Annotated in this window: 124 protein-coding genes, 1 pseudogene and 1 riboswitch (2 of these 126 only partly in view); of the genes and pseudogenes, 57 read left to right on the top strand and 68 right to left on the bottom strand. The window is 67.7% G+C overall.

The genetic code is table 11. The features are described 5' to 3' along the window. A protein-coding gene (locus tag IFJ75_RS04745; protein WP_207931493.1) for a hypothetical protein crosses the window boundary here: on the top strand, nt 1-148 show its final stretch. The gene continues 332 nt to the left of window position 1, outside the view; only the last 148 of its 480 coding nucleotides appear in the window; its start codon lies off the left edge, out of view; the stop codon is at nt 146-148. 35 nt (nt 149-183) lie between these two features. Here the strand turns inward: IFJ75_RS04745 and IFJ75_RS04740 are convergent, their stop codons facing one another. Then, a complete protein-coding gene (locus IFJ75_RS04740) occupies nt 184-1,779 on the bottom strand; it encodes an EAL domain-containing protein (RefSeq protein WP_207931492.1) in 1,596 nt (531 codons plus the stop codon). Nucleotides 1,780-2,169: 390 nt separating this feature from the next. Between IFJ75_RS04740 and IFJ75_RS04735 the strand changes: the two genes are divergently transcribed. Further along, nucleotides 2,170-3,849, top strand: a complete 1,680-nt coding sequence (locus IFJ75_RS04735; protein WP_207931491.1) for an amidohydrolase — start codon at nt 2,170-2,172, stop codon at nt 3,847-3,849. Nucleotides 3,850-4,190: 341 nt separating this feature from the next. Next, nucleotides 4,191-4,628 carry a DUF1003 domain-containing protein gene (locus IFJ75_RS04730; protein WP_225896994.1) on the top strand — a complete coding sequence of 146 codons (438 nt, stop codon included), beginning with the start codon at nt 4,191-4,193 and terminating at the stop codon, nt 4,626-4,628. On the opposite strand, the gene IFJ75_RS04725 is transcribed toward IFJ75_RS04730, so the two are convergent. The 5 genes from IFJ75_RS04725 to IFJ75_RS04705 all read right to left on the bottom strand — a co-directional run bounded on the left by IFJ75_RS04725 (nt 4,573) and on the right by IFJ75_RS04705 (nt 7,547). After that, on the bottom strand, nt 4,573-5,004 hold the full coding sequence (locus IFJ75_RS04725; protein WP_207931489.1) for a c-type cytochrome: 432 nt from the start codon (nt 5,002-5,004) through the stop codon (nt 4,573-4,575). The genes IFJ75_RS04730 and IFJ75_RS04725 overlap by 56 nt on opposite strands. Before the next feature lie 81 nt (nt 5,005-5,085). Next, entirely contained in the window at nt 5,086-5,673 is a 588-nt protein-coding gene (locus IFJ75_RS04720) for an NAD(P)H-dependent oxidoreductase (RefSeq protein WP_207931488.1), read from the bottom strand. Then, nucleotides 5,670-6,071 carry a hypothetical protein gene (locus IFJ75_RS04715; protein ID WP_207931487.1) on the bottom strand — a complete coding sequence of 134 codons (402 nt, stop codon included), beginning with the start codon at nt 6,069-6,071 and terminating at the stop codon, nt 5,670-5,672. The genes IFJ75_RS04720 and IFJ75_RS04715 overlap by 4 nt, the downstream gene beginning before the upstream one ends. A 12-nt stretch (nt 6,072-6,083) precedes the next feature. Continuing rightward, complete coding sequence (locus IFJ75_RS04710; protein WP_207931486.1) at nt 6,084-6,914, bottom strand: universal stress protein; 831 nt, start codon at nt 6,912-6,914, stop codon at nt 6,084-6,086. A gap of 207 nt (nt 6,915-7,121) precedes the next feature. Next, nucleotides 7,122-7,547: a hypothetical protein gene (locus IFJ75_RS04705; RefSeq protein WP_207931485.1), complete on the bottom strand. Its 426-nt coding sequence runs from the start codon at nt 7,545-7,547 to the stop codon at nt 7,122-7,124. A gap of 110 nt (nt 7,548-7,657) precedes the next feature. Between IFJ75_RS04705 and IFJ75_RS04700 the strand changes: the two genes are divergently transcribed. From IFJ75_RS04700 to IFJ75_RS04675, 6 genes are all read left to right on the top strand, one after another. After that, nucleotides 7,658-8,395, top strand: a complete 738-nt coding sequence (locus IFJ75_RS04700; RefSeq protein WP_207931484.1) for a Crp/Fnr family transcriptional regulator — start codon at nt 7,658-7,660, stop codon at nt 8,393-8,395. Between the two features lie 126 nt (nt 8,396-8,521). Continuing rightward, entirely contained in the window at nt 8,522-9,046 is a 525-nt protein-coding gene (locus IFJ75_RS04695) for a pyridoxamine 5'-phosphate oxidase family protein (RefSeq protein ID WP_225896993.1), read from the top strand. A 172-nt stretch (nt 9,047-9,218) separates the two neighbouring features. After that, nucleotides 9,219-10,082, top strand: a complete 864-nt coding sequence (locus IFJ75_RS04690; protein ID WP_207931483.1) for a universal stress protein — start codon at nt 9,219-9,221, stop codon at nt 10,080-10,082. A 1-nt stretch (nt 10,083) separates the two neighbouring features. Next, a complete protein-coding gene (locus tag IFJ75_RS04685; RefSeq protein ID WP_207931482.1) occupies nt 10,084-10,875 on the top strand; it encodes a universal stress protein in 792 nt (263 codons plus the stop codon). Between the two features lie 2 nt (nt 10,876-10,877). Beyond that, entirely contained in the window at nt 10,878-11,498 is a 621-nt protein-coding gene (locus IFJ75_RS04680; RefSeq protein ID WP_225897087.1) for a LysE family translocator, read from the top strand. Between the two features lie 120 nt (nt 11,499-11,618). After that, entirely contained in the window at nt 11,619-12,401 is a 783-nt protein-coding gene (locus IFJ75_RS04675; protein ID WP_207931481.1) for an LOG family protein, read from the top strand. Between the two features lie 666 nt (nt 12,402-13,067). On the opposite strand, the gene IFJ75_RS04670 is transcribed toward IFJ75_RS04675, so the two are convergent. From IFJ75_RS04670 to IFJ75_RS04650, 5 genes are all read right to left on the bottom strand, one after another. Then, entirely contained in the window at nt 13,068-13,733 is a 666-nt protein-coding gene (locus IFJ75_RS04670) for an OmpW/AlkL family protein (RefSeq protein ID WP_207931480.1), read from the bottom strand. Between the two features lie 144 nt (nt 13,734-13,877). Next, on the bottom strand, nt 13,878-15,254 hold the full coding sequence (gene hemN, locus IFJ75_RS04665; RefSeq protein WP_207931479.1) for an oxygen-independent coproporphyrinogen III oxidase: 1,377 nt from the start codon (nt 15,252-15,254) through the stop codon (nt 13,878-13,880). Beyond that, on the bottom strand, nt 15,241-15,390 hold the full coding sequence (cydX, locus tag IFJ75_RS04660) for a cytochrome bd-I oxidase subunit CydX (RefSeq protein ID WP_207931478.1): 150 nt from the start codon (nt 15,388-15,390) through the stop codon (nt 15,241-15,243). Before cydX ends, hemN begins: the two co-directional genes overlap by 14 nt. Before the next feature lie 19 nt (nt 15,391-15,409). Beyond that, a complete protein-coding gene (cydB, locus tag IFJ75_RS04655; protein WP_207931477.1) occupies nt 15,410-16,558 on the bottom strand; it encodes a cytochrome d ubiquinol oxidase subunit II in 1,149 nt (382 codons plus the stop codon). Nucleotides 16,559-16,584: 26 nt separating this feature from the next. Further along, on the bottom strand, nt 16,585-18,165 hold the full coding sequence (locus tag IFJ75_RS04650; RefSeq protein WP_207932465.1) for a cytochrome ubiquinol oxidase subunit I: 1,581 nt from the start codon (nt 18,163-18,165) through the stop codon (nt 16,585-16,587). 196 nt (nt 18,166-18,361) lie between these two features. Here IFJ75_RS04650 and cydD point away from each other — a divergent pair, with 196 nt between their 5' ends. Both cydD and IFJ75_RS04640 read left to right on the top strand, forming a co-directional pair. Next, on the top strand, nt 18,362-19,978 hold the full coding sequence (gene cydD / locus IFJ75_RS04645; protein ID WP_207931476.1) for a thiol reductant ABC exporter subunit CydD: 1,617 nt from the start codon (nt 18,362-18,364) through the stop codon (nt 19,976-19,978). Further along, a complete protein-coding gene (locus IFJ75_RS04640; RefSeq protein ID WP_207931475.1) occupies nt 19,975-21,606 on the top strand; it encodes an amino acid ABC transporter ATP-binding/permease protein in 1,632 nt (543 codons plus the stop codon). Before cydD ends, IFJ75_RS04640 begins: the two co-directional genes overlap by 4 nt. 990 nt (nt 21,607-22,596) lie before the next feature. Here IFJ75_RS04640 and IFJ75_RS04635 read toward each other — a convergent pair. Next, nucleotides 22,597-23,022: a DUF305 domain-containing protein gene (locus IFJ75_RS04635; RefSeq protein ID WP_207931474.1), complete on the bottom strand. Its 426-nt coding sequence runs from the start codon at nt 23,020-23,022 to the stop codon at nt 22,597-22,599. 59 nt (nt 23,023-23,081) lie between these two features. Beyond that, nucleotides 23,082-23,357 (bottom strand): metal-sensitive transcriptional regulator, encoded by a 276-nt coding sequence (locus IFJ75_RS04630; protein ID WP_207931473.1) that lies wholly within the window; start codon nt 23,355-23,357, stop codon nt 23,082-23,084. Nucleotides 23,358-23,458: 101 nt separating this feature from the next. On the opposite strand from IFJ75_RS04630, the gene IFJ75_RS04625 reads away from it, so the two are divergent. The 5 genes from IFJ75_RS04625 (at nt 23,459) to IFJ75_RS04605 (ending at nt 28,253) form a co-directional block, all read left to right on the top strand. Next, nucleotides 23,459-25,813 carry a heavy metal translocating P-type ATPase gene (locus IFJ75_RS04625; RefSeq protein ID WP_207931472.1) on the top strand — a complete coding sequence of 785 codons (2,355 nt, stop codon included), beginning with the start codon at nt 23,459-23,461 and terminating at the stop codon, nt 25,811-25,813. A gap of 149 nt (nt 25,814-25,962) precedes the next feature. After that, nucleotides 25,963-26,457: a DUF305 domain-containing protein gene (locus tag IFJ75_RS04620; protein WP_207931471.1), complete on the top strand. Its 495-nt coding sequence runs from the start codon at nt 25,963-25,965 to the stop codon at nt 26,455-26,457. Nucleotides 26,458-26,576: 119 nt separating this feature from the next. Further along, nucleotides 26,577-26,939 (top strand): copper homeostasis periplasmic binding protein CopC, encoded by a 363-nt coding sequence (copC, locus tag IFJ75_RS04615; RefSeq protein ID WP_207931470.1) that lies wholly within the window; start codon nt 26,577-26,579, stop codon nt 26,937-26,939. Nucleotides 26,940-26,943: 4 nt separating this feature from the next. Beyond that, a complete protein-coding gene (gene copD, locus IFJ75_RS04610; RefSeq protein ID WP_207931469.1) occupies nt 26,944-27,858 on the top strand; it encodes a copper homeostasis membrane protein CopD in 915 nt (304 codons plus the stop codon). A gap of 62 nt (nt 27,859-27,920) precedes the next feature. Then, nucleotides 27,921-28,253: a hypothetical protein gene (locus tag IFJ75_RS04605; protein ID WP_191558025.1), complete on the top strand. Its 333-nt coding sequence runs from the start codon at nt 27,921-27,923 to the stop codon at nt 28,251-28,253. Nucleotides 28,254-28,546: 293 nt separating this feature from the next. Here IFJ75_RS04605 and IFJ75_RS04600 read toward each other — a convergent pair whose 3' ends face one another. From IFJ75_RS04600 to IFJ75_RS04590, 3 genes are read right to left on the bottom strand one after another with little or no spacing between them, the layout of a single operon-like run. Next, nucleotides 28,547-29,038, bottom strand: coding sequence for a YybH family protein (locus IFJ75_RS04600; protein WP_207931468.1), 492 nt, complete (start codon nt 29,036-29,038; stop codon nt 28,547-28,549). Nucleotides 29,039-29,087: 49 nt separating this feature from the next. Continuing rightward, a complete protein-coding gene (locus tag IFJ75_RS04595; RefSeq protein WP_207931467.1) occupies nt 29,088-29,564 on the bottom strand; it encodes a DUF411 domain-containing protein in 477 nt (158 codons plus the stop codon). Then, entirely contained in the window at nt 29,561-30,652 is a 1,092-nt protein-coding gene (locus IFJ75_RS04590) for an acyltransferase family protein (protein ID WP_225896992.1), read from the bottom strand. The genes IFJ75_RS04595 and IFJ75_RS04590 overlap by 4 nt, the downstream gene beginning before the upstream one ends. A gap of 203 nt (nt 30,653-30,855) precedes the next feature. On the opposite strand from IFJ75_RS04590, the gene IFJ75_RS04585 reads away from it, so the two are divergent. From IFJ75_RS04585 to IFJ75_RS04555, 7 genes are all read left to right on the top strand, one after another. Next, the gene (locus tag IFJ75_RS04585) at nt 30,856-31,122 is read left to right on the top strand and encodes a hypothetical protein (protein WP_225896991.1); all 267 of its coding nucleotides are present in this window, start codon (nt 30,856-30,858) and stop codon (nt 31,120-31,122) included. Continuing rightward, on the top strand, nt 31,119-31,559 hold the full coding sequence (locus IFJ75_RS04580; RefSeq protein ID WP_207931464.1) for a Spy/CpxP family protein refolding chaperone: 441 nt from the start codon (nt 31,119-31,121) through the stop codon (nt 31,557-31,559). The genes IFJ75_RS04585 and IFJ75_RS04580 overlap by 4 nt, the downstream gene beginning before the upstream one ends. A 9-nt stretch (nt 31,560-31,568) precedes the next feature. Next, nucleotides 31,569-32,138 (top strand): RNA polymerase sigma factor, encoded by a 570-nt coding sequence (locus IFJ75_RS04575; protein ID WP_066628220.1) that lies wholly within the window; start codon nt 31,569-31,571, stop codon nt 32,136-32,138. Nucleotides 32,139-32,266: 128 nt separating this feature from the next. Then, nucleotides 32,267-34,078: a copper resistance system multicopper oxidase gene (locus tag IFJ75_RS04570; RefSeq protein ID WP_207931463.1), complete on the top strand. Its 1,812-nt coding sequence runs from the start codon at nt 32,267-32,269 to the stop codon at nt 34,076-34,078. Continuing rightward, entirely contained in the window at nt 34,075-35,268 is a 1,194-nt protein-coding gene (locus IFJ75_RS04565) for a copper resistance protein B (protein ID WP_225896990.1), read from the top strand. The genes IFJ75_RS04570 and IFJ75_RS04565 overlap by 4 nt, the downstream gene beginning before the upstream one ends. 17 nt (nt 35,269-35,285) lie before the next feature. After that, entirely contained in the window at nt 35,286-35,672 is a 387-nt protein-coding gene (locus IFJ75_RS04560; RefSeq protein WP_225896989.1) for a copper resistance CopC family protein, read from the top strand. A 10-nt stretch (nt 35,673-35,682) separates the two neighbouring features. Further along, nucleotides 35,683-35,907 (top strand): ammonium transporter family protein, encoded by a 225-nt coding sequence (locus IFJ75_RS04555; protein ID WP_207931462.1) that lies wholly within the window; start codon nt 35,683-35,685, stop codon nt 35,905-35,907. A gap of 54 nt (nt 35,908-35,961) precedes the next feature. Here IFJ75_RS04555 and IFJ75_RS04550 read toward each other — a convergent pair whose 3' ends face one another. Then, complete coding sequence (locus IFJ75_RS04550) at nt 35,962-36,261, bottom strand: DUF7662 domain-containing protein (protein WP_207931461.1); 300 nt, start codon at nt 36,259-36,261, stop codon at nt 35,962-35,964. A gap of 225 nt (nt 36,262-36,486) precedes the next feature. Continuing rightward, nucleotides 36,487-36,687: a helix-turn-helix transcriptional regulator gene (locus IFJ75_RS04545; protein ID WP_263973022.1), complete on the bottom strand. Its 201-nt coding sequence runs from the start codon at nt 36,685-36,687 to the stop codon at nt 36,487-36,489. Nucleotides 36,688-37,235: 548 nt separating this feature from the next. Here IFJ75_RS04545 and IFJ75_RS04540 point away from each other — a divergent pair. From IFJ75_RS04540 to IFJ75_RS04525, 4 genes are all read left to right on the top strand, one after another. Further along, nucleotides 37,236-37,724 carry an RNA polymerase sigma factor gene (locus IFJ75_RS04540; RefSeq protein WP_207931459.1) on the top strand — a complete coding sequence of 163 codons (489 nt, stop codon included), beginning with the start codon at nt 37,236-37,238 and terminating at the stop codon, nt 37,722-37,724. A gap of 9 nt (nt 37,725-37,733) precedes the next feature. Then, nucleotides 37,734-38,720, top strand: a complete 987-nt coding sequence (locus IFJ75_RS04535) for a FecR family protein (protein ID WP_207931458.1) — start codon at nt 37,734-37,736, stop codon at nt 38,718-38,720. Between the two features lie 91 nt (nt 38,721-38,811). Further along, nucleotides 38,812-41,760 carry a TonB-dependent receptor gene (locus tag IFJ75_RS04530; protein WP_207931457.1) on the top strand — a complete coding sequence of 983 codons (2,949 nt, stop codon included), beginning with the start codon at nt 38,812-38,814 and terminating at the stop codon, nt 41,758-41,760. Nucleotides 41,761-41,766: 6 nt separating this feature from the next. Next, the gene (locus IFJ75_RS04525) at nt 41,767-44,133 is read left to right on the top strand and encodes a S9 family peptidase (RefSeq protein ID WP_207931456.1); all 2,367 of its coding nucleotides are present in this window, start codon (nt 41,767-41,769) and stop codon (nt 44,131-44,133) included. Here the strand turns inward: IFJ75_RS04525 and IFJ75_RS04520 are convergent. From IFJ75_RS04520 to IFJ75_RS04510, 6 genes are all read right to left on the bottom strand, one after another. Then, complete coding sequence (locus IFJ75_RS04520; protein WP_207931455.1) at nt 44,066-45,745, bottom strand: asparagine synthase-related protein; 1,680 nt, start codon at nt 45,743-45,745, stop codon at nt 44,066-44,068. The two genes, IFJ75_RS04525 and IFJ75_RS04520, sit on opposite strands and share 68 nt — an antisense overlap. 29 nt (nt 45,746-45,774) lie before the next feature. Beyond that, nucleotides 45,775-46,407 (bottom strand): lasso peptide biosynthesis B2 protein, encoded by a 633-nt coding sequence (locus tag IFJ75_RS04515; RefSeq protein ID WP_207931454.1) that lies wholly within the window; start codon nt 46,405-46,407, stop codon nt 45,775-45,777. Next, complete coding sequence (locus IFJ75_RS19920) at nt 46,404-46,526, bottom strand: hypothetical protein (RefSeq protein WP_263973021.1); 123 nt, start codon at nt 46,524-46,526, stop codon at nt 46,404-46,406. Before IFJ75_RS19920 ends, IFJ75_RS04515 begins: the two co-directional genes overlap by 4 nt. Nucleotides 46,527-46,583: 57 nt before the next feature. Further along, nucleotides 46,584-46,709 carry a hypothetical protein gene (locus IFJ75_RS19915; RefSeq protein ID WP_263973020.1) on the bottom strand — a complete coding sequence of 42 codons (126 nt, stop codon included), beginning with the start codon at nt 46,707-46,709 and terminating at the stop codon, nt 46,584-46,586. Between the two features lie 97 nt (nt 46,710-46,806). Beyond that, nucleotides 46,807-46,935, bottom strand: coding sequence for a hypothetical protein (locus tag IFJ75_RS19910; RefSeq protein ID WP_263973019.1), 129 nt, complete (start codon nt 46,933-46,935; stop codon nt 46,807-46,809). Between the two features lie 69 nt (nt 46,936-47,004). Beyond that, entirely contained in the window at nt 47,005-47,571 is a 567-nt protein-coding gene (locus IFJ75_RS04510) for a GntR family transcriptional regulator (RefSeq protein WP_207931453.1), read from the bottom strand. Nucleotides 47,572-47,813: 242 nt separating this feature from the next. Between IFJ75_RS04510 and IFJ75_RS04505 the strand changes: the two genes are divergently transcribed. The 17 genes from IFJ75_RS04505 (at nt 47,814) to IFJ75_RS04425 (ending at nt 60,637) form a co-directional block, all read left to right on the top strand. Then, the gene (locus tag IFJ75_RS04505; protein WP_207931452.1) at nt 47,814-48,311 is read left to right on the top strand and encodes a helix-turn-helix domain-containing protein; all 498 of its coding nucleotides are present in this window, start codon (nt 47,814-47,816) and stop codon (nt 48,309-48,311) included. Between the two features lie 92 nt (nt 48,312-48,403). Continuing rightward, nucleotides 48,404-48,670 carry a helix-turn-helix domain-containing protein gene (locus IFJ75_RS04500; protein WP_207931451.1) on the top strand — a complete coding sequence of 89 codons (267 nt, stop codon included), beginning with the start codon at nt 48,404-48,406 and terminating at the stop codon, nt 48,668-48,670. A 75-nt stretch (nt 48,671-48,745) separates the two neighbouring features. Next, complete coding sequence (locus tag IFJ75_RS04495; protein ID WP_207931450.1) at nt 48,746-49,366, top strand: lytic transglycosylase domain-containing protein; 621 nt, start codon at nt 48,746-48,748, stop codon at nt 49,364-49,366. Next, nucleotides 49,366-49,677, top strand: coding sequence for a TrbC/VirB2 family protein (locus IFJ75_RS04490; protein WP_183204319.1), 312 nt, complete (start codon nt 49,366-49,368; stop codon nt 49,675-49,677). The genes IFJ75_RS04495 and IFJ75_RS04490 overlap by 1 nt, the downstream gene beginning before the upstream one ends. Continuing rightward, complete coding sequence (locus tag IFJ75_RS04485) at nt 49,677-49,859, top strand: hypothetical protein (RefSeq protein ID WP_183204320.1); 183 nt, start codon at nt 49,677-49,679, stop codon at nt 49,857-49,859. The genes IFJ75_RS04490 and IFJ75_RS04485 overlap by 1 nt, the downstream gene beginning before the upstream one ends. After that, nucleotides 49,852-50,187, top strand: coding sequence for a type IV secretion system protein VirB3 (locus IFJ75_RS04480; RefSeq protein ID WP_207931449.1), 336 nt, complete (start codon nt 49,852-49,854; stop codon nt 50,185-50,187). Before IFJ75_RS04485 ends, IFJ75_RS04480 begins: the two co-directional genes overlap by 8 nt. Next, complete coding sequence (locus IFJ75_RS04475) at nt 50,180-52,555, top strand: VirB4 family type IV secretion/conjugal transfer ATPase (RefSeq protein WP_225896988.1); 2,376 nt, start codon at nt 50,180-50,182, stop codon at nt 52,553-52,555. Before IFJ75_RS04480 ends, IFJ75_RS04475 begins: the two co-directional genes overlap by 8 nt. After that, nucleotides 52,552-53,280, top strand: a complete 729-nt coding sequence (locus IFJ75_RS04470) for a type IV secretion system protein (RefSeq protein WP_225896987.1) — start codon at nt 52,552-52,554, stop codon at nt 53,278-53,280. Before IFJ75_RS04475 ends, IFJ75_RS04470 begins: the two co-directional genes overlap by 4 nt. Further along, nucleotides 53,277-53,492 carry an EexN family lipoprotein gene (locus tag IFJ75_RS04465; RefSeq protein WP_207931447.1) on the top strand — a complete coding sequence of 72 codons (216 nt, stop codon included), beginning with the start codon at nt 53,277-53,279 and terminating at the stop codon, nt 53,490-53,492. Before IFJ75_RS04470 ends, IFJ75_RS04465 begins: the two co-directional genes overlap by 4 nt. A gap of 11 nt (nt 53,493-53,503) precedes the next feature. Then, the gene (locus IFJ75_RS04460; protein ID WP_207931446.1) at nt 53,504-54,424 is read left to right on the top strand and encodes a type IV secretion system protein; all 921 of its coding nucleotides are present in this window, start codon (nt 53,504-53,506) and stop codon (nt 54,422-54,424) included. Nucleotide 54,425: 1 nt separating this feature from the next. Continuing rightward, nucleotides 54,426-54,620 (top strand): hypothetical protein, encoded by a 195-nt coding sequence (locus IFJ75_RS04455; RefSeq protein ID WP_207931445.1) that lies wholly within the window; start codon nt 54,426-54,428, stop codon nt 54,618-54,620. After that, the gene (locus tag IFJ75_RS04450; RefSeq protein WP_168047980.1) at nt 54,617-55,300 is read left to right on the top strand and encodes a virB8 family protein; all 684 of its coding nucleotides are present in this window, start codon (nt 54,617-54,619) and stop codon (nt 55,298-55,300) included. Before IFJ75_RS04455 ends, IFJ75_RS04450 begins: the two co-directional genes overlap by 4 nt. Continuing rightward, nucleotides 55,297-56,124, top strand: coding sequence for a TrbG/VirB9 family P-type conjugative transfer protein (locus tag IFJ75_RS04445; RefSeq protein WP_207931444.1), 828 nt, complete (start codon nt 55,297-55,299; stop codon nt 56,122-56,124). The genes IFJ75_RS04450 and IFJ75_RS04445 overlap by 4 nt, the downstream gene beginning before the upstream one ends. After that, nucleotides 56,121-57,245 carry a type IV secretion system protein VirB10 gene (gene virB10 / locus IFJ75_RS04440; protein ID WP_207931443.1) on the top strand — a complete coding sequence of 375 codons (1,125 nt, stop codon included), beginning with the start codon at nt 56,121-56,123 and terminating at the stop codon, nt 57,243-57,245. Before IFJ75_RS04445 ends, virB10 begins: the two co-directional genes overlap by 4 nt. Then, nucleotides 57,245-58,252 (top strand): P-type DNA transfer ATPase VirB11, encoded by a 1,008-nt coding sequence (gene virB11, locus IFJ75_RS04435; protein ID WP_207931442.1) that lies wholly within the window; start codon nt 57,245-57,247, stop codon nt 58,250-58,252. Before virB10 ends, virB11 begins: the two co-directional genes overlap by 1 nt. Then, on the top strand, nt 58,218-60,035 hold the full coding sequence (locus IFJ75_RS04430) for a type IV secretory system conjugative DNA transfer family protein (RefSeq protein ID WP_207931441.1): 1,818 nt from the start codon (nt 58,218-58,220) through the stop codon (nt 60,033-60,035). The genes virB11 and IFJ75_RS04430 overlap by 35 nt, the downstream gene beginning before the upstream one ends. Beyond that, on the top strand, nt 60,032-60,637 hold the full coding sequence (locus IFJ75_RS04425; protein WP_207931440.1) for an LPD7 domain-containing protein: 606 nt from the start codon (nt 60,032-60,034) through the stop codon (nt 60,635-60,637). The genes IFJ75_RS04430 and IFJ75_RS04425 overlap by 4 nt, the downstream gene beginning before the upstream one ends. Before the next feature lie 21 nt (nt 60,638-60,658). On the opposite strand, the gene IFJ75_RS04420 is transcribed toward IFJ75_RS04425, so the two are convergent. The 11 genes from IFJ75_RS04420 to IFJ75_RS04370 form a co-directional block, all read right to left on the bottom strand. Further along, nucleotides 60,659-62,005 (bottom strand): type II toxin-antitoxin system HipA family toxin, encoded by a 1,347-nt coding sequence (locus tag IFJ75_RS04420; protein WP_207931439.1) that lies wholly within the window; start codon nt 62,003-62,005, stop codon nt 60,659-60,661. Continuing rightward, on the bottom strand, nt 62,005-62,250 hold the full coding sequence (locus IFJ75_RS04415; protein ID WP_207931438.1) for a helix-turn-helix domain-containing protein: 246 nt from the start codon (nt 62,248-62,250) through the stop codon (nt 62,005-62,007). The genes IFJ75_RS04420 and IFJ75_RS04415 overlap by 1 nt, the downstream gene beginning before the upstream one ends. A gap of 205 nt (nt 62,251-62,455) precedes the next feature. Beyond that, nucleotides 62,456-63,049: a DUF6088 family protein gene (locus IFJ75_RS04410; protein WP_207931437.1), complete on the bottom strand. Its 594-nt coding sequence runs from the start codon at nt 63,047-63,049 to the stop codon at nt 62,456-62,458. 79 nt (nt 63,050-63,128) lie between these two features. Beyond that, entirely contained in the window at nt 63,129-63,836 is a 708-nt protein-coding gene (locus IFJ75_RS04405) for a relaxase/mobilization nuclease domain-containing protein (RefSeq protein WP_225896986.1), read from the bottom strand. A 283-nt stretch (nt 63,837-64,119) separates the two neighbouring features. After that, nucleotides 64,120-64,641: a plasmid mobilization relaxosome protein MobC gene (mobC, locus tag IFJ75_RS04400; protein WP_207931436.1), complete on the bottom strand. Its 522-nt coding sequence runs from the start codon at nt 64,639-64,641 to the stop codon at nt 64,120-64,122. 223 nt (nt 64,642-64,864) lie between these two features. Next, complete coding sequence (locus IFJ75_RS04395) at nt 64,865-65,011, bottom strand: hypothetical protein (RefSeq protein ID WP_169802110.1); 147 nt, start codon at nt 65,009-65,011, stop codon at nt 64,865-64,867. Between the two features lie 48 nt (nt 65,012-65,059). Further along, complete coding sequence (locus IFJ75_RS04390) at nt 65,060-65,392, bottom strand: hypothetical protein (RefSeq protein ID WP_207931435.1); 333 nt, start codon at nt 65,390-65,392, stop codon at nt 65,060-65,062. 85 nt (nt 65,393-65,477) lie between these two features. Continuing rightward, complete coding sequence (locus IFJ75_RS04385; protein ID WP_207931434.1) at nt 65,478-66,380, bottom strand: ArdC family protein; 903 nt, start codon at nt 66,378-66,380, stop codon at nt 65,478-65,480. 68 nt (nt 66,381-66,448) lie between these two features. Next, entirely contained in the window at nt 66,449-66,745 is a 297-nt protein-coding gene (locus tag IFJ75_RS04380) for a DUF736 domain-containing protein (RefSeq protein WP_207931433.1), read from the bottom strand. Nucleotides 66,746-67,013: 268 nt separating this feature from the next. Continuing rightward, entirely contained in the window at nt 67,014-67,379 is a 366-nt protein-coding gene (locus IFJ75_RS04375) for a hypothetical protein (RefSeq protein WP_207931432.1), read from the bottom strand. A 1-nt stretch (nt 67,380) separates the two neighbouring features. Beyond that, nucleotides 67,381-67,653 (bottom strand): hypothetical protein, encoded by a 273-nt coding sequence (locus tag IFJ75_RS04370; protein WP_207931431.1) that lies wholly within the window; start codon nt 67,651-67,653, stop codon nt 67,381-67,383. A gap of 155 nt (nt 67,654-67,808) precedes the next feature. Here IFJ75_RS04370 and IFJ75_RS04365 point away from each other — a divergent pair, with 155 nt between their 5' ends. Further along, on the top strand, nt 67,809-68,087 hold the full coding sequence (locus IFJ75_RS04365; protein WP_207931430.1) for a hypothetical protein: 279 nt from the start codon (nt 67,809-67,811) through the stop codon (nt 68,085-68,087). Nucleotides 68,088-68,100: 13 nt separating this feature from the next. Here IFJ75_RS04365 and IFJ75_RS04360 read toward each other — a convergent pair whose 3' ends face one another. From IFJ75_RS04360 to IFJ75_RS04340, 5 genes are read right to left on the bottom strand one after another with little or no spacing between them, the layout of a single operon-like run. After that, a complete protein-coding gene (locus IFJ75_RS04360; RefSeq protein ID WP_207931429.1) occupies nt 68,101-69,429 on the bottom strand; it encodes an AlbA family DNA-binding domain-containing protein in 1,329 nt (442 codons plus the stop codon). A gap of 7 nt (nt 69,430-69,436) precedes the next feature. Next, on the bottom strand, nt 69,437-70,351 hold the full coding sequence (locus IFJ75_RS04355; protein ID WP_207931428.1) for a HEPN domain-containing protein: 915 nt from the start codon (nt 70,349-70,351) through the stop codon (nt 69,437-69,439). 46 nt (nt 70,352-70,397) lie between these two features. Beyond that, the gene (locus IFJ75_RS04350; protein WP_207931427.1) at nt 70,398-70,757 is read right to left on the bottom strand and encodes a bleomycin resistance protein; all 360 of its coding nucleotides are present in this window, start codon (nt 70,755-70,757) and stop codon (nt 70,398-70,400) included. A gap of 32 nt (nt 70,758-70,789) precedes the next feature. Next, nucleotides 70,790-71,008, bottom strand: coding sequence for a GDCCVxC domain-containing (seleno)protein (locus tag IFJ75_RS04345; RefSeq protein ID WP_207931426.1), 219 nt, complete (start codon nt 71,006-71,008; stop codon nt 70,790-70,792). Continuing rightward, complete coding sequence (locus tag IFJ75_RS04340) at nt 71,005-71,391, bottom strand: MFS transporter permease (RefSeq protein ID WP_207931425.1); 387 nt, start codon at nt 71,389-71,391, stop codon at nt 71,005-71,007. The genes IFJ75_RS04345 and IFJ75_RS04340 overlap by 4 nt, the downstream gene beginning before the upstream one ends. 62 nt (nt 71,392-71,453) lie before the next feature. On the opposite strand from IFJ75_RS04340, the gene IFJ75_RS04335 reads away from it, so the two are divergent. After that, nucleotides 71,454-71,861 carry a MerR family transcriptional regulator gene (locus IFJ75_RS04335; RefSeq protein WP_207931424.1) on the top strand — a complete coding sequence of 136 codons (408 nt, stop codon included), beginning with the start codon at nt 71,454-71,456 and terminating at the stop codon, nt 71,859-71,861. A 44-nt stretch (nt 71,862-71,905) separates the two neighbouring features. On the opposite strand, the gene IFJ75_RS04330 is transcribed toward IFJ75_RS04335, so the two are convergent. From IFJ75_RS04330 to copM (IFJ75_RS04295), 8 genes are all read right to left on the bottom strand, one after another. Continuing rightward, nucleotides 71,906-72,478, bottom strand: coding sequence for a manganese efflux pump MntP (locus IFJ75_RS04330; protein ID WP_207931423.1), 573 nt, complete (start codon nt 72,476-72,478; stop codon nt 71,906-71,908). A 327-nt stretch (nt 72,479-72,805) separates the two neighbouring features. Next, entirely contained in the window at nt 72,806-73,219 is a 414-nt protein-coding gene (locus IFJ75_RS04325; protein ID WP_225896985.1) for a four-helix bundle copper-binding protein, read from the bottom strand. Nucleotides 73,220-73,502: 283 nt separating this feature from the next. After that, nucleotides 73,503-73,655: a hypothetical protein gene (locus tag IFJ75_RS04320; protein WP_207931422.1), complete on the bottom strand. Its 153-nt coding sequence runs from the start codon at nt 73,653-73,655 to the stop codon at nt 73,503-73,505. A 115-nt stretch (nt 73,656-73,770) separates the two neighbouring features. Continuing rightward, nucleotides 73,771-74,139, bottom strand: coding sequence for a DUF190 domain-containing protein (locus IFJ75_RS04315; RefSeq protein ID WP_077354164.1), 369 nt, complete (start codon nt 74,137-74,139; stop codon nt 73,771-73,773). Next, a complete protein-coding gene (locus tag IFJ75_RS04310; protein WP_225896984.1) occupies nt 74,136-75,557 on the bottom strand; it encodes a voltage-gated chloride channel family protein in 1,422 nt (473 codons plus the stop codon). Before IFJ75_RS04310 ends, IFJ75_RS04315 begins: the two co-directional genes overlap by 4 nt. Before the next feature lie 26 nt (nt 75,558-75,583). Further along, a riboswitch (Fluoride riboswitch) is annotated at nt 75,584-75,662 on the bottom strand. Nucleotides 75,663-76,190: 528 nt separating this feature from the next. Then, entirely contained in the window at nt 76,191-76,859 is a 669-nt protein-coding gene (locus IFJ75_RS04305) for an MBL fold metallo-hydrolase (RefSeq protein ID WP_077354163.1), read from the bottom strand. An 11-nt stretch (nt 76,860-76,870) separates the two neighbouring features. Then, the gene (locus IFJ75_RS04300) at nt 76,871-78,310 is read right to left on the bottom strand and encodes a YncE family protein (protein ID WP_207931421.1); all 1,440 of its coding nucleotides are present in this window, start codon (nt 78,308-78,310) and stop codon (nt 76,871-76,873) included. 3 nt (nt 78,311-78,313) lie between these two features. After that, nucleotides 78,314-78,880 carry a CopM family metallochaperone gene (gene copM, locus IFJ75_RS04295; protein ID WP_225896983.1) on the bottom strand — a complete coding sequence of 189 codons (567 nt, stop codon included), beginning with the start codon at nt 78,878-78,880 and terminating at the stop codon, nt 78,314-78,316. On the opposite strand from copM (IFJ75_RS04295), the gene IFJ75_RS04290 reads away from it, so the two are divergent. From IFJ75_RS04290 to IFJ75_RS04240, 10 genes and pseudogenes are all read left to right on the top strand, one after another. Next, complete coding sequence (locus IFJ75_RS04290; protein WP_077354161.1) at nt 78,830-79,705, top strand: LysR substrate-binding domain-containing protein; 876 nt, start codon at nt 78,830-78,832, stop codon at nt 79,703-79,705. The genes copM (IFJ75_RS04295) and IFJ75_RS04290 overlap by 51 nt on opposite strands. 162 nt (nt 79,706-79,867) lie before the next feature. Beyond that, nucleotides 79,868-80,371, top strand: coding sequence for a uracil-DNA glycosylase family protein (locus IFJ75_RS04285; protein WP_171981857.1), 504 nt, complete (start codon nt 79,868-79,870; stop codon nt 80,369-80,371). Between the two features lie 76 nt (nt 80,372-80,447). After that, entirely contained in the window at nt 80,448-80,633 is a 186-nt protein-coding gene (locus IFJ75_RS04280) for a hypothetical protein (protein WP_207931420.1), read from the top strand. Next, nucleotides 80,630-81,615 (top strand): annotated as a pseudogene (locus IFJ75_RS04270) (molybdopterin-dependent oxidoreductase). The gene IFJ75_RS04280 and the pseudogene IFJ75_RS04270 overlap by 4 nt, the downstream one beginning before the upstream one ends. A 64-nt stretch (nt 81,616-81,679) precedes the next feature. After that, entirely contained in the window at nt 81,680-82,183 is a 504-nt protein-coding gene (locus IFJ75_RS04265; protein WP_077354159.1) for a hypothetical protein, read from the top strand. A gap of 124 nt (nt 82,184-82,307) precedes the next feature. After that, a complete protein-coding gene (locus tag IFJ75_RS04260; RefSeq protein WP_150125900.1) occupies nt 82,308-82,841 on the top strand; it encodes a hypothetical protein in 534 nt (177 codons plus the stop codon). Nucleotides 82,842-82,872: 31 nt separating this feature from the next. Next, a complete protein-coding gene (locus tag IFJ75_RS04255) occupies nt 82,873-84,054 on the top strand; it encodes a TDT family transporter (protein ID WP_077354157.1) in 1,182 nt (393 codons plus the stop codon). A 31-nt stretch (nt 84,055-84,085) separates the two neighbouring features. Next, nucleotides 84,086-84,709 carry a DsbA family protein gene (locus IFJ75_RS04250; RefSeq protein WP_077354156.1) on the top strand — a complete coding sequence of 208 codons (624 nt, stop codon included), beginning with the start codon at nt 84,086-84,088 and terminating at the stop codon, nt 84,707-84,709. Nucleotides 84,710-84,717: 8 nt separating this feature from the next. Continuing rightward, the gene (locus IFJ75_RS04245) at nt 84,718-85,704 is read left to right on the top strand and encodes a malate dehydrogenase (RefSeq protein WP_077354155.1); all 987 of its coding nucleotides are present in this window, start codon (nt 84,718-84,720) and stop codon (nt 85,702-85,704) included. A gap of 58 nt (nt 85,705-85,762) precedes the next feature. Beyond that, nucleotides 85,763-86,176, top strand: a complete 414-nt coding sequence (locus IFJ75_RS04240) for an OsmC family protein (RefSeq protein ID WP_077354154.1) — start codon at nt 85,763-85,765, stop codon at nt 86,174-86,176. 159 nt (nt 86,177-86,335) lie between these two features. Here the strand turns inward: IFJ75_RS04240 and IFJ75_RS04235 are convergent, their stop codons facing one another. The 8 genes from IFJ75_RS04235 to dinB all read right to left on the bottom strand — a co-directional run bounded on the left by IFJ75_RS04235 (nt 86,336) and on the right by dinB (nt 96,126). Continuing rightward, entirely contained in the window at nt 86,336-88,345 is a 2,010-nt protein-coding gene (locus IFJ75_RS04235; RefSeq protein WP_207931417.1) for a ParB/RepB/Spo0J family partition protein, read from the bottom strand. A gap of 235 nt (nt 88,346-88,580) precedes the next feature. Further along, nucleotides 88,581-89,450, bottom strand: a complete 870-nt coding sequence (locus IFJ75_RS04230) for a hypothetical protein (protein ID WP_207931416.1) — start codon at nt 89,448-89,450, stop codon at nt 88,581-88,583. Nucleotides 89,451-89,557: 107 nt separating this feature from the next. Beyond that, entirely contained in the window at nt 89,558-90,850 is a 1,293-nt protein-coding gene (locus IFJ75_RS04225) for a hypothetical protein (protein ID WP_207931415.1), read from the bottom strand. Between the two features lie 112 nt (nt 90,851-90,962). After that, nucleotides 90,963-92,822 carry a coiled-coil domain-containing protein gene (locus tag IFJ75_RS04220; protein ID WP_207931414.1) on the bottom strand — a complete coding sequence of 620 codons (1,860 nt, stop codon included), beginning with the start codon at nt 92,820-92,822 and terminating at the stop codon, nt 90,963-90,965. Next, nucleotides 92,815-93,315, bottom strand: coding sequence for an ABC-three component system middle component 2 (locus IFJ75_RS04215; RefSeq protein ID WP_207931413.1), 501 nt, complete (start codon nt 93,313-93,315; stop codon nt 92,815-92,817). Before IFJ75_RS04215 ends, IFJ75_RS04220 begins: the two co-directional genes overlap by 8 nt. Beyond that, on the bottom strand, nt 93,312-94,274 hold the full coding sequence (locus IFJ75_RS04210; RefSeq protein ID WP_183204354.1) for an ABC-three component system protein: 963 nt from the start codon (nt 94,272-94,274) through the stop codon (nt 93,312-93,314). The genes IFJ75_RS04215 and IFJ75_RS04210 overlap by 4 nt, the downstream gene beginning before the upstream one ends. A gap of 185 nt (nt 94,275-94,459) precedes the next feature. Further along, nucleotides 94,460-95,050: an alpha-ketoglutarate-dependent dioxygenase AlkB gene (locus IFJ75_RS04205; protein ID WP_225896982.1), complete on the bottom strand. Its 591-nt coding sequence runs from the start codon at nt 95,048-95,050 to the stop codon at nt 94,460-94,462. Then, the gene (gene dinB, locus IFJ75_RS04200; protein ID WP_183204355.1) at nt 95,050-96,126 is read right to left on the bottom strand and encodes a DNA polymerase IV; all 1,077 of its coding nucleotides are present in this window, start codon (nt 96,124-96,126) and stop codon (nt 95,050-95,052) included. The genes IFJ75_RS04205 and dinB overlap by 1 nt, the downstream gene beginning before the upstream one ends. A gap of 166 nt (nt 96,127-96,292) precedes the next feature. Here dinB and IFJ75_RS04195 point away from each other — a divergent pair, with 166 nt between their 5' ends. After that, complete coding sequence (locus IFJ75_RS04195; protein ID WP_183204356.1) at nt 96,293-96,748, top strand: DUF411 domain-containing protein; 456 nt, start codon at nt 96,293-96,295, stop codon at nt 96,746-96,748. Between the two features lie 52 nt (nt 96,749-96,800). Here the strand turns inward: IFJ75_RS04195 and IFJ75_RS04190 are convergent, their stop codons facing one another. The 12 genes from IFJ75_RS04190 to IFJ75_RS04135 form a co-directional block, all read right to left on the bottom strand. Further along, nucleotides 96,801-98,084: an acyltransferase family protein gene (locus IFJ75_RS04190; protein ID WP_225896981.1), complete on the bottom strand. Its 1,284-nt coding sequence runs from the start codon at nt 98,082-98,084 to the stop codon at nt 96,801-96,803. Beyond that, a complete protein-coding gene (locus IFJ75_RS04185; RefSeq protein ID WP_183204357.1) occupies nt 98,085-98,507 on the bottom strand; it encodes a hypothetical protein in 423 nt (140 codons plus the stop codon). 4 nt (nt 98,508-98,511) lie between these two features. Beyond that, nucleotides 98,512-98,955: a CopM family metallochaperone gene (copM, locus tag IFJ75_RS04180; RefSeq protein ID WP_183204358.1), complete on the bottom strand. Its 444-nt coding sequence runs from the start codon at nt 98,953-98,955 to the stop codon at nt 98,512-98,514. Continuing rightward, complete coding sequence (locus IFJ75_RS04175; RefSeq protein ID WP_207931412.1) at nt 98,952-101,039, bottom strand: heavy metal translocating P-type ATPase; 2,088 nt, start codon at nt 101,037-101,039, stop codon at nt 98,952-98,954. Before IFJ75_RS04175 ends, copM (IFJ75_RS04180) begins: the two co-directional genes overlap by 4 nt. After that, nucleotides 101,036-101,638, bottom strand: a complete 603-nt coding sequence (locus IFJ75_RS04170; protein ID WP_183204359.1) for a cation transporter — start codon at nt 101,636-101,638, stop codon at nt 101,036-101,038. Before IFJ75_RS04170 ends, IFJ75_RS04175 begins: the two co-directional genes overlap by 4 nt. Nucleotides 101,639-101,648: 10 nt before the next feature. Next, nucleotides 101,649-101,987 (bottom strand): DUF190 domain-containing protein, encoded by a 339-nt coding sequence (locus tag IFJ75_RS04165; RefSeq protein WP_183204360.1) that lies wholly within the window; start codon nt 101,985-101,987, stop codon nt 101,649-101,651. Nucleotides 101,988-102,042: 55 nt separating this feature from the next. Next, complete coding sequence (locus tag IFJ75_RS04160) at nt 102,043-105,288, bottom strand: efflux RND transporter permease subunit (RefSeq protein WP_183204361.1); 3,246 nt, start codon at nt 105,286-105,288, stop codon at nt 102,043-102,045. Between the two features lie 3 nt (nt 105,289-105,291). Next, nucleotides 105,292-106,452: an efflux RND transporter periplasmic adaptor subunit gene (locus tag IFJ75_RS04155; RefSeq protein ID WP_183204362.1), complete on the bottom strand. Its 1,161-nt coding sequence runs from the start codon at nt 106,450-106,452 to the stop codon at nt 105,292-105,294. Then, nucleotides 106,449-107,708, bottom strand: coding sequence for a TolC family protein (locus IFJ75_RS04150; RefSeq protein WP_207931411.1), 1,260 nt, complete (start codon nt 107,706-107,708; stop codon nt 106,449-106,451). The genes IFJ75_RS04155 and IFJ75_RS04150 overlap by 4 nt, the downstream gene beginning before the upstream one ends. Nucleotides 107,709-107,763: 55 nt before the next feature. Beyond that, on the bottom strand, nt 107,764-108,084 hold the full coding sequence (locus IFJ75_RS04145; protein ID WP_207931410.1) for a hypothetical protein: 321 nt from the start codon (nt 108,082-108,084) through the stop codon (nt 107,764-107,766). 68 nt (nt 108,085-108,152) lie between these two features. Next, nucleotides 108,153-108,836 carry a class I SAM-dependent methyltransferase gene (locus IFJ75_RS04140; protein ID WP_225896980.1) on the bottom strand — a complete coding sequence of 228 codons (684 nt, stop codon included), beginning with the start codon at nt 108,834-108,836 and terminating at the stop codon, nt 108,153-108,155. Next, nucleotides 108,833-108,946, bottom strand: partial view of a cation transporter gene (locus tag IFJ75_RS04135; RefSeq protein WP_207931408.1) — the 3' end only. 537 nt of this gene lie beyond the right edge of the window; 114 of the gene's 651 nt are visible here — the last part of the coding sequence; its start codon lies off the right edge, out of view; it ends in the stop codon at nt 108,833-108,835. Before IFJ75_RS04135 ends, IFJ75_RS04140 begins: the two co-directional genes overlap by 4 nt.

The raw sequence follows: 108,946 nt of genomic DNA, 5'->3' as shown, positions 1-108,946 counted from the left end.
CCCCCACGACGCGCTGAGCCCGGGCGTCAACCTTCTCCGTCTGGCGAGACGGGGCTCACTCGCATCGCAGGATCTGGAAGCGCTTGTGGAGGGTGTCGATCAATGCGCGACCCGCTTCCGCACCCAGGGCAGCTTCGACCGCCATTAATTTCAACCGGCCCACCTGACCCTGCCCCGGCGCCGTTACCGCCAGCTGGTCTGCGCGCCCGTTCGCCGTGGGGCCGCAGAGACCGGGGCGAAGGTAGCTGCCTGCGGCTCCGCCTCGGCCCGACCAAAGAGCCAGCCCTGGCCATAGTCCACGCCCAGGGCCCGTAGGGTGTCAGCCACCGGTTCGGTCTCGATCATCTCGGCGATGGTCGTCAGCTTGAGCGATCCGCACAGGTCCACCAGATGCCGGACCAGGGTGTGCGCCCGGGTGTCCGGCTGCAAATCCCGGATGAAACTTCCGTCGATCTTGACGGAGTCGACGGACAGGCCGCGCAAATAGTCGTACGACGCCGATCCCGAACCGAAATCGTCGATGCAGACTTTCACTCCGGCTGCTCGCAACACTCTCAATCGACGATCGGCCGCGTCCAGATCCTGCATCGCGGCCGTTTCCGTCACCTCGATCATGAGACGGCGACGCTCCAGCGGATCACCCCCGGTCAAACGCAGCAAGGCCTCAACATAGTGGTCGGTCGAGAGGGAGGCGGCAGACACATTGACAGCGAGCTTGATCAGACCATTGCCGGGCTGACGAGCCTTGTGAAGGGCCTTCTCCAGAACGGCCAAGTCAAACTCCTCGATCAGACCAAGCTCTTCAGCCATGCAGATCGCCTTCGCCGGACTGTCCGGCCCGAAGCGCGCGAGCGCCTCGAAATGGTGGACCGCGCCGCTGCCGAGATCGACGATAGGCTGATAGTGCAAGGCGAACTGATGCGCCCTTACAGCGACACGAAACTGATCGGCATGCTGTAGCGTCGTCTTCAGGGTTTGCGAAAACAAGCGCTCGGGATGCTCCAAGGCTGTGTTCTGCAGACACCCCTCGATCGTGAATCGGAGCGCTTTCAGCGTACTGACGACATCCGCTCCCCGAGGGATCAGGGCCTGGGCCACGAGAGGCGACAAATCCAAGCCCTCCGCCGCCGCCGCTTCAAAGACTTCGAGGGCGACGTCCCGGCCGTCTTCGGCGTGTCTGAGCAAGGCGAACCTCTCGGGCGCGAGCCGGGCGGCTGATGAGCCATCCACAGAGGCTGCTTGCAGCGCCGCCTGGATGCGGACCCCGGCGCGGTGACCGTCTTCCCCGTCTGCGACCGCGAGCCCGGGAACATCGACGAACGCCACTGCGATGGTCGAAGACTCGACAGCCTGCTCGAGGTTATGACGCGACCGGTCGAGAAACGCTTCCGCGTCGAGAAGGCGCGGGGCCGGGGGGAGCTCAAGCGAAAAGGCGGCGCCCTCGAAAATGATCCCGCAGGACAAGGCCGGCGCGAGTTCCGGAAGACGGAAGGCCCGAATCCGGGCCCGACGAGCCTGCGTCTCGTCGCAAACGAGAAGGATATCCACCAGTCCTGTTCGAGCGCCGTCGGCGAGCCCTTTTGTCGCCGAGGCGAAAGCCGACCGGCTCGCCTTGCCGAGAAAATCGTTGAGATGCCGACCGCGCCAGGCTTCAGGCGACGGGCAATCGCGCGCGGGCGCCGATCCGAGAGCAAATACGATCTGGCCCTCCGGATCGAGCTCCAGAAGTATATCGGCCGATGCAAAGGCCAGACCGAGCAGCCGCGGGTTCGGTTTCATGCTGCAGCTTGGCCTTAAACTGTAAAGGCTTCCCGAGCAGGGTTGCTTAATCCGCTCGGGTTTGGCGCGTGATGTTAAGGAGGGACCGGGACCGCAAATCGTGAGACCTGCCGTAAGTACATTCCCAAGCGCCGCAAAGAGCCCGAAGCGGACATCAAAACAGCACCACATGCCTGGAGAGCCCCGTCCATTTACGACCGCAAGAGTACGCGTGCGGGACCTCGGACTGACGGCTAAAATACGCCTGTCATCAACGAAACCTCCTCGGGTTTCGCCTGATTCACAAATCTGATCAGCTTCGCGATGATTGGCCTGTTCACGAGGATCAGGGCGGTCATGACCAGGCTTCGACAGGCGTTGGCGGTCGTTGGGCTCGTCGCTTGCGTTTCCATGACCTCCGCCGCGACCGCACCGCAACCCGGCGCTGACACGATCTATTTTGGCGGTCCGATAATCACCATCAACCAAGCCTCACCCTCGGCGGAGGCCGTGGCGATAAAGGATGGGAAGATCGTGGCGGTCGGCGCCCGGGCATCCGTATTTGCGGCCGAGAAAGGCTCAGCGACCACACTTTACGACCTCAAGGGCCGCACGCTGATTCCGGGTTTCGTCGATGCCCACAGCCATTTCACCGACGTATCGCTACAGGCCGTCACCGCCAATCTTCTATCGCCGCCCGATGGCCCGGTGAAAACCATACCGGACATGCAGGCGGTCCTGCGCGGGTTCATATCCACCTCGCCGATGGTCAAGGCGCATGGAGTTGTGATCGGCATGAATCTCGACGACTCCCAGCTTGAGGAACGTCGTTTTCCAACCCGGCATGACCTTGATGCGGTCTCCACGGAACTGCCGATCTTCGTCACCCATCAGTCGGGCCATCTGGCGGTGCTCAACAGCCGGGCCCTCGCGATGGTCGGAATCACGGCCGACACCCCGTCTCCTGCGGGCGGCGCGATCGAGCGGGAGGCCGACGGCAGAACTCCTGACGGGGTGCTTAAGGAAACCGCTTTCTTTGCGATAATGCCGAAAATGGTCCCGGCTTTCACGCCCGGCGAATACCGACAGAACATTGAGGCCGCGCAGAGAATTTACATCGAGAACGGCTTCACCACTGTCCAGGACGGCAAGACGTCGGCCGCCAATGTCGCTGCGCTGCCGGTGCTGAACGCCGAGGGCGTCCTCAAGATCGACATCGTCGCCTATCCTGACCTCGTCGCGGTGGGCGACGCGCCGGTGCTGGATGGCCCGCTGATGTCACGGGAGTACACGGGCCACCTTCGCATCGGAGGTGTGAAGGTGACGCTGGACGGCTCTCCGCAAGGCAAGACGGCATGGTTCACCGAGCCCTATTTCAAGGCTCCGGATGGAGAGGAGGTCGACTATGCCGGCCTGCCAGCCTTTACCGATGAGACGCTCCAGCCGCTGGTCGACATGGCCTACACGAACCACTGGCAGCTTCTTGCCCACATCAACGGCGATGCCGCGATTGACCAATTGATCCGGGTGGTCAGCAAGGCGCAATCCTGCCACGGCTATCCGGACAGCCGCACCGTGATGGTCCACGGTCAGTTTCTGCGCGCTGACCAGATTCCTGCCCTGAAAACGTTGGGCATATTTCCGGCTCTGTTTCCGATGCACACATTCTACTGGGGTGACTGGCATCGCCAATCCGTCGCCGGTCCCGAACGCGCCGAAAACATCTCTCCCACGGGCTGGGTGCTCCAATCGGGCCTGATGACGTCGATCCACTCGGACGCGCCAGTAGTCTTTCCCAATTCCATGGTTCTGATCAGCACTGCGGTGAACCGTACCACCCGAAGCGGTTACGTTCTTGGCCCCGCCCAGCGGCTAACTCCGCTACAGGCCCTGTACGCAATGACGCTGTGGCCCGCCTACCAGCATTTCGAGGAGGGATCCAAGGGATCAATAGAGGTGGGCAAGCGCGCTGACCTGCTGATCCTCTCAGCGAACCCCTTGACCGCACCGGTGCGAACCCTGGACCAGATCAAGGTCGATGAGACGATCAAGGACGGGATTTCGATATACCAGCGCGAGCGAGCACCCTAGGAACGCGCCAACCATCGAGACGACTTTTATCGGGGTAGCGAAGGCCGAGTTCGCAACCTTCCGCACGGGTCGCCCAGACGACGTGGAAATCCCCGCCCGCTTTCGAGCGGCTCAACGGGCGGCCGCAACAAGCTGGCAGGTCAGAGCCGGGGATTGATCCGGGTCAAGGCCGCGCCCCTCAGAGCCCGGCAGTCTCTATTCTGCAATAACCTCCAAGGACCTATGACCGCTCCGGATCGCGCAACGAACTCGCTCACGGCCTGCTGGGGTGCGACTACGAGCAGCTCAGCGAGGTCCCGAGAAGCGTTATCGACCTGATGGCGGCGGAGGCGCCGACAGCGATGTCTGCGGTGATCGACGACCGCACTTTCGGCGAGCGTGTGTCCGACGCCGTGACCAGGGTCGGAGGCTCCTGGGCCTTTATCTTCTGGTTCAGCGCCGCCCTGGCCGGCTGGGCTGCACCGAACCTCCTGCTGGCAAGGTCAGCGCGCGCCTTTGATCCCTATCCCTTCATCTTTCTCAACCTGATCCTGTCGACTGTCGCCGCGCTCCAGGCGCCCGTGATCATGATGAGCCAGAACCGGCACGCCGAGCAGGACCGCCGGGCGGCGGAGCACGACTACCGCGTCAATCTCAGGGCCGAGCTCGAGATCATGCACCTGCACGATCGCCTGCAACTGAACGAGGCGCAGTTGCAGCGCATCGAGGCCGCGATTGCCGCACTCAGCGCGTCACAGGCTGAGTGGAAGCCGACCGCGACGCCCCTTGCCGACGCCTGATATCCGCCCTCAGGATCTCGAAATAGGCCCTCAGGTCATCGATCTCCGACGCCCGGAAATCATAGCGCGGCATGGCCGGATGGGCCGTGACCAGGCCCTGCGCCATGCCCTGTTGGATGTCGTGCAGGGAACGGCGGGCGACGATGTCCCGGAACGGGGGCGCCGCCGCCATCGGGCTCGCGCCCTGACGGTCGATGGCGTGGCAACCGGCGCAGCCGGCAAGGGCGATCGCGCGCCCCCTGGCCGCCGCCTCCCATTCCAGGCTCGTCGCCAGGGAAGGCATAGCCGTCTGGGGACCGAACTGCTGGGGAGCCGACGGCCCCGGGGCGCAGCCCGCCAACAGGAGACTGACGATAACGGCGGTGTGGGTGCGCATGGAGCCGGCTCCGATCTGGCCGACAGGATCGCCGCCTTGCGACCCTGTCGCCTTGACCTGCATCAAGACCGCCGGAGATTTTCAGCGGGCGGCGGCGCCCATGCGGGAGACCTTGTCGAGCCAGGCCTGACACTGGACGTCGCTGATGCCCTCAACCGCGCCGACGACCGTGCTGCGTGTCGGACCGATCCCGACAAAGGTCAGAATGTTGCGCTTCAGCACCGCCAGGGAATGGGCGAAGTAGAAGCCGCGATAGATCGCCGCCGGCATGCCCATGGTGACGATCACCCGCGCCGACCGTCCCTTCAGCCGGCCCACGCCGATGATGCGCTCGCGCTGCCCGAGGGCGAAACCGGGCCTCAGGGTCTGTTCGAACAGGGCCTTGAGCCGCGCCGGCATGCATCCGAGCCAGAGCGGATAAACGACGACGAGATGCTGCGCCCAGACGATATCCTCCTGGACGCCGATGATCGCCTCGGGAGCCGGCTCAACCTCCCAGTCGTCGCGGCGGGTTAGGTCCGGAAACGTGAGCGCGCTGAGTTCCACGCGCCGGACCTCATGATCGGCGGCCAGCGCCCCGGACGCATAGGCGTCCGCCAGGGCGTGGCAGAACCGTTTGGGATCGGGGTCGGGATGTCCGTCGATGACGAGGATGCGTCGTCCGCTCACTCCTCGGCCTCCACGGCAGGCGGGCCTGACTCCAGCGGCTCCAGACGCTCGACCCCGTAGGTGTGGATCTCGCCGTCGCCGGCCACGATCGACACATATTCGCCCAGCACGAAGCGTTCGTCGCCGAGCCTGAATCCGGCGGCGTCCAGATCGTCGCGGCCCTCGAGATCGAGCAGCCAGCGACCCCCCACTGTGTGTCGCAGATGTCCGGTCGCCCTCGTCGCGTCACGAAGAAAGCGCCGCACGAAGCACCGCTTCGGTTCGGCGCGGCAGGCCTCAAGATCCAGACGTCCCTCCTCATCCAGCGCCGCGACGATATCCCAGCCATCGCCGGAATCGCCATGAGGGTGGCCGGGCTCGCGCGCCAGTTCGAGCCGGATATGATGGAAACCTTTCATGGTCCGCTCCGATCAATGACTGAGGAGAACGCAGACGGAAGACGACGCCAGAAGCTCGTGGGTCACTCCGCCGAGCGCCCATTCGCGCAACCGCGCATGGCCATAGCCCCCGGCGACGATCAGGCCCGCGCCCCGGTCGGCGGCGAAGTCCTGGATGTTGCGGGCGACGCCCCCTGTTCCGGTCACACGGGTGTGCGCCTCGGCCGCGATGCCGTGACGACCGAGCCAGGCGGCCACATCCGCTGTCCGCGCCGCCGGGGCCTCGGCGTCCCCGTCATGGATTTCGACGACATGGACCATCGAGGCGTGCCGGAGCAGCGGCAGGGCCGCCGCCGCCGCCCGCTGGGCCTCGCGACTGTCCTTCCACGCGAGCACGGCGGGCCACCCGGTCGGATCGCGCTCCGGCTGCGGGGGGACGACCAGGACCGGTCGACCGGCCGCCATCAGAACGTCGGCCGGATCCACGCCACCGGCCACGGCCTTCGCCGGCCGCCGACCCAGGATCACCAGATCCGCCGCCCGGGCTTCATGGACGATGAGATCGGCCGGCAGACCCAGACGTCCGCGCCACTCGGTCTGGTTTCGCCGCCCACCGACCGAGGTATGGAACCGGGTCAGGGCGGCGCGCAGATCGGCCTCCGCCAGATCGCGAAAGAGGGTCAGGGCCTCTCCCACCATGGCGCCGCCCGTATAGGGGTCATCCATGGGCGGGATGCTGAGGGAGACGGCGCAGGCCCCGATCAGATGAGCGTCCATTCCTGATGCGAGATCACAGGCCAGGCTAACGCGGGTGTCGCTGTCGGACCCGCAGTCCACGGCGACGAGCAGGGTCTTGTAGGTCATGTCGAAGTCTCCCTGAGGCCCACGGTCTCAGGACCTGTCCCTGCGCCGCGGGAAAGCGGTCCACAGGGCGGCACCGCCGACAGCGACGATGAACAGGCCGAAGGCGGCGACAATCGCTGCAACGACAGGAAGGGCTTGAGCCGGCATGTAGAAATCTCCTTGCCGCTTCGTCATGGACATCTGCGCCGGCGCACGCCTTGACCGAGATCAAAACACGCTGTGCAGATCGCCCAGGCCAGAGGCGAGCACCAGGGCGGTGGTGTCGGCGGGGGTGTCGAGCGGCCTCACCAGACGCAGGCTGTCGCAATCCTGAAGCCGCGCCTGGCTGACCGCCTCGGCGATCAGGGCGTCAGCGATGGCGCGGGGGTGCAGGAGATCGAAGGCGACGAGCCGCTCGACCTCCAGACTGGGTTTGGCCGCCTCCGACGCGACGATGCGATAGACGATCAGGCCGCACAGCCGGCCCGCCGCGTTGCGCGCTGCGAGTGCGCCGCCTTCTGAGTGGTTGCGAAGACGCGACAGCACGTAGAAACGCCAGGACTCGGGGTCGAGGTCTGCCGCGCCCAGACGGGCGAGGACGAGGGCCTCGTCAAGCTCGGTCGCCAGCAGGGATTGAACGCGCACAGAGGTCATGGCGCCCGATGTGCGCGATGGCCGCGGGCCTGCGCCTTGATCTGGATCAATCCCCGATTTGTCGCTTCGGGCCATAAGGATTAAGATCAGGCAGAGGGTCAGGAAACAGAATGCTCGAGCTAAAGGCTCTTCCCGCCGGCTGCGCCCAACGACGTCGCGGCAACGCCTGCGACGATTGCGGCGCACGCGCCGTCAGCGTTTGCGCCAGCATGGCGGAGGCCGAGCTCGGCCGGCTTGACGCCCTGGCCGATCATCTCGATCTCAAAGCGGGCGACGTCATGATCCGCGAGGGCGATCCGGCGCTGCACGCGTTCAATGTCACCTCGGGCGCTATCCGGGTGTTCAAGCTGCTGCCCGACGGGCGGCGTCAAATTACCGGCTTCCTCTTCGCCGGAGATTTCCTCGGCCTGGCGACCGGCGAGAGCTATGTCTTCTCCGCCGAGGCGATCACGCCCGCCACCGCCTGCCGCTTCAGAAAGTCTGACTACCGCGCCCTGATCCATGAGACGCCGGCTCTGGAGGCCGCGCTTCTGGACCGGGCGAACGACGAGCTCGCAGCCGCCCAGAACCAGATGCTGCTCCTGGGGCGGAAGACCGCCCTGGAGCGATTGGCCAGCTTCCTGCTCGACCTGCCTGCCCGTGACCGGTCGGGGCAAATTCCGGCGGACCACGTCCATCTGCCCATGACCCGGTCCGAGATCGCCGACTATCTCGGCCTCACCATTGAGACCGTAAGCCGCGTTCTCACCCGTCTCAAATCGACGGCGGTGATCCGCTTCAGCACGATGACGGATCTGACCATCGTCCAGCCTGACCGTCTCAGGCGCCTGGCCGAGGGCGAGGCGTAGAGTCACGAGCCGCTGTGTGGATTTGCTCTGGATCAAGGCGGGGGCGCCCAATCCGCAGCAGGGTTGCCCGACGCCGATCGACGCAGACGTAGCGGATCGGTCGATCGCCCCACAGGGAGCCAGACCATGGTTAATCCAGACGATCTCCCCCCGATGCACGGCCATGCGGTCGAGGCGGTCGTCGCCCTGATGGACGCCGAACGCCTGATGTCCCTGGCCGTCAATCGTCCGGACGGCTGGCCCCAGGTCACGACGGTCGGCTACGTCAACGAAGGCCTGAACCTCTATTTCGCGACGGCGCGAAACAGTCAGAAGCTGGCCAACCTGAGGGCCGATCCTCGCGCGGCCGTCGCGATCCGCAGCGAAGCCGGCCATGGGGACGCCGTGGGCGTGACGATGGCCGTTTGGGCCGCTGAGGTCACCGACCCCGCCCTGATCGATCGCCTGAACCGCAGGGTGTTCGACCGCTATCCCGACATCCATGTATTCGGACCGGTCGCGGATTCCATCGCGATCGTTCGGCTCAGGCCGGAAATCATCTCGCCGACCGGCGTCACCGGCGGCCGAAGCCAGACCCTGAGTTTCCGGCTGGGCCACGCCAGTGAATATTCGTCTTCTGGATCCGCGCCGCAAATCACAGACGTGATCTGACCGTCTGGGCGCCTTCCGGAGCCGCGGCCCCGGCCGAAAGACCCTTGCGGCCACCGGCGTCCTGACGATCTGCTCCTTCTGATCTGGATCAAGGCGCATCGGCGGCAAACGGCGCTCTTCTCCCGTATCGCGGCGCCGCTCCTCCGCACCGCAGTCCTTCGGGAGAGCCACCATGAGCTTCAAGACCATTATCGCCGTCGTCTTCGATCATGCTGGAGACGAACGCACCCTGGCCTTCGCGGCCAATCTGGCCGTCACCCACAAGGCCCGGGTCGAAGTGGTCCTCTTCGCGCCGAACCCTTCGCTGGACCTGATCAGCTACGGCATGCTGCTCGGCACGACCCTGCCGGCCGAAACCCAGGCGGCGATCCTGGCCGACCAGAAACGTCAGACGGACGCGCTCGACGCCCTGTGTCGCCGTGTCTGCAATGCGGCCGATCTCGTCTACGGCGAAGGGGAAGGTTTGCCCCGCATGGAGCTGCGCGCGCTTGCGACGCGGCCAGAGATCGCCCTGTGTCATGCGCTGACCCTCGCCGACCTGGCGGTTCTGAGCCAGGACAGCCTGACCTCGGCTCCGGCCGCGCCTGACGCCTTCGCCCAGATACTTCTCCAGCAGTGCTCCCCGGTGCTCATCGCCCGGAGCGATCCCGAAACGCTCGGGGACCATGCCGTCATCGCGTGGGACGGCAGCGCGGAAGCCGGGCGCGCCGTACGGCAGGCCCTGCCACTGCTCGCCATGGCCGCCGGGACGACGGCCGTCCAGTGCCGCGTTGGGCTGGACATCGAGGCCGCCGATCCCGCCTTCGAACCGCTGGAGGCTTATATGTCCGCCCACGCTGCCGGCGCGCTCTCGACCGAGAGGATCGAGGACGGCCCCGAAGGGACAGCGCTCGTTCAGGCCGCCTCGCGCCTCAAGGCGGGCCTGATCGTCGCCGGAGCCTGGGGTCATACCCGGCTGCGCGAAGCCGTGTTCGGCGGCGCCACGCGCACACTGCTCGACGCCGTCAACGGCCCCTCCCTCCTGCTGGCGCATTGAGATGGCCTATCGGTCCGCCGTCCTGGTCCTAGACGCCCGCGAGGACGCAGCGCGGTTCGATGACCTCGTCGCCCTCGCCGCCAGTCTGGGCGCTGAAACCGTCACGGCCGTTGTGGCGTCCGAGGTGATCCCGCCGGGTCACGGCGTCCCTGTCGGCCCGGGGGGCCTGATGTTGCGGGCGCGCGAGGCCGAGGACGCCCTTCTGGCGATGCGGGAGACACTCGTTCCTGGCGTTCGGGGCGTCCGCCTCGACTGGCGCAGTCGGGTGGTCGCAGATCCGACCGGGTTCGTCCTCGATCAGGCCGCGCGCGGCGACCTGGTGATCGTCTCGCGCCCCGGCCGGAAGCCGCAGGCCGACCTCGATCTCGCCCGTCTGATCCTGTCAGCGGGCCGCCCCGTGCTGGTGCTTCCGCGCGCTTGGACGGCCGCTCCCGTACGTCGCGTCGCCCTGGCCTATCGCAACACCCGGGAGGGCCGGATCGCCGTCGCGGCCGCCTTGCCGGTCCTGCGTCTGGCTGACCAGGCCTTGATCATCGGCATGGGCAAGGCGGCGCCGGCGACGGACCTGGAGGACGTGACGGCCCAGCTCTGCGACCACGGCGTATTCGCCGAGATCCGGCATCTGGACGGACCGGCGACCGCCATGGGCCTGACCCGCGCGGCGCAGCACCTGGACGCCCAGATTCTGGTCAGCGGCGCCTATGGGCACGGAGAGGCCCGGGAGCGGATCTTCGGCGGCGTCACGCGCGATCTCATCGCAGACTGCGCCCTGCCCTGGCTGACGCTCCATTGACCGTGACCGCCGCATGGCAGGTCGATCCCGCGGTCCTGCCCGCCTTCCTGCTGGCCATGGCCCTCGTCGAGCTCACCCCCGGTCCCAATATGGGCTACCTCGCCGTGGTGGCGGCGAGCCGGGGTCGGGTCGCCGGCGCCCTGACCGTCGTCGGCGTGACCTTGGGCCTGTCGGTATATCTCGTCCTCGCGGTTTTCGGGCTCACGCGGGGTCTCCTCGCCTCACCCGTCGTCCTGCATCTGCTGCGCTGGGGCGGGGTCCTGTACCTTCTGGTGCTGGCGGCGGAAGCCCTGCGTCCCGCACCCGCTCCGGCGGCCACGGACGCAGAGGCGCCGCGCCTGGTGCTGCTCGGGCTCGTAGCCAATCTGCTCAATCCCAAGGCGCTGCTCTTCTACCTCGTGCTGCTGCCGGGCTTCGTGCGGCCGGGCTTCGCCTCGCCCGGCATGCAGCTTCTGATTTTGGGCCTGGCCCACATCGCGATCAGCATCGTGGTCCACCTGTCCATCGTCTCCGGCGCCGCCCGACTGGGGCGCGAATGGCCCGCCGACCGCCAGCGACTGCTGCGGAGCCTGTCGGCCGCCGGCCTCGCCGCCGTCGCCCTCTGGCTCGCCGTTTCCGGATGAGGAATGCAGATCATGTATGCCATCACTCCTGGACGCCCGGATGGGCGACGCGGCCTTTCTAACCTCGCCGATAGTTCGACGAAGGCCATCAGCGCCGTATCGTGAACCGGAGATTCTGCCATGACCGATACGCCCTCCAACGCCGCCCAGCTGGCCTCGCCATCCTACCGCCTGCCCGCACTCGACCGGGACTTCCTGCTCAGCGACGCCCTGCGGGGGGTGCGCTTCCAGCTCGAGTTTGAAAAGGCCGAGCTCGCGCTCAAGGCCTGGGGCGTCCGCTCGACCCTGGTGGTCTTCGGCAGCGCCCGCCTCCGGCCGGACGGCCCCGGCGCCCACGCCCGCTGGTATGAGGAGGCCCGCGGGTTCGGCCTGCTCGCCTCGCTCAGGGGCGGCGCCCTTCGGGACGACGGCGGGGTGCGCGACAATGTCATCGCCACCGGCGGGGGCCCCGGCGTCATGGCGGCTGCCAACCGGGGCGCCTGGGAGGCCGGCGCCCCCTCGATCGGGTTCAACATCACCCTGCCCACGGAACAGCAGCCCAATCCATGGACCACGCCGGCGCTGACCTTCCGCTTCCACTACTTCGCGATGCGCAAGATGCATCTGGCGATGCGGGCCAACGCCCTGGTCGTCTTCCCGGGCGGGTTCGGCACGCTCGACGAACTGTTCGAGGTCCTGACCCTGCGCCAGACCGGCAAGGCCCCGCCGATCCCCGTGGTCCTCGTCGATCGGGCCTTCTGGCAGGGCGCGATCGGGTTCGAGACCTTGGTGTCGCAGGGCTTCATCACCCTGGACGATCTCGAGCTTTTCAGCTTCGCCGAGACCGCTCAGGAGATTTGGGACGCTCTTCTCGCGCGGGGTTTGCGGCCCGAGCGGCCGATCGGAACCAAGCCCGAGGTCTGATCCGGCGTTAGCGGCATATAGCTCGCCGTCCGCAGGGCCGCGGCGATCCGGTCTCCGGCGTCGAGCCGCAGACGCCGGCCCGCGATGAGGTCTCCCGCCACCCGGCCAAGCCGGTCCCGCCACGCCGTGACCTCTCCTGCCTAGTGGGCCAGAAGGCTGGCGACCGATTGCATACTGTTGCCGATCTGGTGATGAGCGGCGCAGATCGCGTCGAACGGCTCATTCGGGCGGGTCCGGGGCATGGCTCGTCTCATCGACGCCCGAATGATGCACGCCCTGCCCGCGCGGCGCTTTGACATGGATCAGAACCGCTTTTCGCTGGATCAAGGTCTCCTGACGCCGTCCTTGTGATGCTGGCCAGGCACACGCCGAGGTCGCCATGAAACTTCTGATCGTCGCCGCCCACCCTCTGGAAGACTGCAGCCTAACGCCAGTCACAATATCGGCGGGGTCGGCCCAGACATCCGCAAGGACGTGGTCGATCGCCATCTGGATGAGGTCCGATGGTACGCGCGCCATCGCCGGGGCATACGGCTGACGGACGAGCTTCGTACGGCGACCTCCGGAGCGGCGCACGCGCCGCTCCGGACCGACTTGGTCGTGATTGCTACCATCGCACCTGACCGGGGTCTCGACGCAAAGGCCTTGAAGCACCGTAGCGTGCTTCTAGAACCGGCGGCTGACCCCGGCCGAGATCACCCAGGGGTCCAGATCGACATCGCTTTTCAGGGCGCCGTCGTTGATGCGGGCGTCGGTGTTGAACCACACCTTCTTCACATCGAGGTTCAGGCTCCACGGCCCTTTCAGTCCCACGTCAGCCCCGACCTGGGCCGCATAGCCGAAGCCGTCCTTCAGATGGACCTTGAAGCCGTTTTCGTCGTCACCGCCGTAGAACAGCATGTAGTTGATCCCGGCCCCGACATAGGGGCTGACACGGCCGCCGGTCAGCGGGCGGTACTGCAGCGTCACGACGGGCGGGAGGACCCAGGTCTCGTGCACCGCCACGTCGGTCGTCCCGCCCTGGGCGCGGATCTCGTGCTTCGTCGTGCCGAGGATGCCCTCGACCGCCCAGTGGTCGGTCAGGAAGTAAGTGAAGCCCAAGGTCGGCATGACACTGTCGCCGACATCGACGTGCAGGCCGCTGTCGGCGCCGTTGGCCGTGGTGATCGCATTGTCGGCGCCGGAGAAGACGTCGGTCACCCGGCCGGTGATCAGCCAGTCGCCCTTGCGCGGCGCGGACCATGCGGCGTTCCCGGAAGCCGTCTGGGCCATGGCGGGCAGCGCGACAGCGGTGATGGCAAGCGTGGTGAGGACCAGGGTCTTGAGGGTCATTGTCTTATCCCCGACGCCCGGGGCCGCCTCATGCGGCCGGTGGCGAGCGCCTTGACCGGGTGATGCGCCTGCTCCCGAGCGGGAGCTTTGATCCAGCGCAAACCCTTGAGGGGGTGGACAATCTGTCCTCCGGAGGCTGTCCTTCTAGACCACCCGGGCGTGCTTCTGGCGAAAGCTGGTCGCGTCCGGATCGAAGGCGGCGCAGACCGCCCGCACGAAGGGCCGCCCCAGAGGCGTGACCTCGACCACCGCGTCCTCGACCGTGACCAGACCGTCGGCGCGGAACCGGCGCAGCAGGGGCCAGGCGCCGGCGACCTCTGACAGGTCGCGACGCCGCCGCCGGGAGATCTCGGCGACGTCCACGGCGAAGTCGCACATCAGCCGCTCGATGATCTCGCCGATGAAGGCGTCGCGGCCTGTCAGAGCCACGCCCCGGGCGACGGGCAACTCGCCTTCCCCCACGGCGGCACGCCAGTCGCGCTCATTGGCCATGTTCTGGACGAAGCCCGCGGGGGTGCGGCTGATGGCTGAGACGCCCAGTCCGATCAGGACCTCGGCCTCGTCGGTCGTATAGCCCTGGAAGTTGCGATGCAGCCGCCCGGCTCGCACCGCAGCGGCCAGCCCGTCGTGCGGCAGGGCGAAATGATCCAGCCCGATCGCCTGCCAGCCCTTGGCCGTCAGATATCGCGCCGCCGCCTCGCTCTGCACGAACCGGGTCTCGGCGTCCGGCAGGTCGGCGTCCTGGATCAGCTTCTGGTGCGGCTTCATCCAGGGCACATGGGCGTATCCGAACAGGGCGATCCGTTCGGGCTGCAGGGTCGTGACCTGCCCGAGCGTGGTCACCACATGCTCGACCGCCTGGAGCGGGAGGCCGTACATCAGATCGAGGTTCAGGGAGCTCACCCCCTGCTCGCGCAGAGCTTTCGCGGCCCAGCGGATGGTCTCGAAACTCTCGGGCCGATTGACCGCCGCCTGCACGCGCGGCGACAGGTCCTGAACGCCGAGGCTGGCGCGACTGAGGCCGATCCGACCCGCCGCTTCTACCCATTCCGGCGTCAGCACCTCAGGATCCAGCTCGGCAGCGATCTCGAAACAGTCGCGGAGACGGAAACGGGCCCGCAGGCCTTCGAACAACCGCTCAAGGTCGTCCGGCGAGAGCATGTTGGGCGTACCGCCGCCCAGATGGACCGACCCCACCCGCACCGGCCGCCCGACCTGCGCCAGAACCAGATCGGCCTCCTTCAGCAGCAAGTCGACATAGCTGGAGATCAACTCGGGCCGGTTCATCGCCCGGGTGTTGCAGCCACAATACCAGCACAGCCGCTTGCAGAAGGGGATGTGCAGATAGAGGGACACCGCCCGGTCCAGCGAGGCCGCATTCATCCATTCCGCCCACTGCCCCGCCCCGACCGCCGGGGTGAACTGGGCCGCGGTCGGGTAGGAGGTGTAGCGCGGGGCGTGGGCGTCGTAGCGTTCGATCAGGTCGCGGGTCGTGAGGCCGAAAGGACTAGAGGGGAACATCGCCCTCTTTCGACGCATCGGGAACAGACAGGCCGGCGTCGCCTTCGTCGAACAGGTGGAACTCGTGCCACAGGCCGTTCAGCACGCCGAAGCCGACGGCGAGGCCGAGGCCGAGAATCCAGGAGAAGTACCACATCGCTTCAGGCTCCTTTGGCTCAGTAAAGGTCGGGGTTGGTCTTGAGGGCGGCGGTCGAGGTCCGCCCCCACAGCACGCGATACACCCAGGCCGTGTAGGTCAGCACCAGCGGCAGGAAGACCAGGGTGCAGATCAGCATGATGAACAGGGTCAGGTGGCTGGACGACGCGTTCCACACCGTCAGGCTGGACTGGGGATTGACCGAACTGGGCAGGATGAAGGGGAACATCGACAGGCCGACCGTCGAGATGATGCCCACCGCCGACAGGGACGAACCACCGAAGGCCAGGGCCGCTGACCGGCGCCACATGCCCAGCAGACCGACAAGGGCGCCGAGGAAGCCCAGCGCCGGGGCGATCATCATCCACGGATAGCGGCCATAGTTGTCCAGCCAGGCGCCCGGCGCGGCCTGAACCGTCGTGCGCAGCGGGTTGGAGAAGCCTTCGGGGTCGATGACGCCGGTAATCCGGTAACCGAGGCCGCCGAAGGCCACATAGAGGCCGCCGACCGCGAACAGCACCAGCGCCAGAACCGCCGCGATGGTCCCGAACTTCCGCGCGCGGTCCAGCACCGGCCCGGGCTCGGCCTTGACCGAAAGCCAGGCCGCGCCGTGCAGCACCAGCATGGCCACCGACAGCAGGCCGGCGATCAGGCTGAAGGGCGTGAACAGGCCCAGCAGATTGCCGTCGTAGAAGCTACGCAGGTCGCTATCCAGATGGAAGGGCGCGCCCAGCAGGACGTTGCCGACCGCCACCCCGAACACCAGCGAGGGCACGAAGCCGCCAATGAACAGGCACCAGTCCCAGAAGGACCGCCACTTCGGCGACGGCCGCTTGGACCGGTATTTGAACGACACCGGCCTGAGGATCAGGGCAGACAGCACCAGGAACATGGCCAGGTAGAAGCCGGAGAAGCTGACGGCGTAGACGAAGGGCCAGGCGGCGAAGATCGCGCCGCCGCCGAGGATGAACCACACCTGGTTGCCCTCCCAGGTGGCGCCGACGGTGTTGATGACCATGCGTCGCTCAGCGTCGTTGCGGGCGACGAAGGGCAGCAGAGCTCCGACGCCGAGGTCGAAGCCGTCGGTCAGGGTGAAGCCGATCAGCAGTACGCCCAGCAGGGCCCACCAGATCAGGCGCAGGGTGGCGAAGTCGATGGGAAGATCCATGGTCGGATGTCCTTGGAAGATCTGGATCAGGCCACGGCGGGCGCGAGAGGCCGCGTACCCGGGGCTTCAGGGGTGGGTTCGCCGAACGTCTCCTGTTCGTGGAACGGCCCCTTCTTGATGGCGTGGAGCATCAGCCGGACCTCGACGACGGCGAGTGCGCCGTACAGCAGGGTGAAGCCGACGATGGTGGCCCAGAGCTGGGGCACGGTCAGGCTGGAAGCGCCGAGGAAGGTCGGCAGGACCCCGTCGACAGCCCAGGGCTGGCGTCCGAACTCGGCCAGGATCCAGCCGAACTCGATGGCCACCCACGGCAGTGGCAGGGCCAGCAGGGCGATGCGCAGGAACCACTTGGTGTCGTGCCTGCGGATCGTGCACAGGACGAAAGCCGTGCCGAACAGGGCGATCATGAACATCCCGATCCCGGCCATGACGCGGAAGCTCCAGAACAGGACCGGCACGCTGGGCACCGTCTCCCACGCCGTCTGGCGGATCAGCTCTGGCGAGGCGGTGCGCGGATCGGGGACGTGGCGCTTGAGCAGCAGGGCGTAGCCCAGGTCGCGGCGGTGCAGTTCGAACACGCCACGTGCAGTGGGATCGGCCGGGTTGGCCTTGACCTTCTGCAGGGCGTCATAGGCGATGACGCCGCTCTCGATCCGGGTCTCGGCGGTGGCGACCAGTTCGAAGATGCCCTCGACCGGCTTGTTGACCGTGCGCGTCGCGATCAGGCCCATGACCCAGGGGATGTGGACACCGTAGTGGGTCTCGCGATCCTTCATGCTGGGGATGCCGACCAGGGTCAGACCGGCCGGCGCCGGCTCGGTGCGCCACATGGCCTCCAGCGCGGCCAGCTTCATTTTCTGGTTGTCGGTCAGGGCATAGCCGGACTGGTCGCCCAGCACGACGACCGACAGGGACGCTGCCAGACCGAAGGCCGAGGCCACCGTCATCGACCGCTTGGCGAAGCCGACGTGCTTGCCCCTCAGCAGATAGAAGGCCGAGACGCCCAGCACGAAGACCGAGGCGCAGACATAGCCCGCCGAGACCGTGTGCACGAACTTGGCCTGGGCCACCGGGTTGAACAGCACGGCCATGAAGTCCGTGACCTCCATCCGCATGGTGTCGGGATTGAAGGCGGCGCCGACCGGGTTCTGCATCCAGCCGTTGGCGATCAGGATCCACAGGGCCGACAGATTGGTGCCCAGCGCGACCATAAAGGTCACGAACAGGTGCGCCGAGGGCTTCAGCTTCTCCCAGCCGAAGAACATCAGCCCGACGAAGGTGGCCTCAAGGAAGAAGGCCATCAGCCCCTCGATGGCCAGGGGCGCGCCGAAGATGTCGCCGACGTAGTGGCTGTAGTAGGCCCAGTTCATTCCGAACTGGAACTCCATGGTGATCCCGGTCGCGACGCCCAGAACGAAGTTTATGCCGAACAGCGTGCCCCAGAAACGGGTGATGGTCCGCCAGATCGGCCGGCGGGTCATCACATAGATCGACTCCATAATGACCAGCATGAAGCTGAGCCCCAAGGTCAGGGGTACGAACAGGAAGTGGTAGAGGGCCGTCAGCGCGAACTGCAGCCGGGACAGGTCGACGACCGCGAGGTCGATCATGGCGATGCTCCAGGACGCCGGCCCCGACGACCCGCGTTTTGTTGGCCCTAGAAGTCTGGCGGGACCGGCGCCTTGATCTGGATCAAAGCCCTTTACGCGCGCGCTCCGTACTGGACGGATCGCCCTTGGACGTTCGGTCCAACGGCGTTTTGTCCCATGGCGTCCGGCGACGGCCAGGCGCTGGAGTCCGCCGATGACCGCCGCGCCGCTCGACGCCGCATCCCCTGCCCCGTCCCCGGCCCAATGGCTGAAGGCGGTCGGACGCCCGTGGCGGCGGCTGAGCCTAGTTGCGGGCCTGATCACTGTCGCCGACGTCCTGCCCGCCATCGGCTTCGCCGTCGGCCTGACACTGGCCCTGACCGGGCTGGAGCGGTCGCCGGGCGCAGCTGTCCCTGGCCTGCTGCTGGCGGTCGGCAGCCTGATCCTGCGCGGCCTGATCGGCCAGCTGAGCGTCGTCGTCGGGTCCCGTCTGGGCCGGGCGATCAAGGCGGATGTGCGTGGCCGGCTTCTGGCCGATCTGTTCGGGCGCGGCCGCCGATCCGACGACCGGATGACCGCCTTGGTCGAAGGGGTGGAAGCGCTGGACGGATACTTCGGTCGCTTTGTCCCCTTGCGCCTCGCCGCCGGCCTGTCCCCGCTTCTGCTGATCGCGGCGGCGGCCATCGCCAGCTCCGTCGCGGCGGGCGTCCTGATCTTCACTCTGATCCCCTTCATCCTAGGCATGGCCTTGGCCGGGACGGCGGCGGCGAGTGAGAACCGGCGTCAGTTCCAGGCGCTGGAGCGGCTGTCCGGCCTCTTTCTCGACCGCATCCGCGCCCTGCCCGCCCTGCTGGCTTTCGAAGCTGTCGACCGGAGCACGATCGAGATCGCCGCCGCCTCCGACGATCTGGAGCGCCGCACCGCCCGGGTCATGCGCATCGCCTTCCTGTCCTCGGGGGTGCTGGAATTCTTCTCGGCCCTGTCGGTGGCCCTGATCGCGGTCTACTGCGGCTTCAACCTGTTGCGCCTGCTGCCCTTCCCGGTTCCGGAAACGCTGGACCTGGGCCGCGCCTTCTTCGTCCTGGCCCTCGCGCCCGAAGTCTATGCGCCCCTGCGCCGACTGGCCGCCGCCTACCACGATCGTCAGGCCGCCGAAGCCGCGGCGCCCTCCCTGATCACGCCCGACGCCGCACAGGCCGCGCCGCTCGACATCGGCCACACCGCCCCCGCCATCCGGTTCATCGACGTCGCCATCGCGTGGAGCGACGGTCCTCCCGTGATCGACCACTTCGACCTCGAAATCCGCCCCGGCCAGATCGTCGCCCTGACCGGAGCCAGCGGCGCGGGCAAGTCCAGCCTGCTGCATCTGCTGCTCGGTCTCTCGCCCCTGACCCACGGCGCCGTCGAGGTCGACGGGGTCGACCTCACGCCCGGTCAGGACATCTCCGGTCGCATCGCCTGGGCCAGCCAACATCCGGTCGTCATCCCGAGCACGCTCGGAGACAACATCGCCCTCGCCGATCGCACCGCCTGCCCCGGCCGGCTGGCCCTGGCTGCCAAAGCCGCCGGTCTGACCCCGGATCTGTCTCGCCGCATCGACGAGCGCGGCGGCGGGCTGTCGGGCGGAGAGCGTCGTCGTCTCGGCCTCGCCCGCGCCTTCCTGAAGCGCGCGCCGATCCTGCTTCTGGACGAGCCGACCGCCAACCTCGATCCGGCGGCCGAGAACGAGATGCTGGATGCCATTCGCCATATCGCGCGCGGCCGCACCACCCTGATCGCCACCCATTCCCCTGCTGTCGCGGCCATGGCCGACCGCGTGGTGAAGCTGTGAAAACCTCCCATCGCATCACGGCGTTGATCGCCACCCAGACCCGGGCTCAGCGCAACCGGCTACGGCTGGCGGCCCTCGGCGGGGCGGTGGTCAGCGCCGCCGCCGTCTGCCTTCTGGGCCTGTCGGGATGGTTCATCACCGGCGCCGCCTTCGCCGGTCTGGCGGGCGCCGCCGCAGCCCAGGGCTTCAACTATATGATGCCCAGCGCCATCATCCGCCTGCTGGCCATCCTGCGCACCGGCGCCCGATACGTCGAACGGGTCTCGGGGCATGAGGCGGCGCTCAAGGCACTGGCCCGGCTGCGGCCCCAGCTGTTCGACATCGTCGCCTCGGGTCCGCCCGCGCAGGCGCTGTCTCTGTCCTCCGGCGATCTGTCCAGCCGGCTGGTGCAGGACGTGGACGCGATCCAGACCCTGTTCGTGCGCCGCTCCGCCCCCTGGAGCCTCGGCGCGGGCGCCGTCTCCGCCGGACTGCTGGCGACACTGGCCTCACCGATCGCGGGCGCCGTCCTTCTGGCCGTCATGGCCCTGACCTGCGCGGGAAGCCTCCTCATTGCCCGCCGCCTCGCCGCCCCCGCGGGACGCGAGATCCAGATCGCTGTCGGCGCCTTCAAGGACCGGATGGCCGCGCTGGAGGCAGCCGCGCCCGAACTCAGGGCCTACGGCCTCGACGGTTGGGCCGTGTGCGAGGTTCAGGACGCCGCCGCCCGTCATGACCGCGCCCGCATGGCCCTCACCCGCGCCGGGGGCTGGATCGGCGTCTGGCAGGCCGTCGCCACGGCCCTCGCCGTCGGCCTCGTCATCCCGGCGACGATCGGCGCGCCCCTGCCCCTGACGGCGCTCGCCGCCCTCGTCGCGGTCATGGGCATCGACTCCGCCGCCGGCCTCGCCTCCGCCCTGCAACAGAACGGCGCGGCTTCGGAGGCCCTGACCCGACTGGCCGCCGTCCTGACCGAGGACTCCCCTCACGGGGCAGCACCACGCGACACAAGCCTCGCCCTGTCGGTCATGAGGGACGACGCCACGCCCCCGGCGCGTATCGGTCTTTTCGGTCCCTCGGGCGCCGGCAAAACCACTCTGATCGAGCGGCTGACCGGCCTGCGCGAGATCGCACCCGGCGAGGCCCGGGTGGGTGGTTTCGACGCCTCGGAGATCGCTGCGCCCAACCGCCGCGCCCTGTTCTCGGTCGCCGCCCAGGAGGTGCGTTTGCTGGACGGAACAGTGCGGGAAAATCTGCGGCTGGCCGGTCCCGCGGATGACGCCGCTCTCTGGGCCGCACTGGAGGACGCCGGTCTCGCCGCCCGCATTCGCTCCGCGCCCGAGGGCCTGTCAGCCCGCATCGGCCCAAACGGCGAGCGGCTGTCCGGCGGGGAACGGCGTCGGCTGGGTCTCGCCCGCGCCCTGCTGCGCGATGCGCCCTGGCTGGTGCTCGACGAGCCCACCGAAGGGCTGGATGCCGTGACCGAGGCGTTTGTCGTGGCGCGTTTGCAGCGGCGACTCTCGCGCACCGGTCAGGGTCTTCTCCTGATCAGCCACCGCGAAGCGCCGCGCGCTCTCTGCGAAACCCTGATCCGGCTGGACCGTGACGGCGCACCGAACGCTCTATCGACCGACGCGATTGCGGCCTGACTTTCAGATCCGACCGTTATCGTGGACCGGTCGCCTCACCAAGGCGAACTCCGCGTCTCATTCGTGCACATCGCTTTGACCGTGGGCGCACGCGAACTTGCGAGAGCTCAGTACGGATATCGGCCGATGCAAAGGCCCGATCAAGCAACCGCAGGTTCGGTGCCATCGTCCCAGCCTGGCGGTAAACGGTGAGTGTTTCGCAAGCAGTGTTCCTACGCCGGACGCCTAGCAGCGAACAGGAAATCACAGAAGCGGCCTCGAGGCCAGACCGTGTGGCGACCACAAATACGGCTTCAACCGGACGTTGTAAATGTCCGCTTTGAGCCCGAAGCGGACTCCAGAGCGCACCTAAGGTAGGGCGTTGCCGCCACTCTCTACCACCGTAGGGTTACGGGATCGCGCCGACCGAAACCGACCACTAAAGTACGCCTGCCATCACCAAAAACCCCTCGCCAGAGGCCGCTCTCGCATGCCCCACTCCCCTCACTCCCACTCGATTACACAAAACACCCCAAGACACTGATTGTCTTGGGGTTTTTTCTCGCTTGCCGACCCCCGGACCGATTGGATAACCGACAGACAGGAAGTATTATGAAAACATTCGGAAATTTCTAAGCAATAACATTTGCGTGAATTCGCGATCTTTTGCGGTCTATCGGACATCTTGGGCCCTGCGATGCAATGCAGCCAGTTCGATTCCCTTGGCGACCTACCACTATCACTTAGACGTACACTGTACCTCATCCGCGCGTTGGTCGTCGAGCTTACAGGCTCGATCTTATCGCGATTCCGTCGGCAAAGCCTTGACTTGGCGTCGGCATGGCGGAGCGCCGGGGTCGCCACGTTGAAAATGGCATCAGTGAACGAGAGGCGACTTCAACGGCCGCGATCGAAAGGCGCGCGGTCGAGACCATGATTGCGCCGCAAGGCCGACGGATGGCGGGTCTCGCATATCCATCGATCTTCGCACGCGGCGTGCTGATCTCGCGATCAGGCGGCGGGAGCCGCAGACGCTCCCTTCTGGGCGAGCCAGGCATCGATCAGAGTGATTTCGCGCTCCTGCGCAGTGATCACCTCCTGGGCCAGACTCCGCGCCTGAGCGTCCTTGCCTTGCGCAAGTTCCACACGGGCCATCGAGATGGCGGCGACGTGGTGACCCCGCATCTGCTTCATGAAATCGATGTCCGCGTCTCCGGTGAAGGCCTGCATCGCCTCCATCATGGTGTTCATCGAGGCCTTGTAGCCTTGGGTGGCGACGGAGTCGCCGGCCGCGGCCGCGGCCATGCCGCCCTCCATCGCGCCGTGGGCGCCCGCCGTTGCGACGACCTCCGGCGCGGCCACTGCTGGCTCGTCGGCTTGCGGGGAACAGGCCGCTGACAGGGCGCAGGCGGCGAGGACGAGGCTGATGCGTTTCATGAAGGCTCCTTGGGATCCCGACATTAGCGACCGGACCGTCTCGTTCGTTCCGTAAGGCCCTACCGACTGGCCCGCGCCAGGAGTTCGATCAGCTCGCTGGCCTTGGCTTTTCGATCCTCGAGATCGTCGCCGGTCATGGCTCCCATGACGCAGTGGTCGAGGTGATCCCTCAGCACTTCGGTCTCCACGCGATGGAGCGCGGCCCGGACAGCCTGCAACTGGGTCAGCAGATCGACGCAGTACCGGTCGTCTTCGACCATGCGGGCGATTCCCCGCACTTGGCCTTCGATCCGGCTGAGCCTGTTGAGGACTTTGGGTTTCGTGTCGGTTTGCATGCGGTCTGTCCTCCTGAGCCTCTCGTATACCCCACAAGGGTATCTTGCGATATACCCCCCGTGGGTATATGTGAGCCTTTCGATCATCCGGAGAGAGCGACATGTCTACGCATCCTCACAATCATGCCTCGGGTCACGCCTGCTGCGGGGCGAAGGCCTCGGATGGAGCGGCTGCGGTCAAGGATCCCGTCTGCGGCATGTCGGTCGATCCGACGACTACCGCTCATCGAGCCAATCATGATGGTCAGGACTATTTCTTCTGCTCGGCGGGGTGCCGTACCAAGTTCATCTCCGATCCGGTGCGTTACCTGACTCCTCGTGCGGAAGCCGAGCCGGTAATTCCCGGCGCCATCTACACCTGCCCGATGCACCCCGAGATCCGGCAGGAAGGCCCAGGCTCCTGCCCGATCTGCGGCATGGCGCTTGAGCCGGAGACGGTCACGGCGGAAGCCCCGCCCAACCACGAACTGATCGACTTCACTCGCCGCTTCTGGGTCGGTCTGGTCCTGACGCTGCCCGTCTTCGCTCTCGAGATGGGCGGGCATCTGACAAATCTTCACATGTTCATCCCGGGCCAGATGTCGAACTGGATCCAGTTCGGGCTGGCGACCCCCGTCGTCCTGTGGTGCGGCTGGCCCTTCTTCGAGCGCGGTTGGACATCGCTGCGCACCCGGCGGCTGAATATGTTCACCCTGATCGCCATGGGGGTCGGCGTCGCGTGGCTCTACAGCGTCGTGGCCGTCTTCGCGCCAACCCTGTTCCCGCCCGCCTTCCTGAAGGCCGACGGAAGCGCGCCGGTGTATTTCGAGGCGGCGGCGGTCATCACCGTGCTGGTCCTCGTCGGGCAGATTCTGGAACTGCGCGCCCGCGAACAGACATCGGGCGCGATCCGCGCCCTGCTGGACCTCACGCCCAAGACCGCGCGCCGAATCCGGGCGGACGGCGTCGATGAAGATGTCTCGCTTGACCAGATCGCCGTGGGCGACCGCCTGCGCGTCCGGCCAGGAGAAAAAATCCCGGTCGATGGCGAACTCCTGGAGGGTCGGGTCGCTGTCGATGAATCCATGGTGACCGGCGAGTCCATGCCGGTGACCAAGGACGTCGGCGACCGCGTCGTGGCGGGCGCGCTCAACAAGACCGGATCCTTCATCATGCGCGCCGACAAGGTGGGCGCCGACACCCTTCTGGCGCAGATCGTCCAGATGGTGGCCCAGGCCCAGCGCAGTCGTGCTCCGATCCAGAGATTGGCCGATACCGTCTCCGGATGGTTCGTTCCCACAGTGATCGCGATCGCCCTGCTCGCCGCCGTCGTCTGGGGCCTGGTCGGTCCCGAACCCCGCCTGTCCTACGCCCTGGTCGCCGCCGTTTCGGTGCTCATCATCGCCTGTCCCTGTGCGTTGGGTCTGGCCACCCCGATCTCGATCATGGTCGGGGTGGGACGTGGCGCCCACGCCGGCGTCCTGATCAAGAACGCCGAGGCGCTCGAACGCTTCGAGAAGGTCGACACTCTCGTTTTGGACAAGACCGGCACCCTGACGGAGGGCCGTCCGTCGGTGACGGCGATCCTGCCCGCCCAAGGCTTCGACGAAGCGGACATCCTGCGTCTTTCGGCCAGCCTCGAGCGGGGCAGCGAACATCCGTTGGCCGACGCAATCGTCCGGGCAGCCAAGGATCGGGACATCCCCCTTACCAAGGCCGTGGACTTCGACAGCCCGGTCGGTCGCGGCGTCCGCGGGACGATTGAGGGCCGCCAGGTCGCCCTCGGCAACACCCGTTTTCTCGGAGAGCTTTCAATCGACGTCTCCGCGCTGGAGCCGAAGGCGGAGGCCCTTCGCCACGACGGCGCCACAGCGATCTTCGTCGCGATCGACGGAAAGGCGGCCGGGGTCATCGGCATCGCCGATCCCATCAAGGCCACCACGCCGGCTGCGATCCTCGCGCTGAAAGCGGCCGGTCTGCGGCTGGTGATGATGACCGGGGACAACCGGACGACGGCCGAAGCGGTCGCGCGTCGCCTCGGCATCGACGAAGTCCAGGCGGAGGTTCTGCCGCAGGACAAGGCGTCTGTGGTTCAACAGCTTCGTTCGCAGGGTCGGATCGTCGCCATGGCGGGAGATGGCGTCAACGATGCCCCTGCCCTCGCCGCCGCCGATGTCGGCGTCGCCATGGGGGCGGGTTCGGACGTCGCCATCGAAAGCGCCGGCGTCACCCTGCTGGGCGGAGATCTGCAAGGCATCGTGCGCGCACGGCATCTGTCCCGCGCGGTGATGGGCAACATCCGCCAAAACCTCGTTTTCGCCTTCGGCTACAACGCCCTTGGCATCCCCGTGGCGGCTGGCCTGCTTTATCCCGTCTTCGGCTGGCTTCTCTCCCCGGCGCTGGCGGCGCTCGCGATGGCGCTCTCCTCGGTCAGTGTGATCGGCAATGCGCTGAGACTGCGCGGGGTGAGGCTCTAGCCAGGATGGACTGACCAACAGTCCCTTCCACCGACCCAAGGGAGGAACCGGCGGCGACGAGCCGGATTGTTCCGGACGTCACCCGCATTCACCGGGTATTCGCAACCCACCGGCGATGGCGAACTGACATTTCTGAAGAGGAACCGACGATGTCTCATCAACAGGTGGATCACGACCGGCGAGGCGCCGCTCGTGGACTTGGCCCTTACCGGAGCCTGTACCTGGAGTTGGCGCTCGATTTCGTCATCATGTACCTGGTCATGTACACGATGATCGCCACGCTCGGTCATTTTTACCTCAACCTGAACAACGTCTACATGACGCTGATGATGGTCGCACCGATGGCGGTCCTCATGCTCGTCTTCATGCGGTCCATGTATCCGTCGCGCAAAACGAACCTGGTTATTGGAGCGGTCGCGGCCGTGATCTTCGTCGGCAGCTTCATCGGCATGCGCACCCAGGCGTTCGTTGGCGACGACGAATTCCTGCGATCGATGATCCCACACCACTCCGGTGCCGTGTTGATGTGCGAGCAAGCGTCCCTGACCGATCCGGAGATCATCGCCCTGTGTGACGGCATCGTGCGTGGCCAACAGGAGGAGATCGCCCAGATGCAGGCGCTCCTCGAGAAGCGTCGCCGCTGACCGCGAGTGCGGGGGAAGGCCTCAGCCGCCGCCCGCTTCTTCTTCTTCATGAGGGACGCGGACGTGTGGCGCGTAGAGAAGCAGAAGGCCGGGACCGGCCAAACGTCTGGAGACTGAGTATGCGTTACTTCAACCCCGCGCCCTTCATCGCCGTCGCGGCGGTCGTGGCCTTCGCAGCCGGACCGGCGGCGGCCCACTCCCGCCTGGTCAGCGCGACGCCGGCGCCCGACTCGACCGTGGCCGCGCCCCGGACGCTCACCCTGACCTTCAGCGAACGCAGCGTTCCCGCCTTTTCCGGCTTCGATGTCGTCAATGCGGCGGGGGAGAAGGTCGCGATCCGCACCTCGGTCGCCGAGGACAGCAGGACCCTCACGGGCGCTCTGGCTCGCCCGCTGGCCGCCGGCGCTTACCGCATCGACTGGCGTATCGCGTCGAGCGACGGCCACCGTATGACGGGATCCTACACCTTCACGGTGCGCTGACGCCGTGCTGGACGTCGCGGTCATCGCGCTCCGCTGGCTTCAATACAGCGGCGCCGTCGTCCTTCTCGGCGCGCCGCTGTTCCTTCTCTACAGCTTCAGAGGCGCCGACGCGCCGGACCTGGCCTGGTCGCGACCGACATTGCGCCTCGCCGCGATCATCGTCGCGCTCGGCTCGCTCGCCGCCCTGGTGGCACAGACGGCCGTCATGGCGGGGTCGCTCGGCGAAGCCGTCAAACCCGCGTCCCTGTCCTTCATGGTCACCGGCACGGCCCTGGGCACGGCGATGGTCGTGCGGGCCGCCACCGCATTGCTTGGGCTTGTTGCCTTGGTCGCCCTGAAACCCGGTCGCGCGCTCTGGAGCGTGACGACCGCCTTGGGTCTGATCGTGGCCGCCAGCTTCGCGTGGACGGGTCACGGCGCGGCCACCGAGGGCCCTGGCGGGCCCATCCATCTTGTCGCCAACATCATTCACGCGGTGGCAGCGGCCTTGTGGCTGGGCGCCCTGGCGGCGTTGACGGCCCTGCTTCTGCGCCGAGCCGGTCCGGACGACCTTGCAATCCATCGCGCCCTGCATGGCTTCGCCGGCCTTGGAACGCTCGCGGTCCTGTTGCTGGTGCTGACCGGTCTCGTGAACAGCTGGTTCCTGATCGGTCCCGAGCGCGTGGCGTCGATCGCGGGCAACCTCTACGGCCAGCTTCTGGTCGCCAAGCTCGTCCTTTTCGGTTTGATGCTTGCGCTGGCGGCGAGCAACCGGTTCCGGCTGACGCCGACACTGGGCTCTGCGCTGGAGACGGGCCAACCCTCCGTCGCCGCCATGAGCGCGCTCCGGCGCAGCCTGTTGGTCGAAACGGGTCTGGGACTCGCCCTGATCGGCGTCGTGGCGGTCATGGGAACCCTGCCGCCCCCGGCGTCTCTGTAGGTTCGATTGCGATGATCAAAATGAGATCGTCGCTCCGCCGACCGTTGAAGTATGCTCAGACAATGCCGTTCCTGCGTCATGACCTCGTCCGACTGACGACCGCGCTGCTCGCGGCGTTTGCCGTGCTGTTCGTGTCCACCGCTTCGATCGCCTGCGAAGCTCCGGTCGATCAGGATATGGCGTCCATGTCGATGAGCGGCGACGGCGTCCCGTGCGAGCCGAAGACCGTCAGGATATCGTGCCATAAGGCGTGTCTGGCCATCTGCCAGGGCCTTGTCCCCCAAGGCGGTGAACCCACCCCCGCACGGGTCTATGCATCTGTCCTCTATCCATCCCTTGATGCGCGGCATGCCGATTTCACTGCGGAGGCGGACGACCCGCCCCCACGACGCTGATCCTGTTGAAGAAGACCGAACTCATTCAATCAAACAGAGATCAAAACCATGAAACGCACTCTCACCCTCGCAGCCCTGGTGCTGCTGGCTTCCGGTTCAGCCGCCTTCGCGGCCGCGCCGGACGCCGTGGCGCAGGCCGTATGCGCTTGCTGCGACGCTATCGCAGCATGCGCGGAAGCTTGCACCTGCTGCTGATCGTTTGATCGGGGACGCCCGCCCGCGAGGGCGGGCGTCTTCTCGAGGTTCCCCACCGACGTCGCAGGGCCGGCGACCCGCTGACGCGGGCCTGAGCGTCAGCCGGGCGCGCGCGACGACCAGTGAATGTGGTGGATGCGCCAGCCGTCGGCATGGCGTTTGAGGACCATGGTTTCGGTCGTCAGGCGGTCTACGGCGCGGCCGTTGAATTGGCCCGTAGTGCGGCCTTCGGTGGTGATCCAGGCGATGTCCCCGTCGGCCCATCCCGATCTGCGCGTCACCGTCGCTTCAGAGGCGGCGGCGAAGGCGGCGTCCGAGCCCAGGTGATGGGACGCATACTCGTCGCGCGATCGCTCCGCGCCACCCTCCTCGAAGATCATCACATCCGGCGCCATCAGGGCCAGGGCGACGGCCGTGTCGCCGGCCTTCAGGGCGACGTGAAAGGCGTCGACGGCAGCCGCCGCGTCCGCAGCTTCCGCGGCGACCGAGCCGGCGGCCTGGGCGTGCCCGTGGGCGTGGTCCTGGGCGAAGACGGGGGTCGCCGAAAGCACGGCGAGCGACAGGACGAGTGCGAGAGAGGTGCGGGACATGGTGAACTCCGGATTGTGGGTGATCTGAACGGGCTGAGCGCGATCTGCGTCAGGCCGGCGGGTTGTGGCGGGCGAACACGCGGGTCGCGCCCGAGCGAAGCACCAGCAGGGTGTCGTAGGGCTCCTTCTGCCCCTGCGGCGTCGCGGTCCCGGGCGAACCGGGCGGCATGCCCGGGACCGCGACGCCCACCGCCGCCGGTCTCTCGGTCAGCAGTCGAATGACGTCCGGGGCCGGCACATGACCCTCGACCAGATAACCATCGATCAGACCGGTATGACAGGAGGCGAGCGCGTCCGGCATGCCCCGGCTGCTCCGGACCGATTGAAGGCTCGGAAGGACGGTGATGGTGGTGGTGAAGCCCGCCTCGCGCATGTGCGCGATCCAGGCGTCGCAACAGGCGCAGGTCGGCGTCTTGAAGACCGTGAGGTTTCTGGACGGACGGGTCTGGGCGCAGGCGGATCCGCCCATGCCGATGAAGACGGCCGCGGCCACCAGCAGACGACGGTTCAGATTGGCGGGATTCAAAACGGTTCTCCCTGATCGCTGTGGACGGATCGCTGCGCCTCGACAGGGTCTGCGCGCTGCGGCGCCAGCCGCGCCCGCAGCCACCGTCGGCCGGGCTGCTCGACGAAGACATGGATGGCGGCCGCGGCGGCGAGCGTCAACACAAGCATGGCGGCCAGTTCAGCCAGGCCCATTCGATAGTCAGCGCCCCAGCCGGCGAACGCCTGCGCCGCGTTGCGCCACACCATCAGGATGGGGATGTGGACGAGATAGAGGGCGAACGAAGCCTCGCCGGCGAACATGAGCACGGGGTGAGACAGGAAGGTCCGGACCGGAGCCTTGGCCAACAGGGCGAGCGACAGGATGAAGGGACCGGCCGCCGCCACGATGACCCGGTCGTCGGCGCCGATCTGCATGAACGTCAGCAGCAGGGTCGTGGCGACCAGGGCGCCCATGAGGGACATTCGCGGCGAAGGCGTCCAGCGCTGACCGAGATAGTAGAGGCCAATGCCGTAGAGGAATTCGGGAATGATGCGCAGGATCCCGAGGCTATCCTCGGCCCGAGGCAGCATCCGGCCGAACCAGGCGCGGTAGAAGGCGTCCAAAGCGACGAACAACAGAATGGCGAGGGCGATCAACACCCACGGCCTGGCCCGCAGCCGGAGCGCGAGGGCGGCAAAGGCGGGGAAGGCCAGATAGGCGAACCACTCCGCCGATAGCGACCAGGCCGGTCCGTTCCAGAGCGCCATGCTCTCTCGCGGGAACCACGCCTGGACGAGCAGAAGGGTGCCCGCGAAGTCGACGGGATTGAACCGGCCAGGCTCGAGGCCGACACCGAACACAGGCGCGATCAGCACCAGCCCAAGCATGGCCAGGAGGATGAACAGGTGAGCCGGATAGATCCGGGCGAGGCGCGCCGCCAGGAATCGACTGTAGTTCGGGGCCCGGTCTCCCTGCAGGTAGACGTGGGTCAGGATGAAGCCCGACAGGATGAAGAAAACATCCACGCCCAGGCGCGCGCGGTTCAGCAAACCCGCGCTCTCCGCCGGGAGCGTCCAGTAGAGCTGGAAGTGGAACAGCACGACGCCGAGGGCGAGAAAGAACCTCACGCCCGTGAGCGGTTCGAGCACGTCGGGGAATCGAACCCGCCTGGGCCCTGTTCTGTCGCTCACGTCTTTCCCCCGGACGACAGGGCGCGTCCCGGTCGTTCTCTGGTATCTACGCGGGCGACGGCTCGTCCCCTCGTGAGGGGACCGGAAGGCCGGCGCGTATGGCAGATGGGGCGTGACGCAGGTGCGCAATGACTGACGACATGAATGAACTGATCGCAGGGGTCGCGCCGGGCGACGCCGACCGGCTGGTCGGCATGGAAGACGCGGTCTGGGTGCGGATCGGCGAACGCAGGGAGCGCGCCCGCATGGGTCAGGTCCGGGTCGCGGCCGTTGCGCTCGCTCTGGTGATCGGCGTCGCGAACGGAGGGCTGATGCTCATGGCTCCGCGGCCGGAGCCGTCCGAGATGCGGATCTTCACCGTCTCGGCAGGCTTGTCGCCTCTCTCCGGCCTGGACGTTCGGGGATGAGGGCCGCCTGGAAGTCGATTTTCATTACGGCCATCCTCGCCGCGCTGGCCAGCGGCGCGGCGACCTGGGCGAGCGCGACCTGGGTCATGCGGGAGCGGCAGCCGCCAAGCCTGCACAGCGTTGTCCATGAGAAACTCGACCTGAGCCCTGAGCAGGATCGACGGCTCGACGTGGTCGAAGCCCGGTTCGCCGCTCAGCGGCCGGCGCTCGAAGCGGAAGTCCGCGCGGCCAATCGCGAACTGGCGGCCGCCATCGCCGCCAGTGACGGCGACACGCCCCAGGTCCAGGCCGCGGTCGATCATTTCCACGCCGCCATGGGCGATCTGCAGAAGGCGACGATCACCCACGTGTTCGAGATGCGATCCGTCCTGACCCCCGCGCAGGCCGAGGTGTTCGACGCCGCCGTCGTCGAGGCCCTGCACGACGACGCCGGCTAAGCGGCGCGCGTGGGTGCCGAGCAGAGCATCGAGGCCCGCGCGGCGACCGGAGACCGGGCCGCCTTCACCGCCTTGATGGCTGCCACAAAGGCCGATCTCTACCGGTTCGTGCGCCGCTATGTCGGCGATGAGTCCGAAGCGCATGACGTGCTCCAGGAAAGTTATGCGTCCGCCTGGCTCGCCCTGCGGCGGTATGATCCGGCGCGGCCGTTCGACGTCTGGCTTCGCTCCATCGCCCTCAACAAATGTCGAGACTGGGGCCGGCGGCGCGCGGTGCGCCGGGTCGTGCGCGGCGTCATGGGCCTGGAGGCGCCTGAGGCGGCGGCGGTGGGCGACGATGCGCCCTCACCCGAGACCCGGCTGGACGATCAGCGCAGGGCCGAAGCTCTGCAACGCGCCTTGCGGGACCTTCCCGACGCCCTGAAGGGGCCGCTTCTGCTCGCCACGCTCGAGGGACGGTCTCACGCCGAGATCGCCTCGATCCTCGGCATTACGCCCAAGGCGGTCGAGACCCGCGTAGCCCGCGCCCGCAAGACCTTGACGGCGGCTCTGGGCCAGGCTTCCGGCGGAGACGCTTGACCTTGCCATGATGGGAAGGTGCACAAGCTGCGATCCCGACGTCTGTGGCGTCCTGACGCAAGGGGTACGCCGCCCGGCTGCGTATCTGAACGAACGGCTGAATAGCCCGACCAAGGAATTTCTCGCCTATGTCCACGCCCCGCCTCGATCGCCGAACGCTTCTCCGTGGCGCAGCCGCCGGCGGCGGGCTGCTGGGCCTGCAGGGTTTGCTCCCCGCCTGGGCGCAAACAGGATCGGCGGGACTGCGGGCGGATCTTCCGACGCTGACGGGACCGAACATCGACCTGACCGTCGGACACACGCCCTTCACCGTAGGCGGCCGCACCGGCCATGCGGTGACCATCAACGGCGTTCTGCCGGCGCCGCTGCTACGCCTTAGAGAAGGTCAGAACGTCCGGCTATCAGTCGCCAACACCCTGGACGAGGACACCTCGATCCACTGGCACGGCCTGCTCGTCCCGTTCCAGATGGACGGCGTGCCCGGCATCAGCTTCCCCGGCATCCGGGCGCGTGAAACCTTCGTCTACGAGTTCCCGATCAAGCAGTCGGGCACCTTCTGGTATCACAGCCACTCCAACCTTCAGGAGGCGATGGGCCACTACGGTCCGATCGTCATCGACCCGGCGAGCGCCGATCCGGTCGCCTACGACCGCGAGCATGTGCTGGTCCTGTCGGACTGGAGTTTCATGCATCCGCACGAAATCCTGGCCAAGCTGAAGAAGAGTCCGGGCTACTTCAACCAGCAGCGCACCACGCTGGCGGGGCTCATGGACGGCAGCGACCGCATGAGCCTGGAGGAACGGCGCATGTGGGGCCAGATGCGGATGGACCCGCGCGACATCCTCGACGTCAGCGGCTCGACCTACACCTATCTGATCAACGGCCATGGGCCGCAGGAGAACTGGACCGGCCTGTTCCGGCCCGGCGAGCGGGTGCGGCTGCGCGTCATCAACGCCTCGGCCATGTCGATCTTCAACGTCCGCATCCCGGGCCTGCCGATGACCGTGGTGCAGGCCGACGGCGAGAATGTGCGCCCGGTCGAGACGGACGAGTTCCAGATTTCGGTCGCTGAGACCTACGACGTCATCGTCCAACCGACCGAGGACCGCGCCTACACCATCGTCTCCGAAGCCATCGACCGGTCCGGCATGGGCCGGGCGACCCTGGCGCCGCGCCTGGGCATGACGGCCGAGGTCCCGCCGCTGCGCGAGGTCCCGAACCTCACCATGCGCGACATGGGCATGGGCGGAATGGATCACGGCGCGATGGGCGACATGTCCGGTATGGACCATGGCGCGATGGCCGGAATGAACCACGCAGCGCCGGCCCAGGACGCGCCCGCGGCCGGCGAGATGGCCGGGATGTCCATGTCGGGCATGAACATGCGCGATCCCGAGAACGCTCCGCCCGACATGGCGGTGGGCGTCGGCGTCGATGCGATCGCCATGGACCCCGCCAACCGTCTGGGTGAGCGTCCGATCGGTCTCACGACCGTCGATCATCGCGTCCTCGTCTACACCGACCTGGTGTCGCTCCAGCCGAACAAGGACCCGCGCCCCCCGTCTCGGACGATGGAGATCCACCTGACCGGCAACATGGAGCGGTTTATGTGGGGGTTCGACGGCCGAAAGTTCAGCGAACTGGTCGAACCGATCCGCTTCGAGCGCAACGAGCGGGTGCGGGTGACCCTGGTCAACGACACCATGATGGCCCACCCGATCCATCTGCATGGTCATTTCTTTGAACTGGTGACCGGCGGACCGGCCGGTCACCAGCCCCTCAAGCATACGGTCAACGTCGCGCCCGGCGGCAAGGTGACCTTCGATCTGACCGCCGACGCGCCCGGCGACTGGGCCTTCCACTGCCACATGCTGATGCACATGCACGCCGGCATGTTCAATGTGGTGACGGTGCGGCCCATGGACGGAGCCGCGTCATGAACCGCCTCGCCGTCGCCCTCGCCCCGCTGGTTCTCGCCGCCAGCGCCTTCAGCGCCCAGGCCCAGGACCCTCACGCGGGCCATACAATGCCGGCGACCACGGCGCCGACGCGCCCCGCGCCCGCACCGCGGCCGACGCCACAGGCGCCGGCCCGACCGGCGCAGGATCCGCACGCGGGTCACGTCATGCCGCCCGCGCAGACGCCGCCCGCCGCTGATCAGCATGCCGGCCATCAGATGCCGGCGCAGCCCGCGCCCGTCGATCCGCACGCGGGACACCAGATGCCGGCGGCGACGCCCGCCCAGGCTGATCCGCACGCGGGCCACGACATGTCGGCCATGTCGCCCGCGCAGACCGACCCTCACGCCGGGCATGACATGACGACCATGAGGATGGGGCCGCCCGATGTGGCGACCAGCGCCGACAATCCCGGCCGTCCTCCGGAGGACCCGCTCCCGGCCGCCGCCCTGGCCGGCCCTGCCCACGCCGCCGATCTCGTCTTCGGCGCCGAGGCCATGGCCGCCTCTCGCCGAACCCTGATTCACGAAAACGGCGACGTCCGCACCACGGCCGTCATTCTCGATCGCCTCGAAGCCGGCTTCGGCGACGACGGCGAGACCTACCTCTGGGACGTCCAGGGCTGGACGGGCGGCGACATCAACCGCTTCTGGTGGAAATCCGAGGGCGAAGGCGACTTCGGCGGCGAGCTCGAGGAGGCTGAAGTCCAGGCGCTCTACAGCCGCGCGGTCACGCCCTTCTGGGACGTTCAGGCCGGCGTGCGTCAGGACTTCCGGCCCGGCGGCGAGGACACCACGCATCTGGTCCTCGGCCTGCAGGGCCTGGCGCCCCACTGGTGGGAGATTGACGCCGCCGCCTTCCTGTCGACCGACGGCGACCTCACCGCCCGCGTCGAGGCCGAATACGACCAGCGCATCACCCAGCGCCTGATCCTTCAGCCCCGCCTCGAAATCGACGCTTCAGCCAGTGACATTCCGGAACTGGAGATCGGTTCGGGCCTGTCCTCGATCGAGGCAGGCCTGCGACTGCGCTACGAACTCCGCAAGGAGTTCGCCCCCTATGTCGGCGTCGAGTGGAGCCGCGCGTTCGGCGATACCGCCGACTACATCGAGGCCCGAGGCGGCGCGACCGACGACACCCGCTTCGTCGTCGGCCTCAAGGCCTGGTTCTAACCGAAGGAGACCACCGCATGATGATCCGCACTCTCGTTGTCACCGCCGCCCTCGCGTTCGCCGGCGCCGCCGCCGCCCAGGACCCGCATGCGGATCACGCTATGCCGGCCCAGGCCGCAGCGCCCCAATCCGGCATCACGACCGTTCCTGCGAATGGCGCGATGACCCAGGGGTCGCCCGAGCGGTTCAGCGTCACCTTCCCCCACGCCATGGTCCTCGAGACCGTCACCCTCTCCGCCGACGGTCAAGCTCCGGTCGACGTTACTGTCCCGGCCGCCCCAGCCGCCGCCACCGTCGGCGTGGCTCTTCCGCGCCTCGCGCCGGGCACCTACACTGCCGCCTGGACCGCCGAAGGCCCGGACGGTCACAAGATGTCCGGCTCCGTCAGCTTCATGGTTCACTAGGAGAACGACGATGAAGGTTTCCAACCTGCTGGCCGCCGCCGGAGCGATTCTGACCCTGAGCGCGGGCGCGGCTCTGGCGGCCGAAGGCTGCGATTGTTGCAAGGACATGGCCGCAGACGCCGCCATGACGTGCTGCGACGAGATGAAGCCTGAGCCCGCCCCGGCGGAACCCGCGCCGCCCGCGCCAGCGCCCTCGGACACGCCAGCCCCCCAGGGGCACGCCGACCACAACTGATCGACCCGATCCGATCGTATCCGCAGCCCCCTTCGGGGCCGGAACGATCGGACATCAGCTTGTCCCGCTCCGATCCTCGGCCTGCTCCGCGTCCGAGAATGACCGGGCGGCGTCCAGTCGAACGAAGTGCACGGTTTCGGCTCGCGTTTGCGGTTCGGCGACGAAGCCGGCGTCTGCGAAAGCGATGTGCTGGGGCATCAACGGCCCGGATGGCTCCGGTCGCCACCATCCGTCCATGGCCGCGGCTTTGGGCAAAATGCCGCCCACAATCCGTTCGATGTCACGGAACGTCAGATCCACTTCGGCTCGCTTCTGGCGGCGAAGGAAGGATGCGAGGGGCGCGTATTTGGCCATCGGCGTGTTTTCCTCCCCTGCCGCGGTTGGTCAAGCCGACTCGCGCAACCTGCCGCGAACGTTGTAGGATTATCAGCGGCGGGTTCCGGAACGGACAGGCGCTGATCTTGAGCCAGGGGACGCAATGCGTCGGCGGCGATCAGGACCGAAACCTCCGGGCTTCTGTACAGAGGTTCCAGGCCCGCCCCCTTTCTCTTCCAAGCGCTTCCGACCGGTTGCGGAGGCTCAGCCATCTTCGGGGTCGATGATGCCGGTGCGAACCCCGACCGCGACCGCTTCGATCCGGGTTCGTACACCGAGTTTGGCGCAAGCCTTCTCGATATAGCTGTCGACCGTTCGTGGGGAGAGCCCAACGATCTGCCCGATGTCCGCGGAACTCTTTCCGCGGCTGACCCAGAGCAGACACTCGGCTTCGCGGCCGCTCAAGAGCATGATCGGACGGCGTTCTGCGTGACGACTAGGCTCCATGATCGGCTCCGCTTCGGTTGATCTCCATGCACGGTGAGCGGGAATCAACAGCCGGGCAACGACAGTGAATTGCGGGGCGTCCGCCAGTTTTTTGCGGTCGGGGCCGCCTGACTCCTAGGGCGAATTGACGCGCTTGCCCCCGGCTGGACGCCCTTCTAGATCGCCCAGGTCGGGCGCCGTGAGATAGGCGCACAGCTTGAGCCGGGGTCTGTCCGCGCGACAGAGGCACCGCTGTGGACTGAAGCAGCGGGCCTCGCGATCGCAGAGGATTCCAACGCCCGACCCCTCCGGCTTGCACCGGGATTCCGTTTGATTCATGCTGGCCTGGCCGACGCTTGCGTTGGTGGGGCCTGGAATCCCCTGTGCGATATCAAATCATCGACGGCGTCGCGCATCGCGCGGTTGCCCGTTCCCAACGCCTGACGGCGCGCGCCTGCGCGCCTGTCCCGGGCCGTGTGGACGCGTCTGGGTTCCGGACCCTCTCGTCGAGAGGCCGGAGAACTGTGGTGACCGATACGAAGCAGCTTGGTGTGGAGGCGCAGGACGGTATCAACCGTCTCTATCGGCGCTATGCCGCCTGGCTGGATCGGCGCCTGAGAGCCCATGTCGACGCCGATGCGGCGGCCGACGTCGTCCAGGAAACCTATATTCGCGCCGCGCCCTATGCGCTGAGCGACATCCGCCACCCGAAGGCGTTTCTGCTCAAGATCGCCCTAAATCTGGTCCGTGATGAGAGCCGGAAAGAAGGGCGACGGCGGCGGGATCGGGCGTTTCAGCGCCCGGCCGAAGCGGAGGCCGCGCCCCAGTTCGATCAGGTTCTGCTCGAGCAGGTAATCCGGTCCATGCCGCAACTCTACCGCGACGTCTTCGTGTTGAGCCGCTTTGGCGGTATGACCTATCCGGAGATCGCCCAGTCGTTCGGGATCAGTGTAAAAACGGTGGAATGGCGAATGTCCAGGGCGCTCGAGTACTGCGCGTCTCGGCTGGACTTGTAGGCAAGACGGATGACGATCGAGGCTGAAGCCGAAATCAGGCGCACGGAAGCGGCGGAATGGTTCAGCAAGTTGAACCAGCGCCAGGTCACGACCGCCGACATCAAGGAATTCAGCGACTGGCGGCGGGATCCTGAGAACGCCCGCGCCTTCAGTCGTCTCGAGGCGATGTGGGATGCGGCCGGAACGCTCGCGAAGACCCCCGAGATGGCGGCGCTCACGGAAGACGCGACGAACCGGGCCCGCCAGGCCCCGCCCAGCCGGCGCAGAAGTCCTTCTGGCCGCCTGATCCCGCTCGGTGCAGCGGGCGCGGTCGCCCTGGCGCTCGCAGTGGGAAGCTGGTCGTGGTGGTCCGCCCAACGACCGGACGCTTATGACACCGCCATCGGCGAGCAGCGCACGGTAAGGCTCGAGGACGGCTCACGCATCATTCTGGACACGGACTCCCACGTCACGGTCCGGTTCAGCGGTTCCCAGCGGCTGGTGACCCTGGCCTCCGGACGCGCCATGTTCGAGGTGCAGGGGGATGCGGCCCGCCCCTTCCTGGTGAAGGCCGGCGACACCGAGGTGACCGCGATCGGCACCCGCTTCGATGTCCGCAGGACCGGCGCCGGCGCCCAGGTCGTTCTGGTCGAGGGAAAGGTCGCGGTCCGGCGGGAGGCGGCGTCGCGGTCGGCCTGGACGCTCGCGCCCGGACAACAGGTCACCACGTCGGCCCAACGCCCCGCGGTCGTCGCGGTGAACGTGCCGGCGGCGACGAGTTGGACGGCCGGCCGCCTGACATTCGAGAACACCCCGATCGCCGTCGCCGTGGCGGAGGTCAATCGCTACAGCCCTTCGCCGGTCGAACTGCGGGACGATCGAATCTCCAGCATCCGTGTCAGCGGCGTGTTTGACGCCGGCGATGTCGACGGCTTCGTCGCGGCGCTGAGAGACCTCTACGCCCTCGAAGCGACCCGGGCGCCGGACGGCCATCTCGTCCTGACGGGTCCCGCCTGAAAATAATCTGACCCCGGACTTAGGGGATGGCCCGCGACCCGACGTCTCCTCCCCGGCCCGCAAATCTGCGGGTAGAAAATCGGGGGAGATCATGGGTCACAGGTTCACTTCAACCGCGCTCGCCGCGCTGATGATGGGTGTAACGACGCCGGTAGCCGCGCAGTCGGTCGACGCCGTGCGCGCGTTCAGCATCGGGGCTGGGCCGCTCGAGCGAAGCCTGCCGGTCTTCGCCCAGCAGAGCGGACTGCAGATCCTCTATCCCAGCGCCCTCGTCGCCGGACGTCAGTCCCCGGCCGTCACCGGCGATTTCACGGCGGAGGCGGCGCTCGCCCAGTTGCTGCGCGGGACAGGCCTCACCTATCGCCAGAGCCGGCCGAACGTGTTCGTGCTGGTCGATCCGTCGGCCCGCGCAGAGGCGGAAGCCGAAGCCACCCAGCTCGAAGAGGTCGTGGTCACGGGCAGCTATTTCCGGGGCGTCGACAGCCCCTCGCCGGTCACGGTGTTGACCCAGGACGACGTGGCGCGGCAGGGGCGGGCGACGGTGGCCGAGACCCTCGCCGCCCTCCCCCAGAATTTCACCGGCGCCGCCTATGAGGGCTCCGCGAACACCGGCGCGGATCGCTCGGCCCGGAACAGCGGCGCGGCGACCGGCCTGAACCTGCGCGGACTCGGCGCAGACGCGACCCTCGTCCTGGTCAACGGCCGGCGGATCGCCGGCACCGGCCTCTCCGGCGACTTCGCGGACGTGTCCAACATTCCGTCCAGCGCGATCGCGAGGGTGGACGTGCTGCTGGACGGCGCTTCAGCGCTCTACGGCGCGGACGCGGTCGGCGGCGTCGTCAACATCATCCTGAAATCCCAGTTCGACCAGGCCGAGAGCCGCTTGCGGGTGGGCGGCACGAGCGACGGCGGCGCCGAGGAAGTTCTGGTGTCCCATGTCGGCGGGTTCAATTGGTCGAGCGGAAGCCTGGTCGCAGCCTACGAGTTTCACGATCGCGGGGAGCTCCGATCTGAGGATCGCCGGGTGACCTCCAGCGCCGACCTGCGCCCCTTGGGCGGGTCGGACTGGCGGCTGGTCTACAGCGCGCCCGGCAACCTGATGGCGCAGGATTCTGTCACGGGCTCTTATCGGCCCATCTTCGCCATTCCTCGCGATCAGGACGGGACAGGGCTCACCCCGGCCGACTTCCGGGCCAATGAGGTCAACCTCACGAACCAGAACCAGGGCCAGTGGTTCCTGCCGCACCAGCGTCGGCACAGCCTCTTCGCCGCGGCGCGGCAGAACCTTCCCTTCGGCTTCAGCCTTGACGGCGACATCCGCTACACGGAACGGAACCACACGCTCCAGACGCCGGCCGACACCGGCATCGTGGCGATCACCTCCGCCAATCCTCATTTCGTGTCTCCGGTGGGCGCGACCCGCCACGATATCGCCTATTCCTGGATCGACGAACTGGGACCGGCGCTCTCGGAAGGCCGTACGCGCAGCGTCAGCGGAGCCCTTGGTCTCAACGGCGCGATCCGGGACTGGAACCTGTCGGCGTATGTCAGCGGCGGTCGGGAGTTCAGCAGCCGGACGCTGTCCAACCGCGTGCAGACGACTTTCCTTCAAGAGGCCCTTGGGTCACGGGCGGACATACCGACCACGACGTTCAGGACGGCGGTCGACGGATTCTTCAATCCCTACGGCGATCCCGCCAACACCAGCGCGGCGATGCGCGCGCATATCGGCTCGGGCTATTCCTGGACCGACCACACGACCACCGTGGCGTCGGCGAACCTCAAGGCCGACGGATCGCTCCTGGAGCTCGCCGGCGGGCCGCTGCGCATGGCTGTCGGCGTCGATCTTCGCCGGGAGCGGTTCGAGACCGAAGGTGAGAATTTCCTCTCCGGCGTGGCGCCGCGCATCGTCGCCCCGCTCGTTTATGAACGCGACGTCTCGGCGGCCTTCGTCGAGTTCCGCGCGCCGTTCGTGAGCGCCGCCAACGCCCGCCCCGGACTGGAACGTCTGGAGTTCTCCCTAGCGGCGCGGATCGAAGACCATGAGGGTGTCGGGCAATCCACCAACCCCAAGGTCGGTCTGCTCTACAGCCCGACGCCCGACCTGCTGCTGCGCGCGAGCCATGGGACATCATTCCGGGCGCCGGCGCTCCGGGAGCTGTTCACGGCCTACGCCCTGGGCCCGACCTTCCTCAACCGTGGCGGCGTCAATGTCCTCGCGGTCGTCCAGTACGGCGGCAATCCGGATCTGCGCCCGGAAACCGCCGCCTCAACCACGGCGGGCTTCGTCTGGACGCCGGCGGCCCTGAGCGGCGTCCGGCTGGAAGGCGGGTGGTTCCGGACCCGGTTCGAGGATCGCATCGGCAACCCGGTCCTTGAGAACCTGACGAATGTTCTCAACGACCCTGCCCTGTCCCCCTTCGTCCGTTTCGTGAGCCCGGCCACGAACGCGGAAGATCGCGCCCTCGTCCAGTCGCTGCTGGACCACCCCGGCAACTTCAACCCGACCGTCATGCCCGTCACCGCCTATGGCGTGATCGTGGACAACCGCTTCGTCAACGCCGCCGCCGTCGAGGTCGAGGGGCTGGACCTGTCGGCGCGATATCGCTTCGACTTGGGCGCCGGTCAGATGTCGGTCGACGGATCGATCACCCATCTCCTGACCAATGATCGTCAGATCACCGACGCCTCCCCGAACGAAGACCTGCTGGGAGATCCGCACTTTCCCGCTCGCTGGCGAGGCCGGATCGGCGGTCAGTGGCTCAGGGGCCCTCTGACGGTCGGCCTGATCGCCAACTATGTCAGCGGGGGTCGAGACCCGGTCGGCGGTCGAAGCATTGACGACTGGGCGACCTTCGACGGTCAGGTCCGCTACGACTTCCGGGGCTGGGGCGACGGTCTCTCCCTCTCCCTGAACGTCCTCAATCTCGCAAACTCGGAGCCGCCGTTCTACGACGCGTCGCGGGGGATCGGGTACGACGCCGCCAACACCAATGCACTTGGCCGTCAGATCTCGTTGCAACTCGTCAAGCGCTGGTGAAACGCCATGCGCAAACGTCTGTCCTGCGCGCTGGCCGCGCTGGCTCTGGGCTGCCCGACGACGGGCGCGTCTGAGCCCCTGACCCTCGACACCCTCCTCGGGCTTGAGAGCTTCGGGCGGATCGCCGTCGATCCGTCCGGTGAAGTGATCGTGTTCGAGGAGCGGCGCGCGCGGGACGATCTGCCACGCTACGACCTGCAGCCCGAAGGGGCCCTCCGCTACGCCCGCCTCTATCGGGCCGATGTTGAGACCCCAACCCGTGTCCGTCCGCTTCTGCCGATGGAGGAGGACGCAGGCTACACCGCCGGCCCGTTCTCCCCCGACGGCAGCAAGCTCGTGGTCTTCCGCCTGCAGGCCCTGGAGTTCCGCGTGGGGATCGCCGATCTGGTCAGCGGCGTGGTCGTGTGGACCGACATCTCCCCGGAGACGGGAGCCTGGGGTCGGTCCGTGGAATGGCTGTCAGAGGACGTCTTCGTGGCGCTCGGCATGCCGGACGGCGGCTTGCCGCAGCGTCTGGCCGACACCAACCGGACCCAGAGAGAACTGCCCCCGCTCTGGGACCGGGCGGCGCAAGGGGAGGCGGCCTTCGTTTCGGTCGGGCTTGGGCCCGAACCGGAGCGACCGCCTCGCGACCTCTGGCGGATCGACGCCCGGACCGGGGCCGCGACCCGTCTCGCCAGAGGACCCTTCCTCGACCTGGAGGCGTCTCCGGACGGTCGCCATATCGCCCTGTTGGTCGACCGCGCCCTCCAGCCCTTGCCCTCTCCGGGCGCCGCCACGGAGTTTCGACGCGTGCGCGCCCTCCGGCTCGTCGACAGTCGCTCCGGCGAAACCCGGGACCCGCCCGAGGCCCGAGACGTCTCGACAAGCCTGCTGACCTGGTCGTCGGCGTCCGACGCCCTGCTGGTCGCCGCGATCGATGACGACCGTCCCCGCCTTCTCGCCGTCGGCCCGACCGGCGCGACGCGGGACGTCACCCCGCCGGGCGTCGCCCCGGTCGTCCCGCTCGACTTCCACGGATTGCCGACGGCCGAAGCCGGTTGGATAGGTGAAATGGTCGCCCTGCACGGCCGTGATCGGGATGAAGAGGGTTGGTTCTTGAGCGGCGAGAGGCTCTCGGCCTTGGCGCCGGACGCCCGCCTCATCGCTCAAGGAGCCAGCGGGGCTTTGTTCTCCAGTCGCGGACGGGTCGTCCGCCTGGTCTCCGATGGGTCGTCCGAAGACCTCGGTGCGTTCGCCTCGGTCATTCGGTCGGATGGCCCGCTTGGCCAGCGGGCCCTGGCGGGTCCATTAAAACAAGACAGCGCCGCGGTGTCGGAGCCGGCGGGACGACTGTGCCGGACCCCGGCCGACCCGGGCCCCGTCGTCTGCGTCACGGGTCCGTCCGGCGCGGCGGTGAGTTGGTCTCAAGGCCTGGCCGTCGCGCGCGGCGCCGAGGGTCGGGCCGTCAATCGCCTCACCGTGATACGCGGAACGTCGACGGAGACGATCTGGAGCCTCAATCCCGAGCTCGACGAAGTGGATCTCGCCTCGGCCCGGCGGGTCGAGGGTCCCGGCGGCACGGCTGGATGGCTATACGCCCCCGCTCAAGGCGGCGGCTCGCCTCCGGTGATTGTCATCCCCTATCCGGACCGCGTCTATGCGACCCCGCCGCCGACCATGCGCCCCGAGGCGGGCAATCTGACGCTCAACGGCCAACTGCTTGTCGCCGCCGGCTACGCCGTCCTCTATCCGGACCTACCTGTCGGCCCCGAGCCGGCGGCCGGTTTGGCGGACCGAATCCTCGCCGTTGTCGACGCCGCCGCTGCCGAGGGGCTCGTCGATGGCGACAGGATCGGCCTTTGGGGACACAGTTTCGGCGCCTGGGCGGTCGTGCTGAGCGCGTCGCAATCCCCCAGGTTCAAGGCCGTCGTCGCCCTGAACGGATCCTATGACCTGGCCGGATCGCTCGGCAGGCTGTCGAACCATGCGCGTCTGGCGGGCGAAAACGAGGCCGCGATCATGGGAACCGCGCGGTGGCTGGAATCCGGTCAGGTCGGGATGCACGCGTCTTACTGGTCCGATCCGGAGCGCTACCGACGCGGCAGCGCCTTTGAACAGGCCGACCGGATCACGGCCGCGGTTCTGCTGGTGCAGGGCGAAATGGACCATGCGACGGGCGAGGCCGAGGGCATGTACGCCGCTCTTAGACGCCTCCAGCGCCCGGCCGCCTTGCTCTACCTGATCGGCGAGGACCACAGCCTCCATAACCCCGGCAACGCCCGGATCTACTACGAGCAGGTCATCGGCTGGTTCGATCGCTATCTCACCGCGAACGCGCTTCCAGCCGCGCCGTCCACCGTCGAACCCAGGCCTCCGTCAGCGCCAGGGTGAGCAGGCGGGAGAAGCCGCCGCGCCAAAGCAGCGCCTCCCGGGAAAGGTCCGCCTCCAGGTCGTTCAGCAACCCCGCCTGGGCGAGGGCCCCGCCCAGCAGATAGTCCCGCAGGAAGGGCAGATGGCTCGCGACGGCCTCGCCGTAGAAGGCGCCGAGTTCGCCCTTTGAACGGCGGGCGTAGATTGACGGAGGCAGGACGTCCCGAAACGCATTTCGGGCCGCAGCCCGGTCCCGGCCGCCCCAGGTCAGATCGACGGTCGACCACGACAGACCCGCCTCCATTACGGGCTGGCTCAGCAGCGGGTTGACGCAGACCCCGTGCAGGCTCCGCGCGGCCTGCCCCTGGAAGGTCTGGCAGAAGGCGAGGATGGAAATCTGCAGGGCCTTGGCGGGCGGAACGCCCCGCAGGTCGTCGAGCCAGGGATGATCCCAATCGGCGCGGCTGCGCCGGTGTTCCTGCAACGCCCGGATCCAGGCCGACGGCCAGAGCGATCGGCGGGTCCAGCGCGCGATCCGGTGCACGGCCGCCGGTCGCGCCCTGACTCCGCGCTCCTGTAATTCGTCGAAGGCGATCAGCGGGCTCGGCATCTGGAAGAAGACCGCGTCGCCGCCCTGTCCCGTCAGCGACCCCCAGGCCCCACCCTCCCGGATGCGGGCGGCAATGTCGTCATTATAGTCCGTATCGATGTCATTAGTGGCGGGTCGGAAAGCGTCCGCCGTGCGCGCTAGGCGCTCGGCCGACAGGGTCAGCCCTTCGCGCCGCACTTCGGTCAGCACATCACCCTGACGCGCCACCACCGCCCGCGCATAGGCCCGCTCGTCGCCTTCGGGCTGCTCAACGTAGTGGTTCACCCAGGCCGCGACGCGATCCCGCTGCGACATTTCGAGGGACGCCGCGACGATCGCCGAGTCGAGGCCGCCGCTGACCTCGGCGACCCATGTGCGATCGCCGGCGAGGCTGCGCACCGCCGTCTGCACGGCCGAACGAAGTTCGGGCGGGCGGCCGCGCCCGCGACGATAGACGTCCGCCGGCCGCCACACCTGCACGCCGTGAGAGCCGCCTGCGCCGAGCGTGCGCAATTCTCCGGCCGCGATGGGCGTCAGCCCGTCGAGGGCGAGATCGTGACGGTACTCGCCGCCGCGACCGATCAGCCGAGCCACGGCCTCCCAGTTCAAAGCCATGTCATCGGGCAGCAGGGGATCGAGAACAGGCGGCGCGCTTGAGGCGACGAGGGTGACGCCGGACCTGCGCCAGCAGACGGCCTCGATCGCGCCGGACGGATCACGCAGAATTGCGGCATCGCCCCCGGTGCGTCGGACGATCACGTAGCGGCCCCAATGCTCCGCCACCAACCGCCGGGCGGAAGCTGCATCCATGGGCCGGCAGGCCAAGGTCCCGCGTTCCGAAGCTGAAACCGTCCGACCCGTGTTGTCGTACATCTCGCCGATCAGGACGCCATGGCCGTCCAGCCCCGCTGTGACCGCAAGCCGGTCTGACGGCGCATAGACCTCAACGAAAGGGTGCGAGACCCGGCGCGACCATCCCGCGCCAGCGAGCCGTCGGCGCATCGGGGCCGCGAGCGCTTCGAGCGCGGCGGCCGTGTCGCCCACGAGCGCCACGAAGGAGTCGGCGCCCATCCTCAGATCACCAGAATGGGATGGAAATGGCTGAGCGTTTCCGCGGACTGGCTGACGCAGACGTCGTCGACCTGCAGCCAGCAATGGGCCAGGAACGGCCAGGCGCGGACGCCGAACACCCAGTCGGCGTCGAGGCCCTTGGCGTTGAGGAAGCGCAACAGCAGCTCGGCCTGGAACAGGCATGCGCCGGTTCGGGGCGCAAAGGGCAGAAGCTGGAAGAAGGTCTCCGCGCGCGCCGAGATCGCCTCAAGGTCATCGCGCCGTCCGGTCCGGTCCGCATAGGCCGTCGCCAGTCCCGCCAGCGTCGGACGACGCCCGGCGCGATCTGCCCAGATCGCGCCGAACGCGGCGATCTCTCCCAGGCGCGGCCGGGAACCGGCGACCTCGGGCAGGCGGCGCAGGGGAAGCGGCGGCGGCGTGACGCCGGCGGGGCGTGCAGGGCCAGAATGCAGCAGCTCTGCGGACGCCAACTCCAGCAGGGCGTCCATCGGTCCGCGCAGGCGTTCGCCATCGACCGCGACGTCGCCGCAGTTCGGGAACAGCAGATAGTCGTCCGCCGCCAGATCCAGCAGGATCAGATCGCCTCCGATCGGAACGGCGTGGACGCCCTGCGCCAGTTGCCCTTCCTCGCTCATTCGAGCGCAAGCTCGTAGCGGTGGGTCACCTGCAACTCGACGAACTCGCCGCCCTTGCCGCGGGTCAGCCGTCGCGCCGACCCGAGGATCAGCAGGCGCGCAGTTTTTCGCATCAGCATGACCTTTTCCTCCAATGGGAGCCGATCGGGGTCGCCCCGAAAGACGACCCCGGCCGCTCATTCGGGCGGCATCTCCCAGCGGAAATGCGAGTTGAGCTCGGCGAAGTCGCCTTCGTCGACGGCGCGCGTCAGGCGGCGAGCGCCGCCCAGCCGCAAGATGCGCCCCTTGTTCTGGACCTTCATGGCCAGACTCCCTTTTTCGATGATGGCCTCTGAACTGGACGCACCGGGCGAGGCCGGACCGGGCGTCCGTGCCGCCCCGCAGGACGGCACGTCGCGCTCAGGCGCCCGGCGGGATCGTGTAGAGCTTGGAGGTGTTCAGCTCGGCGTAGTCGCCTTCGTCGACCGCGCGCGTGAGGTCGCGGGCGGCGCCGAGGCGCACGAGGCGCGGGGTGCGGTGGGTGGTCATGGTCGTCTCCTCGTTGAAAAGTCGACAAAAGGTCGACGACGGACCATCAGCACCCCAAAGCAAATCGATTCAAACTATATTGCGCGTATACTTTGACTGGTCGGGATCGATCCGACGCGCGCGCGAGGCGATTGTTCCGGCGGTGATCCGCCAGCGGGCGTAGTAGGCGTCGATACTGTCACCCTCATGCGGACCGGCCGGCGCCTCTGTGGAAGCGGTCAGGCTCCTGAGCGGGGCGAGGCGGCGACGGACCCGCGCGAGACTCTCCAGTAGCGGCTGATTTTCGCAGACCTCGATCAGTTCGCCGATCCACGCATCGACGGCGCCATCCGAGGCTTCGGCTGGACTGGGGTGGCCGGCGCCGCGCGCCGCGAGGCGAATGTGCGCGGCCTCGAGATCCAGAAGGCCGAGGACGTCTTCCAGCGGCGTCGCCCGCGTGAAGTAGCCGAGCCCGCGGCGGTCCTCGATCAGACCCTCGCCGCAGAGCCGCGACAGGGCTTCGCGCACTGGACTGGTGCTGAGGTTCAGCGACGCCGCGATATCGGCCACCGACAGATGCTGGCCGGGCGCCAGACCGTCCTCGATCGCTGTCCGCAGACTGGCGAGCGCCGTTCCGAAGGGATCGCGCTGTCTCACCGCCCTCTCCCACACCGACCATGAGCGATCCGTAGGCGAGCGGTCGCCACACACCGGGGAAGCCCGGCAGCGGGACGGCGTCTATACTGTCGTCCGCAAGAAACTTGCGTCATAGCCGCAGCTTTTATGCTGTTGATCTTTATCGACTTTCATTTGACGCATGGCTGAGTCATTTTTCAACCTGTAGGGGTGAACCTAAGTTCGTAACGCGTGATGCCGACGGCGAGGGAGTAAACCGAGAGATGGACGCCCGGCACACCCCGTCGACGAATGCGGTGCTCTCCTCGAGCCTGCGCCTGATCCGCTCTCACCGGCGCATGCGGTCGATCGACGTCGCTCAGGCCATGAACATGGCGCTTCGGTCCTACGAGCATTTCGAGTCCGGTGCGGGGCGAATCAACATCGAACGCATTCACCGCTTCGCCGAGGTCACGAACAGCGATCCGCACGGAATTCTCGCGGCCCTCGCTCTCGGGTCCCCCGCCTTCGCCTTGCGGTGCGCCGACAACAAACTGGCGACCATCCTCGCCGTGGCGCTGCAGGAATTCGACGAGGAAGCCGGGGACGCCATAGCTGATCTCGACGCCCGGCCGATCATCAACACCTTCACCAGGATGTTCAGGGATCTCGCGGATCAGTCCGTCAAGCGCGACACCGAGGCAGACGCGTGGCTCGAGCAACGGCGGAGCAGACTGTTAGCGCCCGATCGAGAGGACAGCGGGACCAACAACGGCGGCTGAGACCGCCTGCCGGCGCCCCGCCCCGGTCGTAGAGTCACGGTGGGAAGGTCCCGGACTGGCGCGCGGCAGTGATTTCCCGGCTGGATTCGGTGATGAAAGCGCGCACCTCCCTTCCCACTGCGTCATCCACCCCGGGGCTCGAGGCCCTGACCGATCGGCAGCGCGAATGCCTGCAACTCGCCGCCACAGGATTGACCTCATCCGGCATCGGCGAACGGCTCGGACTCTCCCCCAGGACGGTCGATGAGCATCTCATGGCGGCCTGCAGCGTCCTCGGCGTGCGAACGCGCATCCAGGCCGTCGCCTGCCTGGCGGTGGCCGCCCGACGCGCCGCTGAACCCCGCAGTTTCCTACCGTAGATCTCCCACGGGGCGCTCGCGGGTCGCCGCCGCCGGCCTGATCCGATGGGATGGCGGCGGTTCCTGGAGGCCCCCATGCTCGACCTCGCGTTCGTTCTCGCCCTCTCGCAAAGCTGCGCGCCTTCGGTGGCGCCGCAGACCCTTGCGGCGATCGCGCACGTCGAGAGCCGGTTCGATCCCTTGGCCATCGGCGTCAATCGCAACGGCGCCCGTCCCGCTCGATCGCGCAACGCGACGGAGGCCGCGACGACGGCCCGTCGTCTCCTGAGCCGCGGCGCCAACCTCGATCTCGGGCTGGCCCAGATCAACAGCGACAACCTCGGCTGGCTGGGCCTGACGGTCGAAGACACCTTCGATCCTTGCCTCAACCTGCGGGCCGCGGCGACGGTCCTTCGCGCGGGCTACCGGCCCGTCGGCGAGACTCCGGCGCATCGTCAGTCCGCCCTGCGCGTCGCCCTGTCCCGCTACAACACCGGCGACGCCCGGCGGGGATTCCGCAACGGCTACGTCGCCAGGGTCGAGCAGGCGGCCGTCGCCTTGAACCTGGCCGGACCGCTTTCAGCGACCGTCGTCGAGCCGTCCGACGCGCGCCTTCCCGAACCGCCGCCCCCGAACGCCCCGCCTGCCGCTTGGGACGTGTTCGCGCGCGGGCCCGTGCGGGTCGCCTTTTCCACTTTCGTCGACCGGAGCCACTGATGTTTCGCCCCCTGACCCTTTCACCCTTCCCGCGTCACGCCGGCGCTGCGGCCTGCATCGCGCTGGCCGCCACCTGTCTGTCGGCGCAGCCGGCGCTCGCCTCGGCCAACGTCGAAGGCCTGCTGCAGAACGTCGTCGACATGCTCACGGGCAACACGGCCCGTCTGCTGGCAGTGCTGGCGGTCGTGGTCGTCGGCATCCTGTGGATGTTCGGCCTGTTCGACCTGCGCCGGGCGGCGATCGTCGTGCTCGGCATCGTCGTGGTCTTCGGCGCGGCCGAGATCGTCAATCTGATCACGGGCGGCGCCTGATGACGGTCGCCGCGCCTTGGCTGTGGATCGGGTCGGCGTCGGCCTTTCTCGCCCTGTGTCTGATGCTCGGCCTGAAGCTGATCTCGCCCAAGCGGTTCGCCCAGATCCTCGCCGGTCTCGGCTCGGGCCTGGCGATCGGCCTGGCCCTGTCGCGCCTGTCGGCGGGAGGGCCCCATGGCTGACGAACGTCTGACCGAGGATCCGCTGTTCCTGGCCTGCACGCGTCCGGCGATGATCCTCGGCGTGCCCATGGAGGCGATGGGCGTCAACGTCATCGTGTCGGGCGTCGTCTTCCTCGTCGGCGGCAGCCTCCTCTACCTCCTAGTCGCCCCGGCCCTGCACCTGGTGTTCCGGGCGATCTGCCGGGCCGACCACAACGCCTTCCGGCTGCTCTTCGTCTATGTCGACACCAAGGGCCGGTCACGCAACGCGGCGCTCTGGGGCGGGAGCTCGGCGACGCCCCTCCCCCTCGTCCGCCGTTATTGTCTGGCGGAGCTGTCCCGTGGCTGAGGGCGGCGTTCCTCCCGCGCGGCTGCGGCGCGAGGCCGACGCCCGCCCGCACCTGCCCTACGCCCGTCACGTCTCGGACCATGTGGTGGCGCTCGACAGCGGCGCCCTGATGATGGTGTTCCAGGTCGACGGCGCCAGCTTCGAGACCGCTGACGCCCGGGACCTCAACGACTGGCACGTCAAACTCAACCAGGCCTGGCGCAATCTCGCCGACGACCGTCTGGCGGTCTGGCACCATGTGGTGCGGCGCCCGGTCGAGATCGAGCGATCCGCCGGCTTCCGCTCGGCCTTCGCCGGGGAGCTCGGCGCCCTTTACGATGACCGTGTCGCGGGACGGCGGCTCTGGATCAATGAGCTGTTCGTCACCCTTGTGCTGCATCCGGGCCGGGACGCCGGCGATCGCGCCGCGGCGCTCGCCAAACGTCTGAGGGCGTCGCGCCGCAACGACGCCGAGGTCGAGTTGGCCCATATCCAGCGGATCGAGGAGGCCGGGCGCGACCTGGTCCAGTACCTCGGGCGCTATGCGCCGCGCCGGCTCGGCCTCTACGAACGCGGCGGCCTGTGGTTCTCCGAGCCGATGGAGGTCATGCGGCTGGTCCTGACCGGGCGCCGGTCGTCGGTCCCGATCGTGTTCGGCCACCTCGGTTCGGCAGTCTACACCGTGCGCGCCATCTTCGGGCGCGAGACGCTCGAGCTGCGGGACGCCGCCGAGGCGCGCTACGCCGGCGTCCTGGCCGTCAAGGAATACCCGGCCACGACCCGGCCCGGGCTGTGGGACGAACTGCTGAGCGTCCGGTTCGGCTTCGTGATCAGCCAGTCCTTCGCCTTCCTGTCCAAGGCCTCGGCCCGCGCCGTGATGGAGCGCAAGCAGAACCAGATGGTCTCGGCGCGGGACCGCGCGGCCTCGCAGATCACCGGCCTGTCGGACGCGCTCGACGATCTCGTGAGCAACCGCTTCGTCATGGGCGAGCACCAGGCCTCGATCCTCGTCCATGGGGATACCCCGACCGCATTGGCCGACTATCTGTCCAAGGCCCGCGCCATCCTCGCGGACTCCGGCCTCGTCGTGGCGCGCGAGGATCTCGGCCTGGAAGCGGCCTTCTGGTCCCAGTTCCCCGGGGCCTTCGCCCGCCGCACCCGGCCGGCCGCGATCACCTCGCGCAATTTCGCGGCCCTGGCGCCCTTCCACGCCCATCCGGTGGGCAAGGCGCGCGGCAACCATTGGGGCGACGCCGTCGCCGTGCTGCGCACCACGGCCGGCTCGCCCTTCTGGTTCAACTTCCATGTCGGCGATCTCGGCCACACCTTCATCTGCGGGCCTTCGGGGTCGGGCAAGACTGTGGTCCAGAACTTCATGCTGGCGCAGCTGGAGCGGTTCGACGCCCAGCAACTGTTCATCGACAAGGACCGGGGTGCCGAGATCTTCGTCCGCGCCTGCGGCGGGACCTATCTCGCCCTGCGCAACGGCGAACCGACCGGCTTCGCCCCGTTCAAGGCCCTCACCCCCAGCCCCGCCAACCGCGCGTTCCTCGTCCGCCTGGTCCGGACCCTCGTCGCCCGGCCGGACGAGACCCTGACGGTGCCCCAGGCCCGCGCCATCGATCAGGGCGTGGCCGCGCTGGAGGCCCTGCCGCGAGAGCGGCGATCCATCGCCGCCCTGCGCAGCCTCCTCGGCCAGGGCGACGCCGGCGGCGTGGGCGCGCGGCTGGAGCGTTGGCAAAGGGGCGGTCCCCTCGGCTGGGTCCTCGACAATGACGAGGACGCCCTCAGCCTGGAGGCCCGCTTCGCCGGCTTCGACATCACCCAGGTCCTCGACCACGACGAGGTCCGTACGCCAGCGATGTTGTATCTGTTCCACCGCATCGCCGAGCGGGTCGACGGCCGCCGTCTCGTCCTCGACATCGACGAGTTCTGGAAGGTGCTGGGCGACCCGGCCTTCACGGAACTGGCCCAGGACGGGCTCAAGACCTGGCGCAAGCAGAACGCCCTGATGGTGTTCGGCACCCAGTCTCCGGCTGACGCCCTGCGCTCCCCGATCGCCCACGCCATCCTCGAACAGTGCGCGACCAAGATCTTCCTGCCCAACGCCCACGGCCAGGCGCGCGACTACATCGACGGCTTCGGCCTCACCCAGGAGGAATTCCGACTGGTGCGTGAGGTCCTGACCCCCGAGTCGCACCGTTTCCTGGTCAAGCAGGGCCACGACAGCGTGGTCGTGGAACTGGACCTGAGCGGCATGGACGATGCCCTGTCGGTCCTGTCCGGCCGCACCGAAACCACCGCCCTCCTCGACCGCCTCCGCGCCGAGCTCGGCGACGACTACGCGCTGTGGCGCGATCCCTTCCATGACCAGAGGAGGTTCCTGTGAGAGCCCGCATCCCCTTCGTCGCGACGGCCGCCTGCCTCGTCCTCGCCGGCGCCCCGGCCGTCCAGGCGCAACAGATCGTCCACGACCCCCGGGCCCTGGCCCAGATGGTCGAGGAGGCCCGCACCACCCTGGAGCAGCTGAGGGCGCTGCAGACCCAGGTCGAGCAGGGCCAGCAGCTGTTCGACAGCCTGAACGACCTGTCCGGCGTCAACGCCCTGGCCAGCGAGCTGGGACTGCCGACGGTGCGCAACCCCCTGCCCGACATGCGTTCGCTGCGGGCGGCGGCCAATGGCGACCTGTCCGCGCTCGGCGACCTGGCCGAACGCGCCGACGCCATTCGCCGCGACACCCGGCTGTACACGCCGCCCGCGGGCGATCCGGGTTCGGCGGAAGCCTACTATCGCGACAGCCTCGAACGGGCGGGCGCCCGGACCGCGCGGGATCTCGCGGTGGGCGAAGCGGTGGCCGGCGCGGCGGATCTTCGCCTGCAGGGTCTGGAGACGCTCCGCTCCGCCCTCGACACCGCGCCCAACGCCCGCGCCGTCATGGACCTGGAAGCTCGCCTCGCGGCGGAACAGGCGCTGATCCAGAACGAGCAGGTACGGCTGCAGGGTCTCGCCCTGACCCAGGCGGCTGAGGCGCGGCTGGAAGAGCAGCGCGCCCGGGAACGGGCCGAGGCCGCCCGGGCGGCCCGTATGGATGTCTACGAACGGGCGTTCCGGTGAAACGGTCCGCGCTGCTCGTCGCGCTCGGCCTCGTCGGCTGCGGGGCGACCGACCGGACCGCTGATGACTTCGCCGCCGATCCCGACGCGGCCGAGGCGGTCGTGGCGGCCTGCGACGCCGGCCGCACCAACGACGAATGCGAGGCGGCGCGGCGCGGTCTGGCGGACGCGCGTCGCGAGGCGCGGATGCGCGCCTATGAGCGGGCCTTCTGAGGAGCCCGACGATGAGCTTTCGCGTCTTCGAGCCCAGCTACGACTTCATCGACGAGCGGCTCAACGTCTTCCTCGGCGACCGTCTGTCCTCGGTGATCGCCGAGGTCGAAGGGCCGCTGCGCATCGCCCTGGTCCTCTATGTCGTGCTCTACGGCGTCGCCATCCTGAGGGGCGCGATCAGCGAACCGGTGATGGATTTCGCGGTCCGGTCGCTGAAGCTGGCCTTCCTGTATCTGCTGGCGACGACGGCCGCCTATTCGACCTTCGTCACCGAGCCGCTGTTCACCGGCCTGCCCAACGCCCTGACCCGGGCCGTCAGCGGCGCGGACACGCCGAGCGTCGGCGCGGCCTTCGACCAGTTCTTCGCCTATGCGGCCTGGCTGGGCGAGGACATCTCGCGCGAGGGCTCGGCCTTCAATCCCGGTCCCTGGGTGGTGTCGGCCGCCGTCTTCATCATCGGCGCCCTGGCCGCCGCCCTCGGGTTCGGGGTGGTGCTGGTGGCCAAACTGGCTCTGGCGCTGCTCGTCACCCTCGGCCCCATCTTCATCGCCTGCGCCCTGTTCGACGCCACCCGCCGCTTCTTCTTCGGCTGGCTCAGCCAGGCGGTGAACTATCTCGTCCTGTTCGCCCTGATCATCGTCATCTTCCAGCTGGTCCTGTCGCTCGTGCGCGACCAGTGGGGCGCGATCCAGGGAGCCGACCCGATGATCGGCGGGCTGATCTTCATCGCCCTGTGCCTGCTCGGGGCGATCTTCTTTCTGCAGACCCCGGCCATCGCCGCCGGCATCGCGGGCGGCGCCAGCGCCGGCCTCGCCGACTTCGCCAACGCCGCGGCCCTGGGCGGGAGCGGCTCCGGCCGGTCTCAAGGTCCGCAAGAAGCCAGCCGCCAGCCGCCCAGGGGCGGCGGCACCATCCGACCGAGAGGCGCCTGACATGACCTATCGCTCCCTCCTGTTCGCCGGCCTGATGCTGCTGGGCGCCTGCGCCCACCGGGGCGATCCGGCGTTGCCGACCTGCGACGGCTCGGCCCGGCGGCCCGCCAATCCCCACGGATCGGTGCTCGCGCCGCAGACCGAACCCCCATCGGTCCCCGAGGCCGTAAGCTCGGACACGGGAGGCTGCGCATGAGCGGCGTCCCCTCCCCTGACCTGAAGCGCTACTTCACCGAGGCGCGACGCTGGGATCAGGACCGTCTGGCCTCGGCGCTCCGGTCCCGACGCCTGGCCTGGTCGGCCGCCGCCTTGGCTACGGGGCTGGCGGTGATCGCGACCGGCGCGGTGGCGATGCTGACGCCGTTGAAGTCCACCGAGCCCTTCGTCATCCGGGTGGACCAGGCGACCGGGGCGGTCGACGTCATGCGCGGCCTCTCGGCCGAGGATGGGCCGGTCCGCTACGACGAGGCCGTCAGCAAATATTTCCTCGGCCAGTATGTGCGCCAGCGCGAGGGCTACCTCGATCCGGCCGCAGAGGACGCCTTCCGGCTGGTCTCCATCCTGTCGGCGCCGGCCGAACAGCGGCGGTGGGCCGATCTGTTCCGCGGCTCCAATCCCGCCAGTCCGCAGAACCTCTACGGCCGCGACGGCGAGGCCATCATCTCGATCCGCGCCATCGGCTTCATCAACGACGGCGTCGCCAACGTCCGCTTCCACCGCACGGTCCGCCAAGCCCAGCAGACCGTGGAGAGCGACTGGATCGCCACCATCGCCTTCACCTACACTCGCGCGCCGATGTCCGAGCCGGACCGTCTGAGGAATCCCCTCGGCTTCCAGGTGACATCCTACCGCGCCGATCCGGAGGTCATCCGATGAGACGCCCCATTTTCCTCCTGCCCCTGATCGCCGCCCTTGCCCTCGCGTCCCCGGCCGCGGCGCAGGCCCCGCTGGATCCGCGTATTCGCGAGCTCACCTATGATCCGGCGGCCGTTTACCGGATCGCCGGGGCGTTCCGCACGGCGACCCAGATCGTCTTCTCGCCGGAGGAGACCATTCGCCATGCCGCGATCGGCGACAGCGTCGCCTGGGAGGTGGCCGCCGAGGGTTCGGTGCTCTTCCTCAAGCCTCGGGAACGCCATCAGGCGACCAATCTTCTGGTCGTCACCGAGCGCGAGGGCGCGGTCCGGCACTACGCCTTCGAGCTGCTCGCCCGCGAGGCCGGTGACCGGACGGCGATCGCCTATCAGGTCAGGTTCCGCTACCCGGCCGACGAACAGGCCCAGGCGGCCCGGGCGCTGGCCGTCCAGGCCGAGGCCGTGGAGCAACGCCTCATCGGACTGGAGCTGGAGCGGGGGGTCGTCGAGGGGACCCGCAATCTGGCCTGGTCCGCCCAGGGCGACGCCGCCTTGCAGCCGAGCGAGGTCAGCGACAATGGCCGCTTCACCGTGCTGCGTTTCCCCGGCGTCCAGGCGCTACCGGCCGTGTTCGAGGTCGGAGAGGACGGATCTGAGCGCCTGATCCCCTACGACGTCCGCGGCGAGTTCGTGGTGATCCACGGCGTGACGCGGGGTCTGCGGCTGAGGCGGGGCCAGTCGGTCCTGTGCCTGTTCAACGACGCCTATGACCGCCGCGGAGTCGGCGTGGGCACCGGGACGGCCTCGCCGGTCGTCGATCGCGCGCCGCTCGGAGGCCGGTCATGAGCGCGCCCGACCCCACGCCGCCGGCCGACGCCCCTCGCCCGCCCGCCGCGCCGGCCGATCGCGGCGTCTCGCCGATCGCCGGACGGCTCGGCGGTCGGCAGGGCAAGGTCATCACTTTGGCCGCCCTGGCCGTCGGATGCAGCGTCTTCCTGATCGCCAGCTGGGATCGCGGCGACGCCGGCGACGCCGAACCGGCCCGTCGCGACGAGCCCGCCCGGCAGACGACGCCGTTCGAGCCCGCCCGCCGCGAGGCGCCGCCCCTGCTGAGCAACGCCGCCGTCGATCCCGACGCGCCGACCCTGACCGGCGAAGAGCCCATCCCGCCTCTGGAGGCCGCGCCCCGGAATCCGGCGACACCCCGTTCCGGCCCCAGTCCGGCGGAACAGCGCCGCGCCCTGGCCGAAAGCGCCCGACGCGCGCCCGTCCTCGCCTATAGCCGGGCGGGCGGCGGCCAGCCGGGCGCGCCGTCGATCTTGACGACGCCGACGCCTCCAGGCGAACCGACGTCGCTCGACCAGTTGCGACAGGTCACGCCCGTGGGCCAGACCCGCGCCGGCCGCCTGCCGGACCGCAACCTGCTGGTCACCGCGGGGACCAGCGTGCCCTGCGTCCTGCAGACGGCCCTCGACAGCACCACGCCCGGCTTTGTGACTTGCGTCCTGCCGCGAGACGTCTGGTCCGACAACGGGGCCGTGGTCCTGATGGAACGCGGCACCCGGGTTCTGGGCGAGTATCGCGGAGGGCTACAGCAGGGCCGTCGTCGACTGTTCGTCCTCTGGACCCGGGCGGTGACGCCGACCGGAGTCGCCGTCGCCCTGGCCTCGCCGGCTGCCGACGCCCTGGGTCGGGCGGGGTTCGACGGCGTGGTCGACACCCATTTCTGGGACCGGTTCGGCGGCGCCCTGCTGCTCTCCATCGTCGACGACGGCGTCTACGCCGCCGCCGGCCGGAACGACGGCGCATCCTCGATGGCCCGCGTCCCATCCGATGCAGCGAGCGTCGCCCTCCAGGGTTCGGTCGAAATCCCGCCGACGCTGCGCAAGGGCCAGGGCGCCGAGGTGTCGATCTTCGTGGCCCAGGACCTGGATTTCGCCGGGGTCTACCAGCTTCGGCCGCGCTGATGGACGACACCTCGGTCCTGGATCACTACCTCGCGCCGCTCCGCCCCTTCCTCGAGCCGGCGGCGGTGACCGAGGTCGTCATAAACCGGCCGGGCGAGGTCGGGGTCGAGGCGGACGGCGCCTGGCGCTGGACGGAGGCGCCCGAACTGACCGAGGCGTGGCTGCGCACCCTGGCGGTGGCGGCCGCGGCCTACACCCGTCAGGATGTGGGCCCTGAACAGCCGATCTGTTCGACCACCCTGCCCGGCGACGTGCGCTGCCAGATCGTCCTGCCCCCGGTGGCGGCGGACGGCGGCCTCTCCCTGACCCTGAGAAAGCCGTCGCGGCGCCGTCTCGGCCTGGCGGAGTTCGCGGCGGCCGGCCTGTTCGACGAGGTCGCCGACGCCCAGGCGGACGCCACGGACCTCGTCGACGCCGAACTGATCCGTCTGCGGTCGGCCGGCGACTGGCCGGGCTTTCTGACCCTGGCGGTCACCGCCCGGCGCAACATCCTGATCTCGGGCTCGACCGGCTCGGGCAAGACGACCCTGGCCAAGGGGCTGATCGAACTCATCCCGGACCATGAGCGCCTGCTGACCATCGAGGACACCCGCGAGTTCGTGGTGCCGCACCGCAACGTCGTCCATCTGGTCTATTCCAAGGACGGACAGGGGCTGGCCAGGATCGGACCGAAGCAGCTTCTGGAAAGCGCCTTGCGCATGCGGCCCGATCGTATCCTGCTGCAGGAGCTCCGCGACGGGACGGCCTTCTTCTATCTGCGCAACGTCAACTCGGGCCATCCCGGGTCGATCACCACGGTGCATGCGGATTCCGCCGCCCTGGCCTTCGAGCAACTCACCCTGCTGGTGCGGGAGTCCGAAGGCGGGCGCGACCTGCCGCGCGAGGACATCCGCGCCCTGCTGCATCTGCTCGTCGACGTCGTCATCCAGATGAAGAAGGTCGACGGGCGCTTCCGCGTGACGGAGGTCTGGCATGACCCGGTTCGCAAGCGCCAGCCCGGGAGCTAGGGCGGCGGCGGTCGCCCTCGGCGGCCTGGCCGCCTTGAGCATCCTGGCCGTCCTCGCCGTACTCATCGCCCTGGTCGGTCTGGGCCAGTTCTCCGACGCCATCGACCCGACCCGGGTTCCGGCCTGGCTCTGGTATTATCGCCAGGATCCCGAGGTGCGCCGCTGGCTGACCGTCGGGGTCTCGGTTTCGGCCCTGGTCGGCGCGGTTCTCGTCGCGGCCGTCCTGCTCACGCGGCGCCGGCCCCTGCACGGCGCCGCCCGCTGGGCCTCGGGGTCGGAACAGCGACGCGCGGGGCTGCGGGCGCACCGCGGCGTCGTCCTGGGGCGTGCCGACGGCGGTTTCCTCATCGCCGACGGTCCCGAACACGTCATGCTGTACGCCCCTACCCGCACCGGCAAGGGCGTCGGCGTCGTCATCCCCAATCTGCTGGCCTGGCCGGACTCCGTGGTCGTGCTGGACATCAAGCGCGAGAATTTCCTCGCCACGGCGGGCTATCGCGCCGAGGCCGGCCAGACGGTGCATCTGTTCGACCCCCTGGCGCGGGACGGCCGCACGGCGCGCTTCAACCCGCTGGGCCATGTTGATCGCGCGGACCCCATCGCGGTGCTCGACGAGTTGCAGCGCATGGCGGTGATGCTGTTCCCGGTCCACGAACGGGCCGACCCCTTCTGGGCCGAGGCGGCGCGGACCGGCTTCATCGGCGTCGGCGGCTATGTCGCGGCCACGCCCGAACGCCCCTTCACCCTTGGCGAGATCTTCCGCCAGCTCACCGCCGGCGACGCCCGCGCGCGGCTGCCCCGGATCGTCGCGGCCCGGGATCGGGAGGGTCGCCCCCTGCCCGGACCGGTCGTGGCCGCGCTCACCGACTTCACCAGTTCCAGCGAGAACACCTTCGCCTCGGTGCGCCAGTCGATCACCACCCGGATGGGGCTGTGGCTCAACCCACGGGTCGACGCCGCCACCGCCGCGTCCGATTTCGACCTGCGCGATCTCCGCGGCGGCCGGCTCTCCCTCTATCTGGGCGCCACGCCGGACAACATGCTGCGGATCCAGCCCCTCTACGCCCTGCTCTTCCAGCAGTTGGTCGATCTGAACAGCCGCGCCCTGCCCGGTCCCGCCGACCGTCCCGCCCTGATCGTCCTCGACGAGTTCGCCCGTCTCGGACCGGCGCCGGTCCTGGCCCACGCCTTCGCCTGGGTCGCCGGCTACGGGCTGCGGCTGCTGGCGGTGCTTCAGAGCCCTTCGCAGCTGAGGGCGATCTACGGCCCGGACGTGGCCGAGGAGGTGATGACCAACTGCGGGGTCGAGATCGTCTTTGCGCCCAAGGAGCTCAAGATCGCCCAGGAGCTCAGCGATCGGCTCGGCGCCTATACGACGGACGGCCGCAGCCGCAGCCGACCGACGGGACTCAGCGCGGGTCGGCGCAGCACGACGGTCTCCGACCAGCGTCGGGCTCTGATGCTGCCCCAGGAACTGATGCAGTTGCCGCAGACCGCCTTGATCGTGCTGAAGGCCGGCCTGCCCCCGGTCCGGGGCCGGAAGATCGCCTATTTCCGGGAGCGCGCCTTCCACCGCCGACTGCGGCCCGCCCCCGATCTGGCGCCGGTCGCCGCGCCGGCATCGCCCCCCGCTCTGGAGGAGGATCCCATGGATTTCGACGTCATCGCGCGCGCCTTCGCCGCCGAAGGCCTGCCGCCGCCTGAGGTAGGGGCGGATGAAGACGCCGTCGGCGCCTGGCTGGACCGGGTCGTCGATACGGCCGTGCTGGAGCGCGAACCGTGAAGACGCCTGACGCCGCCCCGCTGTCTAACCGCCTCGGTCCCGCGCCGGGCCCGGCCGGGTCGCGCCGCTCAACCGCCAAGGGCGACGTGCCCGAGGCGGTGCTCGATCGCTATCTGGTCGAGCGCGACCTCCGGGGCCGGCCGGAACGCTTCTTTCGCGATCATCGCGCGGCCGAGCCGATGTTCCGCGACCGCGGCGGCTCGCTCGTCTCAAACCAGGCCTATCCGGACGCCGTCATCGACATGCTCAAGATCGCCCGCCATCGCGGCTGGGACCAGGTTCGGGTGTCCGGCGATCCGGCCTTCCGTCGCGAGGTCTGGATTCAGGCCCAGGCTCTGGGGATGGAGGTGCAGGGCCATCGACCGCGCGAGCGCGATCGGCAGGCCGCCGGCCTCGATCGTCCATCGCCCCGGCGAGACGCCGAACCCTCGAAGGCGCACGACGCGTTCGCCGAGCGTTTGGCGAAAGCAGCCATCGTGGTGGCCCGGTTGGTCCCCGATCCCGCGATCCAGACGCGCCTGCTCGAGGCCGCTTGGGCGCGCGCGGGCCGCCCTCGCCCGACGGAGCGCGAACCAGCCCGGGGACGCGACCGGCAGCGCTAGCGGCGCCACCTGACGGATGTTCTATTCCTCGTCCTCGCCAGCGTCCGCGAACCGGCCCAGTTCCAGTTCCAGCAACCGCAGACGGCTGTTGAACCCGGCGAAGATCGAGTTGGCCAGATCCTTGGGGAACCCGCGCGGCAGGCCGGCCTTGGTCACCCGGATCGCCTCGGGGGCGTCAGCGACGAATTGGGCGAACAGTCCGCGAATGGTCCCTTCATCCAGGCCCGCCCTTGCTCCGGTCTGATAGAAGTGCCGGGGCATGATGCTCTCAACCCGGTAGTGTCGGCGATCACCGACGGCCATCGCCATGCGGTAGCGGTTGTGGGTCAATTCTCGGGCGTCGATCACGGGCTGCACCGAAAGGACGTCATAGAGGGGCGTAAGGCGGAAACCGCCGCCCGGGTACAGAAAGACGCTGAAGTTCTTGGCGTGCCCGTCGGTCGCGCCGAGCAGCCAGAAGGCGACGACCGCTTTCAGGAAGGCTTGACGGTCCAGGGTGACCTCGTCACTCGCCCCTAAGAGGTCGAGACAGTCGATGATCCCGGGTCCGCCGTCATTTTCGTACTTCGTCACCCAGGGCACGGAGAGCGCCTGGCAGAAGTCCTCCTGGGGCTGACGCAACAGCCGTCCGTCCCGGGCGTAGGTCCGGTCAAATCTTTCAACCACGAGAACCCGCTTGCGGCCGAAGGTCTGAATCTCGACGTTCGCGGTGTCGAAGCCTAGCGCACGCAGGAAGGTCAGGCAGAGATATTCGTTTTCGACGCTGTTGGAAAAATCGATGGCGCTGCCTGGCGCCTTGCCGATCTGCGGCTTGAAGATGTGGGTGGTCGGCGTGGCGCCGCCCGGCTTCAGCCACTGGCCGTCATGACGCAGGAAGGCGGTCTTGTCCTGGACGCCGGCGAGTGAGATCCGGAAGTGTTCGCTGTCGTCGATACCCAAGGGATTGGCGGTCAGATCATCCAGGATTTTCGCAATGGCGCGGTCGCTGACGGGCTCACCCTCAATCTCGCCGGGCCGGGGCGGATCGCTGCCTTCGGGAAGAAATTGCAGGGCGCCCACGCAGTCGCGACCGATGGCGGCCAGGAGGCTGTAGGCGTCGATTCCGTCGGCGCCGACGCGCGCGGCGACCCGACCCCGGATCTTCTCATTGTCGGGAAGGAGGTTGTCGAAAACGGCGACGACGGGAGCCCCGATGTAGCGATCCTCGCGAAGCGGCAGCGAAAGCGACGCCGGGATCGCGTTTTCCCAAGCCAGCCAGGAGGGATCGTATTGAAAGTCGATGGCTCCGCTGGTCTCACGGCGAAGGCGACCGACGAGCCTGCCGTTGAGATAGACCAGGAGAGGGGCATTGCCTCGTCTCCGGGCCATCAGAACAGGTCTCCCATATCGGGCGCCCGGCCCCGGCTTCTGCGCCGCACGACGATTTCCAGCTCGAGCGCGCCGAGAGCGGCGAATAGGGTTTCAAGCGTGCCGGAGCCGCTTTCCAGATTGGATATGGTCGCCTGACGTTTGCTCGCCTTGGTCGCGAGGTCGCCTTGGGTCATATCCGCCAGTCTTCGGAAACGTCGAATGGCCGCGGCAAGCTGCTTTTCGCTTCGGACGATGGGCTCCATGTGAAAACTCCTTCAGCCGCGATATACGAAAATCCGCATCATTTGTCAATATACGCTTATACGTATACAGGTAGAAAATACGAAAATACGGATAAACCCATCCTACGCGGAAAACCGTATGGTCGGCCGCCGGAGCCCAAACCTCGCGTATCCCTTGGCCCCGCTCATCGAAGGCAGGCGTTACCGGTCCTCTGTGGAGAAGACATCAGACATGCGCCGCCTGGCTAACCGAGCGCGCCAGCCAGGTCGGTAGACGCGGCCCGACGGACACGAGTTCGCCGAACGCCGAGGGCCCCAGCTTTCGCTTCAGGGTTTCGAGCGCCATTCCGGCCTTGTCCGGCCCCAGCCAGGCCAGGGCGCGAACCGCCTCGCCGGCCGGACGATCGGCCAGGAGCAGTTGCCATGCGGGCGCGTGCTGGAACTCCACCGTCTGCTTGCCGACACTGAAGGTGCGGCTCCTCCCGTTGGTCAGATAGACCATGCGGATCGGCACCTGGGTGGTCAGGCCCAGGGCGTTGGCCGCCGCAGCGCCATTGGAGGCGACGACCTCGCCGCGCTGCTCGCTTACGGCGCGGACCACCTTCTCGACCGACGGCGTGCGGGAGCCGAAGCGGCTTTCCAGAGGGCGCATGTAGACGCCGCGACCGGCGCGCATGAGCCGGCCCCGGCGAACCAGCCGCGACAGGGCCTGGTCCACCGCCGCGCGCGTGCCCAGGTGCAGCAACGACTTGGCGGCGATCGGCGCGCCTTCCGGCAGCGTCGAGGCGCGCTCCATGATCTGATCGGCGAGTACTTGCATGACAACCTCAGTGTCAGAAATATAGGATAACTTCTGACACTTCGCAAACACGACGGCGGCGAGGACAATGAAGGACCACCTAACGCTCACGGGTCCGGCCAGGGTCGCGCTGTGTCTCGGCTCTCTGTCGCAGCGCCTGATCCCGCGTCATCGGCGACGGCCGCTCCCGCACGAACCGCTCCACCAAAGCGGCAAGGGCGCGGTCCCCGGCCCGCTCCGATCGCGATAGACGCAGGGCCTCGGCCACCAGGACGCGCCGGATAGCCAACTCGCGCGTACGGATCGCCTCCAGCCACGGCGCTTCGCCTCCGTCCGTGGTGAGCGCCGCCCGATAGGCGACGGCGAGCACCGCAGGCAAAGGCCCCTGCCCCGCGGCGAACCGTTCTCGCATCTTGCGCACCGGGATGCGTTCGGCCTTGCGGGTCACGCCCCGCGCCCGGCGCGGGGTCGCCTCGGCTTCGATGGCCCGGTCGCGAAGCGCGCGCGCGAACCCTTCCCGCCAGGCCTGCAGGTCCGCCTTGCGCGGATTGAGCCGTTCGCCGTCCTGCCCGAGCCTTCGCACCGTCAGATGGACATGCGGGTGCCGGCCTTCATCATGCAGTGCGAAGACATAGGGAAAGCGTTCGCCGAAGGTCTCGGCCGCGAAGGCCCGCGCCGCGTCATGCAGGCGGACGGCGTCGGTTCCGGCCGGCATGCTCAGGATGATCGACAGGCTGATCGATGCGTCCCGTCTGCGTCCCGGCTCAAACGCAAACTCCTCGGCCCAGTCGCGCGCCAGATCCCGCACCTGTCCACGGCCTTCCAGCCGCTCCGCATCGGGGCCCTCCAGCGCCAGGGGCCGTTGCGGCTGATGTAGTCCAGGTGCGCTTTCAGGTGGGCGCCGTCCCGGGTCCGGCCGGTGATCTTCACCATCACCTCCGGTGCGCGCCGCGCCACCCGCGCGAACCGGGCGGACGGATCGCCACCGCCTCCGCGAGCCGGCCGCAGCACCGCGGGCGTGATCCGGGCGCGACGGATATCGACGGGCGGCCGCAGCACCTCATCGAACCCGCGCGATGACCGGAAGTCGGTCACGAGGCCGGCGCCCAGTAGGCGAGATTGCCCTCGAAGGCCTCGCCGAGCGCATCGACCCAGGCCGAGATTTCCACTTGGAAGGCGCCGAGTTGACCCAGCTCCAGATCCAGCACCGGGCCGTCCATCACGGCGGTGTTCAGGGCCCGGGCGATCTGGTTGACGTTCACGCCGATCCGCCTCAGTTCGCGGCGCACCTCGATCAGGGCCAGAGCTTCGGGCCGGCTGAACTGCGGCCGATCGTGGAGACGGCGACGGATGAGCGCCGCGCTCCACTGGGTCCGCGACAAGCCCATCGCGGCCGCCTCGACCTCCAGGAGACGCAGGTCCGCTTCGCCCAGACGCAGGGTCAGCTTGCCCGACCTGGCCGTGGTCGGCGCTTGCTCCGGCGCCGGCAGGGGCGCTTGGGCGGCGGCTTCCATGAGCCTTCGCAACAGCCGCGAGCGTCCGCCCTGACCGGCCGCGGCAGCGTCGAACCGGCGGATCAGATCGGGCGAGAGGCGAAGAGTGATGCGGTCCATCGGAGAGCGGGTTTGTCAGACATTGCCGGCGCAAAGCCTATCCTGCCCTAGACCGTCACCACCCTCGCCCCGTAGACCTCCGGTGCTGCCCGCCCTCCCCTCGGCGTCCGCTCCACGGCCGCTCGCCCACCGCCCAATGGGCGCCCCAGCCGGACGGATCAGAAGGATGAGGTCTTCGCCGGCAGACGCCCGCGCTTTCGCGCGGGCGTCCTTCTTCAGCGGATCAGCAGCAGGGTCCGCCGTTACAGCAGGCCGCGAGAAGCTCGCAGCAGGAAGCGGCGGCCTTGACCACCGAGTCGGGCGCGGCCGCGAAGGCAGCCGAGGCCGAGGTCAGCAGCACGAGGGCCGCGAGCGAAAAAGCACGTTTCATTGTTGATCTCCATGGATCGGTTTTTTGAGAAAGGATCGTCGGTGGAGATCAGGCTCGAGGAGGCGGGTCCTCCGCTTCCGGATCCACCCCGGCGAGGGGATCGACCGGCGACCAGGGACGAGGGCCGGCGGCGGGCGTCAGGTGGGCGATCGCGGCCGGCGTTGGAACGAGCCCGTGGCAGAGCACGGCGCACAGTCGGGCGCAGGTCATCTTCACGGGATCGCAGGGGCTGTCCGAGCCGGTGTCGTCGGCGGGCGCCATGGCCATCGCCATGGGCGCGGCCGGCGTCTGCCAGGCCATGACCGGACTCGACGCGAACAGCAGGGCGAACACGGCCAGAATGGCCGGCGCCCAGGCCGCAGTCGTTCGACGTCCGATCATCAAGCTCAATTCGTCCAGCAAGGCGCCAAGGTTACAGCCCAGGTGAGGCGCGCGCCAGCCATGGCTGGCGCGCGCCCCTGCGTCCTTACGTCTCCGGGTCAGCAGACTTGGCCGCCCCATGAAGAAAGTCGACCGCGCGCTGGGCGTGGGCGGCGGCGGAGAAGATCAACCGATTGTCCTGACGCAGCGCCTCGAGCCATGAGGCGAGATAGGCGGCGTGATCTTCGCGCGGCTCCAGGGCCAGCCCCAGGTCGGCGCAGAGGAAGGCGGCGCCGAGTTCGGCCACCAGTTCCTCCCGGGCGTAGGCGTCGTCTCCATGCCGACGGCGTCCGAGGTCGCGATCGAGCCGGCTGGAATGCCGGGTCCAGTGCGTCAACTCATGGCCGAGGGTGGCGTAGTAGGCTTCCGGGTCAAGGAAGCTCTCGAACACCGGCATCTGCACGAAGTCCGGTCCAGGCGCATAGAAGGCGCAGCCGCCGCCGTGGCGAACATCGGCGCCCGTCGCGGCGAAGAAGGCTTCGGCTCGGGCGATCCTTTGACCGAGGTTCACGACCGGCGCGGGCGCCGGAGCGTACGAGGCCGGGAGACCCTCGATCTGTTCGACGTTGAACACGGTGTAGGCCTTCAGGAACGGAATACGCCGGGTTGCCTCCTCCCGGGTGTCGTCCTCGTCGGTGCGGACCAACGCATTGGCGTAGACGACCGTGGAGCCCTTTTCGCCCTTTCGGACATGAGCGTCCAACGCCAGCGCCTGCCGGAAGGTCATCCAGGTGGAGGACTGGAAGCCTCGGGCTGCGGCCTCGCCCCACAGCAGGACGACGTTGATGCCCCGGTAAGGCGTGCCGTCGTGTCGGAGGGGTCGGCTGACGCTCTGGGATACGACCCAGGGCCGGGTCCAGGGCCGAACGCCCGTTTCGAGCTGGGCGACGATTTGGTGGGTGATGCGGCTGTAGAGGTCGGGACGTGAGGGTTCGTTGGGGCGCGACATGGCGGCCTCCTCAGGATGGGGATTTGAAGAAGGGGCGGCGGCGCTGCCTCAGCGCCGCCGCGGCTTGGTCAGCGGGACCAGATCAGGCTGTGTCCGCCCTCGATCTCGACCAGCGAGGCGTAGATCGGCGCCGGGAAGCTGGGATCGTCGAGCTTGACCGACAGGTAGTCGCGGTTCTGCTGGCTCGTCTTCTTCCAGGCGGCGCCGAACTCGGTCTGGCCGGAGAAGATGCGGAAGTCGGGAGCCTTGTCGTCGGTCTTCTCGTTGGCCCGCAGCTGGGCCGCCTTGACGTTGAGGGTCAGGGTCTTGATCGAACCGCTGTAGCTGCCGTCCGCTTGCTGGGTGAAGGTGCCGATGGTGGCCATTGAAGTTTCTCCTTGCTGATGTCGGGCCACGCCTGCCGCGGCCTCGATGGCGATCGACGGACCGGAGACCGGACGGCCCGCAGGTCGAGCACGGCGAGACCCCGCAGCGCAGCGAAGGACCGGGAGAGCGACTTTCTTGCCTCGCGAGGAAGGCCGTCAGGCCGGGGAAGAAAATCGAGCGAGCGGTTGCGGAAGCTGGACGGGCTTCGGTCAGATCAGGCCATTGAGAGGCCGCGCAAGGCTGGCCTGCTGCAGGAGAGACGGCTGGTCACCGCCGCCTGAACCACGCGGGCCAGTCACGCCGGTCGTAGGGGTCATGCCGCCAATGCCGGCGCAGCCGCTCAGCCACGAAGGGCTCGCCGAGGCCCCACCGTTCCACCGTCGTCTGGACCTGGCCGCGTTCGACGACCTCAAGCCGGGACGCAGGACGCCGACAGGATCCGCACCGGAACCGTCCGGCGAGCCAGAGTTCGCCCAGCGCAACGGCGAGCGGCATCACGGGCAGGGTCGATCCCTCAAGAGTCTGGATGCGACCGCACGGTTCGCAGGCGATGCGCAACACCACCGCCTGACGCCGGGCGGCCTGGATCGTGACCAGACGCGGCGGAGCCGGCGGCCCGACAGGTCTGTGCATCCTAGAACCAGAGCCCCAGCGCCGCCAGCGAGATCGGCCCCTCCGCCTGATCGGCGTTGTTCGTGTAGGACACCTGAGCGACCCGATGCCCGCACTGGCACCGGAACCGATACGACCGGCCTGCCACAGGCCAGTGCTTCGTCGCACCGAACAGGGCGCGCGGGTCCAGCAGCGCGGCGCGACCACAGGCCGGCGCGTCGCAGCGAACGACCAGACGCCGCCCGACGGCGGGGACAATGTCTTCGCGTGGCGTCCGCGCTTCCCGTTCTCTCACGGCTCGCTCCCGTCAGCCAACCGACCCGCGGGTCCGTCTAGGGGCGCGAGCCTATCCAGACAAGGAGAATGTTCTTGTTATGTTCTGCTCCTGTGGAAACAGATCAGATAGACGGCGGCGGTTGAACTCGGCTTCGGAAGCCCTGTAGTTTGAGCGTGACCGCTCGCGTCCTGGGCGGCAAGGCAAGGAACGATCCCTTGGCGACACACGCAGCGGCCATCCAGTTCACGGTGATCCGCGGCGAGGGCGACTGGCGGGTTCTCCGCAACGGCAAGAACTCGGGGCGTTTCGATTTCAGCGTCGACGCCATCGAGTCCGCACTTGTGAAAGCCACGACGCTGATCGACAAGGGCGAGCGGGTCGAAGTCTTCGTCCAGGACGCGGCCGGGCAGCTGCGTCAGGTCGATCCGGTCGGCGGTGAAGTGCTGCACTGACACCGCGAGAGGGTCATCGCCGAAACCAAGCCGCGCTTTGACCGGTGAACCAGGCTGGCGTCACGACATGGCCGATCCCAAAGGCCCGAGCCACCGGTCCGGCCAGTTCAGCGGCGACCTGGGCCCAACTCGTCTCCAAGGCGCCGATCGTGGCGCTCGTGCGCGACCGACGCTCATCGTCCTCGGCCGGATGGCCGCTGAACATCCACGGATGATGAAAATCGTGGAGCTGTCGCCCCTTCAATCCCCGCCACTCGCAGCGGAAATGGACTTGGGTCGCTTCACCGAACTCGCGCGCGAACAGGGACGCATGCCGGACTAGTTCTGTCACCGACATGGCCATCTGGTTGGGACTGAACACTTGGCCAGGAGGTATGTCCTTCCACCAATGAGTATCCTCGATATAGCCGCGCTGGATGCTGGCCAAGCCCGAGGCCGTGACACGCCATAGGTCCGTCATGCCGACCGTGCTGTCCTGTTCGAGTAAGTTCATCTCGAGGAACTCGAGATCTCCATCGTCCAAGCGCTGATCGGTCTTGGAGCGCGGCCCGATCGGGCCGTCGAAGACATGGAACATGCCCCAGCCAGTGTGCACCTGCTGATCCAGTTCATGCCCTACCCGACGAAGCACGTCGGCAAGAACCGACATCTTCAGAGGTTCGCCTTGCGTCTCGATCGCATAGGCGAAATGAAAACGGGCGGTTCCGACCTTGCTGTCGGGGCAGTTCGCCTCGACTCCGCGGGAATAGGCGACGCTGGCCGCTTCCGCCCACGACGCCAGCACGGCGTCCAGTCCGGGCGCCTGATCGCCGCCCCGAAGCGCCACCTCAATGGCGCCGAGTAGGCTTGAACGCTCCGCCAAAGCACAGCGGCGGATCAGCGGCGCCCACTCCTGGGAAGTCAGCAGCGGCGCACTCTCTGGGCCCGGCTTGCGGATGTAATGCACACCTCGCGTAATCCCCTTGACGCGCCCGGCCGCATCCTGCGGCCCATCGGCGCAGGCGCAGACGGGCACAGCGCCGTGCGACGGCACGACGATGACGCCATAGGTTCGTCCTTCGGCATCATCCAAGATCCGCACGTCGCACTGTAAAGGCGGGTCCAAATATCGTTTGACCACCCGCGCAACGTCATCGCGTGTTGGCAGCGAGGGGCGAGGCTCCCGCGGCGTCAAGTCGTCATCGAAGCCGATGATCAGATAGCCACCGCCGTGGTTGGCCAGAGCGGCAATATGGCGGGCGAAATTCGCGCGGCCGATCGGCGTTTCCAGATCGATCTCGGCCTTATACTCCGCCCCCAGAGCTTCGTTTGGATCGTCGATCAGAGACTGAAGGGCGTCCATCGCCGCCCTAGCCATGGTCGTCCCGCGCCGCCTCGCGCAACTGAGCCAATCGCTCCTGACAGACGGTCGTCGCAACGGCGCGCAGCACTTCCACCCGCTCCGTCAGCCAAGTCAGTTCCTCGGCGCTGATCTTGTAGTGTTTGGAGTAGCGCGCCTTCACATAGGCCTCGCGCAGCAACTCGAAACAGCGGCGCTCGAACTTGGTCTCGCGCGGCCAAGCGTCCGCCAAACGGGCGTCGATGGCCTCGCACTTCTTGCGCAGGAAGGCGAGATTGTGAGCCTTGCCGCTGTAGAGCGTCACTACGAGCAGGACGGAATGGTAGAGGTGCTCGGAAGCTTGATGAAGGTTGAAGGCTGCGAGCTTGGAGTTGTCGATCGAAATGCAGTAGGCGGCGACTTTCTGAAAGCCAGCGGAGCTGGCCATCCAATCAGCGAAGAACTCCTCAGCTTCGGCCAGCGCGACCTGGGCTTTCAGGTCCGCCGGTTTGCGCAGCTTCGCACCCGGCGTGTCGAAGAGAACGATCCCTTCCCGCACGATGTCCGCCCAGAAATAGCGCCCGCGATCCAGTTGCTCGTTCACGTCGTCCAGACTGTGCACGATCAGGCTGACCGGGGTGCGGATCAGCGTTTCGCCCGGCATCAGCTTGTTCTCGGCGTCATGCCAGAACTCGCCGTCGGTCAGGTCTTCATGATCGACGACGATCAGCAGATCGAAATCCGAGAAGTAGCGCCCGACCGGATCGTGGACCCAGTCGCCGCGCGCATACGAGCCGTAGAGGATGATCTTGAGGATCTTGCCGTTCTTCAGCCGCTCGGCCCGACGGGTCGAGACGGCCTCGGCGAACGACTCCCGGATCACCTCTACCACCCGGCGCAGTTCCACCTGCTTGCGCGGCGGCAGATGATCGATCGAAGTCTTCATCGGGCGAGTCTCGCCCAAGGCGTGCATCGGGGCAAGGCGCGAAGCCTCAGTTCTGGATCAGGCGGATCAGGGTTCCGTCCGGGTCGATGAGCGCGCCGATCCGCAAACCCGACTCCTCGATCTTGGGCGCGTGCAGTCGGGGTTGGCCCCAGCACGCCTCCGGCAGGCCGGTGACAATGCACGCGGCGTAAAACGCGTCGAGATCGTCGAGCCGAAGGCAACAGCTGAAGTTGCTCGTCAGCGGATCGAGTTCCGGATGCGGGAAGAACTCGAGCGTCAGCCCGCCGCGTTTCAGGATCATCCAGCCCTCATCTCGCCAGCCCTCCTCGAAACCGATCCGCGCGTAGAACCGGGACGTGGCTTCGAAGTCCCGCGACGGCAGGTTGGGTGTGGCGTGGTCGGTCACAGCGAACTCCGGTGCAGCGATGCCGCCGAAGCCTAGCCGCAACACCCCTTGCCATCCACCTGGATCGGCGGACACGGCACATCGGCATAGGAGCAGAACACGCAGCAGTCGCCGGGTAAGGGCTTCAGCTTCACGCCGCAACCGAGACAATCGTAAAACCAGATGCAGGCGTCGGTGGGCATGGTCTCGGTCGCGACATGACCGCAATGCGGGCAGGTCAGCGTCGACTCCAGAACGATGGCCGGGGTCATCGCATGGCCGCCAGTCGCGGCATGGCCCATGGTTCGATGTAGGGCTGCCAGGCCAGGGACAGGACGATCAGCAGGCTGGCGATGACCAGCAGCCAGAAGGCGAGCCGCGAAGGGCGGCGGCAGGCCGCGTCCTTCCGACACATCCGCAGACGACGCCAATGCAGCAGCCAGCCGGCCACCAGTATGACGGCGGCCACCAGCGTCAGCCAGTTCCGCGCGCCCGCGATAACCGCGGCGCCGGCGAAGGAGACGCCCGCCACCGACAGAGCCAGCGGCAAAACGCAGCACGCGGCCCAGGCGAACACCGCGGCGACCCCGCCGATGGCGGCCGAGGCGCTGACGGCGACCTCGGGAATGCGGGGTCGGTCTTGATCGATGGCCATAGGGCCTCCCGTTCGATTTCTGCTACAGGCTACAACCCGTAGCCGCTACGGGATCAAGAGCCATGTCCGCACGAAGTTTGACGATCGGACGCCTCGCGGACAGCGCAGGGGTGAACCTGGAAACGGTGCGCTACTACGAGCGGATCGGCCTGATGCCTGCGCCGGCCCGCACGGAGGGCGGGCACAGAAGCTATGAGCCGGAACACGCCCAACGCCTGCGCTTCATCCGCCGATCCCGCGAACTGGGGTTCGGCATCGACGCTATTCGGCGGCTGATCGCCCTGAGCGAGCCGGGCGTCCAGGCGTGCTGTGAGGTCCGCGACATGGCCCAAGACCACATCGCCAGCGTAGACGCCAAAATCGCGGACCTAGAGCGGCTGCGGACGGTGCTGAAGCAGGCGGTAGCGGACTGCAGCGAAGGCGGGCGGGTCCGGTGCCCGGTGATCGAAGAACTAGGCTCGATCGCATAGGTGATCGCCGGAGCACCCCGTTGAGCCGGTAGGCTACTGCCCAATCAGGCGCCGATGACGCCCAAGTGCTCAAGCAGGATGGTCAAACCGAGCGCGACAAGGGCAAGGCCTCCGACCAGTTCGGCGATTTTGCCGAAGCGCTGGCCCACCGCCCGACCGATCAGCATGCCCACGGTGGTCAGCAGAAAGGTCGTGACGCCGATCGAGGCCGCGATGACCCAGATATTGGCCCCAATGAAGGCAAGGCCCACGCCGACGGCCGCGGCGTCGATGCTCGTGCCAACGGCCGTGGCGATCAGCCCCCACGGGCCCGACCGGCGAGGGGCCTGACCCGCATCCACCGCCAGCGGACGGGTCGCTTCCCAGATCATCTTACCGCCGACTGCGGCCAAGAGGCCGAAGGCAATCCAGTGATCGATCCGCTCGACGAGACCGGCGGCCACCATGCCGAGGGTCCAGCCGATCAAGGGGGTGACGGCTTCGATGACGCCGAACACCAAGCCTGCCTTCAAGGCGCCGGTGAGGTTCGGGCGATGCGAAGCGCCGCGACCGACGGCGGCGGCGAATGCGTCCGTGGACATGCTAAGAGACAGGACGGCGATAGCGACGGGAGTCATAACGAGCATCCACCGGGCGACGAACAGCGCTTCCCTCCCCGGCCGGTGCGGCGGTGGGACGCGCTGGTCTCGCTAGGCGGCGGTTCCGCTGGTCGGACCACGCGCCGAGACGCGAGTGTGTTGATCCGACCCCGGCGATCAAATCGCCGGAAGCTACTCCCCAACAGGAAGCGGCCTTCTACGGCGTGTCGGGCATATACGCCACCGACAAGACGACGCATCAGCGCCGCGCGCTGACTAAGGCCGCCGATGCGCTCGGCAGGGGTCTGCCGGACAAGACGAGATCGCCCCCCCGTTTGGCGAGACCAGCGTTTGCCGGCGATCGCCTTAGTGGCGTGAGAGGGTGATAGAGGACGCCGCCTCGCGGCAAGCGCCTTCGCAGCGACGGCATTCCTCGGCGCAGATGCGGCAATGCTCGTGCATCTCGGCGTGCTTCTCGCACTCGACGGCGCAGTCGGCGCACGCCTCGACGCAGGTGTCGAGCATGCGCTTGATCAAGGCTTCGTTGCTCCCCGCACGGCGCGCGGCGAGGCCGGCCGTGGCGAGACAGACATCGGCGCAGTCGAGGTCGAGCCGGATGCACTGGGTCAGTTCCTTGACCATCTCCTCGGCGAGGCAGGCGTCCGCGCAGATGCGGCACACGGCGGCGCAGCCGTAGGCCGCCTCGATGGCGCGGACGAGGCTGTCGTTGACGCTGCCGCGCACATCGGGATGGGTGCTGATTATTGGGTGGATTTGCATTGGGGCCTCCGCGGGTGATCGGAACTCAACCCCGAGGGTCGTCGGGATGTTCCGAACGGTGGAGCCTGCGGCTATCTGGTCATCAACACCGCGGCGCGAGGCAGCACGCTGTTAGCCTGTGCGTGTCGCCGCCGCCGTTGAGCGTTTATCCGGATTGGAGCCTGGCTCTCCGGCAAGCGTCACCTTGATGGGGCCCTTGCCCGCGTCTTCGGGTTTTAACGACGCAACTTCGCGGGGCGGTCGTTCGGGCTCCTTGTCGCTCGGTGAACGCGACTTGGTCGGGTCAGCCTTCGTCATAGACGTAGGAGCGGTCCACGAGCGGCAAGGTTGCGTTCCACCAGCGCAGCGCAGGCCCCAATGCCAGTTCAATCAAAGCCGGAGCGTCGCGAATGCCAAGCCGCGCAAGGTCGAAGAGGCGCCAGAAGCGGTCATTCACTGTCGGCCTCAAACACGACATTGAGGGTGGGTACGAGAGTCCTATCCGGCCGATTAGCTAAGACAGTTCCCGACCCTAAGCGGACATGCGCTGGCCGGTCGGCTCGACCGCATAGTCAGGACACTCGCCAGTGTTCAAGATGTTTGTAGACGATGACCTTGTTGGCCAGCACGGCGCCGTGGGTGGCGCAAAAGGCTTCCAACTGCTCACGGGCGCCGATCAGTTCGACGCACATGGTGAGCTCGGGGTTGGCGAGTTCATAGCCTTCCGCCTGAACTCGACCGTGATTGCTGTAACCATAATGCGTCTGATGGGCGATGGCATTCACGAGACCGGACGCCTTGGCCTGTTCGACGAGCTGACGATAAAGCGGCTTGGCGTGCCAAAACCGTTTGAGCGTACTCTCGACGGCTTTTTCACGGGGTTTCAGATAGATGCGGATCATGCCGATGTCCTGAACGGACACCGTGTGGGAAAGGGTCATGGCTGCTCGCTCGCCGGAGGTGCGGGGGACGATGGGGACGCGCCGGCCACGCCTCGCCGGAAGGTGGCGGCCACGGTCAGAAGGCGGGCCTGGCGCAAGGGCATGTCCGGCTTGAGCAGACCGGCGTCGCTCTTGGGAACGCCCAGACGCTGGGAAAGGTAGATGCCCGAATGGCCGCTGCAGAGGTAGGCGACGAAACAAGCCACTGCGATATAGGCCGTATGTTCGCCGCCGAAGAGCTCGACGCCGAGGATGGTGCTGGCGAGGGGCGTATTCGAAGCGCCGGCGAACACGGCCACGAAGCCGAGGGCGGCGAACAGTTCCGGCGGCGCGCCGAGTAGCCAAGCCAGGGCGTTGCCCAGCGCCGCGCCGATGAAGAACAGCGGCGTGACCTCGCCCCCCTTAAACCCCGCCCCCAGCGTGACGACGGTGAAGGCGAGCTTCAGCAGCCAGCTCCAATAGTCAGGGTGACTGGGATCGAAGAAGCCGAGAATGGTCGCGTCGCCCGGATTGGGCGACCAGACGCCCAGCCCGAGATACTCCCGGGTGCCCAAAGCGAACACCATCAGAATCAGGATCACCCCGCCCACAGCCGGGCGAAAGGGCGCATACGGGATAAGGCGTTTGAATAACGCACTGATGCGATGCTGCGCCTCGGCGAACAACAGGCTGACAAGGCCGAAGGCGACGCCGGCCACAGCGACCTTGGCCAACATCAAAGGTTCGATCGCGAACGCGCTCGGCGCGACATGATAGGCGATCTGATAGGCGATATGCCCGATGCCCCAGGCGTGGCAGACCCAGTCGCCGACCAACGCCGCCGCAAGGCAGGGAATCAGGGCCGTGTATTGAATGCGCCCAACGGTCAGCACTTCCAACGCGAAGACCGGCCCGGCCACGGGCGTACCGAACACCGCGCCGAAGCCCGCAGCGATTCCGGCCATCAACAAGACGCGTATGTCGGGCGGGTCCAATCGGAAGACCTTTGCGAAGGCGCTGGCCAAGCTGCCGCCCAGCTGCACTGCTGTGCCCTCCCGACCCGCCGAACCACCAAACAGATGGGTGATGACAGTCGCGATCAGGATGAGCGGCGCCATGCGAAGGGGAATGCCGCCCCCCGGCTCGTGAATCTGCTCCACGATCAGATTGTTGCCTCCCTCCGCTTCGCGTCCGAGCCGGTGATAAAGCAAGCCGACCGCGAGGCCGGCCAAAGGAAGCAGAAACAGCAACCAGGGGTGATCGAACCGCGCCCGCGTTGCGAGGTCCAGACTCCACAGAAACAGAGCGCACAGCGAGCCGATCATGGCGGCCGTGGGCGCAATGATCAGCGCCCACCGCAAGGCCGAAATCAGGTGATCGGCACGCCTGCGAATAAAGGCGGCAAATGGTGGATACGACTGATTGGACTCTACAGGCACGATTCCTCCTTTGAGCGGCTAGCCGCACGAAAGTAGGAATCATCAGCTCCTTCCTGAGGAGCGGTTCGGCATGACGCCAGGCGGAAATCCATCGCCAGAACTACGAATAAGGTGTCGATCTTGTCGGTGTCAACGCCCTGCCCTTGTTAACGCCAATGGCGGCACCTAGCACGTCGGCTTAGCGGAATGTACCAGCGCAGGCACGGCCTCCGAGGTGCGCCAAGTGGCGACGACTTCGCTACGGCCCACGCCGGCTGTTCACGGAACCGCAGACGCGCCCGGTCGATGGCATGTAGCGAACATCCTAGGGCCGCTTTGCGGGCGGCGAACCGATCAGTCTCGGCCTTCGGATCATCACCGCGCTCACCCGACAGCTTGGTGGCGCGTGGTCGCTTCGATCCGTTAATCCTGGCGCATGCGCCCGCCTCACCTGGTCAAGCGGCGTGGCCTTAAGCCTGCCGTTATGAGGCGCGAGCACCATTCGCGCCGCCTATTTACGCGTATCGGCAACGCGCCATGAGCTGACACGACGGTCACCTCGCAAGGGCGACATCCACCTGAGTGACCATGGCGAGCCACGACCTTTTGCTCGCGATCGCGCCAAGCCGATGGAGACGCAGGCTGCGTCAATCGTCATTGGTCGGCGACGTCAAACCCGTCTCCGGGCGTCATTGGCCGGTGCAGCTTAATCCCGACTTTGTCTAGATAGGGCTCGTAGACGTCGTAACGCTGCTTGAGGAAATAGTCGCGCGCGTAGCCGTCATGGACCGGCACGACAGATTTCGGCTTCATCCGCTTGGCGAAGGCATGGACGGTGAGCTCGGTCAGAAAGGGCGCCATCACCGGAAGGGCCAGCACCTCCACGCCCACGAATCGATCCAGACGGCTGTCGAAACTGTCGCCCGGGTTGAAGAAGACGTCGTTGACGAGGAAGGCGGTCAGTTGTGGGCTCTCGTCCGACAGGATGGGCTCATGCGCGACCGGCTGGGCCTGTAGCCGGAACGCGCCGAAGGTCCGTTCGCCTTCCTCGAACACCGTGACCGACAGGCCCTTCTCGCTGAGCTTGTTGGCGACCTCGCCGTTGCCGACGAGCGTTGCGCCACTCGCCTGCACGATCCTGCCCAGAGCGTCAGGGTCGATGTGGTCGGGATGGCCGTGCGTCAGGACGATCGCCGAGACGTCCGAAAAGACAGCGGGATCGACCCGTCTGTCCACGAACGAGAACTTGCCCGGATCGAAGAGCAGTCGCTCCTGGCCGATCGTCAGGCGCAGGCAGCTATGGACGAACTTGTCGATACGCATGGCGGCCGGTCCTATTCCGACTGTCTCTGGACGACCGGGCCGATCGCCTCCGGCGTTCCCGAGGCGATGACCAGCCAACGGCGGGGTGCGCCGGCGTCGGTGGCGACGACTTGGCGGATGGGACCCACCGCGTTGACCACGGCGGATCCGGCTGGATTGGTCATGAACTTCGCGAGAGGCTCCAGCGTCCCTGATCCGTCCGCCGCATTGGCGAAGGCGAGGACATAGGGCTTGCCGGGTTCGAGGCCTGCGGCGGCGATCTGCAGCATCTGGACCTGCCCCTGCTCAAACAGGGTTGCCTGGGACCGGGCGTCGCCGTCGCCCGTCAGAACGAGTTGATGCGAGGCGCGCGCGGCGCCCAGGGGCATGAGGTTGGCCTTGCCGTCACCCTCGGTGACCGCACGCGGCACATAGGTGACGCCCTGCGGTCCCTGACCGACCGGCACGGTGGCGATCACGCGGTTGGCCAGGGTGTCGATGACCGCCACGCCGTCGCCATTCTCCAACCCGACATAGATTCGCGAGCCGTCGCCGGAGGGCCACAGACCATGCGGCAGCGACCCCACCGCGATCTCGGTCACGGGGTCGAAGGTGTCGGTGCGGAAAACCTTGACGACGTTCTGGGTCCCCACAGTGACATAGGCGAACTGACCATCCCGATTTCGCACGATGTTGACGTGATTGGTCAGCGGGCCGGTGTCGAGCGTCTGAAGCACGGCAAATGGTGGACGGGCGTCGAACACCATCGTCTTGCCCACGTCCTTCAGCGTCATCCAGACCTGGTTCCCATCGGGCGTGGCGGCGATGTCTGGGCAGAACGGACTGGCCTGGGCCACCCGACCGACGATCTCACGGGTCGCAGTCCCGACCACGACTGTCTCGGGGCTGAAGCTGGAGCAGATGTAGGCGTAACGGCCGTCCGGCGAGAAGATGGTCATGCCCGGCCCGTTGGGCGTCTCGACCCGGGCTGTCTCCTGATAGGTCGCGGCGTCCAGCACCGAAACGTAGGCCTCGCCCCGCACCGTGACCCAGACCTCTTTGCCGTCCGGTGTGAAGAAGGCCTCGTGCGGAGAGCGTCCGACATAGGTCGTGTGTTTGACGACGTTGGTGGCCGTATCGATGAAGCTGACCGAGTTCGACCCGATCGAGACCACGGCGATCGTCTTGCCGTCCGGCGCCGCGCCGATGCCGTGAACCAGCAATTGGCCTTTGTAGAGCGGGCTGAGGTTGGCCGGGGTCGGCTCGCCGAGGGAAATCACCCCCAGCAGGCTGTTGGTCGAGGGATCGACCACCGAGACCGTGTTGGAGAACTGGTCGGCCGAATAGAACCGATCCTGCCCGCTGATCGGGATGGCGGGCGCCGCCGCCGCGCCGGGAACCTGATCGGCCAGGACCGGGGATGCCATCAGGGCAAGCGCCAGGACGAAGGGCGTCTTCGAAACGAAAGTCATGGGTCAGTGTCCGGTATGAGGTGAGGCGGGCGCGTTGGACGTCGGACGGGTGGCCGAGCGGTCGAGGAAGTCTTGCATCAAGGCGATCTCCTGGGTCTGTTCGACGATGATCCCCTGGGCCAGACGGCGCATCGGCTCGTCCTTGCCGTAGGCGAGTTCGATCCGCGCCATGTCGACCGCGCCCTGATGATGGGGGATCATCATGGCGGCGAAGTCGCGGTCGGAATCGCCGGTCGGCGCGATCGTCATGGCGGTGTGCATGCGCAACATGGCCTCGGTCATTTCCGTATCGAAGGGGGAGCGGGGCGCCTGGGCGAAGGCCATAAGCACAGCCCCGGCGAGGGCTGACCCGGCCATGAGCGCAATGAGTTTCAGCGGTAAGGTCATGCGGCGGTTCTCCATGATCGCCTGATCCTGGACGCCGTTCACGCCCGCCGCCAACGCGAAGTTCCGCTCGGAACGTTCGTCGCCATCGAACGATCCCTGTGCTTGGACCGGTGAACGCCTTAGGCTCCCGATATGACGCTCGACCAGCTCCGCATCTTCGTCGCCGTCGCCGAGCGGCAGCACGTCACCCGCGCGGCCGAGGCTTTGAATCTCACCCAGTCGGCCGTCAGTTCGGCGATCACCACGCTGGAGGGGCGGCATGGCGTGGCCCTGTTCGACCGCGTCGGCCGCAGCATCGTCCTGAACGCGGCGGGACAGGTCTTTCTGGAAGAAGCGCGCGCTGTCCTCGCTCGCGCCTCGGCGGCGGAGGATGCGCTGGATGATCTCGGCGCGCTGAAGCGGGGCCGGCTGTCGATCCAGGCGAGCCAGACCATCGCCGGCTGGTGGCTGCCCGCCCGTCTGGCCGCCTTCCACGCTCGCCATCCCGGCATCCGCATCGACGTCGCCATCGGCAATACCCGGGACGTGGCCCAGGCCGTCATCGACGGACGGGCGGAGCTGGGGCTGGTCGAGGGCGAGGTGGACGAAGCGGCCCTGACACGCACGGTTCTGGATCACGATGAACTGGTGCTGGTCGTCGCCGCCGATCATCCCATGGCCCAGGACGGCGCCGGTCCGCCCGACCTCAAGACCCTGTCCTGGGTGTTGCGCGAGCCGGGCTCCGGCACGCGCTCAGCCTTTGAAGCGGCTCTGGCTGTGCGGGGGTTGACGGTTGAGGATCTGGACGTCGCCATGACCCTGCCCGGCAATGAGGCCGTGGCTTCGGCTGTCGCCGCACGAGCCGGGGCGACCGTCGTGTCGCGCACTGTCGTCGCCGCCCGGCTGCGCTCCGGTGTTCTGGCGTGCCTCCCCCTCTCGCTTCCGGCTCGATCCTTCTGGTTGTTGCGGCATAAGCAAAGATACCGGTCCAAGGCGGGCCAGACCTTCCTCGACATGCTGAAGTCCTGATCGCCGATGCGCGGGTTTGCGACGGCACACGCAGGATCGCGGCGTTCGTCGAAGATATGGCCATCGATGACTGGCGACCGGGCTCCGCCTCACCCGCACCTTGACGCGCTCGACCAATGGCGAGACGGACTCGCTCATCCTTTTTCGGATGATGGCTGCCGGATGACCCCAGGCTTCGATCCTCTTGACGGCGGAGATCAGGCGGAACTTCTGGTCTTGCTGGAAACCCCCGCGCCAGGGCCCGCCGAGGACCGGATCGTCTCGATGGACAACCCGACGGGCACGAGCCGCAACCTTCGGCGCGCCATCATGGGCTCCCGACTGGATCGCCGCCGTCTGCTGATCTGGAACACGGTCCCTTGGCTTCGCAGTGGGGTGAGCCGCCCCTTGCGCACGGGGGAGATCGCCGCAGGCGTTGCCGCAACCGCTTCCCTCGTCGCGCGGCTCCCCCGATTGAAGGCGGCGATCGTTTGTGGCCGGGTCGCCGGTCAGGCCGCACCGAGCCTAAAGGCCGCCTTTCCGGAGGTTCGTCTCATCCCCGCGCCTCACCCCAGTCCAATCTATATCAACACCGACCCCTCGCATCGGGGGCGATTGGACGAGGCATTCGAAGCGGCGGCGCGCTTGCTCGACGAACCGATTGCAAGTGCGGAACGTTCGATCTGAACGAACGAACTCAGAGTGAGGTTGGGTTGGACTTCCGGGCCTGACACGGACCAGACTGGACCAATAGGAGAGCCGCATGATCCACCTGCAGTCCCCCGGGGCCAAGATGCTCGGCCGTCGTCGCTTCCTGATCGGTGGCGGTCTTGTCGGGGCGGCGACGCTGTCGGACCCCGCCTGGGCGCAACAGGTCGCCGACCTGGCCATGCCCGGCGGCCCTCGGCCCGGCCGCTCACTTCCAGCTATCCGGGAAAGGGCGAGATGATCCTGCAACGGAGCCGGCCGCCACTGCTGGAAACGCCCATGGAGGTCTTCGATCAGAATGTCTTCACGCCCAACGACCAGTTCTTCGTGCGTTGGCACTGGGCGGACGTTCCGACCTCCATCGACGCCACCACCTTCACCTTGAAAATCCACGGCCATGTCACCCGGCCGGTGACGGTCTCTCTCGCTGATCTCCTCTCCATGCCCCGTGTCCAGATGGCTGCGGTCAACCAGTGTTCCGGTAATTCCCGAGGACTGTTTCAGCCCCGCGTGCCGGGGCGCAGTGGGCGCATGGAGCCATGGGCAACGCCATGTGGATGGGCGTGAGCTTGCGCCATCTGCTTGATCTGGCCGGCGTCCGACCGGGTGCCCAGGTCGTTCGGTTCGGGGCCCTGGATCAGCCTGTTGTCGCCGGGGCGCCGGACTTCTCGAAATCCCTGGCCATCGATCATGCGCGTGACGGAGAGGTCATGGTCGCTTTCGCCATGAACGACGAGCAACTGCCTTTGCTCAACGGATTTCCAATCCGGCTGATCGTGCCGGGCTGGTTCTCAACCTACTGGGCCAAGTTGCTCAATGACATCGAAGTCCTCGACCAGCCAGACGACGGCTACTGGATGGCCAAGGCCTACAAGATTCCGGACACGCCGCTGGCCAATGTATCGCCAACGGACAAGGACTATCCGACGGTTCCGATCAACCGGATGGTTCCACGATCCTGGATCACCAGTATCGCGGGCGACCACCCCGTGGCCTGGCAGCCGAGCCTGTCAATCGGTGGCATCGCCATGGGCGGGGACACCGGGGTCGCCCGCGTCAACTGTCCTCGGACGGCGGACGGACCTGGCGACCAGCCCGTCTGGGGCCTGATCAGGGCAAGTACGGCTTCCGTCGCTTTGACGGAGAAGTTTCGATCGCCGCGCGTGGCCCCGTCCCCTTCATGGCCCGTTGCACCAATACGGCAGGCGTCACCCAGCCAATGACGCCGAACTGAAATCCGGGCGGCTTCATGCGGGCCTGCGTGGAAACGACGATAGTGACTTTCGCATGAGCAAGCCCTCCAGACCCTTCTCCACGGGCGTCTCGATCCTGCTCGCCGGGGCAGTCACCTCGGTAATCCTGATCGGCGCCATCATCGGCCAGAACGCTCCAGCAGTTCGTGAAGCGCCGCCGCCCCCGCCCCCGCCGGCGCCCGCACCGCCTGCGCCATCCTTCGTCTCTGGCGCAGGGTTCACCCTCACATCGGCCAGTATCGAACTACCGGATGAAGCGTCCCAATATCCCGAAGGGCCCGGTGCCGACCTGGTCAATGCAAGCTGCACATCCTGTCATTCGGCGAGCATGGCGCTGACCCAGCCGCGCCTGACGGAGGCGCAGTGGCGATCCACGGTGGTCAAGATGCGGGAAACCTACAAGGCTCCTATCGCTGCGTCTGATAGCGACGCGATCGTCGCCTATCTCACGCGACTGCCGACACAGGGTCCGGGAATCACCCAAAAGAGCTCAGACCCAAGTCCTCCGACGGTCGAAATCCCAGGAGCAACCGGCTAAATCGTTCGAACAAAACGATCGTTCAAATCGAAACAACACGTTGGAAAGAACAAACGCTCGGGACCAATCTCCAGATCAAGGAGCGCGCCGACTGTCGGCCAACACTCCATAGTGGAGATAAGCTATGAGCTCCGTCGTTCGTACCCGCCTTGATCTCCAGCCGATTGGCGCCGCAATACGGTATCGCCCGGCCGCACAGCGACGTCAGGGGCAGACCCTGCTCCCGGCGCCTTCGACGGAACAAGCAGCGCATATTCCGGACGTCGGCGATGGTCAGAGCCTGCATCGCCTTCAGCCCGAGGTGGGCCAGACCGGCGTTCACCCCGCCCTCGTCAAGTCCGTGGCGGGACTCTACGGCAGCATGGTCATGGTGTTCTGGCTGGTGTTCGGCAGTGGCGAAGCCGCCCTGGCCCTAGGCTTCATCACCGTCCTGGGAGTCATGTTTTTTGGCCTTCTCACCGGCCTGACGCTGTTGGCCGATACGCCCGGCCCCGCACGGCGCACGCGCAGCCTTTCGGAGTTTCTAAACGGACGGGTCATCACCTTCACCGGATGGATCACCGGCCGTGAAGCCGCGTTGCAGATGCTGACCCTGCCGGCTCTTCTGGTCGTGACGGCCGTCGTGCTGGGCGTGATCTGTCGCCTCAACGCCCATTAGTTTCATTCCAGCATTGTTCAGGACACTTCAGATGGCGCATGACCTTCACCTTCGCGACGTCGCCTTCGGCCTGCGGCCTCTGGCCAAACTCCAGCGGCCCAGCGAGGTCGTTCGCCAGTTCACCCCGAACTGGTTCGCCGCCACCATGGGCACAGGCATCCTGGCCATCGCCCTGAACCAGATTCCGATCGACATCCCTGGCGTGAAGCTGGTCGCCGAAGGTCTGTGGGTTTTCAACATCGGCCTCTTCGCCCTGTTCACCGTCCTCTACGCCGCGCGGTGGATCTTCTTCTTCGACGGCGCGCGCCGCATCTTCGGCCATTCGGTCGTCTCGATGTTCTTCGGCTGCATACCGATGGGACTGGCGACGATCATCAACGGCCTGATGGCCTTCGGCCTGGCGCGGTGGGGCGACGGCATCGTCCCTCTCGCCGAGACACTGTGGTGGATCGACGTGGCGATGGCGGTCGCCTGCGGCGTCGGCATCCCCTTTATGATGTTCACACGCCAGGAGCATTCCATCGACCAGATGACGGCGGTCTGGCTGTTGCCCGTCGTGGCCGCGGAGGTCGCGGCCGTCACCGGCGGGCTGATCGCGCCCCACCTGACCGACCCGAACGCGGCCTTGTCCGTGCTGGTGGTCAGCTACTCTCTTTGGGCGCTGTCGGTGCCTCTGGCGCTAAGCATCCTCGTCATCCTGGTTCTGCGCATGGCGATCCACAAACTACCGCACGCCGGCATGGCTGCGTCCAGCTGGCTGTCGCTCGGCCCGATCGGCACCGGAGCCCTTGGCATGCTGGTGCTGGGTCAGGCCGCGCCGGCGATCTTCACCGCCTCCGGGCTGGGTCAATACGGTGACGCGGCAAGAGGCATCGGACTGATCGGCGGCCTTTTGCTGTGGGCCTATGGCCTTTGGTGGGCAGCCATGGCTGCATTGATCACCCTGCGTTACCTTCGTCAGGGCCTGCCCTTCAACCTCGGCTGGTGGGGCTACACCTTCCCGATCGGCGTCTTCTCGGTCGCGACCCTGAAGCTGGGGACCTTGCTGCCGATCCCGGCCTTCAACATCTTCGGCGTGGCCCTGATCGCCGGCCTTGCAATCCTCTGGCTCATCGTCGGCGCCCGCACGATCCGCGGCGCTTGGCGCGGAGACCTGTTCGTCGCCCCCTGCCTTACGGACGCGGCCAAGCGCGACATTCCCTGCGCGCGCTGAGTCGCTCGTCAGTTTCCTGCCCGGAGGCCTCATGAACCCCGATATCCTTGTTCCCACTCGTCGCTCGATCATCGCTGTGGGAGCCGGCGCCCTGATCACGGCATGCGCGCCCCAAGCGGCGGAAGCCGATGACATGGTTCTGGGCCGTCAGGACGCCCCGGTAACCCTGATCGAATACGCTTCGAGCACCTGCGGCCCCTGCGCCCGGTTCGCGATCGAGGTGCTGCCCGAACTGCGCCGTCGCTATATGGATACCGGCCAGGTCAAGCTGATCTATCGGGAGTTCATCACCGGCCCTGCGAATCTTTCCGCCGCCGGCGTTCTTCTGGCGCGCTGTGCGGGGTCTCAGCGGTATTTCGAGGTGATTGACGCCCTGATGCACGGCCAGTCTGAATGGACCGGTGGACAGAGCCCGCGGGCTCATCTGGTGCGGGTCGCGGGTCGTTTCGGGATCGACGAGGCCCGGCTGAAAGCCTGCATCGCCGACCCTGACGCCATGGCCGCGTTGGAACGGCGTGTTCGCCGGGCGCAGGATGCGGGCGTCACCGGCACGCCGACTCTATTCGTTCAGGGCCGCCGGGTGGATGGCCCGCTGACTCTCGACAGCGTGGTCATCGCTATCGACACAGCTCTTTCCCAATCTTCCAAGCCCTGAGGTCCACAATGCCCAATACTCCCATCAAGGTCGCTGTGTCCGGTGCGGCCGGCCAGATCGCCTACGCCCTGCTGTTCCGTCTAGCGCAAGGCGACGTCTTCGGCCCCGAGACGCCGATCGACCTTCGCCTGCTCGATCTTCCCCAAGCCCTGCCGGCCCTCAAGGGCGTGACGATGGAGTTGGACGACTGCGCCTTCCCGCTCCTGACTGCGATCCGGACGACGGACGATCCGAGGGTCGCGTTCGACGATATCGACGCCGCCTTCCTGGTTGGCTCGCGTCCCCGATCCAAGGGCATGGAGCGCCGTGACCTGCTGGCCGCCAATGCCGCCATCTTCAAGACCCAAGGCGCCGCGCTCGACGCCGTCGCCAAGCGGAGCGTGAAGGTCCTCGTGGTGGGCAATCCCGCCAACACGAACGCCTGGGTGGCGATCCAGTCCGCGCCGAACCTGCCCGAGGGCGCCATCACCTCCATGATCCGGCTGGATCACAATCGCGCCGCCGCGCAACTGGCGCGAAAGGCAGGCGTGTCGGTCGATGCGATCGATCACCTCGCGGTCTGGGGCAATCACTCGCCCACCATGTTCACCGATTGGAGCCACGCCTCGGTGAGCGGCGAACGACTGGCCGCGCGCATCGGCGATGACGGCTGGTATCGCGACACCCTGATCCCGGAGGTGGCGCGGCGCGGTACGGCGGTCCTGGAGGCCCGCGGCGCATCGTCCGCCGCTTCCGCCGCCAATGCTGCCATCGATCACATGCGTGACTGGGTCCAGGGCTCGGACGGTCGCTGGGTGTCGATGGGCATCCCCGCCACAGGAGAATACGGTATTCCCGCAGGCCTGGTCTGCGGCGTACCGGCGGTCTGCCGCGATGGGCGCTATGCGCCTGTGAACAGTCTGGACCTCGACGTCTTCACCCGCGCCGGTCTGGCGGCGTCGGTTCAGGAACTCATCGGCGAACGCGACGCTGCGCTTTCGATCGTCTCCACCTGAGGCGCGTCGATCGCGCGACAATCACCGAACAACCCCTACTCATTCAGCAAGGCGCCCCATGACGGCTTCTACACCCCGATCTTCCTTCGCCGACGATGCGGGCCACGGCGGCCTGCAACTCGTGGTCCGCGCCGGCCCTGCCAGCTTCGTCGTCGATGAGCCTGTCGAACTGGGTGGGCTGGATCTCGGGCCGACCCCGCATGAACTGGTGCAGGCCGCTCTAGCCTCCTGCACCGCCCAGACCCTGCGCCTCTACGCGAACCGCAAGGGCTGGGCGATAGGCCCCTTGTCCGTCGAGGTTGTTCTGGTCCGACAGCCGGAAGCGACGCCCTCCGACCACTTCGTGCGGACCATCAGCCTGCCGGCAGACCTCCCACAGGAGCAACGCGACCGACTTCTTGAAATCGCCGACCGATGCCCGATCCACCGCATGCTCGTTGGGGCCGTCTCGATTGAAACCGAGGTCGGTTGATCTTAGCGAATTGTGTCGCCCGCCGCCGCCAAGCAGACATTCCAAACCGCCGCTAAGAGTCAGAAGCCGAAGTCCAGTCGTCACTGTGCCCTACCGTCGCACGCACGAAAAAGCCGCGCGCCCCCAAAGGGCGCGCGGCGAGTTTTCGTATCGAGGATGCTATTCTGCGGCGAACGAATAGGCGTCGTCGTCACGCGGTTCGTCCGCGCCCTGATCCTCCGGCTCCGCCGCATCCGACACCGTTCGCAGCGGAACGGGCAGCCATCCCTTCCCCTCCAACAGCCGCTCGGCGGCTTCGGCCATGTCCGCCTTCTTGAACCCGGCGATCCGGCCCGCTTCGTCCGGATTCACGGCCTCGGTCACCGCCTCCAACACCCGCGCCTTGGACACGCGGGTGAAGTAGCTGGCCGCCGTCGCCGTCCAAGTCCCGGCCATGTCGAGCCCGACCGCCGTCGCCAGCGTCTCGGCCTGCGCCAAGGCGCCGGGCCGCCGGTCGTGCGGATCGCGCACGGCGTAGAGGCCGACCCCGGCGCAACAGGCCATCAGGTCCAGCTGCTCCGAAGGCGGCAAGGCGGCCACCACGCCCCAGAGGTTTTCAGGGCGCTCGGGCAGGCGCGCGCCCAACGCCTCGCACCGGTCGCTGACCCGGCGTCCGGCGGGGCCATCGTCCACCCCCGGCGCCAGCCGCTCCAGCCCGGTCGTCGTCAGCCGAAGCTGCAACGGCGTCCAGACGCCGTAGGCCGGATAGAAGACCTGCAGGGCGAGCGCATGAACCACGGTCGCCAGCGCCGCGCCCACATCGGCCTGCACCGCGTCGCGCAGGCCCATGGTCTTGTGGGCCGTCAGGTCGATCAGCAGACGGTCCGACAGGGTTGAAGGCGTTTCGCCCTCGGGCGCGTCCGCACCTGCCTGCGCCCCACTGTCCGCACCGTCGTCAGCCGCCTCGTCCTCCGGCCACGGCGACGGCGGATCGGCGGGCACGTCCTCGGCCCGGACCAGACCGCGCTCGAAGCGGGCGAGGCCGTCGTGACCGAGCATCACCATGACCCCGGCGCGCGCCCTGGCCTCCGGCGCATAGGCGAAGTCCGGGCCGAACGCCTGCAAGGCCTTGTCGATCTCCTCCAGCCGCGCATCCGCCTCGGACGACAGGCCGTCATCGCCCGCCTCGGAGACGATGCCGTCGTATTCCTCCGACAGGGCCGCGATCTCGGCGGCGTCCGCCTCCGAGCGCTCGACCGCGACCGGGTAGACCCGACCGAACGCGGACACGTCGGGATAGTCCTGCGCCGCCTCGGCCCATTTCCAGCCCTCGCGCTCGCGCGCCTCGTCCGCCAGCCCGGCCAGCTTTTCGGCGACCAGCCGGTCCAGCAGGATAACGTCCTCCAGCCAGCCGCCGCCGTCCTCGGTGAACAGGTCGCGGAGAACTCCGCCGCCCGCCTCGGCGTAGGCCTCGACGCCGACGAAGCGGACGCGCCGATCATCAGCCCTGACCTTGGCCTCGGTCATGGCGCGCCGGATGGCGTAGGCCGGGGTATGCGGCCCGATCTGTTCGAACACCTGCCGCTGGCGGTCCCGATCCTCGCTGACACAGAAGGCCATCAACTGGTCGAGCGCCAGCGCTCCCTCCCGATAGGCCGCCATCAGCTCCGGCGCCGCCGACCCGAGCCGCAGCCGCTGGCGCACCACCTGAGCCGATACTCCGAACCGGGCGCCGATCTCCTCGGAGCCGTATCCCTTCTCCTCGGCCAGCCGCTGGAAGGCCTCGAACTGGTCGGCGGGGTGCATGGCCTCGCGCGTGATGTTCTCGTCGAGGCTGATCTCATGGGCGTCGTTCTCCGCGTCCACGATGACCCGCACCGGATGGGTCCGCTTGATCGCCTTGCGCCTGACCAGCAGCCGCAGGCCCTGACGGCGCCCCTCGCCGATGGTGACGAGGTAGTTCCCGGTCGGCTCGCCCTCCCCGTCCCGCTCGATCTCGACCACGGGCGGCTGCAACACCCCCTTGGCCTTGATGGAGGCGGCGAAGGCCTCGATGGTCGCCGGGCTGTGCGGGGTCTTCCTCGCATTCTTCGGCGAAGCCTTGAGCCGATTGAGCGGCACGGTGATCTCCGCGCCGTGCGCGGGGACGGTCGCCTCGGTCGCGACGGTTTCGATGGATTGAGCAGTCATGTCTGCCTCCTTGGGCAAGGGTTGCAGGCACGCGAACTGCGCGCCTGAAACCCTGCCCGTCGGCGAGACCGGGGTAGCAAGGGCCAGGGCGGACCGGCCGGAGGGGGATCGCCCGACCTGCACAAGCCTGACCCTGATGATGATCATGATGACGATCACCGGCGCGGAAGGTCGGGGATACCGGCCGGTCCGGCGGCGTAGCCGCTTCACCCTGGCCCGCGCGAGGGCGGAGCCCTTAGCCCTTCTGCGACGCCCGCCACGTGTCCTTCTGGCGCGGCGTCGCGGGCTTCAGCTTGAGGAAGACGATTTGACCGGGCCTGGCCTCGCCCCAGCTGACGTAGATGCGGCTGCTCCGGTCCGGCCCCACCACATCGATCATGTGGGGTCTGAGCACCGCGTCGGACGGCGTCGGCGCACCCTCGTCGTCGAGGTGGAACTTCAATCCCAGCCCTTGCAGGCGGAAGATCACCGCGACCAGCCGGCCCTGATCCTCGTCGATGACCGGAAGGGTCGAGACGGCCGAGCGGCCGAGGGACGCCTCGTGCGCGTCCGCATCCGTCGGCACTTCCAGACGCATGAGGCTGCGGGGCGGGATCGCCGTCAAGGCGTCGGCGATGTTCGCCATCGGCGGCGGATAGTCGCGGAACCGGTAGGGCCCGACCTTGAAGTCCATGCCCGTCGCATAGAGACCGGCCAGGGTTTTCATCGCCCAGAGTTCGAGCGCCTCGCCGGAGACGAGGATCGAGAACCGCTTGCGGGACAGGGACGCCTTGGTGGCGTGCATCTGCGCGGCCTCCAGAGCGAGAAACGCCCGCTGGGCATGGGCGTCCAAGGGCGAGAGCGCGGAGTTGTGGCGCTGGCACAGGATCTTGGACGTCAGGGCGTCAGCGGACGTGGCCATCACCGGCTCCGCCTGCCACGGCATGCCCCTGACCTTCAGCCCCGGCCGGCTGATCAGGCCCCGGCTGATGTAGTGCTCCCGGCTGATCGTTCGCGAGCAGTCGCCAGACCGGTTGAGATAGCATCTGGGGTGGGCATAGCCGGTGACCGGCGGCGGCGGGTGGATAGGCCCCAGCTTCAGATGGGGCCGCCCGTCGGGGCTCAAACAACAGTCGCCGAACGGCTTCCCGCTCTCGCAGGGACAGCGGTCACCGCGCGTCCAGGGGAAATCCCATTGATCCTGGGGCGGAGTGATCCAACGCCGCGGCGCCATCAGACCTCCGACGGCGGATAGGTTGTCAGATGATAGCCGCCGAGCCAGCCGATCCGCTGGCCGTCATAAGCGATCATCGCGAACACGATCCGGGCGATGATCTCCCGAACGAACTGCACATGAGGCCAGAGTCCCGATCCTGCCGAGGATCGCGGCTCGTCGGCGCGATAGTGGCCCCGGTGCACGATCTCGTTTCGGACGTTCACTGCACGATCCAGCGCCTCGAGATTGAGATCGGCGACCGGGACATTCCACTGCTTCATGAGCAGCCTCACCTTGTCTTTCAGCGGCCGGCGATTCAGGTCCGCCATCTTACCCGGCAGGGCCGTCAATAGCGCTTCAAGGTCAGGATTGCCTTGAGCCACTGGAGCCGCAGCCCGCATCGCGGTCGAGAGCCGTTTGAACTGCGTCGGCGAGAGAACATGGCTCTGGCGAGACGTCAGGTTGGCATGGCTCAGGTTTTCGAGAACGGTCATGGCCTGAACCAGCCGCATCTCCGTGTAACCCGCGGCCATGACGTACCATTCGAGGGCGAACATCAGCTGCTCGACCTTGAACACCGGTGAAAACCAGGCGTCGACGGCTGCACGCACGAAGGCCTGTTGGTTCAAGAAATGGATGACGGGCTGATGGGTGTCGCCCCCGCCGGCCTGCTCGAGGACTTCAAGCGTCCACTCCGTGCCGCTCGCGTACTCAAGGGTCGGGCCCTTGAGGCTCCGGCCGGCCGCGAAGCTCGTCATAAGCCTGAGGTACTCCAGCAGCCGCCCCGCCTCAGCCCGCCACGCCGGACGATCGGCGACGGCGGACGGCGCGACGAGAGTTATGAACCCCGAAATCGTGTCGTCGACTGGCTTGGCCGGGCCGCCGCCGACATAGATCGTTCCGAGGGCCGTCTCGACCTGATGCCGGCCGAAGCCCTGAAACGCCCGCAATCCCATACGTAGGAACGGCTCCTCGTGCGTCCGAGAGGCTGTCAGGGTCGCCAGCTGGGCCTGCCCCTTCAAGGCGAGATAAGACCCCTCCTGATCGTCATGAACGGGGGCGTTGAGGTGCAGATGATCCGTCGTCAGCGTCACCTCGCCCGACTGCGCGACCAAGCTGAAGTAGGACACCGTCTCACCGCGGTCGTCGGGGCCGCGCAGCCAGGCGGTAGCCTTGGTGAACGCCAGCTCCTCGAAGTCGAAGACGAGCGATCCGGACGGGGTGAGGGTGAGCTTGAACGCCACATATTGGTCGTCACCGCCTCTCGAAAGGCGGCCCGTAAACGCATGCGGCTTCCGGAAATCCAGCATGACACAACGGTACCCGTTCTCACGGGCTCCCGAAACCGAGGCGGTCCGTGAGCAGGCGCAGGACCGATCCACACCCAAAGTCGGCGGCGTTCAGACGGGCCGACAGCAGCGACTAGACGGGGAACAGCCCTCGTCGCCCGTCACCCCCGGAGAAGACTTCCAGATGCGCCCGAGTTTCCAGTCCGGTCGGCGGATCAACATTCTCCAGAATGACAAACTGAGCGTCGATCTCCAGCGAAGCCAGATGATCGAAGAAGCGGTCCTTGAGCGAGGTCGCCGCCAGCGCACGCTCGTCGTCCTCGAGCTCTCCGAACTTCGGCGTCTTTAAAGGATCGCGATAAGTCAGGAGCGGCGTGTCTAGGACCAGGAAGCCCGGGTGTGGCAAGCCCTTCTCACGGCAGAACAACAGGAGAGCGACCTTGAACGCAGCATGCGTGACGGCTCGGACGCCTTTGCCGTTGGCGACCCGAGCCTTGCCGTCAATCTTCAGATCGTAGGTCTCGTCATCAAACGAGACATGGTGCTCTCCGGGGAAGCCCCACTGCTCCAGCACGCCGCTGACGATCTGGGCGAACTCATGGGTGATGCTGCCGGCCAGGGCCAAGACAGGCCGATCCGCCTTGGGCGTCGCCTTCGCGCCTTCGTAACCGCCCCGACGTCGCGAGAGCTCGTCGCGCTGCGCCAGAAGGGCGAGGCCGCGTCGAGCCTGGTCCCGCGCCGCCACGATCTGTCCCAGGTCAGACTGCGATTGGGCGACCTGGGGCGTTAGGTCAGCGATATCGGCCTCGAGCTTATCGAGGCGGTCTGTGAGGCGGGGGAGTTCATCACCCAGAAGCGATTGCTCATCGCGGAGGGTGGCGAGAGTGCTTGCCAAGTCTTCGGACTGCCGACGGATCTTGGCGATCTCAACCAGAGCCGCCTCTCTCACCAACGCGATATCCTGATGGTCGTGAGCATGGACCTGGGCGGCTGGCGCGGCTCCGCACAACGGGCATTGCCGTTCGGCGGACAGGCCCAGAAGGAAGCCCGCTTCTTCCAGAGATTCCAGTCGGTCGATGTCGGATGCATACACCTCTTGAAGCTGCTCGAAGCGGTCAATGTGCAGGTTCACTTCGTCGAGCCGGCTCGACGCATCCGGAATGGCGCGCGCCAACGTCTGCTTCTCGGCCATGAGACCGCGGATTGAGGTCTGCAGAGTGGCGAAGCTGGCACTTGCCCCCTCGATGGAGCTTTCCAATCGATTGAGCTGATCCTCAAGGTCTTCGGTGTCCGGATACTCCGCCTCGATCGCAGCCTCGATCTCGGCGATCATATCGTCGACGACCTCGAGCCGAACCTGTTTGGCGGCGTTAAAGGTCTTTGGATCTTCGACCGCCACGAGTGCACTGTCGTCCAGACCTGTCAGCAATAGTCGGAACACGCTTCGCTCGGTCGTTCGGGCGTCACGCTGCCCGCCTTCGATCGGCGATCGTTCGATCTGGATGCTCGTTTCATCGACGAGATAGATCAGGCCGAGGTCGCGGAAACTCAAAGGCCGCTTCTGGCCAAACGCGTTGGTGGCGACCTCTTTGCCGCGCAGCCCGACTTCAGTGAGTAGCAACGCCGACAAATTACCATCGGCAACGGCGTCATGCTTGGGCTGCAGGGTCCGGGCGTTCTCGCCAGCAACGGGCGCAGTGACGTGCCCTTGGTGAAGGGAGAATGCGCCCCCACTCAAAGCACGCGACAGAGTCACGTCGCCCTCTTTCGGCAGCGTAAGCGCCAGCCACGCGGTGTCGTAGCCTTGGCGCTCGTTGATGTCCGGCAAGGCCTTTGAGCCGCCGAACATGAAGTCCAGCGCTTTCAGCGTGAAGGATTTGCCGGTGTTGGACGCGCCCCAGATCAGAGTCAGCTTGTCGCCGAACGTCAGGGCCGCCGACACCTTGTCTGGCCCTGTGAAGGTCAAGCTGCGCAGAACAATCCGATCAGACATGGGTGCTGGTCTCGCCGGCATAGTCGCCGCCATGGAACTCGATCCGCCAGCGCCCGATCCGTTCGGCGACGAGGTGCTCAAGGTCCGGTCGAGACCGCGAGAGCACATTGGATGCAAGCCATTCGGCCCGTTCCCGCAATGCGATCGAGTAGGGCGATCGCATCAACTCGATGACACCTACGGCCTCCTCGCTCGCCCGATAGAGCAAACCCGCGTCGCCGTCGGGCACGAACTCCACCAGGTGAAGTCGCCGCATCACCAGCAGACTGTCCTCGACCAGCCGACGGCGCACGAGCAGCTCTCCGCTCCGTTGCGGGACGTCTGGATGGAGGCTCTCCGGTCCGCCGATATCGCCGGTGTGGACGATCAGATGGTCGAACCAGGCGATCTCAGTGACGTCGAAAGCGCGGGGATAGGCCGCGTTCAGGACAACAATCGCCCGTACGCCGGTTTCGAGCGGGCTATTGAACAAGACGGGGGCGGCGCCGCTCATGGCTTCTGCCATCGTAGCCTCGGCTCAGCCTCGTTGGCGAAGTGGTGGCAGATCCCCTGCTTCGCCTTCACGCGGGAATGCTGTGCAAGGACGCCGCTCGGCTGAACGGTCGCCGCTTGTGACATCACAGCATCGGCTCGGCTCAGCGCATCGGCGTGAGGTCCGTCGCAGGTGTCTGCCACGCCATGATATATGTCGCTTTCGAACGCCTCGATCGCGGTCGCGTCGGTGTTGTCACGGTAGAAACGTTTGAAGGCGTCGGCGTCGTAGAAGCGTTCACGCTGTCGGGCCAGATGGGTTCCGAAGTGCGGGTGGCCCGCTGCGGCCTGATGGTCGGCAATGGGCGCGTCGGCGCGCTCGGAGTACGCCGCAAGCAGTTGGCCGATGTATGGAAGCTCGTCGTCGTGGACGACATCGGGCGTAGCCCCTAGGGGTGCCGGGCCGGGATCAGCCCCGAACCACTTGTACAGGACCGGCTTGGCGGCGGGGTCGCCGATAAGATCATCCAAGCCTACGCGGCCAATACGCGAGAAGTCATAGGCTTGGATAAAGGCCGTCAACTCAGGCGTCAGAGGCACGCTGGCCCCCTCGATTATCGTGTTTTCGCAGTGCTCGTTCCAGCCCGCAATGAAGGCTTGTTTGAACTCGACCGGTTTGAACAGGAGGCGCTGCAGGTTGCGATTGACGCCCTTTGGGGCGACGAACGAGAATGCCCTAGGCGGGGTGAACTCACCTAGGCTGGCGTAATAGAGAATCTTGCCGATCTCGTGGAAGGCCGAGGCGGTAGGAAGCGTCTTGCCGTACTGCTTGCACTGGAAATTGTCCCAGTCGCCCTCATGCAGCGTCTGATCAACAAAGCCCACGACGTCACGGCCTCGATCACCCGAGCCGCTGAACACCTCGACCTTGAAATATTGTGTCTTCTTCTCAAGCGCCCAGTCGCGAACGAACTTTTCCAAGTCCGTCGCCGTCAAGGCAAGCAGCTGTCGATCGTATGTCGCCACCATGGCCTGGAGAACTTCCCCGAGCGAGTCTCTCCCGCCTGAGGACGCTACCCATACGCGAGGACCACAGCAATCCTCGCGGAGAACGATGATCCGGAGGCTGCCGCCGCCGATTGATCGCTGCGCCTGATATGCGGGGATCAGGGCGTTAAGCACGCCAGCGTCCGGAAGGTGATCGAATAGCGCAGCGCGGTCATCGGCGTGATCGAATGCTCCCAGTCCCGGCGCACCTCGCCCGACAGCAGGTAGGCCGAGCCCGGCGCGAGCGGCGCGCCGGCCCGCGTCCAGCCGGCGCCGCGCTTCTGCCTGAGACGCATGATGCTGGGCGAGAGCAGCGAGACCCCGAGGATCCGGCCATACACGGGCCGGTCCCTGTGCCAGCCGATCCCGGCGCCGGGTTGATATTCGTTGACCAGCGCCTGAACGAAATCCTCCGCCGGCAGACCGGCCCGGTCGGTCAACTGGCCTAGCAGCTCCTGCAGGAACGCCGGCCAAGGCTCGGCCGCCTCCAACGCCTGGCGCGCCAGATCATAGCGCCGCCCGAATGCGGCGATGCGACGGTTGCCGAGATAGCCGAGGTGCTCGTAGGGCTTGAAGGACAAGGCCTGAAGCGCGCGCACCACCCTCGCCTGCTCGTCCTCTGAAAGGAGATCGGGCCAGTAGCGGAACCCGGCCGGGGCGGCGGGCCCGGTGGCGACCGGCTCGCCGAAGAGGTCTGCCTGCACACCCATCAGGCCAGGGCGAGTTGATCGGACGCCGAGACCGCCGGCGCCTTGAAGTTGGACAGGCTGACGCCGACCAGGCGGATGCCCTTGGCGGGCGGATAGAGGGAGCGGACCAGCAGCAGGCTGATCTCTTCCAGCCGCTCCCTGGACGTCACCGGCTCCGGAAAGGAACGGCTGCGGGTGGACTGCTGGAAGTCGGCCCATTTGACCTTCACCGTCACCGTGCGCCCGTATGCGTCCGATTTCTCGCACCAGCCCCAGACATCGCCCGCCATGGCGATAACACCGGCCTCGATCGCCGAGGGATCGGTCAGGTCGCTTCCGAAGGTCGTCTCCGATCCGGACGATTTGCGCTCGCGGTTCGGATTCACCGCGCGATGATCCTCGCCTCGCGAGATGGCGTAGTACCAGGGGCCGGACTTGCCGAAATGCTGTTGCAGGAAGGTTAGGGATTGGTGCCGCAGGTCCTCGCCGGTCTCGATGCCCAGCCGGCTCATCTTGGCGGCGGTCACCGGCCCGACCCCATGGAAGCGTTTCACCGGCAGGGTCTGGACGAAGGCCTCGCCCCGACCGGGCGGCACCACGAACTGGCCGTTCGGCTTGCGCTGGTCGGAAGCCAGCTTGGCCAGGAATTTGTTGTAGGAAATCCCGGCCGACGCCGTCAGGCCGGTCTCCTCCAGGATCCGGGCCCGGATTTCGACGGCGGTCTCCGAGGCGGTCGGCAGGCCGCGCAGGTTGTCGGTGACGTCGAGATAGGCCTCGTCCAGGGACAACGGCTCCACCAGAGGCGTGTAGTCCGCGAAGATCGCCTGGATCTGTTTGGAGACGGCGCGATACACCTCGAACCGGGGCGGGACGAAGACGAGGCCCGGGCACTGGCGCAAGGCCGTGGTCGAGGGCATGGCCGAACGCACGCCGAAGACCCGCGCCTCATAGCTGGCCGCCGCCACGACGCCACGCTGGGCGGCGTACCCCACCGCCACCGGCCGCCCGCGCAAAGCCGGGTCGTCGCGCTGCTCCACCGAGGCGAAGAAGGCGTCCATGTCCACGTGGATGATCTTGCGAACCGGCCCGTCGCTCATATCCCGCTGTACCAAGATCGGAACAGAAAGGGAACACACACACCCCATGTCCCTATCGCCTGCGCCGCTTGGCGGCAGTCGCCTCCTGTGACACCGGGTCGTTTCGCGGCGCGGCGGTCATCAGTCTAGGGTGTCCGTCTTCGCCGCAGCATCCGGATCGCCGCCCATGACCCGTCCTTCCCGCCGCGCCCTGCTGGTCGGCCTCTCCCTGACCGCCCTCGCCGGCCCGGCCCTCGCCACGCCGTCGAAGCGGATGACCGCGTACAAGACCCCCTGGTGCGGCTGCTGCGGCGGGTGGATCGCCCACATGCGTCAGGCCGGCTGGACCGTCGAGGTCGTCGAGCGCGAGGACCTGGCACCGATCCGGGCCCAGCATGGCATTCCCGACCGGCTGGCCTCCTGTCACACGGCGGTGGTCGGCGCCTACGCCATCGAGGGCCATGTTCCGGCCGACGACGTCGACCGGCTGCTCAGCGAGCGTCCGGCCGCCCGGGCGTTGAGCGCGCCCGGCATGCCCGCGGGCTCGCCGGGCATGGAGGCCGCCGGGCGCGAACCCTATACGACTGTCCTGATCCTCAACGACGGCTCCACCCGCGTGTTCGGCCGGCACAACGGCGCCTGACGCCCGACAGGCCGGCGGAGGTCGTCAGGCGACCGGTTCACGGCCGGTCGGGTCAGTCCGCCTCGTTCCCGTCCACCGTCCTGCCGTCGCCGCCATCGGCGCTGCGCGAAAAGTCAGCCTGATGCGGGTGACCGCCATGCTGGGCGCGGTACTCGGCCGGGCTGAGCCCCCTGCCCGTCATATGAAGCTTTGGCCGGGCCGCAGGCGTGACCGGATCAGCCTCGATGCCGACCCGCTCGCGATTCGACGCGGCGCTGGACGGATTGAGCCAGACCTGCACCGGGCGGTCGAAGCCGTACCGGAAGACCGCCGCCGCCACGAAGGCCCCGACGAAGCCGACGGCCCACAGGACCCAGCGAACGCCGGACGACCAGGCCTCCTGGCCCAGGGCGTCGAGCAGGCCGAACCAGACGATGCGGCTCACCTCATTGGTCAGGAACATCGAGAACGACATCAGGGCCAGATGCTCGATCAGCCGTGAGGGACTGCGCACCGGCACGGCGCCGGCGGCCCAGATGATCACGGTCATCAGGCCCAGCGACAGCAGGCTGAAGGCGCCGAAGGCCTGGAACAGGATGAGCGTGACGGCGGCTGCGACGCCGATCGCTCCGGCCAGGCGCGGCCCGACATAGACCCGCGCGCCGTAGAAGGCCGCCGCGACCCCGAGCAGGAACAGCGGCAGGGCGCGCAGGATGCCGTAGCGCATCGGCAGGCGGTAGATCGGATCGCCGAGCCAGAGCGAGGCGGCGACGTCAGCGGCGAGGACCAGGACCGTCGCGCCGAACACGACGACGACCGGCGGCCAGCGCCACAGGGCGCGGCAGATCCAGGGCAACAGCAGATAGCAGCCGATCAGGGCCGAGAGGGTCCAGGTCGGGGCGTTCCACCCCTGCCCGCCCGGCACGCCATAGGCCTGGACCAGCAGCACCTGCGCGGGCAGCTGCGACCAGTCGAACCATCGCGGATTGCTCGGCGTGATCCCCGCCAGGGCGGCGGCTCCGACGATGGCCACGAGCACGAGGCTGACGGCCAAATGGGCCGGAATGACCCTAAGCAGCCGCTGACGGGCATAGGCGCGCAGCGAGGCCTGGCCGGCGGCGAGCCGGTCGCCGTAGATGCGGGCCAGGACATAGCCGGAGTCGATGATGAAGAAGTCGGTGAGCAGATAGCCCCGGTCGAACACCGGATGCAGTTGCGGCAGCGGGACCGGCGAGGCCTCGCGGAAATGGTAGAGGATGATCAGCGCCCCGACGATGAAGCGCAGCGCGTCCAGCCATCCGCCCCGCGCAATCCGGACGGGACGAGGCGACGGCGCAAGCGCGGCAGGCTCCGGCATTCAGGACGGCTCCCGACCGAAGACCACCGCCGCCGGCTTGCGGTGTTCGTGGGGGCGGAGATGAATAGCGTCCCGAACGACGTAGAGGCTCGCCGTTCCCAGGATCCAGACGAGCGCCAGACCGGCCGTGATCATCACCCCTCCCCGGTCGCGCGGGCCCATCAGCAGGCTGCAGAGGGTCACGCCGGCGAGGATGACGCCATACCCCAGATGAAGGGGCAAGCCGTAGGAGCCAAGCAGCAGGAAGGCCATGCAGAGCACGAGTCCCCCTGCGATCAGGCTGGCGACGAGCGCGATCACCACATCAAGGACGGGCCGCGGTCTCGGCGGGCGGCTCAACAACGGCGATCGCCGTCGCTTGCCGTAGCGGCCCTCGCGCCAGCGAATGTCGCGACTTCGGACGGTGAAGCGCTTGCCCGCCACTGACTCAGGGCCTTCCGGCGGGGACCGGGGCGTCCTCGTGGCGGGCAAGCATTACCTTCATCCGGACGATTTCGGCGTCCTGCGCGGCGATGATCTCCTCGGCCAGATTGCGGACGTCCCGGGCCTCCCCGTGCTCGACGGCGATCTTCGCCATGGCGAGGGCGCCTTCATGGTGAGCGATCATGCCGCGCAGGAAGTCGATGTCGGGGTCGCCCGTGTAGTCGATACTCATGGCCGCGTGCATCTGGGCGCTCGCTTCACGATAGGCCGCCGTCGAGGGGTTGTCGGCCGGTCCTCCGGCGTGGCTCGCCCCGGTGTCGATCGGACGCGCGTCCACGGCCGGGCCCCGATCGGGGACGTCGCGGGCCTGCCGCGAGATCATGCCGAAGGCGAAGGCCGACAGGGCGAGAAAGACGGCGATGACGGAGGCCCATCCGATCCGTTTCATATCGATGTCCTCGAGAGCGCCGGAGAGGCCGCAGGGCCCGCCGGGATTGCGGTTGAGACGGCCGTCCGGGCCGGATCGCGGTAGGCAAGCAGCCGAAGGGCGTTGAACACCACCAGCAGGGTCGAGCCTTCGTGGAGCGCCACGGCGGGGCCGATGCCAAGGCCGAGGATGGTCGCCGGCACCAGGAAGGCGACCACGCCGAGGCTCACATAGAGGTTCTGGAGGATGATCCGGCGGGTCTGCCGGCTAAGGCCGACCGTGAACGGCAGTTGCGCCAGATCGTCGGACATCAGGGCGACATCCGCGGTCTCCAGAGCGACATCGGACCCGGCCGCGCCCATGGCGATGCCGACCGTGGCCGTGGCCATGGCGGGGGCGTCGTTCACGCCGTCGCCCACCATGGCGATCTTGCCGTCCGCGCGGAGTTTCTTGATGGCGTCGACCTTGTCCTCCGGCATGAGATCGCCCCACGCCTCGGTCAGCCCGACCTGCTCCGCGATGGCCTGGGCGGCCTTCTGGTGATCGCCCGAGATCATAATCATGCGCTGGACGCCGAGGGCCCGCAGCGCGGCGAGCGCCGGCCCGGCCGCAACCCGGGGCGTGTCGAGCAGGCCGATGACACCGAGGTCTCGCGTCCCGCGCCGCACCACCATCAGGGTCCGCCCTTGCTCGCGCAGTTGCGCGACGACGGCCGTCGTCTCGTCGTCGAGACCCGCCACGCCGTCGGCCCCGAACATCTCGGGCTTGCCGATCCAGATCGTCTCGCCGCCGTGTTGGGCCGTCACCCCCTTGCCGGTCAGGCTCTTGAGCTCGGTCGCGGCCACGAGCGCGGTATCGCCCAGCCGTTCAGAGCCGTCGCGGGCGATCGCTTCCGCGAGCGGATGGTCGCTGAGCCGCTCGACGGCGACCGCGATCGCGAGGAGGTCGGCTTCCGTCGTCCCGCGCACCGGCATGACGTCGGTGATCCGGGGCCGACCCTCGGTCAGGGTCCCGGTCTTGTCGAAGGCGATGGCGTTGAGCGAGCCCAGATTCTCCAACGGCGCGCCGCCCTTGATCAGAACACCCGCGCGCGCCGCACGGGCGACGCCCGACAGGACCGCGCTCGGGGTAGCGATGGCGAGCGCGCAAGGGCTCGCGGCGACCAGGACGGCCATGGCGCGATAGAAGCTGTCGCGGAACGGCTCATCGACCACCACCCAGGCGAACAACAACACGAAGGCCAAGCCCAGGACGACGGGTACGAAGATACGCTCGAACCTGTCCGTGAAGCGCTGGGTCGGCGACTTCTGGGTCTCGGCCTCGCTCACCATCCGGACCACCTTGGCTAGGGTGGTGTCGCTCGATTTGCGGGTGGTCTCGATCTCGATCGCACCCGCGCCGTTGATGGTGCCCGCGAAGACGAGGGACGCCGATCCGACCTGGGCCGGCCGCTCGCGCGCCGCGGCGGCGTCCGGGACCGGCTGCTTGTCCACCGGCATGCTCTCGCCGGTCACCGGGGCCTGATTGATGCTTGTCGTTCCCACCACGACGAAGCCGTCGGCCGGAAGGCGCTCGTTCGGACGCACCACCACGGTATCGCCGACCAGCAGTTCTTCGACCGGCAGTTCGACGACCTGCCCGTCACGCCGCACGTGGGCGGTCCGGGGCGCCAGATCCGCCAAGGCCTCGATCGCCCGTTTGGCCCGCCCCATGGCGTAGTGCTCAAGCGCATGACCGATGCTGAACAGAAACAGCAAGAGCGCGCCTTCGGCCCAGGCACCGAGCGCCGCCGCGCCTGCGGCGGCGACGAGCATCAGGGTATCGATCTCGAACCGCTTCTGCAGGAGGTTCTGGACCGCCTCGCGGACGGTGAAGAAGCCGCCGAACGCGTAGGCGACAAGGTAGAGCGCGAGCGGGATCCAGGTCGGGACGCCCGGCGCGAGCTTCTCCAGCGCGAACCCCACACCCAAGGCTGCGCCCGACGAGAGCGCGAAGATCACCTCGGTGTTGGGACCGAGGATGCCGCCATGGCCGTGATCGTGGCCATCTCCGGGACCGTGGTCTGCGGCCTTGGTCTGCTCTTCGGACGAATGTGTCGACGTCATACGCCGCTCTCCTTGTCGGATTTGGCGCGAGCTGCGTCGCGCAGGATTTCGACCCCACCCTTGGCGGCGATGGCGGCGACCAGCACGCCGACAACCAGGTCGGGCCAAGCCTGGTCCAGCCACATCACCAGTCCTCCGGCGACGAGGATGCCGCCGTTCGAGGCGAAGTCGTTGAAGCTGAAGGTTTCGGCCGCCTTCATGTTGACGTCGCCGCTGTTCTGGCGACGGATCAGGTGCAGGCAGATAAGATTGACGACGGCGGCGACCACGGCCAGCCCCATCATGGTCGGGCCGATCGGCTCTGTTCCGACGAGGAACCGGCGCCCGGCGTCGAGCAGGACGCCGGCGGCGAAGATCAGCAGCATGATCCCGGACAGACGGGCCGCGCCCCGCTTCCACGACCCGTCCCGACCGATCGCCAGGAAGCTGATCAGATAGACGGCGGCGTCGGATGCATTGTCGACGGCGTTGGCGAGCAAGGCGCTGGAATCGGCGGTGACGCCGCCGACGCCGAGCGCACCCGCCAGTCCGGCGTTGAGCGCGAGGACCGTCAACAGCGTGCGACGCTGCTGACGTTCGGTTTGATCGCGAGCCGTCAAAGCCGCTCTCCTAGTCGGCGTCCGCCGGAGCGGGGTTGGGCCAACGCAGGACCTCGACCGCCTCGAGCGTGACCGGGCCGAGGTGTTCGAGGTCGGAGAGGGTTTCAAGGAAACCCCTCAGCTTGGACTCATGATCGAGCAGTTCCACGATGAGGGATTGGTCGTCGTCGAGGACGTGACGGCGATGCAGGTGCGGGGTGTGGCCGAAGCCGACGAGGGCCTGCAGCACGGTCCCGCCGGCCAGACCGGCGGACCGGGCCCGCTCGGCCACGATTTCGAAGACCTTGCGATCGCCGAAATAGGCGGCCTCGTCGGTGTAGATGCGCATCAGTTTGATGGGGTCGGACATGATCGCCTCCTGAAAAGGGAGATCCCCGCCGCCGACGCGACGGCGGGGACCGGGACTATTCCGCCGGAACCGGTTCGCCGGCCGGCGCGTCGGTGGGCTTGGGACGCCGTCCCTCGGTCAGGCCGAGGACCAGCCGGCTCATCGCCGGCAGGACGAGCAGCGTCAGCAGGGTTGCGGTGACCAAGCCGCCGATGACGACCATGGCCAGGGGCTTCTGCACCTCGGCGCCGGTGCCGTGGGCCAGGGCCATGGGCACGAAGCCGATGGCCGGGACCAGGCCGGTCATGATGACCGGCCGCACCCGCTCCATGCAGCCCTCGATGATGGAGCGGGAGAGCTCCATTCCGGCGTCGAGCCGTTGCCGGATCGACGACATCACCACCAGGCCGTTCAGCACCGCGACCCCGGCGAGGCAGATAAAGCCCACCGCCGCCGACACCGAGAAGGAGATGCCGGTGAGGGCCAGGGCGAAGACGCCGCCCGCCAGACCGAGCGGCACGGTGAGGAAGACCGCCACCGCCCGCCCGAACGTCCCCACGGCGAGGAAGAGCACCGCGAAGATGGCCAGGAAGCAGATCGGCACGACCAGCGACAGGCGGTCGGAGGCCGCCTTGAGGTTCTGGAATTGGCCGCCCCACTCGATCCAGGAGCCGGCCGGCAAGGCGACCGTCTCCACCTTGGGCATGGCCTCCCGGACGAACGACCCGACGTCGCGGCCGCGGACGTTGGCCTGGACCACGACGCGACGCTTGCCGTTCTCGCGGCTGATCTGGTTCAGCCCCTCGGCGAAGCGGAACGACGCCACCTGCCGCAACGGGACGGACGCCCGTGTGCGGCCCTCCGCTTCCGGCAACATCACAGGGATGGCGCCGAGGGCGTCGAGGTCGTGTCGGCTGGCGTTGGGCACGCGGACCACCACGTCGAAGCGGCGGTCGCCTTCGAACAGCTGCCCGGCCTCACGCCCGCCCATGGCGGCGGCGACCGTGTCGGCCACCTCCTCCACCGTCAGGCCGAACCGCGCGATGGCGGCCCGGTCGAAGGTCACGTCCAGAGACGGCGCGCCGTCGGTCTGTTCGACCTTGACGTCGGCCGCGCCCGGCGTGGCGTTCAGCTGGGCCGCGATCCGGTTGGCCGTGGCCGTCAGCTTGTCGAGATCGTCGCCATAGATCTTGATGGCGACGTCGCCGCGGACGCCGGCGATCAGTTCGTTGAACCGCAACTCGATCGGCTGGCTGAGCTCATAGCCGTTGCCGACTTGGCCCGCCGCCGCGGCCTCGATGCGTTCGATCACGTCTTCCTTGGTGTTCACCCCGTCCGGCCACTGGTCCTGCGGCTTGAGGATGATGAAGCCGTCCGAGATGTTGGGCGGCATCGGATCGGTGGCCACCTCGGCGGTGCCGGTCTTGGAGAACATCAGCTCGACCTCGGGCAAGGCGATGATCGCGCTCTCCACGCCCCGCTGCATGCGGATCGACTGCTCCACCGCCGTGGAGGGCACCCGTTGGGAGGCCATGGCGAGGTTGCGTTCGTCCAGTGTCGGGATGAACTCCTGTCCCAGCATGGTGAAGATCACCCCGGCGACGGCGAACAGGGCCAGACCGCCGCCCACGAAGGGCCAGGGCCGGGCCACGGCCTGACGCAGCACAGGCTCGTACTTCGCCTTGATCCAGCGAATGACGAAGACGTCCTTTTCGGAGACCTTGTTGCGCATCACCAGGGCGACCATCGCCGGGATGAAGGTGATGGACAGGATGAAGGCCGCGACCAGGGCCAGCATCAGGGTGATGGCCATGGGCGAGAAGGTCTTGCCCTCGACGCCCTGGAAGGTGAGCAGCGGCGCGAAGACCAGCAGGATGATGGCCTGGCCGTAGACGGTCGGCTTGATCATCTCCTGGGTGGCGATGGTTGTTTCCTCGAGCCGCTCGCGCAGGCTCAGCAACCGGCCCTCGTGGTGTTGGCGCTCGGCCAGCCGCCGCAGGCAGTTCTCGATGATGATCACCGAGCCGTCGACGATGAGGCCGAAGTCGAGCGCCCCCAGGCTCATCAGATTGCCCGACACCCCCATGAAGTTCATGCCGATGGCGGTCATGAAGAAGGAGATCGGGATGATCGCCACCGCGATCAGGGCGGCGCGGACATTGCCCAGGAGCAGGAACAGAGCCACCGCCACGAGGATGGCGCCCTCGATCAGGTTGCGCTGAACGGTGGAGATGGTGGCGTTGACCAGTTTGGACCGGTCGAGGACGGGGGTCACCTTGATCCCCGGCGGGAGAGACCGAACGGTCGTCTCCAGCTGTTCGCCGACCGAACGGGCGACCGTGCGGCTGTTCTCGCCGATCAGCATCAGGGTGGTGCCGATGACGACCTCGTGGCCGTTCATGGTGGCCCCGCCGGTGCGCAGGTCCCCACCGAGACGGACGGCGGCGACGTCGCGAACGGCGACGGGCACGCCGCCACGGGTGGCGACGATGGCTTCCTCAATCTGGCTCAGGCTGCGGATACGGGCGTCGGCCCGCACCAGATAGGCCTCGCCGCCCCGCTCGACGAAATTGGCGCCGACGGAGAGGTTGGCGGATTCCAGACCGGCGGCCAGTTCGCTGAAGGAGACGCCGTACTGGGCCAAGCGGGTCGGGTCGGGTTCGACGACATACTGTTTCTCGAAGCCGCCGATGGTGTCGACGCCGGCCACGCCGTTCACCGTCCGCAGCTGCGGCGCGATGATCCAGTCCTGCACGGTCCGGAGATAGGCCGCGCGGGAGATGTCGTCGGTCAGGCGGTCGCCTTCCGGGGTCAGGAACGACCCGTCGGACTGCCAGCCCGGCTGGCCGTTACGCACGGTCGCGCCTCGCCCGCCCGGGTTGGTGAAGTCGATGGCGTACATGAAGACTTCGCCCAGACCGGTGGTGACCGGTCCGATCTGGGGCTGGACGCCCTCTGGCAGGCTTTCCTGGGCCTGGACGAGGCGCTCGCTGACCTGTTGCCGCGCGAAATAGAGGTCGACGTTCTCCTCGAAGATCACCGTGACCTGCGAGAAGCCGTTGCGCGACAGGGACCGGGTGGACTGCAGGCCGGGGATGCCGGCCATGGCCGTCTCGACCGGGAAGGTGACGCGCTTCTCGATCTCGACGGGGGAGAGCGAGGCGTCGGAGGTGTTGATCTGCACCTGGTTGTTGGTGATGTCGGGCACGGCGTCGATGGGCAGCTGTGTCAGCTGCCAGGCGCCGTAGGTGGAGACGAGCAGCACGAGGGCGATGATCATCCATCGCGCCCGCACCGACAGGGCCATGAGGTTGGCGATCATGGGCTAGTGCTCCACTTCGCCGGCGCCGAGCGCGGCCTTCAGAAGGAAGGCGTTGCGGGTGGCCACGGTCTGCCCCGCCGTCAGGCCGGAGGTGATCTGGGCCCGGCCGGCGCTGCGCTGGCCGACGATGACCGGCACGGGGTTGAAGCCCGTCGCCGTTCTGACGAAGACCACTTCGCGGCCTTCGACGGTCTGGATGGCTTCCTCGGGCACCGAAACGCCGGCGGAGGTCTGAGCGTCGCGGGTGTAGATCCGCACGGCGATGGCCTGGCCGGGGCGCAAGCCTCCCACGCCGGACACGGTGAGCAGGACGGTGGCGGCGCGGCTTTCCGCGTCCACCCCCGGGGTGATCGACCGCACCGTGGCCTGGACCTCGCCTTCCGGCAGGGTGATGCTGGCCCGGTCGCCTGGAGCGATCCGCCCCGCGTCGTCAGCGGAGACCGAGGCCTGGACCTCGATCTGGCTGGCGTTGGCGACCCGGAACAGTTCGGTCCCGGCCGTGACGAAGGCGCCGAGCGTCGCATTGGACACAGTCACTCGCCCGCTGATCGGGCTGACGACCCCGGTGCTGCGGCCGTCGCCGGAGACCCGGGCGGCGGCGGCAGCGGACGAAGTCCGGCGCGCTTCCGCCTCGGCCTCCGCCAGGACGGTCTGGGCGGCTTCGAGATCCTGTCGCGCGGTGATCTGCGAGTCGAACAGCCGCTGCTCGCGGGCGAGCGCCTGCCGGGCCGCGGTCAACCGGGCCTGGGCGGTCGCCCGTTCGGCGGCGATGGAGGAGGCCTCGCGGCTCTCGATCAGGGCCACGGTCTGGCCGGCGCGCACGCTGTCGCCGAGGCGCAGTGAGACGCCGGTGATCACGCCGTCGGCGCGGGCCGCGAGCACGGCCTCGCCTTGGGGCGTGCCCACGACGGTGCCCTGGGCCACGATCTCGGCGCTCAGCGAACCGCTGCCGACGGGCGCGAGGATGATGCCGGCCGCCTGAATGCGGGCGGCGTCCATCTCCAGGGCCTCGCCGGCGCCGTGTTCTTCTTCGGCTTCCGCCGCGGCTTCCGCCGGCGCTTCCGGACCACGCGTCATGCTCCAGACGGCGAACCCGCCGCCGAGGACGATCACGGCCGCCGCCGCGCCGCCGAGCAGGCGTTGCTGGTTGGTCAATCTCTTCATTGGGCGGATCCTTCGGTTTCGGTGGCGCGCGTCAGGGCGGCGACGGCTTGCGCCCGCTCCAGCTCGGCGGTGATCATGTCGGCCTGAACGGTGTTGAGCGCCTCTTCGGCGTCCAGCACGTCCAGCAGGGTGAAGCGGCCGGCCGAGAAGCCTTCACGCGCGATGCGCACGGCCTCGATCGCTTCGGGTTCGGCCTGGGTTTCGAGGAAGGCCAACTGGGCTTCGGCCGTGCGCAGCGCGGCCTGGGCGTCGCGGGTCCGCCGGATCGCGCCGGCGAGGGCGGCGTTACGGCGGGCCTCGGCTCCGGTCCGCTCGGCGTTGGCGGCGACGATATTGCCCTGGTTCCGGTCGAACAGACCGATCGGCATGGAGGCGCCGAACACCAGAGCCGTGTCGTCCGTGCCCCGGAACTGGCGGGCGCCGACGCTGACGGTCACATCGGGACGGGACAGGGTCCGCTCCCGCTCGACGACGGCGACCGAGGTGGCCACCTCCGCCTCGGCGAGACGCACGTCGAGCGCGCTGGCCGGGTCGATGACCGAGCTCGGCGCCGCTGGGGTCTCAGCGGCGGTCGGTTCGGGCAGCTCTTCACCGCCGCCCCACAGGGCGGCGAGCGCCCGCTGGGCTTCAGCGTACTCGGCTTCAGCCGCGCGAACCCGTCCGACCGCTTCCAGGGCGGCGGTGCGCGCTCGCAGAGCCCGCAACGGCGGTTCGCGGCCGGCGTCGACCAGTTCGGTGGCGATCGTCTGAAGGTTATCGGCGCGCATGAACTGATCGCGGGCCAGTTCGACCCGGCGGCTGTCCGCATAGGCCTCGGCGTAGGCGTCACGCACCTGTTGTTCCAGGTCCGCCCGCGCGACCGCGAGGCGCAGCCGGGCGGCGTCCACCTCGGCCTGGGCGGCGCGCTCGCGTGCGGGCCGCTTGCCGCCGAGTTCGAACCGCTGGCCGACGCTCAGGGTGCTTTCGGCGTCATCGACGCCGGAGAAGCCGCCAGTGCCGGCGAAATTCTCGATCTCGAGGCCGAGTTCGGGATTGGGCCGGAACCCGGCCTGTTGGGCGCGGCCGACGGCGGCGGCGACATCGGCTTCGGCGGCCGCCAGCGTGGGCGAGGAGGCCGCGGCGCGAGACAACGCCTCGGCCAGGGTGACGGGTTCGGCGAAGGCTGACCCTGGGGCCAGCATGGCCAGGATCGCCGCGAGCGTAATCGCGGCTGCGCCGGCCGCGGGGTGCGGCAGACGGCGATTAGGGGATGGCATAGGTCCTGTTTCCCGGATGGTTGACGTGGAGGGCGCGCGTTCGCGCGCAGTCCCGTCAGCCTCTGGGAGGGCGGTCTGGTCCGGCAGGCATGCGGGACGGCAAGCCATCCGCCAGCGGCAGGGCGTTTAGGTCCGCCCCGGCATGGGTCACGATCGGCGCTTCGGATGCTTGCGGCACAGCGATGCCGCTGTGGTGGCAATGGCCGTGAGCGCAGATGGCGTGGCTGTCGGGTCCGCCCCCGTCACTGTCATCGCCGGGGATGTCGGCGATCAAGCTGGCGGCGGAGGACGTGGGCCCTTCGGGACCGCAGGTCGCCGCATCGACAGCGGACACCAGGACGAACAGCGACAGGAACGCCGCGAGCAGCGCCGTCATCAGTCCATGCCTGATCGTAGGGAATCCCATGCGGTCCCTTACCATGATCCGTCGCCGCTTCAATCGCGTCATCGTCGCACCGTCGGCGGCGCGGCCTCCATGAGGGATCGCTCCGCCCGATAAAAGGAGATCGACCCGGTCAGCGTGGCCAGCGTTTCACACTCTCGAACATTGGCGAAACCCGCTTCGGCGATCAGCCGCGGCAGAATGCCGTCCGCGTTCGGCTGGGTGTTCTCATAGCCGTCCAGCGACTGGACGATCCGGAACAGAAAGCGCATGGCGCCCGCCTGGCGGCCGTAGTCGGCGATGTGCAGCGTTCCGCCCGGCTTGAGCGCCCGCAAGGCGGCCGCAAGTCCCCGGCGCTTTTCCTCCATCGGCAGTTGATGAAAGACCAGGCTGGACACGACCTTGTCCGCGACGCCGTCGCCGAGGATCGTGGCGACGTCGCGGGCGAAACCCTCGACGAAACGGATGTCCTGGCCCGCCGCCGCAGCCTTCGCCTGCGCGCGCTTGAGGATGTCGCCGTCAGGATCGAGGCCGATGATGCGCGCGCCGGGCACCCGCTGCGCCAGGCTCACCGCGAAAGAGCCGGTGCCGCAGCCGAGGTCGATGATCGTCTCGCCCGGCTTCGGCGCGACCTGGTCGAGCAGCCGCGCCCGCCACACGCGTTCGCGCGTCAACAGGGCGATGGCGGGATCATAGAAGCCGCTGAGGGCCGCATGGCCGAGCGCGGGGGTGAAGCTCGCCGTCACGCCGCGGCCTTCAGTTCTTCGCGGGACTGTTTGAGGATCGACCAGGCCGACTGGAGGAACACCACCGCCAGGACGCCGCCGGCGATGAGATCGGGCCATCGGGAGGCGGT

Source organism: Brevundimonas goettingensis, assembly GCF_017487405.1.
Taxonomy (GTDB): domain Bacteria; phylum Pseudomonadota; class Alphaproteobacteria; order Caulobacterales; family Caulobacteraceae; genus Brevundimonas; species Brevundimonas goettingensis.
Note: the sequence above shows the minus strand (reverse complement) of the source record. Positions and strands in the feature narration are given on the sequence as shown.

What these genes read in the sequence shown, in the direction of transcription:
- IFJ75_RS04740 (WP_207931492.1), bottom strand. Translation starts at nt 1,779, where the DNA reads ATGAAACCGAACCCGCGGCTGCTCGGTCTGGCCTTTGCATCGGCCGAT.
- IFJ75_RS04735 (WP_207931491.1), top strand. Translation starts at nt 2,170, where the DNA reads ATGACCTCCGCCGCGACCGCACCGCAACCCGGCGCTGACACGATCTAT.
- IFJ75_RS04730 (WP_225896994.1), top strand. Translation starts at nt 4,191, where the DNA reads ATGTCTGCGGTGATCGACGACCGCACTTTCGGCGAGCGTGTGTCCGAC.
- IFJ75_RS04725 (WP_207931489.1), bottom strand. Translation starts at nt 5,004, where the DNA reads ATGCGCACCCACACCGCCGTTATCGTCAGTCTCCTGTTGGCGGGCTGC.
- IFJ75_RS04715 (WP_207931487.1), bottom strand. Translation starts at nt 6,071, where the DNA reads ATGAAAGGTTTCCATCATATCCGGCTCGAACTGGCGCGCGAGCCCGGC.
- IFJ75_RS04710 (WP_207931486.1), bottom strand. Translation starts at nt 6,914, where the DNA reads ATGACCTACAAGACCCTGCTCGTCGCCGTGGACTGCGGGTCCGACAGC.
- IFJ75_RS04705 (WP_207931485.1), bottom strand. Translation starts at nt 7,547, where the DNA reads ATGACCTCTGTGCGCGTTCAATCCCTGCTGGCGACCGAGCTTGACGAG.
- IFJ75_RS04700 (WP_207931484.1), top strand. Translation starts at nt 7,658, where the DNA reads ATGCTCGAGCTAAAGGCTCTTCCCGCCGGCTGCGCCCAACGACGTCGC.
- IFJ75_RS04695 (WP_225896993.1), top strand. Translation starts at nt 8,522, where the DNA reads ATGGTTAATCCAGACGATCTCCCCCCGATGCACGGCCATGCGGTCGAG.
- IFJ75_RS04690 (WP_207931483.1), top strand. Translation starts at nt 9,219, where the DNA reads ATGAGCTTCAAGACCATTATCGCCGTCGTCTTCGATCATGCTGGAGAC.
- IFJ75_RS04685 (WP_207931482.1), top strand. Translation starts at nt 10,084, where the DNA reads ATGGCCTATCGGTCCGCCGTCCTGGTCCTAGACGCCCGCGAGGACGCA.
- IFJ75_RS04675 (WP_207931481.1), top strand. Translation starts at nt 11,619, where the DNA reads ATGACCGATACGCCCTCCAACGCCGCCCAGCTGGCCTCGCCATCCTAC.
- IFJ75_RS04670 (WP_207931480.1), bottom strand. Translation starts at nt 13,733, where the DNA reads ATGACCCTCAAGACCCTGGTCCTCACCACGCTTGCCATCACCGCTGTC.
- hemN (WP_207931479.1), bottom strand. Translation starts at nt 15,254, where the DNA reads ATGTTCCCCTCTAGTCCTTTCGGCCTCACGACCCGCGACCTGATCGAA.
- cydX (WP_207931478.1), bottom strand. Translation starts at nt 15,390, where the DNA reads ATGTGGTACTTCTCCTGGATTCTCGGCCTCGGCCTCGCCGTCGGCTTC.
- cydB (WP_207931477.1), bottom strand. Translation starts at nt 16,558, where the DNA reads ATGGATCTTCCCATCGACTTCGCCACCCTGCGCCTGATCTGGTGGGCC.
- cydD (WP_207931476.1), top strand. Translation starts at nt 18,362, where the DNA reads ATGACCGCCGCGCCGCTCGACGCCGCATCCCCTGCCCCGTCCCCGGCC.
- IFJ75_RS04635 (WP_207931474.1), bottom strand. Translation starts at nt 23,022, where the DNA reads ATGAAACGCATCAGCCTCGTCCTCGCCGCCTGCGCCCTGTCAGCGGCC.
- IFJ75_RS04630 (WP_207931473.1), bottom strand. Translation starts at nt 23,357, where the DNA reads ATGCAAACCGACACGAAACCCAAAGTCCTCAACAGGCTCAGCCGGATC.
- IFJ75_RS04625 (WP_207931472.1), top strand. Translation starts at nt 23,459, where the DNA reads ATGTCTACGCATCCTCACAATCATGCCTCGGGTCACGCCTGCTGCGGG.
- IFJ75_RS04620 (WP_207931471.1), top strand. Translation starts at nt 25,963, where the DNA reads ATGTCTCATCAACAGGTGGATCACGACCGGCGAGGCGCCGCTCGTGGA.
- copC (WP_207931470.1), top strand. Translation starts at nt 26,577, where the DNA reads ATGCGTTACTTCAACCCCGCGCCCTTCATCGCCGTCGCGGCGGTCGTG.
- IFJ75_RS04605 (WP_191558025.1), top strand. Translation starts at nt 27,921, where the DNA reads ATGCCGTTCCTGCGTCATGACCTCGTCCGACTGACGACCGCGCTGCTC.
- IFJ75_RS04600 (WP_207931468.1), bottom strand. Translation starts at nt 29,038, where the DNA reads ATGTCCCGCACCTCTCTCGCACTCGTCCTGTCGCTCGCCGTGCTTTCG.
- IFJ75_RS04585 (WP_225896991.1), top strand. Translation starts at nt 30,856, where the DNA reads ATGAATGAACTGATCGCAGGGGTCGCGCCGGGCGACGCCGACCGGCTG.
- IFJ75_RS04580 (WP_207931464.1), top strand. Translation starts at nt 31,119, where the DNA reads ATGAGGGCCGCCTGGAAGTCGATTTTCATTACGGCCATCCTCGCCGCG.
- IFJ75_RS04570 (WP_207931463.1), top strand. Translation starts at nt 32,267, where the DNA reads ATGTCCACGCCCCGCCTCGATCGCCGAACGCTTCTCCGTGGCGCAGCC.
- IFJ75_RS04565 (WP_225896990.1), top strand. Translation starts at nt 34,075, where the DNA reads ATGAACCGCCTCGCCGTCGCCCTCGCCCCGCTGGTTCTCGCCGCCAGC.
- IFJ75_RS04560 (WP_225896989.1), top strand. Translation starts at nt 35,286, where the DNA reads ATGATGATCCGCACTCTCGTTGTCACCGCCGCCCTCGCGTTCGCCGGC.
- IFJ75_RS04555 (WP_207931462.1), top strand. Translation starts at nt 35,683, where the DNA reads ATGAAGGTTTCCAACCTGCTGGCCGCCGCCGGAGCGATTCTGACCCTG.
- IFJ75_RS04550 (WP_207931461.1), bottom strand. Translation starts at nt 36,261, where the DNA reads ATGGCCAAATACGCGCCCCTCGCATCCTTCCTTCGCCGCCAGAAGCGA.
- IFJ75_RS04535 (WP_207931458.1), top strand. Translation starts at nt 37,734, where the DNA reads ATGACGATCGAGGCTGAAGCCGAAATCAGGCGCACGGAAGCGGCGGAA.
- IFJ75_RS04530 (WP_207931457.1), top strand. Translation starts at nt 38,812, where the DNA reads ATGGGTCACAGGTTCACTTCAACCGCGCTCGCCGCGCTGATGATGGGT.
- IFJ75_RS04525 (WP_207931456.1), top strand. Translation starts at nt 41,767, where the DNA reads ATGCGCAAACGTCTGTCCTGCGCGCTGGCCGCGCTGGCTCTGGGCTGC.
- IFJ75_RS04515 (WP_207931454.1), bottom strand. Translation starts at nt 46,407, where the DNA reads ATGAGCGAGGAAGGGCAACTGGCGCAGGGCGTCCACGCCGTTCCGATC.
- IFJ75_RS19920 (WP_263973021.1), bottom strand. Translation starts at nt 46,526, where the DNA reads ATGCTGATGCGAAAAACTGCGCGCCTGCTGATCCTCGGGTCGGCGCGA.
- IFJ75_RS19915 (WP_263973020.1), bottom strand. Translation starts at nt 46,709, where the DNA reads ATGAAGGTCCAGAACAAGGGGCGCATCTTGCGGCTGGGCGGCGCTCGC.
- IFJ75_RS19910 (WP_263973019.1), bottom strand. Translation starts at nt 46,935, where the DNA reads ATGACCACCCACCGCACCCCGCGCCTCGTGCGCCTCGGCGCCGCCCGC.
- IFJ75_RS04505 (WP_207931452.1), top strand. Translation starts at nt 47,814, where the DNA reads ATGGACGCCCGGCACACCCCGTCGACGAATGCGGTGCTCTCCTCGAGC.
- IFJ75_RS04500 (WP_207931451.1), top strand. Translation starts at nt 48,404, where the DNA reads ATGAAAGCGCGCACCTCCCTTCCCACTGCGTCATCCACCCCGGGGCTC.
- IFJ75_RS04495 (WP_207931450.1), top strand. Translation starts at nt 48,746, where the DNA reads ATGCTCGACCTCGCGTTCGTTCTCGCCCTCTCGCAAAGCTGCGCGCCT.
- IFJ75_RS04490 (WP_183204319.1), top strand. Translation starts at nt 49,366, where the DNA reads ATGTTTCGCCCCCTGACCCTTTCACCCTTCCCGCGTCACGCCGGCGCT.
- IFJ75_RS04485 (WP_183204320.1), top strand. Translation starts at nt 49,677, where the DNA reads ATGACGGTCGCCGCGCCTTGGCTGTGGATCGGGTCGGCGTCGGCCTTT.
- IFJ75_RS04480 (WP_207931449.1), top strand. Translation starts at nt 49,852, where the DNA reads ATGGCTGACGAACGTCTGACCGAGGATCCGCTGTTCCTGGCCTGCACG.
- IFJ75_RS04460 (WP_207931446.1), top strand. Translation starts at nt 53,504, where the DNA reads ATGAGCTTTCGCGTCTTCGAGCCCAGCTACGACTTCATCGACGAGCGG.
- IFJ75_RS04455 (WP_207931445.1), top strand. Translation starts at nt 54,426, where the DNA reads ATGACCTATCGCTCCCTCCTGTTCGCCGGCCTGATGCTGCTGGGCGCC.
- IFJ75_RS04450 (WP_168047980.1), top strand. Translation starts at nt 54,617, where the DNA reads ATGAGCGGCGTCCCCTCCCCTGACCTGAAGCGCTACTTCACCGAGGCG.
- IFJ75_RS04445 (WP_207931444.1), top strand. Translation starts at nt 55,297, where the DNA reads ATGAGACGCCCCATTTTCCTCCTGCCCCTGATCGCCGCCCTTGCCCTC.
- virB10 (WP_207931443.1), top strand. Translation starts at nt 56,121, where the DNA reads ATGAGCGCGCCCGACCCCACGCCGCCGGCCGACGCCCCTCGCCCGCCC.
- virB11 (WP_207931442.1), top strand. Translation starts at nt 57,245, where the DNA reads ATGGACGACACCTCGGTCCTGGATCACTACCTCGCGCCGCTCCGCCCC.
- IFJ75_RS04430 (WP_207931441.1), top strand. Translation starts at nt 58,218, where the DNA reads ATGACCCGGTTCGCAAGCGCCAGCCCGGGAGCTAGGGCGGCGGCGGTC.
- IFJ75_RS04420 (WP_207931439.1), bottom strand. Translation starts at nt 62,005, where the DNA reads ATGGCCCGGAGACGAGGCAATGCCCCTCTCCTGGTCTATCTCAACGGC.
- IFJ75_RS04415 (WP_207931438.1), bottom strand. Translation starts at nt 62,250, where the DNA reads ATGGAGCCCATCGTCCGAAGCGAAAAGCAGCTTGCCGCGGCCATTCGA.
- IFJ75_RS04410 (WP_207931437.1), bottom strand. Translation starts at nt 63,049, where the DNA reads ATGCAAGTACTCGCCGATCAGATCATGGAGCGCGCCTCGACGCTGCCG.
- mobC (WP_207931436.1), bottom strand. Translation starts at nt 64,641, where the DNA reads ATGGACCGCATCACTCTTCGCCTCTCGCCCGATCTGATCCGCCGGTTC.
- IFJ75_RS04395 (WP_169802110.1), bottom strand. Translation starts at nt 65,011, where the DNA reads ATGAAACGTGCTTTTTCGCTCGCGGCCCTCGTGCTGCTGACCTCGGCC.
- IFJ75_RS04390 (WP_207931435.1), bottom strand. Translation starts at nt 65,392, where the DNA reads ATGATCGGACGTCGAACGACTGCGGCCTGGGCGCCGGCCATTCTGGCC.
- IFJ75_RS04385 (WP_207931434.1), bottom strand. Translation starts at nt 66,380, where the DNA reads ATGTCGCGCCCCAACGAACCCTCACGTCCCGACCTCTACAGCCGCATC.
- IFJ75_RS04380 (WP_207931433.1), bottom strand. Translation starts at nt 66,745, where the DNA reads ATGGCCACCATCGGCACCTTCACCCAGCAAGCGGACGGCAGCTACAGC.
- IFJ75_RS04375 (WP_207931432.1), bottom strand. Translation starts at nt 67,379, where the DNA reads ATGCACAGACCTGTCGGGCCGCCGGCTCCGCCGCGTCTGGTCACGATC.
- IFJ75_RS04360 (WP_207931429.1), bottom strand. Translation starts at nt 69,429, where the DNA reads ATGGACGCCCTTCAGTCTCTGATCGACGATCCAAACGAAGCTCTGGGG.
- IFJ75_RS04355 (WP_207931428.1), bottom strand. Translation starts at nt 70,351, where the DNA reads ATGAAGACTTCGATCGATCATCTGCCGCCGCGCAAGCAGGTGGAACTG.
- IFJ75_RS04345 (WP_207931426.1), bottom strand. Translation starts at nt 71,008, where the DNA reads ATGACCCCGGCCATCGTTCTGGAGTCGACGCTGACCTGCCCGCATTGC.
- IFJ75_RS04340 (WP_207931425.1), bottom strand. Translation starts at nt 71,391, where the DNA reads ATGGCCATCGATCAAGACCGACCCCGCATTCCCGAGGTCGCCGTCAGC.
- IFJ75_RS04335 (WP_207931424.1), top strand. Translation starts at nt 71,454, where the DNA reads ATGTCCGCACGAAGTTTGACGATCGGACGCCTCGCGGACAGCGCAGGG.
- IFJ75_RS04330 (WP_207931423.1), bottom strand. Translation starts at nt 72,478, where the DNA reads ATGACTCCCGTCGCTATCGCCGTCCTGTCTCTTAGCATGTCCACGGAC.
- IFJ75_RS04325 (WP_225896985.1), bottom strand. Translation starts at nt 73,219, where the DNA reads ATGCAAATCCACCCAATAATCAGCACCCATCCCGATGTGCGCGGCAGC.
- IFJ75_RS04315 (WP_077354164.1), bottom strand. Translation starts at nt 74,139, where the DNA reads ATGACCCTTTCCCACACGGTGTCCGTTCAGGACATCGGCATGATCCGC.
- IFJ75_RS04305 (WP_077354163.1), bottom strand. Translation starts at nt 76,859, where the DNA reads ATGCGTATCGACAAGTTCGTCCATAGCTGCCTGCGCCTGACGATCGGC.
- IFJ75_RS04300 (WP_207931421.1), bottom strand. Translation starts at nt 78,310, where the DNA reads ATGACTTTCGTTTCGAAGACGCCCTTCGTCCTGGCGCTTGCCCTGATG.
- IFJ75_RS04290 (WP_077354161.1), top strand. Translation starts at nt 78,830, where the DNA reads ATGACGCTCGACCAGCTCCGCATCTTCGTCGCCGTCGCCGAGCGGCAG.
- IFJ75_RS04285 (WP_171981857.1), top strand. Translation starts at nt 79,868, where the DNA reads ATGACCCCAGGCTTCGATCCTCTTGACGGCGGAGATCAGGCGGAACTT.
- IFJ75_RS04280 (WP_207931420.1), top strand. Translation starts at nt 80,448, where the DNA reads ATGATCCACCTGCAGTCCCCCGGGGCCAAGATGCTCGGCCGTCGTCGC.
- IFJ75_RS04265 (WP_077354159.1), top strand. Translation starts at nt 81,680, where the DNA reads ATGAGCAAGCCCTCCAGACCCTTCTCCACGGGCGTCTCGATCCTGCTC.
- IFJ75_RS04260 (WP_150125900.1), top strand. Translation starts at nt 82,308, where the DNA reads ATGAGCTCCGTCGTTCGTACCCGCCTTGATCTCCAGCCGATTGGCGCC.
- IFJ75_RS04255 (WP_077354157.1), top strand. Translation starts at nt 82,873, where the DNA reads ATGGCGCATGACCTTCACCTTCGCGACGTCGCCTTCGGCCTGCGGCCT.
- IFJ75_RS04250 (WP_077354156.1), top strand. Translation starts at nt 84,086, where the DNA reads ATGAACCCCGATATCCTTGTTCCCACTCGTCGCTCGATCATCGCTGTG.
- IFJ75_RS04245 (WP_077354155.1), top strand. Translation starts at nt 84,718, where the DNA reads ATGCCCAATACTCCCATCAAGGTCGCTGTGTCCGGTGCGGCCGGCCAG.
- IFJ75_RS04240 (WP_077354154.1), top strand. Translation starts at nt 85,763, where the DNA reads ATGACGGCTTCTACACCCCGATCTTCCTTCGCCGACGATGCGGGCCAC.
- IFJ75_RS04235 (WP_207931417.1), bottom strand. Translation starts at nt 88,345, where the DNA reads ATGACTGCTCAATCCATCGAAACCGTCGCGACCGAGGCGACCGTCCCC.
- IFJ75_RS04225 (WP_207931415.1), bottom strand. Translation starts at nt 90,850, where the DNA reads ATGCTGGATTTCCGGAAGCCGCATGCGTTTACGGGCCGCCTTTCGAGA.
- IFJ75_RS04220 (WP_207931414.1), bottom strand. Translation starts at nt 92,822, where the DNA reads ATGTCTGATCGGATTGTTCTGCGCAGCTTGACCTTCACAGGGCCAGAC.
- IFJ75_RS04215 (WP_207931413.1), bottom strand. Translation starts at nt 93,315, where the DNA reads ATGAGCGGCGCCGCCCCCGTCTTGTTCAATAGCCCGCTCGAAACCGGC.
- IFJ75_RS04205 (WP_225896982.1), bottom strand. Translation starts at nt 95,050, where the DNA reads ATGGGTGTGCAGGCAGACCTCTTCGGCGAGCCGGTCGCCACCGGGCCC.
- dinB (WP_183204355.1), bottom strand. Translation starts at nt 96,126, where the DNA reads ATGAGCGACGGGCCGGTTCGCAAGATCATCCACGTGGACATGGACGCC.
- IFJ75_RS04195 (WP_183204356.1), top strand. Translation starts at nt 96,293, where the DNA reads ATGACCCGTCCTTCCCGCCGCGCCCTGCTGGTCGGCCTCTCCCTGACC.
- IFJ75_RS04190 (WP_225896981.1), bottom strand. Translation starts at nt 98,084, where the DNA reads ATGCCGGAGCCTGCCGCGCTTGCGCCGTCGCCTCGTCCCGTCCGGATT.
- copM (WP_183204358.1), bottom strand. Translation starts at nt 98,955, where the DNA reads ATGAAACGGATCGGATGGGCCTCCGTCATCGCCGTCTTTCTCGCCCTG.
- IFJ75_RS04175 (WP_207931412.1), bottom strand. Translation starts at nt 101,039, where the DNA reads ATGACGTCGACACATTCGTCCGAAGAGCAGACCAAGGCCGCAGACCAC.
- IFJ75_RS04165 (WP_183204360.1), bottom strand. Translation starts at nt 101,987, where the DNA reads ATGTCCGACCCCATCAAACTGATGCGCATCTACACCGACGAGGCCGCC.
- IFJ75_RS04160 (WP_183204361.1), bottom strand. Translation starts at nt 105,288, where the DNA reads ATGATCGCCAACCTCATGGCCCTGTCGGTGCGGGCGCGATGGATGATC.
- IFJ75_RS04155 (WP_183204362.1), bottom strand. Translation starts at nt 106,452, where the DNA reads ATGAAGAGATTGACCAACCAGCAACGCCTGCTCGGCGGCGCGGCGGCG.
- IFJ75_RS04150 (WP_207931411.1), bottom strand. Translation starts at nt 107,708, where the DNA reads ATGCCATCCCCTAATCGCCGTCTGCCGCACCCCGCGGCCGGCGCAGCC.
- IFJ75_RS04145 (WP_207931410.1), bottom strand. Translation starts at nt 108,084, where the DNA reads ATGACGGCGCTGCTCGCGGCGTTCCTGTCGCTGTTCGTCCTGGTGTCC.